Annotated in this window: 101 protein-coding genes, 1 tRNA gene and 1 rRNA gene (1 of these 103 running past the window's edge); 53 read left to right on the forward strand and 50 right to left on the reverse strand. The window is 67.9% G+C overall.

Annotated features, from left to right (window positions below; genetic code table 11):
- Positions 1–211 precede the first annotated feature (211 nt).
- Both rrf and QZ546_RS01780 read left to right on the forward strand, forming a co-directional pair.
- Positions 212–326, forward strand: a 5S ribosomal RNA gene (gene rrf / locus QZ546_RS01775).
- 55 nt (positions 327–381) lie between these two features.
- Positions 382–458: transfer RNA gene (locus tag QZ546_RS01780), tRNA-Met, on the forward strand.
- A gap of 730 nt (positions 459–1188) precedes the next feature.
- Here the strand turns inward: QZ546_RS01780 and QZ546_RS01785 are convergent.
- Together QZ546_RS01785 and QZ546_RS01790 are read right to left on the reverse strand one after the other, a co-directional pair.
- Positions 1189–1740 carry a phosphoribosyltransferase gene (locus tag QZ546_RS01785; RefSeq protein ID WP_294233784.1) on the reverse strand — a complete coding sequence of 184 codons (552 nt, stop codon included), beginning with the start codon at positions 1738–1740 and terminating at the stop codon, positions 1189–1191.
- 99 nt (positions 1741–1839) lie between these two features.
- A complete protein-coding gene (locus tag QZ546_RS01790; protein WP_294233787.1) occupies positions 1840–2853 on the reverse strand; it encodes an adenosine deaminase in 1014 nt (337 codons plus the stop codon).
- 220 nt (positions 2854–3073) lie between these two features.
- Between QZ546_RS01790 and QZ546_RS01795 the strand changes: the two genes are divergently transcribed.
- Entirely contained in the window at positions 3074–4447 is a 1374-nt protein-coding gene (locus QZ546_RS01795) for a nucleobase:cation symporter-2 family protein (protein WP_294233790.1), read from the forward strand.
- A 150-nt stretch (positions 4448–4597) separates the two neighbouring features.
- On the opposite strand, the gene QZ546_RS01800 is transcribed toward QZ546_RS01795, so the two are convergent.
- The 3 genes from QZ546_RS01800 to QZ546_RS01810 are packed head-to-tail and all read right to left on the reverse strand — an operon-like array spanning position 4598 to position 9572.
- On the reverse strand, positions 4598–5959 hold the full coding sequence (locus QZ546_RS01800) for an 8-oxoguanine deaminase (RefSeq protein WP_294233795.1): 1362 nt from the start codon (positions 5957–5959) through the stop codon (positions 4598–4600).
- Positions 5956–7035, reverse strand: a complete 1080-nt coding sequence (locus tag QZ546_RS01805; RefSeq protein WP_294233798.1) for a purine nucleoside permease — start codon at positions 7033–7035, stop codon at positions 5956–5958. Before QZ546_RS01805 ends, QZ546_RS01800 begins: the two co-directional genes overlap by 4 nt.
- A gap of 59 nt (positions 7036–7094) precedes the next feature.
- Positions 7095–9572, reverse strand: a complete 2478-nt coding sequence (locus QZ546_RS01810; RefSeq protein ID WP_294233801.1) for a TonB-dependent siderophore receptor — start codon at positions 9570–9572, stop codon at positions 7095–7097.
- Between the two features lie 223 nt (positions 9573–9795).
- Between QZ546_RS01810 and QZ546_RS01815 the strand changes: the two genes are divergently transcribed.
- Positions 9796–10716 carry a LysR family transcriptional regulator gene (locus QZ546_RS01815; RefSeq protein WP_294233804.1) on the forward strand — a complete coding sequence of 307 codons (921 nt, stop codon included), beginning with the start codon at positions 9796–9798 and terminating at the stop codon, positions 10714–10716.
- Between the two features lie 171 nt (positions 10717–10887).
- On the opposite strand, the gene QZ546_RS01820 is transcribed toward QZ546_RS01815, so the two are convergent.
- The 6 genes from QZ546_RS01820 to QZ546_RS01845 are packed head-to-tail and all read right to left on the reverse strand — an operon-like array spanning position 10888 to position 19266.
- Complete coding sequence (locus QZ546_RS01820; protein WP_367113496.1) at positions 10888–11988, reverse strand: nucleoside hydrolase; 1101 nt, start codon at positions 11986–11988, stop codon at positions 10888–10890.
- Positions 11985–13274, reverse strand: coding sequence for a guanine deaminase (guaD, locus tag QZ546_RS01825; RefSeq protein ID WP_294233807.1), 1290 nt, complete (start codon positions 13272–13274; stop codon positions 11985–11987). Before guaD ends, QZ546_RS01820 begins: the two co-directional genes overlap by 4 nt.
- Positions 13271–14221, reverse strand: coding sequence for a xanthine dehydrogenase accessory protein XdhC (xdhC, locus tag QZ546_RS01830; protein ID WP_294233809.1), 951 nt, complete (start codon positions 14219–14221; stop codon positions 13271–13273). Before xdhC ends, guaD begins: the two co-directional genes overlap by 4 nt.
- Entirely contained in the window at positions 14218–16512 is a 2295-nt protein-coding gene (gene xdhB / locus QZ546_RS01835) for a xanthine dehydrogenase molybdopterin binding subunit (RefSeq protein WP_294233811.1), read from the reverse strand. The genes xdhC and xdhB overlap by 4 nt, the downstream gene beginning before the upstream one ends.
- The gene (gene xdhA, locus QZ546_RS01840) at positions 16509–17906 is read right to left on the reverse strand and encodes a xanthine dehydrogenase small subunit (protein ID WP_294233814.1); all 1398 of its coding nucleotides are present in this window, start codon (positions 17904–17906) and stop codon (positions 16509–16511) included. The genes xdhB and xdhA overlap by 4 nt, the downstream gene beginning before the upstream one ends.
- A gap of 4 nt (positions 17907–17910) precedes the next feature.
- Positions 17911–19266: an NCS2 family permease gene (locus QZ546_RS01845; RefSeq protein ID WP_294233815.1), complete on the reverse strand. Its 1356-nt coding sequence runs from the start codon at positions 19264–19266 to the stop codon at positions 17911–17913.
- 404 nt (positions 19267–19670) lie between these two features.
- On the opposite strand from QZ546_RS01845, the gene QZ546_RS01850 reads away from it, so the two are divergent.
- From QZ546_RS01850 to QZ546_RS01910, 13 genes are all read left to right on the forward strand, one after another.
- A complete protein-coding gene (locus tag QZ546_RS01850; RefSeq protein WP_294233818.1) occupies positions 19671–21221 on the forward strand; it encodes an adenosine deaminase in 1551 nt (516 codons plus the stop codon).
- Positions 21222–21383: 162 nt separating this feature from the next.
- The gene (locus QZ546_RS01855) at positions 21384–23738 is read left to right on the forward strand and encodes a TonB-dependent receptor (protein WP_294233821.1); all 2355 of its coding nucleotides are present in this window, start codon (positions 21384–21386) and stop codon (positions 23736–23738) included.
- Between the two features lie 26 nt (positions 23739–23764).
- Positions 23765–23929: a hypothetical protein gene (locus QZ546_RS01860; RefSeq protein WP_294233824.1), complete on the forward strand. Its 165-nt coding sequence runs from the start codon at positions 23765–23767 to the stop codon at positions 23927–23929.
- The gene (locus QZ546_RS01865; protein WP_367113497.1) at positions 23926–25239 is read left to right on the forward strand and encodes an AtzE family amidohydrolase; all 1314 of its coding nucleotides are present in this window, start codon (positions 23926–23928) and stop codon (positions 25237–25239) included. The genes QZ546_RS01860 and QZ546_RS01865 overlap by 4 nt, the downstream gene beginning before the upstream one ends.
- Positions 25239–26819 (forward strand): gamma-glutamyltransferase family protein, encoded by a 1581-nt coding sequence (locus QZ546_RS01870; protein ID WP_294234628.1) that lies wholly within the window; start codon positions 25239–25241, stop codon positions 26817–26819. The genes QZ546_RS01865 and QZ546_RS01870 overlap by 1 nt, the downstream gene beginning before the upstream one ends.
- The gene (locus tag QZ546_RS01875; protein WP_294233827.1) at positions 26813–28063 is read left to right on the forward strand and encodes an allantoate amidohydrolase; all 1251 of its coding nucleotides are present in this window, start codon (positions 26813–26815) and stop codon (positions 28061–28063) included. Before QZ546_RS01870 ends, QZ546_RS01875 begins: the two co-directional genes overlap by 7 nt.
- Entirely contained in the window at positions 28047–29282 is a 1236-nt protein-coding gene (locus QZ546_RS01880; protein WP_294233830.1) for an alanine--glyoxylate aminotransferase family protein, read from the forward strand. The genes QZ546_RS01875 and QZ546_RS01880 overlap by 17 nt, the downstream gene beginning before the upstream one ends.
- On the forward strand, positions 29279–30181 hold the full coding sequence (gene puuE, locus QZ546_RS01885) for an allantoinase PuuE (protein WP_294233833.1): 903 nt from the start codon (positions 29279–29281) through the stop codon (positions 30179–30181). Before QZ546_RS01880 ends, puuE begins: the two co-directional genes overlap by 4 nt.
- A gap of 8 nt (positions 30182–30189) precedes the next feature.
- On the forward strand, positions 30190–30570 hold the full coding sequence (gene hpxZ, locus QZ546_RS01890) for an oxalurate catabolism protein HpxZ (protein WP_294234631.1): 381 nt from the start codon (positions 30190–30192) through the stop codon (positions 30568–30570).
- Positions 30567–31052: a 2-oxo-4-hydroxy-4-carboxy-5-ureidoimidazoline decarboxylase gene (gene uraD / locus QZ546_RS01895; protein WP_294233836.1), complete on the forward strand. Its 486-nt coding sequence runs from the start codon at positions 30567–30569 to the stop codon at positions 31050–31052. The genes hpxZ and uraD overlap by 4 nt, the downstream gene beginning before the upstream one ends.
- The gene (locus QZ546_RS01900) at positions 31049–32485 is read left to right on the forward strand and encodes an NAD(P)/FAD-dependent oxidoreductase (RefSeq protein WP_294233837.1); all 1437 of its coding nucleotides are present in this window, start codon (positions 31049–31051) and stop codon (positions 32483–32485) included. The genes uraD and QZ546_RS01900 overlap by 4 nt, the downstream gene beginning before the upstream one ends.
- Positions 32482–32823: a hydroxyisourate hydrolase gene (uraH, locus tag QZ546_RS01905; protein ID WP_294233840.1), complete on the forward strand. Its 342-nt coding sequence runs from the start codon at positions 32482–32484 to the stop codon at positions 32821–32823. The genes QZ546_RS01900 and uraH overlap by 4 nt, the downstream gene beginning before the upstream one ends.
- A gap of 29 nt (positions 32824–32852) precedes the next feature.
- Positions 32853–33863, forward strand: a complete 1011-nt coding sequence (locus QZ546_RS01910) for a bile acid:sodium symporter family protein (RefSeq protein WP_294234635.1) — start codon at positions 32853–32855, stop codon at positions 33861–33863.
- Here the strand turns inward: QZ546_RS01910 and QZ546_RS01915 are convergent.
- The gene (locus tag QZ546_RS01915; protein WP_294233842.1) at positions 33832–34737 is read right to left on the reverse strand and encodes a LysR family transcriptional regulator; all 906 of its coding nucleotides are present in this window, start codon (positions 34735–34737) and stop codon (positions 33832–33834) included. The genes QZ546_RS01910 and QZ546_RS01915 overlap by 32 nt on opposite strands.
- 337 nt (positions 34738–35074) lie before the next feature.
- Here QZ546_RS01915 and QZ546_RS01920 point away from each other — a divergent pair, with 337 nt between their 5' ends.
- The 3 genes from QZ546_RS01920 (at position 35075) to QZ546_RS01930 (ending at position 40218) form a co-directional block, all read left to right on the forward strand.
- Positions 35075–37747 carry a M1 family aminopeptidase gene (locus tag QZ546_RS01920; RefSeq protein ID WP_294233846.1) on the forward strand — a complete coding sequence of 891 codons (2673 nt, stop codon included), beginning with the start codon at positions 35075–35077 and terminating at the stop codon, positions 37745–37747.
- A gap of 7 nt (positions 37748–37754) precedes the next feature.
- On the forward strand, positions 37755–39494 hold the full coding sequence (locus tag QZ546_RS01925) for a chloride channel protein (RefSeq protein WP_294233848.1): 1740 nt from the start codon (positions 37755–37757) through the stop codon (positions 39492–39494).
- A gap of 121 nt (positions 39495–39615) precedes the next feature.
- The gene (locus tag QZ546_RS01930; RefSeq protein WP_294233851.1) at positions 39616–40218 is read left to right on the forward strand and encodes a DUF2076 domain-containing protein; all 603 of its coding nucleotides are present in this window, start codon (positions 39616–39618) and stop codon (positions 40216–40218) included.
- Positions 40219–40254: 36 nt separating this feature from the next.
- Here the strand turns inward: QZ546_RS01930 and QZ546_RS01935 are convergent, their stop codons facing one another.
- The 4 genes from QZ546_RS01935 to QZ546_RS01950 all read right to left on the reverse strand — a co-directional run bounded on the left by QZ546_RS01935 (position 40255) and on the right by QZ546_RS01950 (position 46086).
- Positions 40255–41748 (reverse strand): ABC transporter permease, encoded by a 1494-nt coding sequence (locus QZ546_RS01935; protein ID WP_294233854.1) that lies wholly within the window; start codon positions 41746–41748, stop codon positions 40255–40257.
- Positions 41748–42656 carry an ABC transporter ATP-binding protein gene (locus QZ546_RS01940; protein ID WP_294233856.1) on the reverse strand — a complete coding sequence of 303 codons (909 nt, stop codon included), beginning with the start codon at positions 42654–42656 and terminating at the stop codon, positions 41748–41750. Before QZ546_RS01940 ends, QZ546_RS01935 begins: the two co-directional genes overlap by 1 nt.
- A gap of 108 nt (positions 42657–42764) precedes the next feature.
- Positions 42765–44810, reverse strand: coding sequence for a M13 family metallopeptidase (locus tag QZ546_RS01945; protein WP_294233861.1), 2046 nt, complete (start codon positions 44808–44810; stop codon positions 42765–42767).
- A gap of 73 nt (positions 44811–44883) precedes the next feature.
- On the reverse strand, positions 44884–46086 hold the full coding sequence (locus QZ546_RS01950) for a multidrug effflux MFS transporter (protein WP_294234638.1): 1203 nt from the start codon (positions 46084–46086) through the stop codon (positions 44884–44886).
- A gap of 220 nt (positions 46087–46306) precedes the next feature.
- Here QZ546_RS01950 and QZ546_RS01955 point away from each other — a divergent pair, with 220 nt between their 5' ends.
- Entirely contained in the window at positions 46307–47710 is a 1404-nt protein-coding gene (locus tag QZ546_RS01955) for an MFS transporter (protein ID WP_294233863.1), read from the forward strand.
- A gap of 90 nt (positions 47711–47800) precedes the next feature.
- Here QZ546_RS01955 and QZ546_RS01960 read toward each other — a convergent pair whose 3' ends face one another.
- Entirely contained in the window at positions 47801–50077 is a 2277-nt protein-coding gene (locus QZ546_RS01960) for a glycoside hydrolase family 3 N-terminal domain-containing protein (protein ID WP_294233866.1), read from the reverse strand.
- A gap of 161 nt (positions 50078–50238) precedes the next feature.
- Between QZ546_RS01960 and QZ546_RS01965 the strand changes: the two genes are divergently transcribed.
- The 4 genes from QZ546_RS01965 (at position 50239) to QZ546_RS01980 (ending at position 55053) form a co-directional block, all read left to right on the forward strand.
- The gene (locus tag QZ546_RS01965; protein WP_294233869.1) at positions 50239–51243 is read left to right on the forward strand and encodes a LacI family DNA-binding transcriptional regulator; all 1005 of its coding nucleotides are present in this window, start codon (positions 50239–50241) and stop codon (positions 51241–51243) included.
- Positions 51243–53033, forward strand: a complete 1791-nt coding sequence (locus tag QZ546_RS01970) for a family 43 glycosylhydrolase (RefSeq protein WP_294233874.1) — start codon at positions 51243–51245, stop codon at positions 53031–53033. Before QZ546_RS01965 ends, QZ546_RS01970 begins: the two co-directional genes overlap by 1 nt.
- Positions 53034–53162: 129 nt before the next feature.
- Positions 53163–54689 (forward strand): L,D-transpeptidase family protein, encoded by a 1527-nt coding sequence (locus tag QZ546_RS01975; RefSeq protein ID WP_294233877.1) that lies wholly within the window; start codon positions 53163–53165, stop codon positions 54687–54689.
- 10 nt (positions 54690–54699) lie between these two features.
- A complete protein-coding gene (locus QZ546_RS01980; RefSeq protein WP_294233884.1) occupies positions 54700–55053 on the forward strand; it encodes a hypothetical protein in 354 nt (117 codons plus the stop codon).
- Between the two features lie 145 nt (positions 55054–55198).
- Here the strand turns inward: QZ546_RS01980 and QZ546_RS01985 are convergent, their stop codons facing one another.
- Genes QZ546_RS01985 through uxuA form a run of 3 tightly spaced genes read right to left on the reverse strand, consistent with a single transcriptional unit; the run spans position 55199 to position 59183 of the window.
- On the reverse strand, positions 55199–56575 hold the full coding sequence (locus QZ546_RS01985) for a mannitol dehydrogenase family protein (protein WP_294233887.1): 1377 nt from the start codon (positions 56573–56575) through the stop codon (positions 55199–55201).
- Entirely contained in the window at positions 56572–57984 is a 1413-nt protein-coding gene (gene uxaC / locus QZ546_RS01990; protein WP_294233891.1) for a glucuronate isomerase, read from the reverse strand. The genes QZ546_RS01985 and uxaC overlap by 4 nt, the downstream gene beginning before the upstream one ends.
- Positions 57981–59183 carry a mannonate dehydratase gene (gene uxuA, locus QZ546_RS01995; protein ID WP_294233896.1) on the reverse strand — a complete coding sequence of 401 codons (1203 nt, stop codon included), beginning with the start codon at positions 59181–59183 and terminating at the stop codon, positions 57981–57983. The genes uxaC and uxuA overlap by 4 nt, the downstream gene beginning before the upstream one ends.
- 143 nt (positions 59184–59326) lie before the next feature.
- On the opposite strand from uxuA, the gene QZ546_RS02000 reads away from it, so the two are divergent.
- Both QZ546_RS02000 and QZ546_RS02005 read left to right on the forward strand, forming a co-directional pair.
- Positions 59327–60223 (forward strand): sugar kinase, encoded by an 897-nt coding sequence (locus tag QZ546_RS02000; protein WP_294233899.1) that lies wholly within the window; start codon positions 59327–59329, stop codon positions 60221–60223.
- A gap of 187 nt (positions 60224–60410) precedes the next feature.
- A complete protein-coding gene (locus QZ546_RS02005; protein ID WP_294233902.1) occupies positions 60411–62081 on the forward strand; it encodes an alpha-L-fucosidase in 1671 nt (556 codons plus the stop codon).
- 194 nt (positions 62082–62275) lie between these two features.
- Here the strand turns inward: QZ546_RS02005 and rplA are convergent, their stop codons facing one another.
- The 6 genes from rplA to QZ546_RS02035 all read right to left on the reverse strand — a co-directional run bounded on the left by rplA (position 62276) and on the right by QZ546_RS02035 (position 67193).
- Entirely contained in the window at positions 62276–62968 is a 693-nt protein-coding gene (gene rplA, locus QZ546_RS02010; RefSeq protein WP_294233905.1) for a 50S ribosomal protein L1, read from the reverse strand.
- Between the two features lie 4 nt (positions 62969–62972).
- On the reverse strand, positions 62973–63404 hold the full coding sequence (gene rplK / locus QZ546_RS02015; RefSeq protein WP_007407063.1) for a 50S ribosomal protein L11: 432 nt from the start codon (positions 63402–63404) through the stop codon (positions 62973–62975).
- Between the two features lie 327 nt (positions 63405–63731).
- Positions 63732–64268 (reverse strand): transcription termination/antitermination protein NusG, encoded by a 537-nt coding sequence (gene nusG, locus QZ546_RS02020; protein ID WP_261268998.1) that lies wholly within the window; start codon positions 64266–64268, stop codon positions 63732–63734.
- Between the two features lie 10 nt (positions 64269–64278).
- Positions 64279–64476: a preprotein translocase subunit SecE gene (gene secE, locus QZ546_RS02025; protein WP_294233918.1), complete on the reverse strand. Its 198-nt coding sequence runs from the start codon at positions 64474–64476 to the stop codon at positions 64279–64281.
- Positions 64477–64968: 492 nt separating this feature from the next.
- Positions 64969–65151 (reverse strand): YbdD/YjiX family protein, encoded by a 183-nt coding sequence (locus QZ546_RS02030; protein WP_294233920.1) that lies wholly within the window; start codon positions 65149–65151, stop codon positions 64969–64971.
- Positions 65148–67193: a carbon starvation CstA family protein gene (locus QZ546_RS02035; RefSeq protein WP_294233923.1), complete on the reverse strand. Its 2046-nt coding sequence runs from the start codon at positions 67191–67193 to the stop codon at positions 65148–65150. Before QZ546_RS02035 ends, QZ546_RS02030 begins: the two co-directional genes overlap by 4 nt.
- A gap of 154 nt (positions 67194–67347) precedes the next feature.
- Here QZ546_RS02035 and QZ546_RS02040 point away from each other — a divergent pair, with 154 nt between their 5' ends.
- Both QZ546_RS02040 and QZ546_RS02045 read left to right on the forward strand, forming a co-directional pair.
- Positions 67348–68292 (forward strand): hypothetical protein, encoded by a 945-nt coding sequence (locus QZ546_RS02040; protein WP_294233926.1) that lies wholly within the window; start codon positions 67348–67350, stop codon positions 68290–68292.
- Between the two features lie 224 nt (positions 68293–68516).
- Entirely contained in the window at positions 68517–69107 is a 591-nt protein-coding gene (locus tag QZ546_RS02045; RefSeq protein WP_294233929.1) for an NADPH-dependent FMN reductase, read from the forward strand.
- Positions 69108–69500: 393 nt separating this feature from the next.
- Here the strand turns inward: QZ546_RS02045 and QZ546_RS02050 are convergent, their stop codons facing one another.
- Both QZ546_RS02050 and QZ546_RS02055 read right to left on the reverse strand, forming a co-directional pair.
- Positions 69501–70172 (reverse strand): thymidylate kinase, encoded by a 672-nt coding sequence (locus tag QZ546_RS02050; protein WP_294233933.1) that lies wholly within the window; start codon positions 70170–70172, stop codon positions 69501–69503.
- On the reverse strand, positions 70172–70450 hold the full coding sequence (locus QZ546_RS02055; protein ID WP_056433511.1) for a chorismate mutase: 279 nt from the start codon (positions 70448–70450) through the stop codon (positions 70172–70174). Before QZ546_RS02055 ends, QZ546_RS02050 begins: the two co-directional genes overlap by 1 nt.
- Positions 70451–70560: 110 nt before the next feature.
- On the opposite strand from QZ546_RS02055, the gene QZ546_RS02060 reads away from it, so the two are divergent.
- The 3 genes from QZ546_RS02060 to QZ546_RS02070 all read left to right on the forward strand — a co-directional run bounded on the left by QZ546_RS02060 (position 70561) and on the right by QZ546_RS02070 (position 74626).
- Entirely contained in the window at positions 70561–71571 is a 1011-nt protein-coding gene (locus tag QZ546_RS02060; protein WP_294233939.1) for a polyprenyl synthetase family protein, read from the forward strand.
- A 310-nt stretch (positions 71572–71881) separates the two neighbouring features.
- Positions 71882–74332: an ATP-dependent helicase HrpB gene (gene hrpB / locus QZ546_RS02065; protein WP_294233942.1), complete on the forward strand. Its 2451-nt coding sequence runs from the start codon at positions 71882–71884 to the stop codon at positions 74330–74332.
- Between the two features lie 12 nt (positions 74333–74344).
- Entirely contained in the window at positions 74345–74626 is a 282-nt protein-coding gene (locus QZ546_RS02070; protein ID WP_294233945.1) for an ETC complex I subunit, read from the forward strand.
- A 42-nt stretch (positions 74627–74668) separates the two neighbouring features.
- Here QZ546_RS02070 and QZ546_RS02075 read toward each other — a convergent pair whose 3' ends face one another.
- Positions 74669–75070, reverse strand: coding sequence for an EVE domain-containing protein (locus QZ546_RS02075; RefSeq protein ID WP_294233948.1), 402 nt, complete (start codon positions 75068–75070; stop codon positions 74669–74671).
- A 138-nt stretch (positions 75071–75208) separates the two neighbouring features.
- Here QZ546_RS02075 and QZ546_RS02080 point away from each other — a divergent pair, with 138 nt between their 5' ends.
- Complete coding sequence (locus QZ546_RS02080; protein ID WP_294233950.1) at positions 75209–75604, forward strand: hypothetical protein; 396 nt, start codon at positions 75209–75211, stop codon at positions 75602–75604.
- 90 nt (positions 75605–75694) lie between these two features.
- The gene (locus QZ546_RS02085) at positions 75695–75976 is read left to right on the forward strand and encodes a DUF3297 family protein (protein WP_294233953.1); all 282 of its coding nucleotides are present in this window, start codon (positions 75695–75697) and stop codon (positions 75974–75976) included.
- A gap of 311 nt (positions 75977–76287) precedes the next feature.
- Here QZ546_RS02085 and QZ546_RS02090 read toward each other — a convergent pair whose 3' ends face one another.
- The 4 genes from QZ546_RS02090 to lipB all read right to left on the reverse strand — a co-directional run bounded on the left by QZ546_RS02090 (position 76288) and on the right by lipB (position 80295).
- Positions 76288–78150, reverse strand: coding sequence for an ABC-F family ATP-binding cassette domain-containing protein (locus tag QZ546_RS02090; RefSeq protein ID WP_294233956.1), 1863 nt, complete (start codon positions 78148–78150; stop codon positions 76288–76290).
- A gap of 193 nt (positions 78151–78343) precedes the next feature.
- Complete coding sequence (locus tag QZ546_RS02095; protein ID WP_294233958.1) at positions 78344–79051, reverse strand: hypothetical protein; 708 nt, start codon at positions 79049–79051, stop codon at positions 78344–78346.
- A 236-nt stretch (positions 79052–79287) separates the two neighbouring features.
- A complete protein-coding gene (locus tag QZ546_RS02100; RefSeq protein ID WP_294233959.1) occupies positions 79288–79551 on the reverse strand; it encodes a hypothetical protein in 264 nt (87 codons plus the stop codon).
- Between the two features lie 90 nt (positions 79552–79641).
- On the reverse strand, positions 79642–80295 hold the full coding sequence (lipB, locus tag QZ546_RS02105) for a lipoyl(octanoyl) transferase LipB (RefSeq protein WP_294234640.1): 654 nt from the start codon (positions 80293–80295) through the stop codon (positions 79642–79644).
- 149 nt (positions 80296–80444) lie between these two features.
- Here lipB and QZ546_RS02110 point away from each other — a divergent pair, with 149 nt between their 5' ends.
- On the forward strand, positions 80445–81299 hold the full coding sequence (locus QZ546_RS02110) for a hypothetical protein (protein WP_294233962.1): 855 nt from the start codon (positions 80445–80447) through the stop codon (positions 81297–81299).
- 23 nt (positions 81300–81322) lie between these two features.
- Positions 81323–82051, forward strand: coding sequence for a hypothetical protein (locus tag QZ546_RS02115; protein WP_294233964.1), 729 nt, complete (start codon positions 81323–81325; stop codon positions 82049–82051).
- A 37-nt stretch (positions 82052–82088) separates the two neighbouring features.
- Here QZ546_RS02115 and QZ546_RS02120 read toward each other — a convergent pair whose 3' ends face one another.
- From QZ546_RS02120 to petA, 7 genes are all read right to left on the reverse strand, one after another.
- On the reverse strand, positions 82089–82682 hold the full coding sequence (locus QZ546_RS02120) for an N-acetyltransferase (RefSeq protein ID WP_294233969.1): 594 nt from the start codon (positions 82680–82682) through the stop codon (positions 82089–82091).
- Between the two features lie 4 nt (positions 82683–82686).
- The gene (gene hemF, locus QZ546_RS02125) at positions 82687–83547 is read right to left on the reverse strand and encodes an oxygen-dependent coproporphyrinogen oxidase (RefSeq protein WP_294233974.1); all 861 of its coding nucleotides are present in this window, start codon (positions 83545–83547) and stop codon (positions 82687–82689) included.
- A gap of 35 nt (positions 83548–83582) precedes the next feature.
- The gene (locus QZ546_RS02130; protein ID WP_294233976.1) at positions 83583–84038 is read right to left on the reverse strand and encodes a tRNA (cytidine(34)-2'-O)-methyltransferase; all 456 of its coding nucleotides are present in this window, start codon (positions 84036–84038) and stop codon (positions 83583–83585) included.
- A complete protein-coding gene (locus QZ546_RS02135; protein WP_294233979.1) occupies positions 84038–84574 on the reverse strand; it encodes an adenine phosphoribosyltransferase in 537 nt (178 codons plus the stop codon). The genes QZ546_RS02130 and QZ546_RS02135 overlap by 1 nt, the downstream gene beginning before the upstream one ends.
- A 252-nt stretch (positions 84575–84826) precedes the next feature.
- Entirely contained in the window at positions 84827–85675 is an 849-nt protein-coding gene (locus QZ546_RS02140; protein WP_294233982.1) for a cytochrome c1, read from the reverse strand.
- A 25-nt stretch (positions 85676–85700) separates the two neighbouring features.
- Positions 85701–86999 (reverse strand): cytochrome b/b6, encoded by a 1299-nt coding sequence (locus QZ546_RS02145; protein ID WP_294233987.1) that lies wholly within the window; start codon positions 86997–86999, stop codon positions 85701–85703.
- A gap of 14 nt (positions 87000–87013) precedes the next feature.
- Positions 87014–87607, reverse strand: coding sequence for a ubiquinol-cytochrome c reductase iron-sulfur subunit (gene petA / locus QZ546_RS02150; RefSeq protein WP_294233990.1), 594 nt, complete (start codon positions 87605–87607; stop codon positions 87014–87016).
- Positions 87608–87894: 287 nt separating this feature from the next.
- On the opposite strand from petA, the gene QZ546_RS02155 reads away from it, so the two are divergent.
- Entirely contained in the window at positions 87895–88422 is a 528-nt protein-coding gene (locus QZ546_RS02155; protein WP_294233994.1) for a hypothetical protein, read from the forward strand.
- Between the two features lie 23 nt (positions 88423–88445).
- Here the strand turns inward: QZ546_RS02155 and QZ546_RS02160 are convergent, their stop codons facing one another.
- From QZ546_RS02160 to radC, 8 genes are all read right to left on the reverse strand, one after another.
- Positions 88446–88892: a MaoC family dehydratase gene (locus tag QZ546_RS02160; RefSeq protein ID WP_294233996.1), complete on the reverse strand. Its 447-nt coding sequence runs from the start codon at positions 88890–88892 to the stop codon at positions 88446–88448.
- Positions 88893–88915: 23 nt separating this feature from the next.
- Complete coding sequence (locus QZ546_RS02165) at positions 88916–90220, reverse strand: ectonucleotide pyrophosphatase/phosphodiesterase (RefSeq protein ID WP_294233999.1); 1305 nt, start codon at positions 90218–90220, stop codon at positions 88916–88918.
- A 92-nt stretch (positions 90221–90312) separates the two neighbouring features.
- Complete coding sequence (locus QZ546_RS02170; protein ID WP_294234002.1) at positions 90313–90705, reverse strand: BLUF domain-containing protein; 393 nt, start codon at positions 90703–90705, stop codon at positions 90313–90315.
- Positions 90706–90785: 80 nt separating this feature from the next.
- Complete coding sequence (gene ychF, locus QZ546_RS02175) at positions 90786–91886, reverse strand: redox-regulated ATPase YchF (RefSeq protein ID WP_294234005.1); 1101 nt, start codon at positions 91884–91886, stop codon at positions 90786–90788.
- Positions 91887–92095: 209 nt separating this feature from the next.
- Positions 92096–92290: a hypothetical protein gene (locus tag QZ546_RS02180; protein WP_294234008.1), complete on the reverse strand. Its 195-nt coding sequence runs from the start codon at positions 92288–92290 to the stop codon at positions 92096–92098.
- Between the two features lie 158 nt (positions 92291–92448).
- Complete coding sequence (locus QZ546_RS02185) at positions 92449–93051, reverse strand: TIGR02466 family protein (RefSeq protein ID WP_294234011.1); 603 nt, start codon at positions 93049–93051, stop codon at positions 92449–92451.
- Positions 93048–93623 (reverse strand): aminoacyl-tRNA hydrolase, encoded by a 576-nt coding sequence (gene pth, locus QZ546_RS02190; RefSeq protein WP_294234014.1) that lies wholly within the window; start codon positions 93621–93623, stop codon positions 93048–93050. Before pth ends, QZ546_RS02185 begins: the two co-directional genes overlap by 4 nt.
- A gap of 173 nt (positions 93624–93796) precedes the next feature.
- Complete coding sequence (radC, locus tag QZ546_RS02195) at positions 93797–94483, reverse strand: DNA repair protein RadC (RefSeq protein ID WP_294234018.1); 687 nt, start codon at positions 94481–94483, stop codon at positions 93797–93799.
- A 123-nt stretch (positions 94484–94606) separates the two neighbouring features.
- Here radC and QZ546_RS02200 point away from each other — a divergent pair, with 123 nt between their 5' ends.
- The 14 genes from QZ546_RS02200 (at position 94607) to QZ546_RS02265 (ending at position 108000) form a co-directional block, all read left to right on the forward strand.
- Positions 94607–97783, forward strand: coding sequence for a YdbH domain-containing protein (locus QZ546_RS02200; protein ID WP_294234021.1), 3177 nt, complete (start codon positions 94607–94609; stop codon positions 97781–97783).
- A gap of 56 nt (positions 97784–97839) precedes the next feature.
- Complete coding sequence (locus tag QZ546_RS02205; protein ID WP_089413660.1) at positions 97840–98001, forward strand: YnbE family lipoprotein; 162 nt, start codon at positions 97840–97842, stop codon at positions 97999–98001.
- On the forward strand, positions 98001–98381 hold the full coding sequence (locus QZ546_RS02210; RefSeq protein WP_294234028.1) for a YdbL family protein: 381 nt from the start codon (positions 98001–98003) through the stop codon (positions 98379–98381). Before QZ546_RS02205 ends, QZ546_RS02210 begins: the two co-directional genes overlap by 1 nt.
- A 368-nt stretch (positions 98382–98749) precedes the next feature.
- The gene (locus QZ546_RS02215) at positions 98750–99067 is read left to right on the forward strand and encodes an AtpZ/AtpI family protein (protein ID WP_294234032.1); all 318 of its coding nucleotides are present in this window, start codon (positions 98750–98752) and stop codon (positions 99065–99067) included.
- A 33-nt stretch (positions 99068–99100) separates the two neighbouring features.
- Entirely contained in the window at positions 99101–99892 is a 792-nt protein-coding gene (locus QZ546_RS02220) for a F0F1 ATP synthase subunit A (protein WP_056431901.1), read from the forward strand.
- Positions 99893–99972: 80 nt separating this feature from the next.
- Complete coding sequence (locus QZ546_RS02225) at positions 99973–100200, forward strand: F0F1 ATP synthase subunit C (protein ID WP_007406947.1); 228 nt, start codon at positions 99973–99975, stop codon at positions 100198–100200.
- 58 nt (positions 100201–100258) lie between these two features.
- Positions 100259–100753 (forward strand): ATPase, encoded by a 495-nt coding sequence (locus QZ546_RS02230; protein WP_294234044.1) that lies wholly within the window; start codon positions 100259–100261, stop codon positions 100751–100753.
- Positions 100746–101417, forward strand: coding sequence for a hypothetical protein (locus tag QZ546_RS02235; RefSeq protein WP_294234047.1), 672 nt, complete (start codon positions 100746–100748; stop codon positions 101415–101417). Before QZ546_RS02230 ends, QZ546_RS02235 begins: the two co-directional genes overlap by 8 nt.
- Before the next feature lie 368 nt (positions 101418–101785).
- On the forward strand, positions 101786–102106 hold the full coding sequence (locus QZ546_RS02240) for an SMR family transporter (protein ID WP_294234050.1): 321 nt from the start codon (positions 101786–101788) through the stop codon (positions 102104–102106).
- Positions 102107–102345: 239 nt separating this feature from the next.
- Positions 102346–104265, forward strand: coding sequence for an excinuclease ABC subunit UvrC (gene uvrC, locus QZ546_RS02245; RefSeq protein ID WP_294234053.1), 1920 nt, complete (start codon positions 102346–102348; stop codon positions 104263–104265).
- Positions 104266–104394: 129 nt separating this feature from the next.
- Positions 104395–104886, forward strand: coding sequence for a GNAT family N-acetyltransferase (locus QZ546_RS02250; RefSeq protein WP_294234055.1), 492 nt, complete (start codon positions 104395–104397; stop codon positions 104884–104886).
- 178 nt (positions 104887–105064) lie between these two features.
- Positions 105065–105796 carry a DNA repair protein RecO gene (recO, locus tag QZ546_RS02255; RefSeq protein ID WP_294234058.1) on the forward strand — a complete coding sequence of 244 codons (732 nt, stop codon included), beginning with the start codon at positions 105065–105067 and terminating at the stop codon, positions 105794–105796.
- Positions 105797–105850: 54 nt separating this feature from the next.
- A complete protein-coding gene (gene leuB / locus QZ546_RS02260; RefSeq protein WP_294234060.1) occupies positions 105851–106894 on the forward strand; it encodes a 3-isopropylmalate dehydrogenase in 1044 nt (347 codons plus the stop codon).
- 5 nt (positions 106895–106899) lie between these two features.
- Positions 106900–108000, forward strand: a complete 1101-nt coding sequence (locus QZ546_RS02265; RefSeq protein WP_294234063.1) for a glycosyltransferase family 2 protein — start codon at positions 106900–106902, stop codon at positions 107998–108000.
- Positions 108001–108106: 106 nt separating this feature from the next.
- Here QZ546_RS02265 and QZ546_RS02270 read toward each other — a convergent pair whose 3' ends face one another.
- Positions 108107–109351 carry a phospholipid carrier-dependent glycosyltransferase gene (locus tag QZ546_RS02270; RefSeq protein ID WP_294234066.1) on the reverse strand — a complete coding sequence of 415 codons (1245 nt, stop codon included), beginning with the start codon at positions 109349–109351 and terminating at the stop codon, positions 108107–108109.
- Positions 109352–109526: 175 nt separating this feature from the next.
- Between QZ546_RS02270 and QZ546_RS02275 the strand changes: the two genes are divergently transcribed.
- Both QZ546_RS02275 and QZ546_RS02280 read left to right on the forward strand, forming a co-directional pair.
- Complete coding sequence (locus QZ546_RS02275) at positions 109527–110861, forward strand: methyl-accepting chemotaxis protein (protein ID WP_294234069.1); 1335 nt, start codon at positions 109527–109529, stop codon at positions 110859–110861.
- Between the two features lie 149 nt (positions 110862–111010).
- The gene (locus tag QZ546_RS02280; RefSeq protein WP_294234071.1) at positions 111011–112882 is read left to right on the forward strand and encodes a beta-galactosidase family protein; all 1872 of its coding nucleotides are present in this window, start codon (positions 111011–111013) and stop codon (positions 112880–112882) included.
- Positions 112883–113014: 132 nt separating this feature from the next.
- Here the strand turns inward: QZ546_RS02280 and QZ546_RS02285 are convergent, their stop codons facing one another.
- Positions 113015–113162, reverse strand: the final stretch of a protein-coding gene (locus QZ546_RS02285; protein WP_294234075.1) for a hypothetical protein. 158 nt of this gene lie beyond the right edge of the window; 148 of the gene's 306 nt are visible here — the last part of the coding sequence; its start codon lies off the right edge, out of view; it ends in the stop codon at positions 113015–113017.

Genomic DNA, 113162 nt, shown 5'->3' on the forward strand with positions numbered 1-113162 from the left:
ACCTTGATAGATCGGATGTGGAAGTGCGGTAACGCATGGAGCTAACCGATACTAATTGTCCTATTCGCGCTTGAGAGCTCCACACCCCCACCATCAGCCCTGGGCTGACGGCAAAAGGGTCTGGTCAGCAAATCCAGCCAGTGCACAGCATCGATTTTATACCCAATTCCCCATCCTCACCGGTGGGGACTGTTATTCGCGGACTCTATTGCCTGGTGGCCATAGCGTCGGTGTCCCACCCGATCCCATCCCGAACTCGGCCGTGAAACCCGACTGCGCCAATGGTACTACTGCTCAAGCAGTGGAAGAGTAGGGCGTCGCCAGGCATTACAGTCCGCGAATACAAAAAACCCATTCACATTCGTCTCTGCCCAACACCTCCGCGGGGTGGAGCAGCCCGGTAGCTCGTCAGGCTCATAACCTGAAGGCCGCAGGTTCAAATCCTGCCCCCGCAACCATCACAACATCACACCACAACCGTCTCAGGATACCCCGAGACGGCTTTTTTCGTGCGCCCTTTTTCCGTGAGTTAGCCCTCGCTCAGCGGCTCTCATCGCGTCCCACTCGACGCCTCTGGGCGCCAGGACGTCGATTTGCCTCCAGCAGCAATGCTGAAATACCCCCCCGATAGCTCTCAAAGACCTCGACGTCCGCTACGCCGCCAGGCGGCAGCCAAGCGGCAGAAAGACTATAAACTCACCGACCGGGCCTTGCAGACCAATGGCTTGCGGCGATCCCGCCACAATGGCCCGGGTGCATGCCGTGCTTCCGGGGCGGGAAACTGTGATTCTAGACGAAGCGCATGTCGGACTCGACACCGGGCTATTGGGCCGCGTGACGTTCGGCGGACGGGTGCGCCACGACCTGGGCTTCTTCCTGGCGATCGAACATGCGCACGCCGGAAGCTATGATCGCGCGATCCGCTTCTCGTTCAGGCGTCTGCGGAGACTCGCCCTTTCCCGCCGCGATCCGGGTCTTGCCAATGCGGTGGAGCGTCGATGCCGTGCCGCCCTGGACGGGCAGATGCGACGATCGCGCTGGCCGGCCCTGCCATCTCAGCGAGGCCATCACGAAGGTGATGACCTCGCCGTCCAGGTGCTCAGTCTTCCAACCGGCGGATCGGACCGGGAATGGCGCAGGCGCCATACCCCGCCGGTCAGCGCCCGCCTGGGCGGCGCGATCGTGTCTTCAGCGCAGGATGATGTCCGCCCCATGCTTGTGCGTGCGGATTTCCTCTTCGGTCAGGCCGTTGATCTCGTGCGGGAAGATCAGCCAGTCATTGGTCTGGTGGACGAAGAAGTCGGGCTTCAGGTCGGTCACGTTGCGCGACGGCTTGTAGTACACGGTCGCGACCTTCACCTCGTCCGGGATATTCCGCCGGCACCGCTCCTTCAATTCCTTCAGCACCGCGCGGATCGAGCGACCGGAATCGAAGACGTCGTCGATCAGCAGCAGCCGATCCTCGGGGTTCAGCACATCGACCAGATGGCCCAGGCCATAGATGCGGACCTGCGGATCCTGCTGGTCGATGCCGGTATAGGAGGCGGTGCGGATCGCGATATGGTCGCTTTCGATGCCGCGATATTCCAGCAGTTCCTGCACCGCAATGCCGACCGGCGCGCCGCCGCGCCAGATGCCGACGATATGCGTCGGGCGGAAACCGGAATCGAAGACCAGATTGGCGAGGCGAAAGGAATCCTCGAGCAGGCGGTCGGCGGAGAGATAGACTTTGGTGGTCACGAAACTTCCATCATCGTTGAAGAGGCGAGGGGCTAGGCCGATCCCGCCCGAATGTTGTGGTCCTTTTGTCGCCCCGATGCGGCGAGGGCAACCATGGCGTCATCCAGCGTCGTGCGCGAAGCTATCGAGTCGGGCGAGATGCGCGGCGATCGCGCCATCGTCCAGGAACGACCCCAGGAAGCTGTTGCGTGCCAGCGTCACCAAGTCCGCCCGCGACAGCGACCGGGCACGCGCGACCGCGCGGTAATTGTCGCCGACATAGCCGCCGAAATAAGCGGGATCGTCCGAATTGATCGTCGCGCGCAGCCCCAGCCGCAACATCCGGTCGATGGGGTGGTCCGCCATGTCCTTCACGACGCACAGCTTGTGATTGGATAGCGGGCAGACGGTCAGCGTCATCGCCTCACGCGCTAGCCGGGCGGTCAGCAGCGGGTCCTCCAGCGCGCGATTGCCATGGTCGAGCCGGTCGATCCGCAACAGGTCGAGCGCTTCATGGACATAGGCGGGCGGGCCTTCCTCCCCGGCATGGGCGACGCGCTTCAGCCCGGCCTCCCCGGCGGCGGCGAAGACGCGGGCGAATTTCGAGGGCGGATGGCCGACCTCCGACGAGTCCAGGCCGACGCCGTCGATATGGTCGAGCCATTTCTCCGCTTGGGCGAAGGTGGCGAAGGCGGCCTCCTCGTCCAGATGGCGCAGGAAGCAGAGGATCAGCTTCGACGACAGCCCATGGCGGTCGCGCGCCACCGCCATGCCCGACAACAGCCCCTCCATCACCGTGTCGAAGGGAATGCCGCGATCGGTATGGGTCTGGGGGTCGAAGAAGATCTCGGCATGGACTACGCCGTCCGCCGCCGCCCGGTCGAAATAGGCGACTGCCAGATCGTGGAAATCCCGCGCCTGCCGCAGCACGTCCGCGCCCGCATAATAGATGTCGAGGAAATCCTGGAGGTTGGAAAAATCATAGGCGGCGCGCACCGCCTCGACCGAGCCGAACGGGATGGCGACCCGGTTGCGCCGCGCCAGATCGAACATCAGCTCGGGCTCCAGGCTGCCTTCGATATGAAGGTGCAACTCGGCCTTGGGCAGGGCGGTGATGAAGTCGTCGTCGGTCATGTCGGGCTCCGTCCGAAGGGCGTGCTTTGGCGCCATCATGCGCAATCGCGGATGCGGGCGATAGCCCCGGTGCGATGCCTTTTTGCGATCGCTTCGTTCCAGATTCGGCGCTGGTGGCGGGACGCTCGCTGTCGGTACGATGGTGCCATTGCCCAGCGGAAAGACGGAGACCGGCCCCATGCCATCGGCGACGCACGAGTTGCCCCTTGCGGGACAGGCCATGACGATAGCCAAGGACGTGGCCCCTGCGCCCGCGCCCGACCGGATCGATGACGGCGTCGACGCGGTGCCGCCCGCGCGTCGGCTGGTGCCGCTGGCGTTCCAGCATGTGCTGGTCATGTATGCCGGGGCGGTGGCGGTGCCTTTGGTCGTCGGGCGCGCGCTCGACCTGCCGCCCGCGCAGCTGGGGATGCTGATCAGCGCCGATCTGGTCGCCTGCGGCTTTGCCACGCTGATCCAGACGCTGGGGCTGCCGCTGGTCGGGATCCGCCTGCCGATCGTCATGGGCGTGACCTTCGCCTCGATCAGCCCGATGCTGGCGATGATCGCGGCGGGCCATGCCGAGGGTACGCCGCCCGCCATGGTGTTGCGGGGGATTTACGGCGCGGTCATCGTCGCGGGGCTGTTCGGTTTCCTGGTTGCGCCGTTCGTCGGGCGGCTCTCGCGGCTGTTCCCGCCCGCCGTCACCGGCACGGTGATCCTGTCGATCGGGCTCAGCCTGATGCGGGTCGGCATCAACTGGAGTGCAGGCGGACAGCCGACCGATCCCGGCTATGGCGCGCCCGCGCATCTGGCGCTGGCGCTGCTGACTTTGATCGTCGTCCTTTGTCTGATGCGGTTCGGGCGGGGGCTGTTGCGCAGCGGCGCGGTGCTGGCGGGCACGATCGCGGGCACCGTGATCGCGGGGGCCATGGGGCAGGTGGACCTGGCGCCGGTGCGCGAGGCGTCGTGGTTCGCGCTGGTGATGCCCTTCCAGTACGGCGCGCCGACCTTCGACGCGCCCGCCTCGATCGCGATGTGCCTCGTCATGATGACGGTCATGATCGAGTCGTTCGGCATGTTCATGGCGGCGGGGCAGATGGTCCGTCGCCCGGTCGAGCGGCATCAGATGGTGCGGGGTCTTCGCGGGGATGCGGTCGGCACGCTGCTGGGCGGGGTGTTCAACACCTTTCCCTATACCTCGTTCGCGCAGAATATCGGGTTGCTCAGCATCACCGGCGTGCGCTCGCGCTTCGTCTGCGCGGGGGCAGGGGTGATCCTGCTGGCGCTCGGCGTCTGCCCGAAGCTGGCGGCGCTGGTCGCGGCGGTGCCGCTGCCGGTGCTGGGCGGCGCGGCGCTCGTGATGTTCGGGATGATCGCGGCGACGGGCATCCGCATCCTGGGCTCGGTCGAGCTGACCTTCGAGCGGCTGGTCACGATCGCGGTGTCGATCGCGGTCGGGTTGATCCCTGTCCTGTCCGAGCGCTTCTTCCAGGCGATGCCGAGCGCGCTCGCGCCGCTGCTCCATTCGGGCATCGTGCTGGCGTCGATCAGTGCGGTCGGGCTGAACGCCTTTTTCGGAGGGCGGGAGAGTAGCGAGGCGGAGGTGGTATAGGGCCATTTTCATTCCTCCCCTGTAAGGGGAGGGGGACCATGCGAAGCATGGTGGAGGGGTGTCCCCAGTCGCGAATTTGGACCTCTCTCTTCAGCCGGGACACCCCTCCGTCAGCCCTTCGGCCTGCCACCTCCCCTTGCAGGGGAGGAATCAGGCGGCGTCGCGCAGTCGGGCCACGGAACACTGCGCATCGGCGAGGATGTTGGCCTCCGACGCAGTAACCAAGGCGCCACCCGACACCAATGTCCGGCCCTCGACAATCAGGTCGCGCACGCCATTGGGCGGAGCCAGCACCAGCGCGGCGACGAGGTCCCAGGCCCCCATGGTGGCCGCGCCGCTCATATCCCACACCGCCATGTCGGCCCGCCGCCCGACCGTCAGCACGCCACAATCGTCGCGGCCCAGCATCTCCGCCCCGCCGCGTGTCGCCAGCCGCAAGGCGGCACGCGGCGCGAAGGCCTCCGCGCCGTGCGCGACACGCTGGAGCAGCAGCGACTGCCGCGCCTCCAGCAGCAGATTGCCGCTGTCGTTGGACGCCGATCCGTCGACCCCCAGCCCCAGCGGTATCCCGGCGGCGAGCATCTTCGTCACCGGCGCGATGCCCGAGCCCAGGCGGCAATTGGAGCAGGGGCAATGCGCGACCCCGGTGCCGGTCGCGGCGAACAGCGCGATCTCGTCGGCGTCCAGCCTGACGCAGTGTGCCATCCACACATCGCGCCCAGTCCAGCCCAGCCGCTCGGCATAGACGCCCGGCCGACAGCCGAAGCGTTCGAGCGAGAAGGCGACATCGTCCTCGTCCTCGGCCAGATGGGTGTGGAGCATCACGCCCTTGTCGCGCGCCAGCAGCGCGGCGTCGCGCATCAGCCCCTCGCTGACCGAAAAAGGCGAGCAAGGCGCGACGCCGACACGTATCATCGCGCCGGGGGCGGGATCGTGGAAGCGGTCGATCACCCGGATGGTGTCGGCCAGGATCGCGGGCTCGCGCTCGACCAGCGCATCGGGGGGCAGGCCGCCCCCGCTTTCACCCAGGCTCATGCTGCCGCGCGTGGGGTGGAAGCGGATGCCGATCTCGGCGGCGGCGGCGATGCTGTCGTCCAGCGTGACGCCGTTGGGATAGAGATACAGATGGTCGGTGCTGAGCGTGCACCCGCTCAGCGCCAGTTCGGCTAGGCCCAGCCGGGTCGAGGCATGGATGTCGTCGGGGCGATAGCGCGCCCAGATCGGATAGAGCCGCCGCAGCCAGCCGAACAGCGAGGCATCGGTTGCGCCGGGCACCGCGCGGGTCAGCGACTGGAAAAGATGGTGATGGGTGTTGACCAGCCCCGGCGTGACGACGCAGCCGGACGCGTCGACCGTCCGGTCGGCGGTGCGGCGCAGCGGCGCGAGCGCCTCGCTGGTGCCGACCGCGACGATCACCCCGTCGCGCCAGGCGATCGCGCCATCGGCGATCTCCAGCCCGTCGTCATTCATGGTGACGAGCGCCGCGGCCGAGTGCAGGACGGTCAGCGTCATTGCGGCGGTGTCTGGCCGTAGCGATCCCAATGGGTGAGCAGTTCCTCGACCACCCGGTTGCCGACCCGGTACAGGCTTTCGACCGAAGCGTTCAGCCCGGCATAGCCTTCGTTCTCGCGCAGCAGATAATCGGCGGCCGTCACGCCCGGCGGCGGCATCGTATAGTTGCTGCCCGCGCGCAGGACGAGGACGCGGTCCTTGTCGACCCGCCCGATCTTCGAGAGATAGTCGATCGCCTGGAGCGTGCCCGTCTCCTCCATGGCGCTGGTCACGAACTCGCCCTTGCCCTTCGTAAAATAGCGGGTGTGGTCATTGGCCCAGCGATTGAGCAGCGCGCCGTGCCAGAAGGTCATCGCCGAGAACTGGTCGCCGATCAGGACGAAGGGCGGCTTTCGCGCATTGGGATGGTCGGTATAGCGTGCGCGCTCGCGGGCGATCGACGGATCGTCGGGCAGGGCGGTGTCGCGGGTCAGGCGATAGGCCCATTGCGTGAGCGCCGGATTGAGCGCGAAGACCTCTCCGCCATCGGTGCGCGGCGGCGTGGGGTCGTTGGGGCCTTTGCGGTCCAGCGGGAAATAGCCGCTTTTCCAGTCGGCCGGGATCTCGCGTGCGTCGATCTCATGCGCCAGGTCGCCATCGACGACATAGCGCGCCCAGGCCGCCGATCCGATCGAGGCGTCCTCCGGGTCGATCCCCGCAATGCCCGCGACCAGCCAATAGGCGTGCGACAGGTCCAGCCGGGTGTCGAGGCCCAGTGCGGTGACCGCCGCCGCCGCGCGGACCGAGCCGACGCCGGTGACGACGCCCAATATCTGCGTGTCCGGGTTGTAATAGAGGTCGTGATAGCCGTGCGGGAAGGGGATGCGCTGGTGCAGGTTCCGCCGGGTCTTCCACAGCTGGAACTCGCCGGCGGTGTCGCCCTCGTCCTTGCCGATCTCGAACATGGTGACGACCACCATCCTGACCGGCAGCGGACGGGCGCAGGGTGCGGCGATGGCGCAGAGCGGGGCGACCGCCTCGGCCGGAAGGGCCGGTGCCGTCGTCGCGACAAGCAGGCCGGTGAGGAGAGACAGCATAAGGGATACTCCGGCCGGGCGGGGAAAGGCGGCGTGGCCGCTCCCCCCGCCGAGCACCATCAGAATTTATAGACGGCCGACGCCAGGAAGCTGCGCGGGCGTTCGGGCAGGACGATGGTGCTGCCGAACAATTCGGTGAAGTTGGCGCGGAAATAGCGCGCATTGGTCGCGTTCTTCACGACCACGCGGAACAGCCACGGGCCGGTCTGGTACGAACTCGACAGGTCGACCAGCGTATAGCCGGGCAGGCGCACTGCCTGCGACTGGCCCGAAAAGACCGAGTCCACCTTCACCACGCTGCCGCTGACCGACAGGCCGTTGTCGAAGCCATAGGTCGCGGTGGCGGAATAGAGGTTGGAGGGAATGCCCGCGCGGCGGGCGGCATTGCGGTCCGGAATCGGGATCAAGCCGATCGGCTGGCCGCCCAGATACAGGGTCGGGTTGGTGACGTTCACCAGGTCCTGGATGCCGAAGAAGCCGAACAGCGTGCCGTTCTGCAGCGCGGTCAGGTTCACGACCTCGGTGTGGGTATAGGCGCCGGTGACGAGCAGGTGGCGATCGACCGCCCAGCGCGCCTCGGCCTCCACGCCCTTGGTCTCGACCGCCTGGTTGACGGTGATCGACTGGATGTTGAAGTCGGTCCGCTCCTGCTTGTAGACCGACAGCGCGGCATAGAGCCGCTCGTTCAGCCAGCTCCCCTTGATGCCGCCCTCATAGAGGCGCGAGGTCGACATGAAGCCCGACTTCACCGACTCGGGCAGGACTTCGGCGCCCTGGCCGACGATGATCGTCGATTGCTGCGACGCGGTGGCATAGGGGATGAGGCCGAAGGGCAGCTTGTAGGAGGCGCTGGCGGTCCATGACCAGCCATCGTCGCTGCCCTTCGCGGATGTCACGGTCGGTACCCGGTCCATCACCGTCGGGTCATAGCGCGACGATGCATCGACCTTGTCGTAGCGGCCGCCGAACAGCAGGTCGAGACCGAAGGAGAAGTCCAGGTCGACCAGCGCGGCGATACCGTAATCGGTCGTGTGGCCGAAGACGCGGTCGGTATAGCCGCAATTGCACTCGTTCGCGAGCAGCCGGTTCGACGCAGGAGTATAACCCTGCGTCAGGTCGACGCGGTGGAAATATTCGAAATCGAAATCGTCGCCATAGTTGAAATTGACGTAACGGACCGATGGCGAGAACTGGCCAGAGAATTTTCCTGCGCCGGTCTCGATCGACTTGGCGAGGACGATCTTGTCCTCGATGACGTAGGAATTGACCCGCTGCGAGAAGCCATAGTCGTTGTTGTTGATGTTCTGGGTATGGTCGAAGAACAGCTGGTTCTTGACGGTCAGGTCGTCCGGCCCGTCAAAGGTGATGTCGTAATAGAGCGTCGTCTGCTTGTTGGTAAGCTTGTCGTTCACGCCGGTCAGCACGTCGCGACGGCTGAGCGTCGTGGTGCCGGTGTTGACCAGGTTCAGTTGCGGATAGGTCTGGGTGAAACAGGCATTGGTGAAGCCGCTGGCGAACGGGCTGAACGTGCTGTTGGGGCAGGTGAAATTGCCGAAGATCGACAGGCCGCCGGGCACCGCCGCCTTGATCTCGCCCTGCGAGATCTGGCCGTCGCCATTGGTGTCGAGCGGCTTGGCGGTGCCGGTGATATAGGTGCCGTTGTCGACCAGCTTCTGGGTCAGGCGGTTCCAGCCGCCATTCTGCTGGCCCTTGAAGTCCTGATACTGGCCGCCGAACTCGACCCGGATAGTGTCGGTCAGCCGGTGGTCGAACGCGCCCTGAAGGATCGTCTGCTTGGTCGACATGTTGCGGTAATAGCTGCCCGAATCCTCGATCTCGGCATAAAGGCTATAGCCCAGATCGGCGCCCAGGATCCGCGCCGGTCCGCGCACCTCGGCGCGCAGGTTGTTCCGGTCCCAGCTGCCGCCGGTATAGCTGACCTCGCCGGTGGCCTTGGTCAGCAGCGCGCCGCCCGCCACCCGCGCCGATTTGGGCACGAAATTCATATAGCCGCCGGTCTTGGACGGGCCATAGATGGGTGAGGCGGGGCCGCGCACGATGTCGATCCGGTCGGCCGCCGCGATCGGCGTCGGATAATTGCCCGCATTGTCCAGCCGCCGGACGCCCCGGAAATAAGTCTCGCCCGGCGTGCCGCGAATGTCGAGCGCGCCGCCGACCCCGAAGAAGGAGTTGGTGAAGGTGCCCGGCGACTGGGCGACCAGGTCATAGATGTCGGTGATGCCGAACCGCTCGATCTGCTCGTCACTGATCGTCGAGGCGGAGCGCGGGGTTTCGACCAGCGTCTTGTCGAAGCCGAAGACCGAGCCGACATCCTTGACGGGCAGCGCGTCGAGCGAGCCGGTGACGACGATCTCGCTTCCCTCCTGGGCGGCGGGTTCTGCGGTCTTGTCCTGCGCGAAGGCAGGCGTGGCCAGTGCCGTTCCGCAGAGCAGCGACACGGCGAGAGCCAACCGAATGCCGCGCGGCGGCTTCGGGGCGTGCGAAATGGTGGAATGCGAGCAAGCGCGTATCGTCATGGTAAGCCCCCCTTGTGACGCCCGATCCGTTCCCCCGGACCGATCCGTCGCGAATGTCCCCGCCTCTCCCTCTTCCTGCTTCGGTCCGTGCTCCGTGCCCGTCTTTTGCGGGCGAACGCCTGTCGGCTTGGCGTGGCACGGCCGGTTTTGACGATTGACGTACGGCGCGGCCTCGTTGCATTCAAACGCAATGATGACGACGATCCGTTGCAAAAATTAGCGCATGCCAGCCCTGTCGCGCTTCATCCGATATTTCATGGCGGTCGGGCGGCTGGGGTCGATCCGGCGGGCCGCCGATGAGCTGTCGGTTTCCGCCTCGGCGATCGACCGTCAGATCCTGAACGCCGAGGCGCGGCTGGGCGTGCAGCTGTTCGAGCGGCTGCCGACGGGTCTGCGGCTGACGGCGGCGGGCGAGGTGATGATGGCAGCGGGCGGCCGCTGGCAGAAGCAGCTGGGCGATACGCTGTCGCAGATCGAGGATCTGCGCGGGCTGAAGCGCGGCCATGTCGACATTGCCGTCATCGACGCGCTGGCCAAGGGGCATATGCCCGCCGCGATCCATGCGATCCAGCAGAGCCATCCCGGCATCACCATGGGCGTGCATGTGCTGGGCAACGAACAGGTGCGCCGCGCGATCGCCGCCAACGACGTCGATTTCGGCATCTTGTTCGACCCGCAATCCTATCAGGACCTGACCGTACGCGCCTTTGTTGACGTGGTCCTCGGCATCGTCTCGCCGCCCGGCCATCCGCTGGCGGGCAAGGCGGAGGTCCGCTTCTCTGATTGCGACGGCCAGTCGGTGATCCTGCCCGCCGCGCCGCTGGCGGTGCACCAGCAGGTCGCGGTGCTGGAGGGGACGTCGGGCGTCACGCTCGACCGGCGCGTGACGTCCGACAATATCCAGATGATCGCCTCGCTGATCCAGGAGGGGGACAGCATCGGCATCCTGACCTCGCTGGACGTGTCGACCGAGGTGCGCGCGGGCACGCTGGCCTTTACCCGCATTTCCGACAAGGTGCTGCGCCCGATGACGCTGGCCCTGTGCACCGCGACGGCGCGGACGCCCTCTTATGCCGCCGCGATGGTGCTGCGCGAGATCGAGGCGCGTTTTTCCCAATTCGCCTATATCCCGCCCGCGTCTTAGGCCGGATCGATTCCTCCCCTGGTAGGGGAGGGGGCAGGCCGCAGGCCTGACGGAGGGGTGTCCCGGTGGCAAGCGTCGGTTTCAGCTCGCGACCGGGGACACCCCTCCACCATGCTTCGCATGGTCCCCCTCCCCTTGCAGGAGAGGAATAGAAGAAATGTCGATCCTGTCCTAACGTCGGGCGGGCCGTGCGAGCAGGCGCAGCATCAGTGCCTCCATCCGGGCGGGGTCGATGGTGCGGACGATTTCGGCGCGCTGCTCGCCAAGGCCGGGCTGATAGCCCTCGTTCCACGACAATGTATCGCCATAGCCGGGGCCGAACTGCGTGTTGTAATCCACATAGGCGCTCTGCCGCCCGGTGACGATCGTCGGGTCGAGCCAGACCGCTGCGGCGATCTCGTCCCACATCGGAAAGCCGGGCTCCATGTCGCCGATCCAGCCGGCCACGGCAGGGGGCGACACGGCGCGCAGCTTCGCGATCAGTGACGGGGTCAGCTCGGTCGCGGTCGCCGGGTCGGCGGGTACCACGGTGATGTGCCGCCACGGGCTGCGCGAGACGATGCTGGCGGCCTCGGGATCGAAGCGCCCGTTGAACTCGCGGCGCGGCGAGTGGATGAACTCGCGTGCGAACTGGTCCGCCGACACGCCTTCGCGCGCCTGACGCGGATTGAAGCTGCCGCCCATATAGACCAGCTCCTTGGCCAGCCCGGCAAAGGCGGGATCGAGCCGCTGCGCCAGCGCCAGGTTGGTCAGCGGCCCCATCGCGATGATCGTCACTTGCCCCGGATGCGCGCGGACCATGCGTAGCAGAAAGTTGGCGGCGATCTCTGGCGCGGGGCGGGTGGTCGGGTTGCCGCCGGGCAGGTCGACGGGGTCGTCGGCGTGGTGATAGGGCGGGGTACTCTGCTGGGTCGGCTCGACCCATTGCTTCATCCACGCGCCCTTCCAGATCAGCTTGCCGTACAGTGCCTCCCAGCGTTCGGTCAGCGCCTCGGAATTGACCAGCGGATAGGTCGCGCCGGGGACGACGGGGACGGTCCGGTCCATCCGCTCGACGCCCTTCAGCGCCATGGCGGTGGCGCGATTGACCCAGACATTGCCCGTCACGGTGGTGATGCCCAGCACCTCGACATCGGCCGCGTCCAGCAGCATCGCATGGGCCAGGCCGAAGCCCTCATCGTCGATGATGACGAGGCGGCGTGCCTCCTGCGCCTGTGCGGGCATCGCCGCGACCAGCAGGGCCATCAGGCCGAGTAGAAACGTCCGCATCATCCCATCCCCCGATTCCAGGCGCATTCGCCCAGCACATAGGTGCGCCGCACGGTGCGGTCGTCGCCCAGCACCTGCATCGCGAACAGCCGCGCCGCCAGGTCTGCCCCGGCGGTCCGCCGCGCCAGCAGCGTCGTGGCGGCTTCGTCCAGCACCACGAAGTCGGCCTCCTGCCCTGGCTGGAGCCCGCCAACCCGGTCGGCAATGCCCAGCAGCGAGGCGCTGCCCGCCGTCGCCAGATACAGCGCGCGGAACGGATCGAGCCGCACTTCGCGAGCCAGCGCGGCCTGATAGGCGACACCGGCGGTGTGGAGCATCGAAAAGGAGGTGCCTGCGCCGATGTCGCTGCCCAGACCCAGCCGCATCCCATGCGCGTCGGCCTGTCCGAAATCGAAGAAGCCCGAGCCCAGGAACAGGTTCGATGTCGGGCAGACCGCGACGCCCGCACCCGCCTCGGCCATTCGCGCACAGCTGCGATCGGTCAGGTGGATGCCATGCGCGAAAACCGAGCGGGGGCCGACCAGCCCGAAACGGTCATAGACGTCCAGATAGTCATGGGCGTCCGGGAAACGCTGCGCGACCGCCGCGCATTCATGGCGGTTCTCGGCCAGATGGGTGTGGAGCAGCACGTCCGGGTTGGCCTCCAGCAGGGCGGCGGCCTGGACCAGCTGTTCGTCCGACGAGGTGAGCGCAAAGCGCGGCGTCACCGCATAGCCCAGCCGCCCGCGCCCGCGCCATCGGCGGATCAACGCCTCGCTCTCGGCACGCCCGCTCTCAGGCGTATCGCGCAGGCCGTCGGGGCCCAGGTCCATCAGCACCTTGCCCGACAGGATGCGCATCCGCCGTTCCAGCGCGGCCTCGAACAGCGCATCGACCGAACCGGCATGGACGGTCGGAAAGACCAGCGCGCTGGTCGTGCCGTGGCGCAGCAGCTCGGTCAGGAAGGCACTGGCGACGCTGGCGGCGTGGGCGGGATCGGCAAAGGCCATCTCGGCGGGGAAGATATGCCGCTCCAGCCAGTCGAGCAGTTGCTCGCCGTGCGAGGCGATCCGGTCCATCTGCGGATAATGGACATGCGCATCGACGAAGCCGGGGACGACCAGCCCGGGCAGGTGCTCGACCGGCAGCCCGGCGAAGCGCGGCACCAGCGTCGCATAATCGCCGCGCGCGACGACCAGCCCGTCCTCGACCACGAGCAGCCCATCGGGCTCGTGCCGGATCGCTTCGGAGTCCTTGGCGGGATCGGTGGCGACCGACAGCAGCTCGGCGCGGAAAAGGCGTAGGGTCATGGCAACTCTGGAATGGCAGGGGCGGCGTCGCGATCGAGCGCCAGAAGCTGGGCGAGGACCGACAGCGCGATGACATCGGGCTCCTTGCCCGCGATCATCGGCAGGCCGATGGGGCAGGTCAGCCGCGCACGGGCCTGGTCCGATACCGCGTCGCGGGTCAGCCGGGCGAGGAAGCGGGCGCGCTTGGTCGCCGATCCGATCAGCCCGACATAGGCAAGCGGCGGCCGCATCAGCGCCGCATGGGTGAGCGCATAGTCGAGGCCATGGTCATGCGTCAGGATCAGGATCGCGGCGTCGGCGGGCGCCTCGGCGATACAGTCGGGCAGGCGATCCTCCGCGATGATCGTCACCCCCGGCAGATCGGCCAGCGCGTCCCGGCTGTCGAACCAGGCGAGCCGCAGGGGCAGCCCGTCGATGCGGCGCGCGATCGCCTGTCCGACATGGCCTGCGCCGAACAGATAGAGCGGGCGCTGCCATTGGCCGGATCGCTCGCTCCAGCAGGCGCCCGCCTCGGGACGGTCGCCGCGTGCCGACAGGGGCGTGACCGCCGCCGCCGGGTCGGGATGGCGCGTGACATGCCCCGGATGCAGCCGGGTGGTCAGCGTCGCGCCGGTCGCCACGGCCTCGATCCAGTCGAGCGCGGCGGGGTCGACCCGCTCGATCAACAGCCGCACCCGCCCGCCACAGCATTGGCCGAGCAGGGGGCCGAGCGGATAATCCTGCACCCGCCAGCTGCCCGGCGGATGGGCGAGGATCGCGCGCGCCTGTTCGATCGCCCGGTGTTCCAGCGCGCCGCCGCCGATCGTGTCGACCGAGTCGGTCTCGGTCACGACCATCCGCGTGCCCGCCCCGCGCGGTGCGGACCCTTCGGTCGCGAGGACCGTGACCAGCGCCAGCGGCTCGCCGGGTGGTCCCGCACGCAACCGCGCCGTCCAGGCGGTGCTCATGCCCCCTGGGCCGCCTTGTGCGCCGCGATCGCGCGCAGGATCGCCTCGGGCGTGGCGGGGGCGTCGAGCGGCGGAAAGGCGCGGCGTTCGGGCGCGGTGGCGGCCACCGCCTCGCCCAGCGCCGACAGGACGCATTGGGCCAGCATGAAGGGCGGCTCGCCGACCGCCTTGGAGCGGTGGATGGTCGGCTCGACATTCTCGCCGTCCCACAGTGCGATCGACAGCCGGTCGGGGCGGTCGGCGGCGGTGGGGATTTTGTAGGTGGCGGGCGAATGGGTCAGCAACCGGCCGTCCCCGGCGAAGACCAGCTCCTCGGTGGTCAGCCAGCCCTGGCCCTGCAGGAACCCGCCCTCGATCTGGCCCAGGTCGATCGCCGGATTGAGCGACCGTCCGACATCGTGGAGGATGTCGACCGCCAGCACGCGGTGCTCGCCGGTCAGCGTGTCCACCACGACTTCGGCACAGGCCGCGCCGTACGCGAAATAATAGAAAGGCCGCCCGCGATGCGCCGCGCGGTCATAGGCGATGTCGGGCGTCGCATAGAAGCCGGTCGAGGACAGCGACACGCGCGCCAGATGCGCCTTGCGACACAGGGTGGCGAAGGGGATGGTCTCCGCGCCCGCCACGACCCCCTCGGGGGTGAAGCACACCTCGTCGCCCGCGCAACCGCCGATCGACGCCGCCGCCCCGGCCAGCCGGTCGCGGATGGTGGCGGCGGCGCGGAACGCCGCCATGCCGTTCAGGTCCGCGCCGGAGGAAGCGGCGGTGGCCGAGGTGTTGGGCACCTTGTCGGTACGGGTCGCGGTGATGCGCACCGTGCTGGCGGGCACGGCGAAGACGTCCGCGACGACCTGCGCGACCTTGATATACAGGCCCTGGCCCATCTCGGTGCCGCCATGGTTCACCTGGATGCTGCCATCGGCATAGACATGCACCAGCGCGCCCGCCTGGTTCAGATGGGTGGTGGTGAAGCTGATCCCGAACTTCACGGGCGCCAGCGCGATGCCCTTTTTCAGCACGCTGTGCCGCGCATTGAAATTTCGCACGGCGGCGCGGCGCGCGTCATAGTCGCTGTCACGGCGCAACCGCTCGATCATCGCGGGCGCGATATTGTCGGCGATCGTCATGCCATAGGGTGTCACGTCGCGCCCCGGCCCATAGAGATTGGCGGTCCGCACATCGAGCGGATCGCGGCCCAGCGCGGCGGCGACGACATCCATCACCCGCTCGATCGCCAGCATCCCCTGCGGCCCGCCAAAGCCGCGAAAGGCGGTGGCGGAGACGGTGTGGGTCTTCAGCCGTTCCGACAGGATCTCGATCGCGGGCAGCCAATAGCTGTTGTCCGCATGGAACATCGCGCGGTCGTTGATCGCGGGCGAAAGGTCGACCGTCGCCCCGCACCGCGACGCCAGTGTCAGGACCAGGCCCAGGACATGGCCGTCATCGTCGAAGCCGACATCATAGCCGACCTCGAACTCATGGCGCTTGCCGGTCAGCATCATGTCGTCGTCGCGGTCGCAGCGGAACTTGGCGGGCCGCCCGGTCTTGGCGGCGACCAGCGCGGCGGCGGCGGCGAAGGGCGCGGCCTGCGTCTCCTTGCCGCCGAACGCGCCGCCCATGCGCCGCACCTCGATCGTGACGTCGGCGGAGGTCACGCCCAGCAGATCGGCGACCAGATGCTGGACCTCGCTGGGATGCTGGGTGGAGCTGGCGATATGGACCTGCCCGTCCTCGCCCGGCCGGGCGAGTGCGATCTGCCCTTCCAGATAGAAATGATCCTGCCCGCCCATGGCGAAGCCGCCCGCGCGGCGATGGGGGGCAGCGGCCAGCGCGGCGGCGGTGTCGCCGCGCGCCATGCGTTGGGTCGGCTCGATCAGTGAGGCGGCGGCGCGCGCGTCGGCGATGGTCAGTAGCGCGGGGCGGGGGGCATAGGTGATCCTGCCCAGCCGCGCCGCCCGCCGCGCCGCGTCCCGGCTGGTCGCCGCGACCAGAAAGACCGGCTGGCCGCGATACAGCACCTCGCCCTCGGCCAGCAGCCGGTCGTCATGCGCGACCGGGCTGACATCGTTATGGCCGGGAATGTCCTCCGCCGTGAAGACCGCCACGACACCGGGCGCGGCGCGCACCGCGTCCAGATCCATCGCGACGATCCCGGCATGGGTCTCGGTCGCCTGGCCGAAGGCGAGGTGGAGCAGGTCGGCGGGCTCGGCCTCGTCGTCAATGTATCGGGCCGCACCCGTGACGTGCAGCATCGCGCTGTCATGCGGCAGCGAGGGCTTGGGATCGGTCATCGGCACAGCGCGCGAACCGACACCGGCTCGCCCCGTTCGCGGTGCCACAGCCGCCAGAGCAGGTTGCCTGCGGCTTCCTGCCGATAGGCGGCGCTGCCGCGCACATCGGTCAGCGGATCGAAATCCTCGCGTAGCGCCGCGACGGCGCGGGCGATGCTCGCCTCGGACAGGGCTGCGCCGGTCAGCGCCGCCTCGCAGGCTGCCGCGCGACGCGGGGTCGCCGCCATGCCACCGAACGCGACCCGCGCCTCCGCGACGATGCCGTCCTGCAGGGACAGATGGAATGCGCCGCAGACCGCCGAGATGTCGCTGTCGAAGCGGCGCGACAATTTGCTGATATGGATGACCGCGTCCTTGGCGGGGCGGGGGATGTGGATGCGCTCGACAAACTCGCCCGGCGCCCGGTCCTGCCGTCCATAGGCGAGGAAATAATCCTCCAGCGCTAGCGTCCGCCGCTGCGCCCCCCGGCGCAGGACGATCGAGGCACCCAGCGCGATCAGCGCCGGGGGGCCATCGCCGATCGGCGAGCCATTGGCGATATTCCCGCCGATCGTCCCGGCATTGCGGACCTGAAGCCCCCCGATCCGCCGCACCAGCTCGCCCAGATCGGGATGCAGCCGCGCCAGAGCCTCATGCGCCTCGGCATAACGCACCGCCGCGCCCAGCGTGAGCCCGGCTTCATCTTCCTCGATCCCGCGCAGTTCGGGGATGTCGCCGATGAACACCGGGGTGCCGATGTCGCGCAGGCCCTTCGTCACCCACAGCCCGACATCGGTGGCCCCGGCGATCAGTCGCGCGTCGGGCTGTTCGAGCAGCAGCGCGGCGAGATCGTCGACCGAGCGCGGCGCGAACCAGTCGGTGGTTTCCTCGGTGCGAAGGTCGCGCAGGGCGATGGCAAGCGCCCGGTCGTCGCGGGGGGCTGGCGGTGTCTCCTCCGCTGCGGCCAGGATCGGGCCATAGCCGGTGCAGCGGCACAGATTGCCCGCGATCACATCGGCGACGGGCAGCGCATGACCCGTCGCGCCGATCGCCCGGCCGTGCAGCGACATGACGAAGCCCGGCGTACAGAAACCGCATTGCGAGCTGCCATTGCGCGCCATGCACGCCTGAAGCGGGGTCGGTCCGCCATCACGTGACAGGCTCTCGACGGTCATCACCGCCTTGCCATCGACCATCGGCAGGAAGAGGATACAGGCATTCACCGCGCGCCAGGCGACGCCGTCGCCCTCCGCCTCGCCGAGCAGGACGGTGCAGGCGCCGCAATCCCCCTCGGCGCAGCCTTCCTTGGTGCCGGTGCGGCGCAGGCGATAGCGCAGATGGTCGAGCAGGGTCGCGGTCGGGTCGGCATCGGCGATCGTCACGACCTGATCGTCCAGGAGGAAGCGGATCGTCATAGGCTCACGCGCCCCCCATCCACACGAAGCGCGCGACGAACAGCGCGGCGAGCAGGAACAGGAACCAGTCGCTCCGCGTCGCCTGCCCGCGCAGCGCCTTCAGAATGGCGTGCGCGGTGATGCCGAAGGCCAGGCCATTGGCGATCGAGAAGGTCAGCGGGATCATCGCCACCGTCAGAAAGGCCGGGATCGCCGCCTGCGGATCGTCCCAGTGGATCTCGACCAGCGGCAGCAGCATCAGCCCGCCGACGACGATCAGCGCGGGCGCCGTGGCGGCCAGCGGCACCAGCTGCGCATAGGGCGCGACGAACATGGTCAGCAGGAACAGCAGCCCGGTGACGATGGCGGTCAGGCCGGTGCGCCCGCCCGCCTGTACCCCGGCGGCGCTCTCGACATAGCTGGTCACGGTGCTGGTCCCCGCCACCGCGCCGACCATCGTCGCCACCGCATCGGTCAGCAGGATGCGGTTCAGCCCGGGAATCCGCCCCGCCGCGTCGATCAGCCCGGCGCGCTTCGTCACCGCGACCAGCGTGCCGATATTGTCGAACAGGTCGACGAACAGGAACACGAACAGAATCTCGAACAGCCCCAGCCCATGCCGCCCGCCGACCCCGAACACGCCCGCCAGGTCGACCTGGAAGGCGGTCTGGGTCAGCATGGACAGGCTATAGGGTTCGGGTTTCATCGCGACCTGCCCGGTCGCCCAGGCGACCAGGGTGGTGACGACGATCCCGATCAGCATCGCGCCGCGCACGTTCCAGATGCTGAGCACGCCGATCAGCAACAGGCCGAGCAGCGCCAGCGCCGCCCCCGGCTGAGTCAGCGGACCGAGCGCCACCAAAGTCGCGGGACTGGCGACGACGATGCCCGCATTCTTCAACCCGATGAACCCGATGAACAGGCCGATCCCGCCCGCCACCGCCGCGAACAGGTGCGGCGGGATGACCGACACGATCAGCTGCCGCACGCCGGTCAGCGTCAGGACCAGGAAGCAGAAGCCCGAGATCAGCACGCATCCCAGCGCGATCGGCCAGGGAATGCCCATCTGCTGCACCACGGTGAAGCTGAAATAGGCGTTCAGGCCCATGCCCGGCGCCAGCGCCAGCGGTACATTGGCGACGAACCCCATCAGGATCGAGGCGAAGGCGGCGGCGAAGCAGGTCGCGGCGGCGACAGCGGCGACCGGCATCCCCGCCTGTCCCAGGATCACCGGATTGACCAGCACGATATAGGCCATGGTGAGGAAGGTGGTGACGCCCGCCAATATTTCGGTCCGGGCGGAGGTGCCGCGCGCGGCCAGCTGGAACCGGCGTTCCAGCACGGTCGCCGCCGGTCGTTCGTCGCTTGCCCTGTCCGTCATGCCGTCCCCCGGAAATTCCGCCTGGCCCCGTCATGCCAGCATGGGCCTGCGCGATCTACATCAATCATTTTCATCCATCGTTGCAAAAAAGCGCGCACCTCCTTGTCGATGCTCGGCCACGAATCAAGCGATCGACACTCCCTACGTTCCTCCCCTTGCAGGGGAGGTGGCAGGCCGCAGGCCTGACGGAGGGGTGTCCCGGTGGCGAAAGAGGTCGGCGCTCGCAACCCGGGACACCCCTCCACCATCCTTCGGATGGTCCCCCTCCCCTTGCAGGGGAGGAATGAGCGTCCAGACCTCGCGACCCCCGCGCGTATTCCGGCAACGCGACGTGCCGGATATTGCGATGGGCGAGCCGGAGCTGGCCCCCTAGACAGGCGAGGATCACAAACGGGGGATAGCGGATGAACGCCGGTGGAAATGGCGGCTGGGGGCGTATGCGCGCCGGTGCGGCGGGCGTGATGGCGATATTGGCGGCGACCATGCCCGGTGGGGCAGCGCTTTCACGGACGCCGCAGATGCCCGAGGCGCGGACGGCGGCCTATCTGGACCGGATCGCGGACAGTCCGCCGCGCCTGCGCCTGTTCCTGCAGGGGATGCCCAAGGGCGGCGACCTGCACAATCATGCGGGCGGCGCGATCTATGCCGAGGATATGCTGCGCTGGGCGGCGGCGGACGGGCTGTGCCTGTCGACCGATCCGGTCGGCGTGGCGCCGCCGCCCTGCGACGTGCCCGGCCGGGTCGCGGCGGCGGAGCTGATCCGCGACTATCCGCGCTATGCGGCGTTCGTCGACGGCTTTTCCACGCGCGGGCAGGAGGCGGGGACGGGTGACCCGCGCGTGTCGGGCTATGACCGCTTCTTCTCCACCTTCGCCGCCTTCTGGCCGATCGCCGCGCGGCATGGCGGAGAGGTGATCGCGCTGACCCGGCAACAGGCCGCCGCCGACGGCGTATCCTATGCCGAACTCAGCGCCGGGTCGGCGGCGACGCAGCCGTTGCTCGCCAAGCTGGGCGAGGGCGACGTGCGGGATCTGGCGGCGCTGTACGACCGGATCGCACCCGAACTGCCGAATGCGGTACAGGTGACGCGCGCGCAATATGACCGCTATGAGGCTGAAATGGCGGCGATCGACGGTTGCGCCACGCCTGCGCCCAAACCTGCCTGCGCGACCGAAATCCGCTATCAATATGCCGCGATCCGCACCCGGCCGCCGGAACAGGTTTTCGCCGAACTCGCGCTGGGCTTCGCGCTGGTGCAGGCCGATCCGCGCTTCGTCGCGGTCAATATCGTCGCGCCCGAACATGACCCGGTCGCGCTGCGCGATTATGCGCTGCACATGCGGATGCTGCGCTTCCTGAAGGAACGCTATCCGGCGGTGCCGCTGTCGCTCCATGCGGGCGAGTTGACGCTGGGGCTGGTGCCGCCGCGCGACCTGGCCTTTCATATCCGCGACGCCGTGGAGGTCGCGGGCGCGCGGCGGATCGGGCATGGCATCGACATATCCTATGAGGGTGATGCCAAGGCGCTGCTGGCGCGCATGGCGCGCGACCGGGTGGCGGTGGAGATCAACCTGACCAGCAATGCGGTGATCCTGGGCGTGAAGGGCCGCGACCATCCGCTGTCGCTCTATCGCGAGGCGGGAGTGCCTGTGGTGCTGTCGACCGATGACGAAGGCGTCTCGCGCAGCGACATGACCAACGAATATCTCCGCGGCGTGACCGAGCAGCATCTGGGCTATCGCGACCTCAAGCAGATGGCGCGCGATTCGCTCCATTATGCGTTCCTGCCGGGCGCCAGCCTGTGGCAGGACCGTGCGGGCGGCCCCCGCGTCGCGGCCTGTCGCGAGCTGGCTTCCGACGCCTGCCGCCGCTTCACCGCCACCCATGCCAAGGCCCGGCTCGAAGCCCGGCTGGAGCGCGACTTCGATCGGTTCGAGCGCCAGTCCCTTGACTGATGCCGCGTCGGGGCGAGCGAAAAATCCGCGCGCTTGGGACGAAATTCTGCGCTTCTGGAGATCGGTTCGGCGACGCTAACAATCGGGCCGTTGGCGGGCGGGGCACAGGGGATCATCCGGCGGACGATCGGGGGACCGCGCCCAGGGCCCAGGCGGAACGGCATGTTGGGGGCAATGATGAACTGGACGAAATGGTCGCTGCTGTCATGCGCGACATGGATCATTCAACCCTGCGCGGCACAGACCGCGCCGCCGGCCAGCGGCGCGGTCGCGCCTGCGGAGGCGGCGGCGCAGGACTATCTGCCCGACATCGTCGTCACCGCCGAAAAGCGCGAGGCGGGGCTGCAACGCGTGCCCCAGGCGATCACGGCGCTGACCGGCGATGCGCTGGTGGCGAACAACATCAACAGCTTCCAGGATCTGAGCGCGCTGGCCCCCGGCCTGACCGTCGGCAATGCCGAGGGGGAGCGGACCACGATCTCGATCCGCGGCGTCGGACAGGAGGCGAACCAGAACGACGTCGCCGCGCCGTCGGTCTCCTATCATCAGGACGGCGTCTATATCGTGTCGCCCTTCGCGCTGGGCGGCAATTTCCTGGATGTCGGGCGGGTCGAGGTGCTGCGCGGGCCGCAGGGGACGCTGTTCGGCCAGAATTCGACCGGCGGGGCGATCAACCTGGTCACCGCCGCCCCCAAGCTCGGCCGGACCGAGGGCTATCTCGACGCGGCCTATGGCTCGTTCGACTATCGCAACCTGCGTTCGGCGGTGAACCTGCCGATCGGATCGACCATGGCGGTGCGCGGGGCGGCAAGCTGGCTGAAGCAGGACGGCACCACCACCAATATCGCATCGGGGCAGAAGCTGGACCAGCGCAACGACGCGGCCTGGCGTATCCAGCTGCTGTGGCAGCCGGTCGACACGCTCCGTATCGACCTGACTGCGCAGCAGTTTCGCAGCGACACCAACGGCCCGGCCCGCTTCGGCCTGCTCGATCCGACGCCGCGCCGCGATGCGGATGGCGATCGCCAGCTGTCGCAGGATTCGCCGTCGCACCTGTTCCTGCGGTCGCAACTCTACAGCGCCGTCGTGACCTGGGACCTGCCGGGCTTTACCGTCAAATATCTCGGCAGCCATCAGCGCGAGGATATCCGCAAATATCGGGACAACGACTTTTCCAACGTCGCGCTGGTCGGCCCGCTGGCGGTGGAGCGCAGCTTCTACGAGCGGCAGGATCAGGCGCACCGATCCTATACATCCGAACTCAACCTCGTTTCGCGCCAGCCCCTGTTCGGGGCGGTCGACTGGGTGCTGGGCGCCTTCTGGTTCCAGCAGAAGATCGACGCGCATTCGTTCGAGCGTGTCGACCGCAACCGCAACGGGGTGTTCGACCCGTTCAACCCGGTCGCCAATAACGGCCTGCCGCCCGCGGGCGATATCGGCTTCCAGAGCGACTTCTTTCCCGAGCGGCGCTCCTTCTCCTTCTACGGCCAGGCGACATGGCACGCGACCGAGCGGCTGCGCATGACCGGCGGCCTGCGCTACACCGACGACCGGGCGACCAATCGCAACTTCAATTTCTTCACCCTGTCGACCGGCCGGCCGACTGCGAACATCACGTCGCAGGCGACGGCGCTGACCGGCCGGGCGGCGGTGGAATTCGACCTGGGCCGGGGGCGGATGGCCTATGCCTCGTACACGCGGGGGTTCAAGCCGGGCGGCAACAACCTGACCTTCGGCATTCCCGACGTCGCCGAGGATTTGGTGCTGCGCACCTTCCGCCCGGAGCGGATCGACGCCTATGAGCTGGGGCTGAAGGCCGATTTCCTCGACGGGCGGCTGCGCGCCAATCTGGCGGGGTTCGGTTACGACTATACCGACCTGCAATATATGACCAGCGACCCACGCAACCGGTCGAGCGGCGTGGCGAACATCCCGCACAGCCGCATCCTGGGCGCCGAGGCCGAGCTGACCTTCGCGCCCAGCCGCGACCTGCGGTTCAACACCGGGCTGACCTTCCTCGACAGCAAGATCAGCGGCCATGTCCGGGCGCTGGACAGCGTGAACGCGACGGCGGCGGAGCGCGATCTGGTCGTCAATCGGCGGGTGAACATCTTCGCGCCCGCCGTCACGCTGGCCCGCGCGGCGGTGATCGGCGACCTGTACGGCAATGAGCTGGCCAAGACGCCCGCCTTCAGCGGCACGGCGGGCGTCAGCTGGAGCCATCGGTTCGGCGCGGGGCCCAGCGGCTATGCCTCGGGCCTGTTGATCCGGCGCGGCGCGATGCAGTCGCGCGTGTTCAACAATCCCGCGATCGACCATGTGCCGGGCTATACCCAGGTCAATCTGACCGGCGGGGTCCGCTGGGACAGTGGCTGGGATCTCAGCCTGAGCGCGCAGAACCTGTTCGACACCGACGGGATCAGCACGCGCTTCACCGACGTCTTCGGCGTCAACGCCACTTTCGACCAGCTGATCCCGCCGCGCACCATCGTCGCGCGCGTCCGGTACAGTTTCTGAGTCGAGCCATGAAGGGAGACACGCGCATGACCCAGGCGACCGAAGAGGAGCGGCGGCTCGCCATGCTGCAGGCCGAGCGCCTGGGGCTGGTCCTGCCCCCGGCGGCGGTGGACGGCGTGGTGGCCAATCAGCGGTTGCTCGCCCGGCACCAGGCGGTCGTGCGCGATGCGGCCAGCGGGGATGCGCGATGATGGACAGTGCCATCGCCATCGCCGCCGATGTCCGCGCGGGGCGGCGTTCCGCGCGGGGGATCGCGACGGAAACGCTCGACCGCATCGCTGCGCGGGGGGCGATGAACGCCGCCACCCGGCTATTGCATACCCACGCGCTGGCCGATGCCGAGCGGGTCGACGCGCTGGTCGCCGCCGGGGGCGATCCGGGGCCGCTGGCGGGCGTGCCCTTCGCGGTCAAGGACCTGTTCGACGTCGCCGGGGAGACCACCACCGCCGGGGCACGGCAGCGGGCCGATGCCCCGGCGGCGACCCGCGATGCCGAAGTCGTCGCGCGGCTGCGCGCCGCCGGAGCGGTGCTGGTCGCGACCACCAATATGGATGAATTCGCCTACGGCTTCTCGACCGAGAATGCGCATTACGGCACCACCCGCAACCCACGCGATCCGGAGCGGCTGGCGGGGGGATCGTCGGGCGGGTCGGCGGCTTTGGTCGGGGCGGGGCTGGTGCCGCTGGCGCTGGGATCGGACACCAATGGGTCGATCCGCGTGCCCGCCAGCCTGTGCGGCATATATGGCCTGCGCCCGACCTTCGGGGCGCTGTCGGTCGAGGGCGTCTTTCCCTTTGTCGAGCGGCTGGACACGGTGGGCGCCTTTGCCCGTTCCCCCGAGGATCTGGCGCTTGCGCATGAGATAATGGGCGGCGCCATGGCGTCACCGGCGGATGCGCCGTTGCGCGTCGCCGTGCTGGGCGGCTGGTTTGCGCGGCTGGCCGATCCGGTGGTGCTGGCCGGGATCGCGCGGATCGCGGACCATCTGCAAGCCGGGCCGCCGGTGGAGCTGCCTTCCGCCGCCGCCGCGCGGTCGGCCGGGTTCGTGCTGACCGGTGCGGAGGGCGGATATCGCCATCTGACCGCGCTGCGCCGCGACGCGATGGCGTTCGACCCGGCGACGCGCGACCGGCTGATCGCGGGGGCGCTCCAGCCGGTGGCTGCGGTTCGCGAGGCGGAGGCGGTCGCCGAACGCTTCACGGCCGAACTGATGGCCGCGCTGGCCGAGCACGACCTGTTGCTGGCCCCCGCCACGCCGATGCCAGCACCTCGGATCGACGCGACGACGATCGAGATCGACGGCCAGACCCTGTCGGCGCGCGCCGATTTGGGCCTGCATACCCAGCCGCTGAGCCTGGCGGGCGTGCCGATCCTGTCGGTGCCATTGCGCCAGCCCGAGGGGGCGATGCCGATCGGGGTACAGCTGATCGCCGCCGCCGGGCGTGAGGCGCTGTTGTTCGAGACGGCGGCGGCGCTCGTATCGGTGGGGCTGGTGGCATGATGCGCGCGACACCCCGTTCGCTGCGCGGCATGGTCAGCGCGCCGCATCATCTGGCGGCGCAGGCCGGGCGCGACGTGCTGGCCGAGGGCGGCTCGGCGGTCGAGGCGGCGGTGGCGACGGCGGCTTGCCTGGCGGTCGTCTATCCGCACATGACCGGGATCGGCGGCGATGGTTTCTGGCTGGTCGCCGAGCCGGACGGGCGGACCTGGGCGATCGACGGCTGCGGTGCGGCGGCGATGGCGGCGGATCGCGCGCTGTACCGCGACCATGCGACCATCCCGTGGCGCGGGGCCCTGGCGGCGAACACCGTCGCGGGCACCGTGGCGGGGTGGCAGGCGGCGCTGGCGCAGAGCGGGGCGAGCCTGTCGCTCGACCGGCTGCTGCGCGATGCGATCCATCATGCGCGGACCGGCGTGGCCGTCACCGCCGGCGGGGCGCAGATCGCCGCCACGGTTTCGGCCGCGCTGCGCGACCTGCCCGGCGACTATGCACGCATCTTCGAGCCCGAGGGGCGTCCGCTGGCCGAGGGCGATCTGTTGCGCCAGCCCGCGCTGGCGACGTCGCTGGAGCGGCTGGCGGGCGAGGGGCTGGACGGCTTTTACTGCGGTGCGCTGGCGCAGGACATCGCCGCCGACCTTGCGATGCTCGGCAGCCCCATCGCGGCGGCGGACCTCGCCGCCTTCGCCGCGCTGCCGGTGGAGCCGTTGGCCGTGGACATCACCGGCGCGCGTCTCTTCAACCTGCCGCCGCCGACGCAAGGGGTGGCGTCGCTGCTGATCCTGGCACTGTTCGACCGGCTGGGCGCAGGCATGTGCGACGGCTTCGACCATGTCCACCGGCTGGTCGAGGCGACGAAACAGGCCTTTCGCTGGCGCGACGCGCATGTCGGCGATCCGGCGACGATGACCGCCGGGGCGCAGGCGCTGCTCGACGACAAGGCCATGCTCGATGCGATGGCGGCGGCGATCGACCCCGATCACGCCGCGCCCTGGCCGCATCCCCCGGCGCTGGGCGACACGACCTGGTTCGGCGCGGCCGATGCGCGGGGTCAGGTGGTCAGCTGTATCCAGAGCACCTATTTCGAGTTCGGATCGGGCCTGGTCCTGCCGCGCACCGGCATCACCTGGCAGAATCGGGGCTGCTCCTTCGCGCTGGACGGTGACGGCCCCAACCGGCTGCACCCCGGTGCACGGCCCTTCCACACGTTGAACCCGGCGCTGGCGCGGTTCGCGGACGGGCGGGTCATGGCCTATGGCACGATGGGGGGCGAGGGGCAGCCGCAGACCCAGGCGGCGATCTTCACCCGCCACGCCCAATTCGGCCAGCCCTTGCAGGCGGCGATCGACGCGCCGCGCTGGCTGCTCGGGCGGACCTGGGGCGACCAGAGCACCACGCTAAAGATCGAGGCGGGGTTCGACCCCGCCTTGTACGAGCAACTGCGCGCGGCAGGCCATGCGGTGGAGACCGTACCCGGCTGGTCGTCGATGATGGGCCATGCCGGGGCGATCCTGCGCCATCCCGGCGGCCTGCTGGAAGGCGCGACCGATCCGCGCAGCGATGGGATGGTGGCGACATGGTGAACGCATCAGGAGCCCGCGCGGCGGCCCGCTGCCTCGAACTGTCGCGCGCGCCCTATAGTGATGTGCCCGACGGGCTGTTTCGTGGTTGGCTGACCCCCGCCTATCGCGCCACGATCGAGCGGGTCGGGGCGTGGATGGAGGCGGCGGGCATGACGGTGCGCCGCGATGCCGCGATCAACTTGATCGGCCGCTATGAGGGGACGCGTCCCGACGCCCCCGCGCTGGTGATCGGCAGCCATCTGGACAGCGTCCGCGACGCGGGGGCCTATGACGGGCCGCTGGGCGTGATGCTGGGCATCGAATGCGTCGCCGCGCTCCAGGCCGAGGGACGGCGGATGCCCTTTGCGATCGAGGTGATCGGTTTCGGCGACGAGGAGGGCTCGCGCTTTCCCGCCGCGATGCTGGGCAGCCGCGCGGTCGCGGGCACGCTGCCGCCCGGCGCGGCCGACATGGCCGATGCCGGGGGGATCACCATCGACGCCGCGCTGCGCGACTTCGGCAGCCGGGCGGATGCGCTGACCATGGCGGCGCGCGCGCCGGGCACGCTGCTCGCCTATCTGGAGGCGCATATCGAACAGGGCCCGGTGCTGGAGGCCGAGGGGCTGGCGCTGGGCACCGTGACCGGCATCGCGGCGCAGCTGCGGCTGGAGGTGACGGTGACGGGCTTTGCGGGCCATGCCGGGACGGTGACGATGACGCTGCGCCGCGATGCGCTGGCCGCCGCCGCGCGGATGGTCTCGGCGATCGAGGACATTGCGCGCGCCGACCAGTCCGAGCTGGTGGCGACGGTCGGGCGGATGGCGGTCGCGCCGGGTGCGGCGAACGTCATTGCGGGCGAGGTGCGCTTCACCGTCGACATTCGCGCGGGGACGACCGACCGGCGTGACCGGGCCGCCGCCGCGATTCATGCGGCGATGCAGGCCATCGCGCGCGACCGCGATGTCGCGCTGTCGGTCGCGACGATCCACGACCTGCCCCCCACGCCCTGCGATCCGCGGCTGATGAACCTGCTGGACGCCGCGATACTGGCGACCGGGCAACCCGCCCGGCGGTTGATGTCGGGGGCGGGGCATGACGCGATGGCGATGGCCGCGCTCGGCCCCGTCGCGATGCTGTTCCTGCGCTGTGCCGGGGGGATCAGCCATCACCCGGCCGAGCATGTCGATCCGGCCGATGCCGATGCCGCCCTGGCCGCGATGCGCGGCTTTATCGAGCTTTTGGGAGAAGATGATCGTGACGCCTGACCTGTTCGGTGAGATCGACCCGCCGCAGCGCCTGTTGATGGGGCCGGGGCCGGTCAATGCCCATCCGCGCGTGCTGCGCGCGATGAGCGCCGATCTGCTCGGCCAGTTCGACCCGGAAATGACCGGGTACATGAACCAGGTCATGGCGCTCTATCGGCCGGTGTTCGGGACGGAGAATCACTGGACCTTCCTGATCGACGGTACCGCGCGCGCGGCGATCGAGGCGTCTTTGGTGTCGCTGCTGGCGCCGGGCGACCGGCTGCTGGTCATCGATTTCGGCCGCTTCGGCCTGCTCTTGCAGGAGATCGGCGAGCGGATCGGCGCGCGGGTCGAGCGGCTGTCGGTGCCCTGGGGGGAGACGGTGCCGCTCGACGCCATCGCCGAGGCGATCGCGCGCGTCGAACCGATGGTCGTCGCCTGCGTGCACGGCGATACCTCGACCACCATGGCGCAGCCGCTCGACGGGGTAGGGGCGCTGGTCCGGGCGGCGGGGGCGTATCTCTATGTCGACGCCACCGCGACGCTGGGCGGGATGGAGATCGCCACCGACCGCTGGGGCGCGGATGTCGTGACCGGCGGCTTGCAGAAATGCCTGGGCGGTCCGTCGGGCTCGGCCCCGATCACCATCTCGCCGCGCGCCGCCGAGCGCATCCTTGGCCGTCGCCATGTCGAAAAGGGCATCCGCCGCGACGACATCGTCGATGCGGGCGGCGTGCGCATCGGGACCAACTATTTCGACCTCGCCATGATCATGGACTATTGGTCGGAGAAGCGGCTGAACCACCATACCGAAGCCACGACGATGCTCTACGGCGCGCGCGAATGTGCCCGCGTCGCACTGGGCGAGGGGCTGGAGGCGCGGTTCGCGCGCCATGCGGCGGCGGGCCGGGCGGTGGTGGCCGGGGCCCGCGCGCTGGGGCTGGAGGTGTTCGGCGACGACCGCTTCCGCATGACCAACGTCACCGGCATCCATATCCCGCAGGGCGTCGACGGCGAGCGGGTCCGCACCCGGATGCGCGAGGATTTCGAGATCGAGATCGGCACCGCCTTCGGCCCGCTCCAGGGCAAGGTCTGGCGGATCGGCGCGATGGGCTACAACGCGATGAAGCACAAGGTGCTGCTGACGCTGGCCGCGCTGGAGGCGGTGTTGCGGGCGGAGGGGTTGGTGTTGCCCGCCGGCGCCGGGGTCGATGCCGCGCTCGAAAGCTATGCGGCATGACCGCGCGGCGCGACCTGATCGGCTATGGCGCGACGCCGCCCGATCCCCGCTGGCCCGGCGGCGCGCGCGTCGCGGTGCAGTTCGTCGTCAATGTCGAGGAAGGCGCGGAGAACAGCGTCCTGAACGGCGATGCGGGGTCGGAGGCATTCCTGTCCGAGATGGTCGGCGCGGTCAGCCATCCCGCCCGCGCCATGGCGATGGAAAGCCTGTACGAATATGGCGCGCGTGCCGGGTTCTGGCGGCTGCACCGCCTGTTCGCCGAGCGGCAGGTGCCGGTGACGGCCTTCGCGGTCGCCACCGCCATGGCGGCCAATCCGGCGACGGTCGACGCGATGCTGGCCGCCGATTGGGAAATCGCCAGCCACGGCTATCGCTGGATCGACTATCAATATGTCCCGCCCGAGGTGGAGCGCGCGCACATCGCCGAGGCGATCGCCCTGCACACCCGGCTGACCGGCACCCGGCCGCTCGGCTGGTATCAGGGGCGGACCTCTCCCACTACCGCCGCCTTGGTCGCGGCCGAGGGCGGGTTCGTCTATGACGCGGACAGCTATGCCGACGACCTGCCCTATTGGGATCGTCGCCACGCCGAGGCGAATGGCGGGCGGGCGCAACTGATCGTGCCCTACACGCTCGACGCCAATGACATGAAGTTCGTCGCCTATAACGGCTTTGCCGATGGCGAGCCCTTTTTCCGCTATCTGCGCGACACGTTCGAGCAGTTGCGGGCCGAGGGCGGGCGGATGATGTCGGTCGGCCTGCACGGCCGCATCGGCGGTCGCCCGGCCCGCGCGGCGGCGCTGGCCCGCTTCGTCGACCATGTCATCGCCAGCGGCGACGCCTGGATCGCGCGCCGCATCGATATCGCCCGACACTGGAAGGAGGTGCATCCCGCATGATGCCCGAAATGATCATCGACGATCCCCAGGTCGTGGCCGAGGTGACGGCCGCCTTCCACGCCTATGAAGCCGCGCTGATGGCCGATGACGTGCCAGCGATGGACCGGCTGTTCCACGATCATCCGACCACCATCCGCTACGGCGTGGGCGAGGTGCTGTACGGCGCCGACGCCATCCGCGCGTTCCGCAAAGGGCGCGGCGGGTCGCCGCAACGTCGGCTGGGCATGGTCGCGATCCACAGCTTCGGCCGCGACCATGCCACCGCCAATGCCGAGTTCTTCCGCGACGGCGACACGCGACGCGGACGCCAGAGCCAGAGCTGGGTCCGCTTCGCCGACGGATGGAAAGTCGTCGCCGCGCATGTCTCCATCGAGGGAGCGGGATCGTGACCGATTTCAATAGCCTGTCGGACGCCGCGTTCGTCGCACGCTATGCCAGCGTGGTCGAGCATTCGCCCTGGGTGGTGGAGCGCGCGGCGGCGCGGCGGCCCTTTGCCGATCTGGCGGACGGGATCATGGCGGCGCTGGCCGCCGCCACGCCCGAGGAACGCCTGTCGGTGATCCGCGCGCACCCCGAACTGGCCGGACGCGCCGCGATCGCGGGCACGCTGACCGAGGAGTCGCGCAGCGAGCAGGCCTCGGCCGGGCTCGACCGCATGACCCGCGAAGAATTCGAGCGGTTCCACGCGCTGAACGCCGCCTATCGCGAGCGGTTCGGCTTTCCCTTTGTCATCTGCGTCCGGTTGACCGACCGGGCGGGCATATTGCGCGCCATGGCCGAGCGGCTGGCGCATGACCGCGAGGCAGAGATCGCGACCGCCCTGACCGAGATCGGCCATATCGTCCGCCTGCGACTGGAGACCCTGTCATGACCCATCCCATCGGCCTGGCCGCGCTGGCGGAGCAGGTTGCGCACGATCTGGAACGCCTGGCGCATGGCGGCCCCGCCTGGACCCGGCCGCAAAGCGATGCGGAGGGGCATGTCCATGACGTCATCATCATCGGCGGCGGGCAGAGCGGGCTGGGCGCCGCCTTCGGCCTGATGCGCGAGCGGGTGTCCGACATCCTGGTGCTGGACGAGAATCCGGCGGGCTATGAGGGGCCGTGGGACACCTATGCGCGGATGATGACGCTGCGCACGCCCAAGCATCTGACCGCGATCGACATGGGTATCCCCTCGCTGACCTTCCGCGCCTTCTGGGAGGCGCAGCATGGGGCCGAGGGGTGGGCGGCGCTCGACAAGATCCCCCGGCGCGACTGGATGGCCTATCTGCGCTGGTATCGCGCGGTGCTGGACCTGCCGGTGCGCAACGAGGCGCGGGTCACGCTGATCGAGCCACTAGGCATACAGGGGGCGGGTGGGCGGTTCCGCGTGCATCTGGCGGACGATGCGCCGCTGCTGGCGCGCAAGGTGGTGCTGGCGACGGGTATCCAGGGCGGCGGCCACTGGCATGTTCCCGCCATGGTGCGCGAGCGCGTGGACCCGAGCCGTTATGCGCATACCTCGGCGGCGATCGACTATGCCGCGCTTGTGGGCAAGCGGATCGCGCTGCTGGGGGCGGGGGCCTCGGCGTTCGACAATGCCCATGCAGCGCTGTCCGCGGGCGTGGCGGAGGCGCATGTCTTCGTCCGTCGACCCGCGCTGCCGCGCGTCAATCCGATCCGGCATATGGAGCGCAGCGGCATCGTCGGGCGCTTCGCGGCGCTGGACGATGAGGCCAAATACCGGATGATGGTCGCCTTTTTCGACCGCAGCCAGCCGCCGACCAACGACACCTTCGACCGCGCCTCGGCGCTGCCGGGGTTCCAGCTGCATCTGGGTACGCCCTGGCTCGACGTGGCCGACAGCGGCGAGGGGGTCGCGGTGACGACGCCGCGCGGGACCGAGACGTTCGATTTCCTGGTCCTGTCGACCGGCCTCGTCACCGATCCGGCGCTCAGGCCGGAGCTGGCGCTGGTCGCGGACGGCATCGCGCGCTGGTCCGATCGCTATCGCCCGGCGGACGGGGCCCATCCGCTGATCGACGCGCATCCCTATCTGGGGCCCAATTTCCAGTTCCTGCCGCGCGAGCCAGACCAGGCGGCGGCGCTGCACGGGCTGTTCGCGTTCAACTATTCGGGGCTGATCAGCCTGGGCCTGTCCGCCTCGGCGCTGTCGGGGCTTCGCCATGCGCTGCCCCGGCTGGTCGCGGGGGTCGCCGACCAGCTGTTCCTCGACGACCGCGATGCGATGATGGCGGCCTATCTGGATTATGACGAGCCCGAGTTCGTCGGCTCCTGGCCGCGCCGGGAGGCGGCGGCATGAGCGCGACCCTTTCCACCCATGTCCTCGACACGGTGCGCGGCGGTCCGGCGGCGGGGGTGGCCGTCACCCTGTTCGACGGGGAGGGCGCGCCCTTGTTCGAGGGAGTGACCGATGCGGACGGGCGCTGCCCGGCGCTGGCGGCCTTGCGCCTTTCGCCGGGACGTTACGCCCTGCGCTTCGCGGTCGCGGACTATTTCCGGGCGGCCGGGGTGGCGTTGGCCGATCCGCCCTTTCTGGACCGGGTGACGATCGACTTCGGCATCGCCGGGGCGGGGGGGCATTATCATGTGCCGCTGCTCGTCTCCCCCTACAGCTATTCGACCTATCGGGGCAGCTGAGCCCTCTGTTTTCGTACCGGAGTGACGTGATGATCCGCCGCCTGCTCGCGACCATCGAACCCTATGTGCTGATGCTGTTGGCGACGGTGCTGATCGCGACATTGCTGCCGCCACGCGGGGTCGGCGTGCGGTTCTTCGACATCGCCGCCGATACCGCGATCGTCGCCTTGTTCTTCGTCCACGGGGCCAAGCTGTCGCGTAGCGCGCTGCTGGCGGGGGCGCGGCACTGGCGGTTGCATGCGGCGATCCTGGCGACCAGTTTCGTGCTGTTCCCGCTGCTGGGCCTGATCCTGGCGGGCAGCGGGCTGGTCGCGCCGAACCTGGCCACGGGGCTGTTGTTCCTGACCCTGTTGCCCTCGACGGTGCAATCCTCGATCGCCTTCACCGCGATCGCGCGCGGCAATGTCGCGGCGGCGGTGTGCAGCGCGTCGCTGTCCAACCTGCTGGGCATCGCCGTCACGCCAGCACTGGCCGCCTTGCTGCTGCCCGGCACCGGCGGGGTGGCGCTGTCGTTCGACTCGGTGCGCACCATCGTGCTGCAACTGCTGGTGCCCTTCGCGGCGGGGCATTTGCTGCGGCCGTGGATCGGCGATTGGATCGCGGCGCGCAAGCGGCTAGTGACCACGCTCGATCGCGGGTCGATCCTGTTGGTCGTCTATACCGCATTCGGCGCGGCGGTGAGCGAGGGGCTGTGGTCGCGGGTCGGGGCGGGGGAACTGGCGGCGCTGGTCGGCTGGTGCGCGCTGCTGCTGGCGCTGGTACTGGCGCTGACCGGCGTGATGGCGCGCGCGATGAAGCTCGCCCCGGCGGATGCGGTGGTGATGCGCTTCTGCGGCTCGAAGAAGAGCCTGGCGACCGGCGTACCGATGGCGGGCGTGCTGTTCCCGCCCGCGCAGGTCGGCGTCGTCCTGCTGCCCGTCATGGTCTTTCACCAGTTGCAGCTGATCGCCTGCGCCTTTCTCGCCCGGCGGCTGGCCGACGCGGCGGACGCCCCGATGCCGGTCGCGCCTATGTCTCCAGCCGCGCAAACTCTTCCTTGAGCATGTCGACGAAGCTGCTGAGATAGATGGGCAGCACCCGCCCGCGTTGCAGCAGCATCGACACGCTGGCCGGGCGGACGATCCCCTCGGCCAGCGGCACCCAGCACAACTCGCCCGCCGCCAGCTCGCGCTCCAGCCCGATGCGCGACAGAAAGGCGATGCCGATCCCGGCACGGACCAGGTTCTTGAGCGTGTCGACCCGCTCCACGGTGGCGACCCGCTTCAGCGGTACGTCGCTGGCGTCGAACAGGTCGTGGAGTACGCTCTGCTTCAGCCAGTCGTCGTTCGGCGTCACGACCGGATGCGGAATGCAGTCGGGCAGCGTCACCCGGTCGAGCGCGGCCAGCGGATGGCCCGGCGGCACGATGACGCCGATCGGCGTCTGGACATGCGCGACGGTCGCAGTACGCGGGGTGCCGGTCAGGTCGAAGGCGCAGATGACGTCCGCCTCCTTGGCCAGCAATTCCGCCTTCACCCGGTGATTGCCCCCCGCCAGCAGCGAGAATTCGATCAGCGGATAGCGTTCCTGATGGCGGGCGATGGCACGGGGGACGATCTGGTCGGCCAGGCTTTCAGCGGCGGCGATCCGGATCACGCCGCGCTCGCCACCGCGTAGACGCAGCATGTCGTGATGCAGCGCGACGCTCTCGCGCTTCCAGCGCCGGATATAGCCGAGCAGCGCCTCGCCCGCCGCCGTCGGGCGTATCCCGCGCGGCATCCGGACGAACAGCTGGACCTGAAGCTCGTCCTCCAGCTGCAATAGCTGCCGATTGACCGCCGAGGATGCGATGTTCAGCGTTTCCGCCGCCTTGCGGATCGAACCCTGGCGGATCGCCTGGTCGAAATAGAGCAATCCCGTCTTGATCAGGACCATCGTCGCCCCTTGTCCCGTCTGGCCGCTGGCGCGCCGGTCATCCGCAAATGGTGGGATATTGGCAAGCATAATGTGGCCGCTGCCGCGCCGACCCGGGATGCGGGGCATGGCGGCGGCCCGGTGGTACGACGATCATTGGTACAGTCGCGGGTTCGGGCCGGGTGCGGGGGGCGGTGCTGCGGCCCGTTTTTATCCCTCTCCCTTCTGCGAGGGGCGAGGGAAAGACAAATGTCGATCCAGTCCCAGGCGTCGCGCTTGGCGCCGGAACGGCTTGCCGGTGGCGCGCCGGACGATAGTGTCTCGCCCGAACCGCAGCGGAGGGTGAAGCGTGCCACGGATGAACGAACGACGCGCGGTGCTGCGTAACGCGATATTGCTGCCTGCCGCCGGCTGGGGTGCCGCGCATGGACGCTTGCTCGCCGAGGCGTCGAATCCGGGGGCGGGGCCGGGTATCGCACTGGCGCTCGCCAGACGGCGGGCCGTGCAGATTTCGGACGTCCGTTACGATCTGGCATTCGACGTGACTGCGTCGGACAAGGCGAGCGGTAGCGTCGCCATCGCCTTCCAGCGTAAGGCCAGGAGCGGCGACCTGATCCTCGACTTTCGGGGATCGGTACTTACGGATCTGTCGATCAACGGTCGCCCCGCGCCGGTCGAGGGGCGGCGTGACGGCCATCTGGTCCTGCCCGAGCCGCTGTTGCGGACGGGCGCGAACCGCGTCAACGCCCGGTTCGAGACGCCGATCGCCGCATCCGGCGCGGCGATCATCCGCTATCACGACGACAAGGACGACCAGACCTATCTCTACACGCTGCTCGTCCCTTCCGACGCCAATCTGCTGTTCCCCTGTTTCGACCAGCCCGACCTGAAGGCGCGCTTTCGCTGGACGATCACGGCGCCCGGTGGCTGGACGGTTATTGCGAACGGGCCGCTGGCCGCACGCGAGGCGGCGGGCGGCGCCACCCGCTGGCGCTTTGCCGAGACCGAGCCCATTTCGACCTATCTCGCCGCCTTCGCCGCCGGACCCTGGGCCAGCTGGACCTCCGCCCCGGCCGGCGACCGGGCGATCACGCTCTATGCCCGCGCCTCGCGCAAGGGCGAGGTTGATGCCGAGGCGCAGATCGCGACGAACCGCGCCGCCGTGCGTTGGCTGGCCGACTGGTTCGCGGTGCCTTATCCCTTCGCCAAGCTGGATCTGGTGCTCGCCCCCGCCTTTCCCTTTGGCGGCATGGAGCATGTCGGGGCGATCTTCTACAATGAGGATCGCTTCGTCTTCCGCGAGCCGCCGACCCTGCCGCAGCGTGTCTCGCGCGATGCGACCATCTATCACGAGATCAGCCATCAATGGTTCGGCGACTTCGTCACCATGCGGTGGTTCGACGATCTGTGGCTGAAGGAAGGCTTTGCCACCTATATGGCGGCGCGTATCCAGGCCGAGTTGCAGCCGGACAGCAATGCCTGGACGACCTTCCTGCTATCGACCAAGACCCCGGCCTATCGCGCCGATGCGACCAGTGGGACGCAGGCGCTGTGGCAGCCGCTCGACAATCTGGATGCGGCCAAGAGCAATTACGGCCCGATCGTCTACAACAAGGCGCCCGCCGTCATCAAACAGCTCGCCTTCCTGGTCGGCGAGGACGGTTTCCGGCGCGGGCTGCATGATTTCCTGAAGGCCCATGCCTATGGCAATGCCACCTGGCAGGAATTGCTGGGCGCGATCGGCAAGGCGTCGGGCGTCGATCTGGGCGCGTTCGGGCGGCACTATATGCTGCGCCCCGGCTTGCCGCGCGTCGATACCGATCTGCGCCTTGCCGGCGACAAGATCACCGCGTTGACGCTGAACCAGCGGCCGGTGCGGGCGCTGCCGGGCGATCCGGGGGGTGCCTGGCCGATGAAGGTGCGGGTGCGACTGGGCTATCACGACCGGGCGGACGTCATCCTCGACGCCGCGTTCGACGGGCGGAGCGCGACCGTCGCAGGCGCGGCGGGGCTGCCGGTGCCCGACTATGTCTGGGCCAATGACGGCGACCAGGGCTATGGCCTGTTCCTGCCAGACGATCGCACCGTCGACTGGATCGTCGGCCATGTCGGCACGGTCCGCGACACGCTGTTGCGCGCCATGTTGTGGAGCGCGCTATGGGATATGGTGCGCGACGTCCGTTTCGCGCCGGATCATTATGTCGCGGTGCTGCTCGACCATCTGCCCGGGGAGACCGACGAGCAGGTTTCGCGCACGATCCTGGGCCGGGGGGCCGCCGCACTCGACCTCTATCTGCCCGAGGGCAAGGCAGCCGGCCTCCGCCCGCGCTGGGAAGCCGCGTTGCTCGCCCGGATCGACGATGCGCGGCTGGGATACGGCCTGCGCAAGGATGCGCTCGACCGGCTGATCGCGACCGCGCGCAGCCCGCTGGCGCTCGCGCGGCTGCGCGACCTGCTCGCCGGGCGGGCCACCCTGGTCGGCCAGCCGGTCCGCCAGCCGACGCGCTGGGCGATCGTGCGGCGGCTGATCACCATCGGCGCACCCGACGCCACGGCATTGTACGAGGCCGAACGCCAGCACGACCAGTCGAGCGAGGCGGTCAAGGACGCCTTCGTCGCGCGCGCCGCGACCCCGGACGCCGCCGTCAAGGCGGCCTATTTCACCCGCTATTTCGACGACAAGACGCTCAACGAAGCCTGGGCGAGCGAGAGCCTGGGCGCGTTCAACGCGGTGGAGCAGGCCTCGCTGACCCGGCCCTTCCTGCGCCCGGCACTCGATCGGCTGGAATGGATCCGCCAGAATCGGCGCATCTTCTTCCTGCCCGGCTGGATCGACGCCTTTATCGGCGGACAGGTGGATGCGACGGCGCTGAAGATCGTCGACGATTTTCTGGCGACGCAAGCGGGCCTGCCGATCGACGTGCGTCGCAAGGTCCTGACCGCGCGCGACGAACTGGCGCTGACGGTGCGCATCCGGCAAGCGGCGGGGGCTGGAATGCCGACTGGCGGGACGAACGCTTTGGCGACATAGCGGCGCCATGCCATTCCTCCGCCTAGCGCCCTCCTGGCTGCGCCGTCGCGTCCGGTCGAGCGAGGCCAGCCTGGTCCTGCTGGCGATCGCGATCGGCGCCGGGGCGGGTTTTCTGAGCGTCGCGCAAGGGGCGGTCGCGCGATTGCTGCAGCATCTGCTGTTCACGCTGGACGACGAGCAAAGGCTGAGCGCGGCCGCCACCCTGTCCTGGCCGGCGGTGCTGGCGCTGCCCGCCGGGGGGCTGGCGCTCGCTGCATTCTCCTGGGCGACGCGGGCGCGGCGACGGCGGCTGGTCGACGCGGTGGAGGCCAATGCCCTGCATGGCGGGCGCATGTCCTGGTCGGACAGCCTGGTGATTTCGGGGCAGACGATCCTGTCCAACGGCTTTGGCGCTTCGGTGGGGCTGGAGGCGGCCTATGCGCAGCTTGGCGCGGGGCTCGCCTCGATCGCGGGGGGCTGGCTACGGCTGCGGCGGGGCGACTTGCGTGTGCTGGTCGGGGCGGGGACCGGTGCGGCGATCGCCGGTGCTTTCGGCGCGCCGCTTGCGGGGGCCTTCTATGCCTTCGAGATCGTGATCGGTGCCTATACGCCCGCCGCGATCGCGCCGGTGGCGGCCGCCGCGCTGACCGGCGTGCTCGTCGCGCAGATGCTGCACGCCCAGCCCTATATCGTCGATGCAGTGGCGGGCGAGGCTGTGCTGACCCATCATTATCTCGTCTATGCCGGATTGGGCGCGATCGCGGCAGGGCTGGGCATCGTCCTGATGCGTGCGGTCGCCGAGATGGAGAGCCTGGCCCGGCGCCTGCCGGTCAGGGCGGCGTGGCGGCCGGTGATCGGCGGCGTCCTGCTGATGCCGCTCGCGCTCTTGACGCCGCAAGTCCTGTCGGCGGGGCACGGCGCGCTGCATCTCGACCTGGAATATGGCCTGCCGCTGAGCTTCCTGGCGGCGATCTTCATCATGAAGAGTGCGGCGTCGGTGGTGTCGCTGGGCTTCGGCTTTCGCGGCGGGCTATTCTTCGCCTCGCTGTTCCTGGGCAGCCTGCTCGGGCATATCTATGCCGGGCTGATCGCCTGGGGCGCGGGCGCGCCGGTGATCGACCCGCAGAATGCCGCCCTGGTCGGCATGGCAGCGTTCGCGGTCGCGGTGGTCGGTGGGCCGATGACCATGGCCATGATGGTGCTGGAGGCGACGCACGACTTCTCGCTGGCCGGGGCGGCGATCGCGGCTTCGCTGGTCACCACGACGATCGTGCGCGAGACGTTCGGCTATTCCTTCTCGACCTGGCGGCTGCACTTGCGCGGCGAGACGATCAAGAGCGCGCGCGACGTCGGCTGGATGCGCACGCTGACCGCCGGGCGGATGATGCGCCGGGTCGAGCGCGCAACACCCGACCGCACGACCATCGCCGAGTTCCGCCGCGCCTTTCCGCTGGGCGCGACCAGCCGGGTGGTGTTGGTCGACGACCAGGATCATTATGCCGGGATCGTGCAGACCGCGTCGGCCTATGTCGACGGGCTCGATCCGGCCGAGGCGGTGGGGACGCTGGCCATCCACCGCGACCATGCGCTGCTGCCGGATGCGAACGTCAAGGCGGTGATGAGCGCCTTCGACGCCGCTGATGCCGATGAGATTGCGGTGGTGGGCGCGGATCGCGACGTGCTGGGCCTGTTGTCCGAACCCTATGTCCGCCGTCGCTATGCCGAGGAGCTGGACAAGGCGCAGCGGGAGTTGTTCGGCGAGCATTGAGGGAGGGGGGCGGGGCTGTCCGTCAGCCAACCATGGGGTGACTTCTGCGTCATGGTCGCGCGGCGATCTTGATTCGGCTCCGGCCCGCACGATGTGTGCGCCGCACGAATGGAGCATTTCGATGAACGCTGACGAACGCACCCTCCTGACCCGCTTCCTGGATGAGCTGTCCGCCGCACGCGCCGGGGCCAAGGACGGCGAGGCCGAGGCGATGATCGCGCGCACCCTGTCGGCCAATCCCGACGCGGCCTATCTGTTGGTCCAGCATGCCATCGTCGCGGACCAGTCGCTGCACGTCGCGCAGCAGCGTATCGCCGAGCTGGAGCGGCAACGGGCGCAGGCGGCCCCCGTGTCGTCGGGCAGCAGCTTCCTGCCGCCCCGCGCCAATGACGGCCCCTGGGGCGGTCGCCCGCAGAACGGCTATCAGGACAGCTATGCGCCGCCCCCGCCCGAGGCGCGGCCCGGCGTCTTTTCGGGTGGCGGTGGCCTGGGCAGCTTCCTGCGCAGCGCGGGCACCACGGCGGCGGGCGTCGTCGGCGGCGAGATGCTGTTCTCCGGCCTGTCCAACATGTTCGGCCATCAGGGTGGTGGCGGCATGTTCGGTGGCGGCCAGGGCTTCATGGAGCGGCCGGAAAACGTCACGATCAACAATTTCGGTGACGGCGACGACGATCGCGGATCGGGCGACTTCGATGATTATGACTCGTCGAACGACGACTACTGAACCCCTGGCGGGATAAAGCCTGACGCGCGGACGCCGTTAACCCGGCGTCCGCATCAGCCGTACGATATGGCCCAGGCTGCGCTTGCCGCCGCCCGCCAGCAGGCTGGCACGGAAGACTCGGCCGAGCAGCCAGATCTCGACCAGGATGAACAGCGCCAGCACCAGGCCCGATCCCAGCATCTCCCACAGCGGAATGCCGGTGCCCAGCCGAGCCAGCACGGTAAAGGGCGTGTAGAGCGGCAACCAGGTCAGCACCTCGACCCCCACGCCGCCCCCGTCACCGTGCAGCACTGCCTGCACCAACAGGGTGAAGGGCATCATGATGACCAGGATCACGGGCGTCAGATAGCCCTGCGCGTCGCGCATCGAATCGCTCATCGCGCCGATCACCAGGAACAGCATCGACACCATCAGATAGCCGGCGACGAAGAAATAGAGGATCGCCGCGATGCTGCCGACCGAGGATAGCGGCGCCAGCGCCGGGCGGATCATCTCGGCGATCTCGCCATGGGTGGCATAGGCGGCAAAGGCGCCGCACGCCGCCCAGGTCAGGATCATCGACAGGCCGACCGTCACCGTACCGACCAGCTTGCCGTACATCAGCTCGTGCGGCGACACGCAGGCCAGCACCGTCTCCAGCAGCTTGTTGCTGCGTTCCTCGACCGTACCCTGCAACATCCAGCTGCCCGACAGGACCAGCGACATCATCAGCACATAGGCGCAGGCGAGCGGCAGGATCGAGCGGACCATCACCCGCTCGCGCCCGCTGCCCTGCGGCGGGGTCGTGACCTGGATCGCCGGCGCGATGGCATCGGCCGTCGCCGCCATCCGGGGCGACAGGCCGCTGCCGGTCAGATAGCGGGTGCGCAGGTCGCGGGTCAGCACGGTCTGCACCGTCATCACGAAGGACGGGCGCGGCGTGCCGTTCGCCCAGAGCCGAACCGCGGGCGAGGGGCCGAAACCGGCGGGAATCAGCAGGACATAGTCGACCGGCTTGGCATCGGTGCCATCGGCCGGATGTAGCAGCGGCTGTAGCGCCGCGTCGATCGCCCCTGGCGCCGCATTCGCCACACCGGGCGGCGGCGGGACCAGGCGATAGCGCGGTTCCGGGGCCGTGAACGCGGCGGCATCCTCGGCGGAGAGGCGGGCGATGGCACGCCGCGCGCCCTCGACCCCGCCCTCGGCGGTGAAGCGCGCGACATCGGCGTCGCTATACCAGCGCTCTGGCTGGGCCCAGAGCGCGGCGGGGGCCGCCTTTTGCAGGTCGTGGCGACGGACATATTCGGCCAGATCGTCCAACGCCGCGCGCTGATCGTCCAGCGTCAGCCGCTGGCCAAGTGCGGCACCGGCCGCACCGCCCGCCTGGTCGACGATCATCACCGTCTCGGCGCCCGACTTGTCGACGAAGCGTGACGCGAGCGGCCCCACCGCAAAGGCGAGCGGCAGGATCAGCAACGTGACCCAGAAGCTGCGCGTCATCGCGATCTGGCGAAACTCGCGCGCGGCGATGAGCAGGATATGCTGGAGCATTAGCGTGCCTCCCCGCCGACGATGTGAAGAAAGGCCTCGTGCAGGCTGGCCCGGCGTTGTTCGAAGCGACGCAGCGCAAAGCCTTGCGCCGTGCAATGCTCCAGCAGGTCGCCGGGATCGCCGCCGGGCGCGAGATGGACGATCCAGTCGCTCCACGCCCCGTCGCTACCCGTTCTTTCGACCCGGATCACGCCCGGCAGCCCCTCGGGCGAATGGCGGGCGGACAGGTGCAGCGCGACCGGCAGCGTGTCGCGCGCTTGGTCCTGCGTCCCCTCGAACAGCTTGCGCCCGCGCGCGAGCAGCAGCAGCCGGTCGCACAGCCGCTCGGCATGTTGCATGACATGGGTGGAGAAGACCACCGCCGCCCCGTCGCGTGCGGCTTGGACGATCTCGTCCTCCAACAGGCTCTGGTTGACCGGGTCGAGGCCCGAAAAGGGCTCGTCCAGGATCAGCAGCCGGGGCCGGTTGATCACCGCCGTCGCCAGCTGGATATTCTGCGCCATGCCCTTGGACAGCTTGTCGACCGGCGTGCGCGCGAAATCGCCGAGGCCGAAGCGTTCGAGCAGCGTCTTGCCGCCGCTGCGGGCATCGGCGGCGGTCATGCCCTTCAACCGGCCGAAATAGACGATGGTGTCGAGCGCGGTCATCGCGCGGTACAGCCCGCGCTCTTCGGGCAGGAAGCCCAGCATCGCGCTGTTGCCGCGTCCCGGCGCGCGGCCCAGCACCGCGATCTGCCCCGAATCGGGGCGCAATATGTCGAGCACCATGCGCAGCGAGGTCGTCTTGCCCGCGCCGTTGCCGCCCAGAAAGCCGAATACCTCGCCCGGCGCCACCGCGAAGCTGAGATCGTCGACCGCGACGAATTCGCCGAAGCGTTTGACGACCTGATCCAGTCGAAGTGCGTCCACCCGCGATGTCCCCCAAAAGGCCCCCTTGCCCGACCGCAAGCCTAACGGGTGTATCGCCCGACTACAACGGCCGGGGCGGCGGAAGTCCGCGACCCCGGCCGTGTCGCCTCACCAGACGTGGACGCGCTTGTCGGCGGGCAGGTACAGCGCCTGGCCCGGCTCGACCTTGAACGGCCCGTACCAGGCGTCGAGATTGCGGACGGTCAGCACGCGCCAGGGGGCGGGGGCGTGAACGTCGGTGGCGATGCGGGCGCGCAGCGCCCGGTCGCGCATCTTGGTCCGCCACCCTTGCGCAAAGGCCAGGAAGAAGCGCTGGTCGCCGGTCAGCCCGTCGATGACCGGCGCGGGCTTGCCGTTGAGCGAGGCATGATAGGCCTCGTACGCGGCGGTCAGCCCGGCGACGTCGGCGATATTCTCGCCCAGTTCCTGCTCGCCGTTCAGGTGAAGGCCGGGCAGCGCCTCATAGGCGCTATACTGGTCGGCCAGGGCCTTGCCCGCCGCCTCGAACCGCTTGAGGTCCGCCGGGGTCCACCAATTGTGCAGCCGTCCGGTGGAATCGAAATCGGCGCCAAGATTGTCGAAGCTGTGGCTGATCTCATGCCCGATCACCGATCCGATCGCGCCGTAATTGGCCGCCGCGTCGAATTTCGGATCGAAATAGGGGCTCTCGAGGATGGCGGCGGGGAAGTTCAGCGCGTTCTGTAGCGGCAGGTTGACCGCGTTCACGGTCTGCGGCGTCATCCACCATTCGCTACGATCGACCGGCTTGCCCAGCTTCGACAGGTGATAGCGGTACATGGCCAGCCGGGCGCGCTGGGCATTGCCGACGGGGTCGTCGGCATGGACCTCGAACTTCGGATAGTTCCACCAATGGTCGGGATAGCCGACGCCGACCTTCAGCACGGCGAGCTTGGCGCGCGCCTCCTTCTTGGTCGCGGGCGCCATCCAGTCGAGCGCGGCGACCCGCCGGTCGAAGGCGGCGACGATGTTCGTCACCATCTGCTGGATTTCGGTCTTGGACGAGGCGGGGAAATAGCGCTGGGCGTAGATCTTGCCCACCGCTTCGCCCAGCGCGCCGTTGACCGCCGCGATCCCGCGCTTCTCGCGCGGCTGCTGCTGGGGCGTGCCGGTCAGGGTGCGGCCGTAAAAGGCGAACGACGCCGCGTCGATCGCCTTGGGCAGGACGCTCGTCATCTGGTTGATGCTGTGGAAGGCCAGCCAGTCCTGCCAGCTTTGCAGCGGTTCGCTGGCGACCAGCGCCGACAGCTTGGCGATCGCGTCGGGCTGCCACGCGATGAAGTCGCGCTGCGTGGCAGGCACGCCCGCCGCCGTCCAGAACGCAGCCCAGTCGATGCCCGGCGCGCGGGTATCGAAATCGGCGCGGGTCCAGGGATTGTCGCCCTTATGCGCATCCTGGCTGGCGATGATGTCGGCCTGGGCGACGGCGATCTTCGTCTCCAGCGCGAAGACGCGCTCGGCGCGGGCTTGCGGTTCGGAGAGTCCGGCCAACTGAATCAACTGGGTCAGATAGGCCTGATAGGCGGTGCGGATCTCCGCCATTTCGGGCTTGGCCGACAGATAATAGTCCCGATCGGGCAGGCCCAGACCACCCTGCATCAGATAGGGGACGTTGCGGGTCGGGTGGTTCAGGTCCTGGCTGACGAACAGGCCGAACAGGTCGTTGGTGCTGGCGTAATTGTTATTGTTGAACGGATCGGTGTCCGACCGCATCGCCGCGCCGATCGCGCGCGACAGGTCGCGCTTGTCGTGGATCGCGGCGATGGCGGCCAGGTCGCCCTGGATCGGCTTCAGCCCACGTGCCTCGATCCCGGCGGTGTCGACATAGGCGGCGTAATAGTCGGCGATCCGCTGCTGGTCGCTGCCGGGCTCACCCTTGGTGGCGGCGGCGCCCTTGATGATCGCGGCGGTGCGGGCCTCGGCGCGCAGCGACACTTCCAGGCCGACACCGATCGAAGAACGGTCTGCGGGAATCTCGGCGGTCTTGCGCCAGCCGCCATTGGCATAGTCGTCGAAATTGTCGCCCGGCTTCACGCTGGGGTCCATATAGGCCTTGTCGATGCCGGGCAGTGCGCCCGTTTGGGCCATGGCGGCGGTGGTGACGAGGAGGGCGGCGGCGAAGGCGTAGCGCTTCATGGTTGTCCTGCAATCCGATGATGTTGGCGCGGATGGAGAACCCGTCGCCTGTTGCTGTCAAGTGAACGGCCCGTCATCTTCCAGAGGCGTGGCGGGCGCGGAAGAGGTGGCGATCCTCGATGAGGTAGACGACCGCCAGTACGATCACGCCGATCGCCAGATAGCCGATGGCGAGAGGATAGGTGGTGCCGTTATAAGCCTGGCCGATCGCCGAGCCGACGATCACCGCGCCGATGCTGGTGATGAAGCCCTGGATCGAGGAGGCGGTGCCCGCGATATGGCCGACCGGCTCCATCGCCATCGCGCCGAAATTGGATCCGCACAGGCCGATGCAGGTCAGGCTGAGCGCCTGGAAGATCATATAGGTGACGAGCGTCTCCTGGCCCGCGACGATGACGCCCAGATGCAGCACCGACAGCGCGATCAGGCCCAGAAGCGCGGATTGCGAGATCAGCCGCGTGCCCAGCCGCTCGACCAACCGGCTGTTGGCGAAGGATGCGCAGCCCATCGAAAAGGCGCATAGCGCAAAGAGCAGCGTGAACCGCTCGCCCGCCTGGAAATGGTCGACAAAGACCTGCTGCGCCGACGAGACGAAGGCGATCACCCCGCCGAAGGTCATCGACGCGCAGACCGCATAGCCCGCCGAGAAGCGGTTGGTCAGGGTCAGCCGATAGGCGCCTTTCAACGAGGCCAGCGACAGCGGCGAGCGCCGCGCGACGGGCAGGGATTCGACCAGGCGAAGCGCGGACCAGGCCAGCACGAACGCCGCGAACCCGGCCAGGGCGTAGAAGATGAAGCGCCACGGCCCGAAGGCAAGCAGCCCTTGGCCCATGCTGGGCGCCATGATCGGCACCAGGAAGAAGATCATCTGCGCCACCGACAGCGTGCGCGCCATCTGGCGGCCCGAAAACCGGTCGCGCACGATCGCCACCGCCAGCACCCGCGTCGAGGCGGAGTTCAGCCCCTGCAACACCCGTGCGCCGAGCAGCGCGGCAAAGGTCTGCGACCCCGCCGCGAAGATGCTCGCGGCAACGAAGCCCGCCAGCGTGACCAGCAGGATCGGCCGCCGCCCATAACGGTCGGCCAGCGGCCCATAGACCAGCTGGCCCGCGCCGAAGCCCAGCATATAGATGGTGATGATCCATTGCCGGTGGTTGGCGGTCGTTATGTTCAGCTGATGCCCGATATCGGCCAGCGCCGGCAGCATCAGGTCGACGCCCAGCGCGTTGACCGCCATCAGCGCCGCGATGAAGGCGATGAACTCGCCCGCACCCATGGCCTTGCCCATGGCCTCGCTTTGCGTCCGTTCCGTCATGCGGGTCCGTCTAAGGTGGCCGGGGCGGCGTGGCCATGGCCAATTCCGTGCTTGCACCATTCCTCCCCTGGCAGGGGAGGTGGCTGGCCGAAGGCCTGACGGAGGGGTGTCACCCTCTCGATGGCGGGACACCCCTCCACCATGCTTCGCATGGTCCCCCTCCCCTTGCGGGGGAGGAATCATGTCCGGCATTGGAACGCCCCTCGACTTTGCGGGTGTCCGGCCCGACAACGGCTCCATGAACGATAGGGGAGAGGAGGGACGGCGGGTCAGTCGTTGGCGTCTGGCGGCGCTGGCGGGCGGCGACTTCGCGTTCAATCTCTATTGGCAGAGCGTCATGCTCTACCTGCTCTTCTATTATACCGATGCGATCGGGATCGGGGTGGAGACGGCGGCGGCCATCTATCTGGCGGCGTCGGTCTGGGACGGGCTGGTCAGTTTCTCGGTCGGGGCGCTGGTCGATCGCCAGGGCGGGGCGCGCCATTATCGCTGGGCGTTGATCGGGGGTGCGGTGCCGCTGGGGATGGCCTTCGCCCTCGCCTATGCGCCGCCGCCGGGCGTGGGCGATGCCCGGCTCGCCTTCGTGCTGGGCGGGCATCTGCTGTTCCGGGCGGCCTATGCGCTGGTCAACATCCCTTATCTGGCGATGTCGGCGCGGATCAGCCTGGACAGCCGCGACCGGTCCTTTGTCGCGGGCCTGCGGATGCTGGCGGGTACGGCGGCGGCGGTGCTGGTCGCGATCGGGACGGTGCCGATCGGCGGCGCACTGATGGGCGTCGATGGCGGCCCGCGCGTGTTTTTGGGCGCGGCGTTGCTGTTCGCGAGCATCGGCAGCGTGATCCTGATCGGCGTGGGCGCGAGTTTCCGCGACGAACTGATCGGCACCGCCAAGCCGCCGCCGCCCTCGATCCGCGTGTCGCTGGGCGCGGTGGCGCGCAACGGGGCGTTCCTGACCCTGGTGGTCGCGATGATGGCGATGATCGTCGCGACCACCGTGCTGGGCAAGTCGGTGCTCTATTATTTCAAATACCGGCTGCACGATGTCGCCGCCGGACAGCTGGCGCTGGCGTCGATGATGGCGGTCAGCGTGGTCGCGGTGCCCGCCTGGATGGCGCTGGCCCGGATGATCGGTGCCGTGCGGCTGTGGTTCGTCGCGGTCGGCTGTTGCGTTGCGGGGGTGCTGTTGTTCTCGCTGGTCGACCTGCAACGGGCGGGCGCGATGCAGGCCTTTCTGATCGGGATGCAGGCGGCGACCGTGGGGCTGCATTTCGCTTTCTGGTCGCTGTTGCCCGACACGATCGACCATGGCGAGCGGGTGAGCGGTATCCGGGTCGAGGGCACGGTCTTCGGCCTTGCCGCGCTGTTGCAGCGGGTGGCGATCGGGCTGGCGACGGTGCTGCTCGGGCTGGTGCTGGGGCAGGCGGGCTATGTCGCCAATGTCGCGCAGACGCCCGAGACGCTGGCCGCGATGCGCGGCCTGGTCGTGCTGGTGCCCTTGGGGTGTTTTCTGCTGTCCGGGCTGGCGATGGCGTTCAGCCCGTTGCGATCCTCGCCGGCACGGGGAGGTGGCGGGCCGAAGGCCTGACGGAGGGGGAGCGCCACGCAGCGCGTCGCTTGCGGCGCCCCCCTCCACCATGCTGCGCATGGTCCCCCGCCCCGCGAGCGGGGATGAATGTTACCGGACCAGATCGAACGTCCCGTGCGCGCCCGGGGCTTGTGCCGAGGGGGCGATCCACACGTCGAAGGTGCCGGGTTCGACCGTGGGGCGCAGGTCGGCCCCCAGGAATTCCAGCTGCGCGCGGGTCAGGTTGAAGCTGACCCGCTCGCTCTTGCCGGGGGCGAGCGCGACCTTGCGGAACGCCTTCATCTCGCGCACCGGCCGGGTGATGCTGGCGACACGGTCGCGAATATAGAGCTGGACCAGTTCCTCGCACGCCCGCGTGCCGGTGTTGGTGACGGTCGCCGACACGGTGATCCGCCCGTCCCAGGCGAGCGTCGCGGGCACATCGGCGGCGTCATAGCTCACCTTGCCATAGGTGAGCCCATGGCCGAACGGATAGAGTGCGGCATTGGGTGCGGTCCGCCACTGGGTCTTGTAAGGCTCGCGCGGACCGGCGGGCGCGGGGCGGCCGGTCGCCTTGTGCGCGTAATAATAGGGTTCCTGTCCGCTTTCATACGGGAAGCTCAGCGGCAGGCGACCCGAGGGGCCGACCTTGCCGAACAGGACGTCGGCGATGGCGTGGCCGGTCTCCGATCCCAGGAACCAGGTGACGAGAATCGCGGGCGCGTCCTTGACCGCCCCCTCCAGCGCGAGGCCGCGTCCGTTCTTGAGAAGGACGACGATCGGCTTGCCGGTCTTCGCCACCGCCTCGGCCAGCGCCATTTGCGGTGCGGGCACGGTAATCGAGGTGCGCGACTGCGCCTCGCCCGACATGGTTTCGCTCTCGCCGATCGCCAGCACCACGACGTCCGCTGCCTGCGCCGCCGCCACCGCCGCGTCGATGCCGCCGGGCAGCGCCTCTTCGACGCCCGAGCCCGGCGTGACCGTCACGTTCTTCGCGCCTGCATCGCGCAGGCCGGTGACGAGGTCGATCGCCTGGTTGTTGTCGCCATAGACCACCCACGGCCCGTTCAGATCGTGCTGGCCGCTGGCAAAGGGGCCGATCAGCGCGATCCGGCGGCTCGGGTCGAGCGGCAGCAGGTCGCCGTCATTCTTGAGCAGCACCATCGCCTTCTGTGCCGCCTCGCGCGACAGGGCGATGGCGGCCTTGGTCCGCGAGCGTGCCGTTTCGCGCTTACGGTCGATGCGGCGGAAGGGATCGTCGAACAGGCCCAGCATCTGCTTGACCGCCAGCACGCGCCGGACCGAGCGGTCGAGCACCTCTTGCGGCACCGCGCCCTCGCGCACCAGGCTGGGCAGGTGCAGCGCGTACAGGTTCGACTGCATGCTCATATCGACCCCGGCCAGGAAGGCGATGCGCGCCGCGTCCTTGCCGTCCTTGGCGAAGCCCGCCGCGATCATCTCCTCGTCGCCAGTATAGTCGGACACGATGATGCCGGGGAATTTCCACTCGTCGCGCAGCACCTGTTTCATCAGCCAGGGATTGCCGGTCGAAGGGATGCCGTTGATCTCGTTGAACGAGGCCATGCCGCTCATCGCGCCCGCGTCGAACCCGGCCTTGTAGGGCGGCAGATAGACTTCGCGCAGCGTCCGCTCGGACAGGTCGACGATATTATAGTCCAGGCCGCTTTCGGCCGCGCCGTACGCGGCGAAATGCTTGATGCAGGCCATCACCGCATCGTCGGCGGCCAGGCTCTTGCCCTGGAAGCCCTTGACGCGGGCGATGGCGAAGAGCTGGCCCAGCAACGGGTCCTCGCCCGCGCCCTCCATGGTCCGGCCCCAGCGCTGGTCGCGCGCGATGTCGACCATCGGGAAGAAGGTCCAGTCGATGCCCGCACCCGCCGCCTCGTAAGCCGCCATGCGCGCGGTGCGCATCGCCAGGTCGGGGTCGAAGCTGGCGGCCTCGGCGACCGGCACCGGGAAGATGGTGCGATGGCCATGGATGACGTCGGCGGCGAAGATCAGCGGGATCTTCAGGCGCGAATCGCGCATCACGGCGCTTTGCATCCGCCGCGCCATCTCCGCGCCATTGCCGTTGAACACGCCGGTCAGCTTGCCCGCGATGGCATCGTTCAACTGCCCCTCGAAGCCGGGGCCGTTGGACGGCGGGTTCAGCGCGGTGGCGATGCCGCCGCCCCAGGCGGCCGCGTTCAGCTGCAACTGCCCGGCCTTTTCCTCCAGCGTCATCTTGGCGAGGATCGCCTCGACCGAGGCTGAAAGGGTGGCGCCATCAGCCTGCGCCAGCAGCGCGCGCGCCGGGCTGGCGGCCCAGGCGGCAACGGCACCAGCACCCAGCAGGGCGGCACGCCGCGAAATATTGGTCTCGGACATCGACAAATCCTCCCCTGGGTCATACCGAACGTCGATAGTCTCTTGCTTCGACGTTTCGCGTTGACGCTCTCGTGTAACCGGTTACACAGACGGGGCGCGTCGCACAAGATGTGTCGCAAGCGACAGGACGGCCCGGCCATTTTCCGGGAAAGGGGAGGGGTGTGAGGCAGGCACCGGCCACGATCCGTGACGTGGCGCGCGAGGCGGCGGTATCGGTCGCTTCGGTTTCGCGCGCGATGAACGGGCATAGCAGCGTGCATCCCGACACGCGCGCGCGGGTGATGGCGGCGGCCCAGTCGCTCGGTTACGTCCCCCATGCGGGCGCGCGCAGCCTGTCGCTGTCGCGCAGCCATGCGATCGGCGTGGTGCTGCCCGACCTGCATGGCGAGTTCTTTTCCGAAATCGTGCGCGGCATGGACCGGGAGGTCACGGCACGCGGTTATCACCTGCTGCTCTCCAACATGCATGCCGATGCCGAACTGGCGGCGCAGGCGGTGCGGTCGATGCGCGGGCGGGTCGACGGGCTGATCGTCATGGCGCCGCAGCTCGATGCTGCGGGGCTGGACGACGCCCTGCCGCGCGACGTGCCCGCGGTGCTGGTCAATTCGCATCATGGCGAGGGGCGGGCGGCGTTCCGCATCGACAATGCGGCCGGAATCGCGGCGAGCGTCGCGCATCTGGTCGGTGCGGGGCGGCGCAGGCTGGTCCATGTTGCCGGCCCGTCGGGCAATATCGACGCCGAGGAACGTCGCCAGGGCTTCCTGTCCGCCATGGCGCGGCTTGTCCCCGACTATGAGCCGGTCGTGATCGAGGGCGATTTCCACGAGGAATCGGGTCTTGCCGCGGTCGCGACCCTCGAGGGGCTCCCGGTGGCCTATGACGGGATCGTCGCGGCGAACGACATGATGGCGCTGGGCGTGCTCAGCGCGTTGCGTATGCAGGGCGTGGCGGTGCCCGATGCGGTAGCGGTGACCGGCTTCGACGATATTCCGCTCGCCCGCTATCTGGGCCTGACCACGGTGCGCGCGCCGCTGGCCGAGATGGGCGCGCGCGCCGTCGCCCGGCTGGTCGACGCACTGGAGGGCGGGGCGCTCGACCGGGAGGCGCGGATCATCGCCACCGAATTGGTGATCCGTTCGACCAGTCCGGCGGCCGGACAGGCCTGATGATCCCGGCCCTGATGCTGGCCGCGATCGCCCCGGCGCAGAGCTATGCCAATCCGGTCGACATAGATTACCGCTATAATTTCGAGCAGGTGAACGAGGGCGTGTCCTACCGCACCGGCGCCGATCCGGTGATCGTGCGGTTCAAGGGCGCCTATTATCTCTTCCTGACCCTGGCCGATGGCTATTGGCGCTCGACCGACCTGGTCCATTGGCGCTTCGTCACGCCCAGCCGCTGGCCCGCGCAGGGCATCGTCGCGCCCGCCGTCACCTCGGACGGGGAGCGGCTGCTCATCATGCCGTCGATGACCGATCAGGGCACGATCTATTCCACCAGCGATCCGGCAAGCGGCAAGCTGGACTGTTTCGTCCGCCGGATGCCGATGCTGCCGGGCGCGGTGCGATCGGGGTTCGAGGATGCCATCAAGCCCGGCCAGGTGCCGCCCGGCCCCTGGGATCCCGACCTGTTCCAGGACGAGGACAAAAACTGGTACCTTTATTGGAACTCGTCCAACGTCTTTCCGATCTATGGCGCGCCCATCCGTTTCGCCGATGGCAAGATGGTCTATGGCGAGCCGCGCCGGTCCTTCATCCAGCTCGATCCCGCCCATCATGGCTGGGAACGGTTCGGCCAGGATCATAGCGGTACGCTGCCCAATGGCACGCCGATCACGCCCTTCATGGAGGGGGCGTGGATGACCAAGGTGGCCGGGCGCTACTATCTGCAATATGGCGCGCCGGGGACCGAATATAACGCCTATGCGACCGGCACCTATGTCGGCACCTCGCCGATGGGGCCCTTCACCTATGCCCCCTATAACCCGGTTGGCTACAAGCCCGGCGGCTTCGTGCAGGGGGCGGGGCATGGCAACACGTTCCAAGATGCCCATGGCAATTGGTGGAACACCGGCACACCCTGGATCGGCCTGAACTGGGCGTTCGAGCGGCGCATCGGCCTGTGGCCCGCCGCATTCGAGGCGGACGGACAGATGCGCGTGTCGACCCGCTTCGGCGACTTTCCGCACCGGATGCCGACGACCCGCGTGACCGACCCGGAATCGTTGTTCACCGGCTGGATGCTGCTATCCTATCGCAAGCGTGCCTTTGCCGCCGGCGCGGTGGCGGGGCATCCCGCCGATGATGCGACCGACGAGAATCCGCGCAGCTTCTGGCTGTCCCCCAGCAAGGCGCCGGGCGCGACGCTGACGCTGGACCTGGGCGCGATGAAGATGGTGCGCGCGGTGCAGGTCAATTTTGCCGATTACCAGGCGGGCCGCTTCGGCGATGCGCCCGACATCTATACCGAATTCCGGCTGGAGCAGTCGACGGACGGTCGGACCTGGCATCCGCTCGCCCGGACCGAGGCACCACGTCGCGACCGGCCCAACGCCTATTTCGCGCTGCCCCGCCCGGTGCGCACCCGCTATATCCGTTACGTCCACGGTCATATCGGCGGCGCGCATCTGGCGATCAGCGATCTGCGCGTGTTCGGCAATGCGGACGGTATCGACCCCGCCGCGCCGGACCTTTTGGCGGCCACGCGCGAGACGGACGGCCGCAACGCCCTGATCCGCTGGCGGCGGGTGCCGGGGGCGGTCGGCTATAATGTCCGCTGGGGCATAAGGCCGGACAGGCTGGCCCTGACCTATCAGGTCTTTGCCGACCGGGTCGCGGGCGGCGAGGCGGCGGCGCTGCCCTTGCGCGCGCTGACCGTCGGGCAGCGTTATTATGTCGCGGTCGAGGCGTTCGACGAGCACGGCGTCTCGCGCCTCAGCCAGGTTCGCGCAATGTGATCGGCGAGGCGCTTTTCGGGATCATATTTCTCGGCTGATCGTCCTTTGGTTCAGCTTGGCGTAGGATTGGGTGCGATAATCGCGCGCTGCTGCGACGACATTTGGACGAACAGGGGCTATCATACCGACATGACCGCATCGCTCTTTTCCATGAATCGCCCCGCCTTTGCCCGTTTTCTCGGCACGCTGGCGGCGGGTTCGCTGGTCGCGACCCCGCTGATGGCGCAGGTCGCGCCGCCGCCCGTGCTGGTGCCGCAGCCTGTTCCGCAGGCGACGCCGCCCGCCATCACCACGACGCCCGTCGCCCCCTCCGTTGCCGCCCCGGTCGCGATTCCGACGCTGGGCGAAGCGCAGGCGCGCCAGCTCGCCACGCTGATCGCGCAAGCCGAGGTGGCGCAGGGGTTGCGCCAGGGGCCGCCGCGCGACCTGTCGGGCCTGTCGTCCGCCGCGCTGGTGCGCGTGGCGCTCGACTATGCCCATGCGGTCCATGCCGGTCGGCTCGACGCCAGCGATTTCACCAAGGACTGGGGCATTCGCCCGCAGCCCTTCTACCCGGCCCCCGGCTTTGCCGATGCCGTGCGGCGCGACCGGCTGGCGGACTGGATCGCCTCGCTGCCGCCGCCCTATGCCGGCTATGACGCGCTGGTGAAGGGGCTGGCCCGCTATCGCGCGATGGCGGCGGCGGGCGGCTGGTCGTCGTTGCCCTCGACCACGATCAACTTCGGCGCGAGCGGGCCGCAGGTGCTGGCCCTGCGCAAGCGCCTCGCGATGGAGGACCCGGCGGTCAGCACGACCGGCGACCGGTTCGACGACGATCTGCTCGCGGCGGTCCGCCGGGCGCAGCGCCGCTATGGCCTGAACCCCGTGGGCACGGTCGGCACCCAGACGATCGCCATGCTCAACGTGCCGGTGTCGCAGCGCATCCGCCAGATCATGGCGAACATGGAACGCTGGCGCTGGCTGCCGCAGCAGCTGGAGGCCAAGCGGGTGCAGGTGAACATCGCCGCTGCCGTGCTGACCGTGTTCGATGGCGACAATCCGGTCATGTCGATGAAGGCGGTGACGGGGCGTCCGGGCAACGAGACGCCGATGCTGGTGTCGACGATCCGCAGCATCGTGCTCAATCCGCCATGGAACGTGCCCAGCTCGATCGCCAACAAGGAGCTGTGGCCCAAGGAGCGGGCCAATCCCGGCTATCTGAAGCGCGCCGGGTTTCGCGTGATCGACAATGGCGACGGCAGCAAGCGGTTGCAGCAATCGTCGGAGAAGAGCGCGCTGGGGCGGTACAAGTTCGACTTCCCCAACGACTTCGCGGTCTATCTGCACGACACGCCCGCCCAGTCGGGCTTTTCGAAGTTCGACCGGCTGGCCAGCCATGGCTGCGTCCGGCTGGAGAAACCGGCCGAGCTGGCGTCGCTGATGCTGAAGACCACGCCCGAATGGCAGCAGCCGCAGATCGACGCGACCATCGCCTCGGGCAAGACGGTGCGCGCGACCATGGCGGAGCCCGTGGCGGTCTATCTGCTCTACTGGACCGCCTTCGCCAATGCCGACGGGCAGGTGGGGTTCCGCGAGGATCCCTATGGCTGGGACGCGCTGCTGGCCAGCAAGATCGAAGCCCGCTCGGCCGAGCGGGCGCAATCGACCAAGGATTAAAAGGGGACCGATGATGAAGATGTCGAACAAGCGGGTGATGGCGCTGGTCGCGGCGGGGCTGTTGCTGCCGGCGCTGGCGGGCTGCTCGCGCTCGTCGGAGGATCCGCCCGTGCCGGTCGAGAACGACACGCCGGCGGTGGAAGAGAATATGGCCATGCCGGAGGGCACGCCCGTCATGACCAATGCGGTCGAGGCCGCGCCGGTCAACATGGCCGAAGCCGCCGCGCCCCCGCCGCCGCCCGAGCGCAGCCAGGACCAGCAGATGATGGACGACGCCTCGGCCACCGGCATGACCGCTCGCGTCCAGCGCACGCCCGGCGACGCACCGGCGGATGAAACCACCACGCCCAAGGACGGGCAGTAATCCCAATCCTCCCCAAGCTCTGCTTGGGGAGGGGGACCGCCGCGAAGCGGTGGTGGAGGGGCATGAGCATTGGCCGAGGGCAACGTCGCTAGCGGTGACACCCCTCCGACGGCCTGCGGCCGCCACCTCCCTTGCAGGGGAGGAATTAGCGGTCGATGCCCTCGATCAGCGCCACACGCTGTGCCTCTGTCGGCTGCCAGCTTCCCGCCATCGAGCCCTGCGCCCCGAATAGCGCGTCGACTACCGACGCGGCATCGCCTTTGGCCCACAACCCGGCCAGCTCCGCCCGGCGTGGATCGGGGGATGCGTCGTTCCCCGTGCGGATGAAGCGCAGCCATGCTGCCAGCGCGGTCAGCGTCGCAGGCGCATCCCCGCCATGCGCGGCGAGCGACGACAGCCAGCGCGGACCCACTTTTTGCGAGCCGTCGCTGGCGATCTGCGACAGGCGGTGCTCCAGCGTCGCATTGGCGAAGCGCGCGAGCAGCGCATCGGCATAGGGATCGAGCGCCTGGCCCGGCGCGGCGGCGAAGCTGGTCGCGGCCTCGGTCCGCATCAACGCCTCGACGATCGGACGGATCGCGGGATCGGCGACCGCCTGGTGAACGAATGCGTGCCCGCGCTCCAGGCCCAGATAGGCGAGTGCCGAATGCGCGCCGTTCAGCATCCGCAGCTTGGCGGTCTCATAGGGGGCGACATCGGCGACGAACTGCGCGCCCCGGACTTCCCAGCGGGGGCGGTCGCCCGCAAAATCATCTTCGATCACCCATTGGCGATAGGGTTCGGTGATGACGGCGGCCTCGTCGCGCATCCCAAGCAACGCCTCCACCCGCGCCCGGTCGGCATCGGTGACGGCGGGGACGATCCGGTCGACCATGGTGTTGGGGCAACGCCAGTCGCGCTCGAACCAGTCGCGCGCCGCGCCCTGGCCCTGATGGTCGAGGAACGCCGCGACACCGGCGCGCAGCACCCGGCCATTGTCGGGCAGATTGTCGCAGCTCACCAGCGTCAGCGGCCCGAGCCCCGCCTTCGCCCGCGCCACCACCGCCTGCGCCAGATGGTGATAGATACTGTTCCCGTCCGCCTCGATCCCCGCCAGATCGGTCGCGCCGTCAGGGCGCCGCCAATAGCCCTTCTCGGTCACGGTCAGCGTGACGATCCGCGTATCGGGCGCGGCGAGCAACGCGGCCAGCCGGTCGGGCGTCCTGGCCGCGACGGTCACTTCGCGGATCGCCCCGATCAGGCGAACGGCCTCGCCCTCGCTCGACCGTTCGGTGACGGTGTAGAGCCCGTCCTGCGGCGCCATCTGGTCATGCACGCCCGCCGAACGCAGCGACGCGCCCGCAATCGCCCAGTCACGGTCGCCCGCCGCCATGGCGTCATCGGTATAGACGGCCTGATGCGCGCGGTGGAACGCGCCCAGGCCCAGATGGACGATCCCGATCCGCTGGCTCGCCCGGTCGTAACCAGGCCGTGCGACGCCATCGGGCAGGGCGGCGGCGGTGCCCTCGCTCAGCCGGGTCACAGGCGATACGCCGCGCGGACCAGTCCGCCCGTCAGCGCATGGGCCAGCTCGACCGCCTCATCCTCCTCCAGCCGATGCTCGGCGACCAGGCGTGCTAGGAAGCTGCAATCGACGCGCCGCGCGACGTCGTGCCGCGCCGGGATCGACAAGAAGGCGCGGGTGTCGTCGTTGAACCCGACCGTATTGTAGAAGCCCGCCGTCTCGGTCGTCATCTCGCGGAAGCGGCGCATCCCCTCCGGGCTGTCATGGAACCACCAGGCGGGGCCCAGCTTCAGGCAGGGATAATGCCCGGCCAGCGGCGCCAACTCGCGCGCATAGACGCTCTCGTCCAGCGTGAAGAGGATGATGGTCAGGTCGCGTTCGTTGCCGACCACGTCGAGCATGGGTTTCAGTGCATGGACGTAATCGGTGCGCATCGGCATGTCCGCGCCCTTGTCGCGACCATGGCTGGCGAACAGGCCGGCATTATGGTTGCGGAAGGATCCGGGGTGGATCTGCATCGTCATGCCGTCCGCGACGCTCATCTTCGCCATCTCGGTCAGCATCTGCGCGCGGAAGAGTTCGGCGTCCGCAGGCGTCCAGCTGCCGCCGACGATCTTGGCGAACAGCGCCTCGCACTCAGGCTTGGACAGGTTCGCGGTCGCGGCCGTCGGATGGCCGTGATCGGTCGCGGTCGCGCCCAGCGCCCGGAAGGCGGCGCGGCGCTTGGCATGGGCGGCGAGATAGCCGGACCAGCCATACACATCCTCGCCGGTCAGTTCGGCGAAGCGCTGCATCGCGCCCGCGAACTGCTCATGCTCGACATCGATCACGCTGTCGGGACGATAGGTGGTGATGACACGCCCCTGCCAACCCGAATCCCGGATCGCCTGGTGATGGATCAGCGGATCGTCGGCGCCTTCGGTGGTCGCCAGGCATTCGATGCGGAAGCGCTCGAACAGCGCGCGGGGGCGGAAGGCGGGGGTGGCCAGCGCCTCGCCGATCGCGTCGAAATAGCGGTCGGCGGTCGCCGCCTCCAGCGCCACGTCGAAGCCGAACACCTCGGCAAAGACATGGTCGAGCCACATGCGCGACGGCGTGCCGCGGAACAGGTGGTAGTTGGCGGCGAACAGCTTCCACGCCGCGCGCGGATCGGTCGTCGGACGGCCGCCGCGATGCGGAATGCCCAGATCGTCCAGCGCGATGCCCTGGCTGTAGAGCATCCGGAAGACATAATGGTCGGGCGCGAGCAGCAGGTCGCTGGCATCGCGCCACGGCTCGTCGGTGGCGAACCAGCGCGGATCGGTATGGCCGTGCGGGCTGACGATCGGCAGGTCGGCCACTTCGGCATAGAGCGTCCGCGCGATCCCGCGCGTCGTCGGATCGGCCGGGAACAGCCGGTCGGGGTGCAGTTCCAGCGGCCGGGTCATGCGGTCAGCTCCAGTTCGGCGGCGCTCGTCTTTTGGCTCAGGCCCAGCATATGCACGATCCCGCGCTCCAGCCCGCGCAGTTCGGCCAGGCCCCGCATCCGGCCGAGCAGCGAATAGCCCGGATTGGAGCTGCGATGCAGGTCGTCCATCATCCGATGGCCATGGTCGGGGCGCATCACGATCGCGCGACCCTGGGCATGGGAGATTTCGACGATCGCCTGCACCACCTGGGTCATGCGGGCATGGCCGCCCAGATGCTCGGCCTCATGGAAATTGCGCTCGCCCGCTTCCCAGCCGACCGAGCGGAGGTGGAAGAAGTCGATCCGGTCGGCAAAGCGCCGGACCATGGCGGGCAGGTCGTTGTCCGGCCGCGCGCCGAACGACCCGGTGCAGAAGCAGAGCCCGTTCGCCAGCGACGGCACGGCGGCGTAGAGATGCTCCAGATCCTCCGCCGTGCTGACCACGCGCGGCAGGCCGAAAATGGGGAAGGGGGGATCGTCCGGGTGGACGACCAGGGTGATCCCGACCTCCTCGGCGATCGGGCAGACCGCGCGGAGAAAGGCGATATGGTTGGCGCGCAGGGCCTCGGCATCGATACCCGCATAGCTGTCGATCGCGCGCAGGAAGGCGGGCGAGTCGAAACTCTCCTCGCTGCCCGGCAGCCCGGCGATGATCGTGCGCTCCAGCCTGTGGCGCTCTTCCGCGCTCATTTCGGCGAAGCGCTGGGCGGCGGCGGCGCGGACATTGTCGGAGTAATCCGCCTCGGCCCCCGGCCGCTTCAGGATATGGATGTCATAGGCCGCGACCGCTGCCCATTCGAAGCGCAACGCCGTCGCGCCGTCGGGCAGTTGCCAGTCCAGATCGGTCCGCGTCCAGTCGAGCAGCGGCATGAAATTATAGGTGACGGTACGCACGCCTTCGGCCGCCAGGTTGCGCAGGCTGTCGCCATAGGCCTGGACCAGTTCGTCGGTCAGTTCGCCACGCTTGATCGCGTCATGCACCGGCAGGCTCTCGACCGTCGACCAGCCCAGCCCGGCGGCCTCGATCATCGCGCGCCGCTCCGCGATGGCCGCGCGTGGCCAGACCATGCCGTTGGGAATTTCGTGCAGCGCGGTCACGACCTCGGTGGCGCCCGCCTGGCGGATATGGGACAAGGCGACCGGGTCGGCGGGTCCGAACCACCGCATAGACTGGATCATCAACACGTCCGCTACCCTCGTCCCATATCCTATTTGCTGACCAAGAGCGGTAGCATCGCGCATTCGGATTGACCAGTTACAAATTTTGGCCTTGCCACTATGGCTCGAGTGGCGGACCGTCATAAGATCAGGAGAGAAATGCCATGCGGATTGTCGTCGTCGGGGAAGGGATGATCGAGTTGTCGCGCGCCGAGGGCGGGTTGTGGCGGCTGGGTCATGGCGGCGATACGTTGAATACCGCGATCCACCTGGCACGGATGGATCGCAGTGTCGCCTATGTCACCGCGCTGGGCGATGATCCGTTCAGTGCGACGTTGCTGACCGACTGGTCGGCGGAGGGGATCGACACCACGCTGGTGCAGCGCGACCCGACCCGTATGCCGGGCCTGTATGCGATCACCACCGACGCGGCGGGCGAGCGCAGCTTCGCCTATTGGCGCGGGGAGAGTGCGGCGCGGCGTACCCTGTCGCTGCCCGGGGCCGAGGCGGTCATGGCGCAGGCGGAGCAGGCCGATCTGCTGCTCTTCTCACTGATTACGCTGGCTATCCTGGACGAGGACAGCCGCGAGCATCTCTTCGCGCTGGCGCAGCGGGTCCGGGCGCGGGGTGGCCGGGTGGCGTTCGACGGCAATTACCGTCCCCGCCTGTTCGCCGATCAGCAGCTGGCGCGCGACCTGTGCGCCCGCGCCATCGCGGCCTGCGACATCGGCCTGCCCACGCTGGAGGATGAGGCGATGCTGGTCGGCGCGACGTCGGCCGAAGAGGTCCAGGCCCGTTGGCTGGGCCTGGGCGCAGGCGAGGTCGTGGTGAAGCTGGGCGCGGAGGGTTGCCTGTTGAGCGGGGTCGGCATCGTGCCCCCGCCCGAACGCCTGAAGCCGCGCGATACCAGCGGGGCGGGCGATGCCTTCAACGCGGGCTATCTGGGTGCGCGTCTCGACGGGCTGGCGCCTGCGGAGGCGGCGGTGCGGGGCCATCGGCTGGCCGGGTGGACGGTGATGCGCGCCGGCGCGATCCCGCCGCGCGATGCGGATCTGCCGTAAAGCGATTTTGCACTATTGGACTGACCAATATTAGTTATATGTCAGGTGGCCTGTCGCGAATCTTTGCGTTCTCTATCATCGGCGCTCTTTCGATCTCATTTGTAAAAACCCTTGTCAGCGCCGGGGGTAGGTGACAGTTTATGTCGGACATGAATGGCCGATCGGCGGCAGGCGCGGGAGTGCGGAGATGAAGGTCAATCGGCGTGATCTGCTAGGTGCGGTCGGGGTGGCGGGCGCATCGACCGCATTGGGAGGACCGGCCTCCGCTGCAACGGCGCCGGCGGGGGACAAACCCTTCGCGCCCAGCTGGACATCGCTGGCGGAAGGGTATCGCGCACCCGATTGGTACCGCGATGCCAAGTTCGGCATGTGGGCGCATTGGGGCCCGCAATGCGTGCCGGAGGAAGGCGATTGGTACGCCCGCAACATGTATCTGCAGGGTTCGCGCGCCTATAATGCGCATGTCCGGAAATATGGGCATCCCAGCAAGGTCGGCTTTCTCGACATCATCGGCCAGTGGAAGGCCGAGAAATGGGATCCGGAGCGGCAGCTCGATCTTTATCAGCGTGCCGGCGCCAAATATTTCGTCGCACTCGCCAATCACCACGACAATCTCGATACCTTCGCGTCGCCGCACCCCTGGAACACGACGCGGGTCGGGCCCAAGCGCGACATTATCGGCACCTGGGCGAAGCTGGCCAAGGCGCGAGGGCTGCGGTTTGGCGTGTCCAATCACAGCGCGCATAGCTGGCACTGGTATCAGCCCGCTTATGGCTATGACGCCGAGGGACCGCTGCAGGGTAAGCGCTATGACGCGGACTGGCGCACCAAGGCGGACGGGCGGGGCACCTGGTGGGACGGGCTCGACCCGCAGCAACTCTATAACGGGCCGATCATGCGGATGCCCGATGGCTATGTCGACCGGACGGAGGCGGATGGCTGGCACGAGCGGACCGACAACCTCTGGAACGAGGGCAAGCCGATCGGCCGCCCCGATCTGGCCGCCGCCTGGGTGCGCCGGTGCCGCGCGCTGATCGACAATTATCAGCCCGACCTTCTGTATTTCGACGATTTCGACCTGCCGATGGAAGAACTCGGCCTCGAAATGGCGGCCTATTATTACAATGCCAATCGCCGCTGGCATGGCGGGCGGTTGGAGGCGGTGCTGAACGTCAAGACCACCCCGGCGCAGCGCCGCATGGCGCTGGTCGACGATGTCGAGCGCGGCGGCAAGACCTATATCGAGACCTATCCGTGGCAGACCGATACCTGCCTGGGCAACTGGCATTACGACCGCGCCCTGTACGAGCGGGACGGCTATAAGAGCGCGGCGACGGTGATCCACACGCTGTGCGACGTGGTGTCGAAGAACGGCAACCTCCTGCTCAACGTGCCGATGCGCGGCGACGGCACGATCGACGAGAAGGAGGAGCGCATCGTCGAGGCGATCGCCGCCTGGATGGGCCGTTATGGCAACGCCATCTATGGCACACGGCCGTGGCGCGTGCACGGGGAAGGGCCGGGCGCGGCGAGCGGCGGCATGTTCAGCGAAACGCAGGATTCGAAATATACCGCCAAGGACATACGCTATGTCCGCAAGGGCGAGGATGTCCATGCGCTGATGCTCGGCTGGCCCGAGGACGGTGTGGCGCGGCTGACCTTGTTCGCCAATGGCAACATGATCGGGCGGGGGCAGGTGGTGCGGGTGACTCTGTTCGGCGACTCGACTCCGCTGCCCTTCCGCCGCACGGACACGGCGTTGGAGATCACGCTTCCGGCCGGTGCGCGTGAAGCGATCGGCGTGCCGCTGGTCCTGTCGGGGCCGGGCCTGGTCGCGGGGAGCGTCGCGCAGGTGTGAATCTGGGGCCATGCCCCTCCACCCCGCCCTGCGGGCGCGGTCCTCCTCCCCATCGGAGATGGGGAGGATTTGGGAGGTCCATTCCTCTCCAAGCTTGGCTTGGGGGGGCGCCTCGACGGAAGACGTCACGAAAAAGGGGGCCGGAACCGAAGTCCCGACCCCCTGATCCTGTCAGCCTGAGCTGGCGGCGTGGATTACGCGCCCGGGATTTCCGAGACGTTCACCTTGATGCCGCGGCCCATCGTCGACGAGACGGCGACCTTGCGGACATACTTGCCCTTCGCGCCCGACGGCTTGGCCTTGATGAGAGCGTCGACCAGCGCGTCGAAGTTGGCGCGCAGGTCCTCCGCCGGGAACGACGCCTTGCCGATGCCCGAGTGGATGATGCCGGCCTTTTCGACGCGGTACTCGACCTGGCCGCCCTTGGCCGCCTTGACGGCTTCGGCGACGTTCATGGTCACGGTGCCCAGCTTCGGGTTCGGCATCAGGCCCTTGGGGCCCAGCACCTTACCGAGGCGGCCGACGACGCCCATCATGTCCGGGGTCGCGATGCAGCGATCGAAGTCGATGGTGCCGCCCTGGATGGTTTCCATCAGGTCTTCGGCGCCTACGACGTCCGCACCGGCGGCGCGTGCTTCGTCGGCCTTCACGCCCTTGGCGAACACGCCGACGCGAACGGTCTTGCCGGTGCCCTTGGGCAGGGTGACGACGCCGCGCACCATCTGGTCGGCGTGACGCGGGTCAACGCCCAGGTTGACGGCGACTTCGATCGTCTCGTCGAACTTCGAGGTCGCGTTGGTGCGCGCCAGCGAGATCGCTTCGTCGATGCCGTGCAGCTTCTCGGCGTCGATCTGGACGGCCTTCTGCTTCTTGGTCAGCTTCGCCATGATCTTAGCCCTCCACCACTTCGAGGCCCATCGCGCGGGCGGAGCCTTCGATGATCTTGGTCGCAGCCTCGATATCGTTGGCGTTCAGGTCCTTCATCTTGACCTGGGCGATTTCCGCGAGCTTCGAGCGCGCGATCTTGCCCGCCGACACCTTGCCCGGCTCCTTCGAGCCCGACTTCAGGTTGGCCGCCTTCTTGATGAGGTAGGTCGCAGGCGCGGTCTTCGTCTCGAACGAGAACGAACGGTCGGCATAGACGGTGATGACGGTGGGCAGCGGGGTGCCCTTCTCGACTTCGCCGGTCTGCGCGTTGAACGCCTTGCAGAATTCCATGATGTTCACACCGCGCTGACCCAGCGCCGGGCCGATCGGCGGCGAGGGGTTGGCGGCGCCTGCAGGGACCTGCAGCTTGATATAGCCGGTAATCTTCTTTGCCATGTCACTCTCTTTTCGAGTCTAGCGGTCGTGACGGGCACGAAGGCGAACGCCAGCGCACCCTCCCGCAAGGGTTCCGTCGCATGATGCTAGGGAAGCGCGGGCTCATAGGGAAAAGTGGTAGAAAAGGCAAGGCGACTCTGGCCCGCCCTCCGTTCGCACTGAGCGAAGTCGAAGTGCACGGGATTCCGTCTGCCGAAGGGGCGGGGCGTGGGCTTCGACTTCGCTCAGCCTGAACGGAGGTTTGTGAGGGGCGGGGAATGGGCGCCAGATACGAAAAGGGCCGGTGGCGTTGCCGCCCCGGCCCCTGTTTCGTCGGACGGCCCGAACTTACTTCGAGCGTTCGACCTGCTCGAAGTCCAGTTCCACCGGGGTCGCGCGGCCGAAGATCGACACCGACACCTTGACCTTGGACTTGTCGAAATCCAGTTCCTCGACCACGCCGTTGAAGCTGGCGAAGGGGCCTTCCAGCACCTTGACCGCGTCGCCGATCTCGTAGTCGACCTTGACCTTGTGCTTCGGGGCGGCGGCGGCCTCTTCCTTGGAATTCAGCATCCGCGTGGCTTCGCCTTCGCTGATCGCCTGCGGCTTGCCCATCGCGCCCAGGAAGCCGGTCACCTTCGGCGTGTTCTTGACGAGGTGATAGACCTGGTCGGTCATGTCGAGCTTGGCCAGCACGTAACCGGGCATGAACTTGCGCTCGACCGCGATCTTCTTGCCGCGGCGGGCCTCGGTCACGGTTTCGGTCGGCACCTCGATCTGGTCGACCAGATGGTCGAGGCCCAGACGGGTCGCCTCGGCCATGATCGAGTCGCGGACCTTGCCCTCGAAACCGGAATAAGCGTGGATGATGTACCAGCGCGCCATGGAAAACCTTTTACTTCGCGAACGACAGCAGGGTGCGGACCAGCGTCTCGAAGAACGAGTCGACCGCCAGGAAGAAGATGGCGAGGATCGTGGTCATCACCACGACCATCACGCCGGTCATCACCGTTTCGCGCCGCGTCGGCCAGACGACCTTCTTGGTCTCGGTCTTGACCTGGTTGATGAATTCGATGGGGGTCGTCTTCGCCACTCGTGCCGTTCCCGCACCTGCGTTGAAATTACTGTCAGCGAGGCATAGGTCCGCCGTCGCCTGCCCCAAGGGGCCTGCAACGAAAGGTCCGTCCGCGCTGTTCGGATGGGGATGCGATGTAGCTGTGGCTCGGGGAAAAGGCAAGGGTTGGGGCGGGTGGGGGTTTATGGTTCGCGCGAAGCCGCGATGGCGCGAAGGGTTTTGGTTCGCGCGGAGACGCGGAGATTTGTTGTTCGCGCAGAGGCGCGGAGGACGCAGAGGGGGAAAGACCTCCATTCCCCCGTCCGTTCAGCCTGAGCGTAGTCGAAGGCCAAGGGGAGACATCACCCCAAAGGTCTCGAAGCCGCAGGCTTGAGCCGCCAAGGCCTATCCGTGGCGGACGTTATCCCGTGGCCTTCGACTATGCTCAGGCTGAACGGAGGGGGGCATTATTCCCTCCGCGCCTCCACGCGAACCAACCTTCTTCGCGTCCTCGCGGCTTCGCGTGAACGATCAACAGCAACGCCCGCCATTCTTGCCCTCATAGCGCGCCTGCTGCCGCTCGCGGAAGAACGTCACCTCATCCATCGGCTCACGGTCGGGATGCCTGGCCGCCATATGCGCCACATAGGCGTCATAGCTGGGCATCCCGACCATGGCGTTGCCGATCTGGCGCAGGCGGGCGAGCCAGCTCATTCGGCCGCCACCATTTCGGGCGGGACTTCGGTCACGCTCGGCCGGTCGATCCGGCGCGCGATCAGGCAGGTGCGCACCGCATAGACCAGGATCGCCAGCACCACGCCCAGGAAGATCGCGCACAGCCCTGCGTCGATCCGGTCGTTGAAGATGATCCGGCCCATATCCGCCATGGTCTTGGCGGGGGGCAGGACCTTGCCCGATGCCGCCGCGCTGGCGAACTTGTCGGCATGGGCCAGGAAGCCGACGCGCGGATCGGCGGAGAAGATCTTCATCCACCCGGCGGTCAGCGTACAGGCGAGCAGCCAGAGGGTCGGGATCACCGTGATCCAGGCAAAGCGATCCTTCTTCATCCGGAACAGCACCACGGTGGACAGCATCAGCGCCACGGCGGCAAGCATCTGGTTGGAGATGCCGAACAGCGGCCACAGGGTGTTCACCCCGCCCAGCGGATCGGTGACGCCCTGATAGAGGAAGAAGCCCCAGGCCGCGACGCAAAGCGCCGTCGCGATCAGGCCCGGCGCGACCTTGCTCGATCCCCGGAAGCTGGGGACGACAAGGCCGATCAGGTCCTGCAGCATGAAGCGGCCCGCCCGCGTGCCCGCATCGACGGCGGTCAGGATGAACAGCGCCTCGAACAGGATCGCGAAGTGATACCAGAAGGCCTTCATCGCCTGTCCGCCGAACAGGTGGCTGAAGATTTCCGCCATCGCCACCGCCAGCGTCGGGGCACCGCCCGCGCGGGAAATGATCGTATGCTCGCCCACGTCGCGCGCGACCTGCACCAGCGTGTCGGCCGAGATGGGGAAGCCCATCGCGGTCACGGCGGCGGCGGCACTGGCCGGGTCGGTGCCCAGCACGGCGGCGGGCGCGTTCATCGCGAAATAGATGCCGGGGTCGAGGATCGAGGCGGCGACCAAAGCCATGATCGCCACCGCGCTTTCCATCAGCATCGCGCCATAGCCGATAAAGGGCGCGTCCTTCTCGCTGGCGATGAGCTTGGGGGTGGTACCGCTGGCGATCAGCGCGTGGAAACCCGACACAGCACCGCACGCGATGGTGATGAACAGGAAGGGAAAGAGCGGCCCCGCCCAGACCGGCCCGCTGCCGTCGATGAATTTGTTCAGGGCAGGCATCTTCAGCGGCGGCGCCATGATGACGATGCCGATGGCCAGCGCCACGATCGCGCCGATCTTGAGGAAGGTCGACAGATAGTCGCGCGGCGCCAGCAGCAGCCACACCGGCAGGACCGAGGCGACCGCGCCGTATCCGATCAGCAGGAAGCAGAGCTGGACCGGCGTGAAGGTGAAGAGCGGCGCGAGGACGGCCGATTCCGCGATCGACTGGCCATAGACGATCGCCAGGATCAGGCCGATGAAGCCGATGATCGATACCTCGCCGATCTTCCCCGGCCTCACCCAGCGGGTATAGCCGCCCATCAGCATCGCGAGCGGCACGGTGGCCGCCACGGTGAACAGGCCCCAGGGGCTCTCCGCCAGCGCCCGCACGACGATCAGCGCGAGGACGGCCAGGATGATGACCATGATCATGAAGGCGCCGAACAGCGCGATGGTGCCCGCCACGGGGCCCATCTCCATACGGATCAGCTCGCCCAGTGACCGCCCGTCACGCCGCATCGACAGGAACAGGACCAGGAAATCCTGCACCGCCCCCGCCAGCACGACGCCCGCCAAAATCCACAGCGTTCCGGGCAGATAGCCCATCTGCGCCGCCAGCACCGGCCCGACCAGCGGACCCGCGCCCGCGATGGCCGCGAAATGGTGGCCGAACAGCACCGTCCGGTCGGTCGCGACATAGTCCAGCCCGTCGGCGCGGCGAATGGCCGGGGTGGGGCGGCCGGGGTCGATGCCGATCACCCTGGCGATGAACAGCGCATAATAACGATAAGCGATCAGATAGACCGAGACGGCGGCGGCCACGATCCACAGCGCATTGACGGACTCGCCCCGCACGGTCGCGACGACGCCCAGCGCGCCTGCGCCGACGATCGCCAGCGCGATCCAGGGAAGGTGTTTGGTCATGCCCCGTCCGGTCCTCTTATTGTGTTTTGCGGTCCCTTCTAACCCTCTCGGGAAGGCGCGCCAGCCCCGAAAGCGCGACAAATTGTGGCGGCGATCACGGCTTGCACCGCGTCGCGGACCTGTCAGACTTGCGCTGGAGCAAGGACGGAGGCGTATGCGTAAAGGTCGGATGCTGCTGGCGCTCGGGGTGTTGCTGGCCGCCGGCGCCGCCGATGCCAGGGGAACCTCGTCCTTGTCGGGTGCCGCCCGCTGCCGGTTGCCGCCGGGATGGGATCAGGTGGCGGCGCGCGGCGCGCGCTTCGTGGTGTTCGGCGAAATGCACGGCACGCAGCAATCTCCCCGATTTTTCGGCGATGTCGCCTGTGCCCTGGCGGCCAGGGGCGAGCGGCTGCTGGTGGCCGTCGAGCATTTTTCCACCGTCAATGGGGATTTCCAAAAGGCCTGGGCCTTGCCGGACGCCGATTTCGTGCCGGCCTTGACCAAGGCGGGATGGGCCGGGCGTGACGATGGCGTCGGCAGCGAGGCGATGTTGGCGATGCTGGTGCGGCTTCACCGGCTGGCGCGGGCGGGGTATCGGATCGACATCGTGGCATTCAGCGGCGTGAGGGACGAGGCCCAGCAGCGTCGATTCGCCAGCCTGGCGGGGCAGGGGCCGCACGACGCCGCCCAGGCCGAGAATATCCGGGAGGCCGCTGTCCGACGCCCTTACGATCATGTCCTGATACTGGTCGGGAATGCCCATGCCCGCAAAAGCCCCGTGACCTACACGCCCGTGCCGTTCGAGCCGATGGCGATGCAACTCGGCAAGTCGGAGAGCGTCGTTTCCCTGAACATGAAATCGGCGGCGGGAACGATCTGGAACTGCGGACTGAAGCCGGACGTGGTTCGAAAGCCCGGCGTGCCGATCACCAATGCCGACATCGCATGTGGCGCTCATCCGGCGACGGCCGATGCCGACCTGAAGCCGACGCCCTTCATCGCCCTGGGGGGCTTGCCGGGGCAGCAGCCCGACCCGGACTATGACGGCGTCTACTGGCTTGGCCCGATCAGCGCGTCGCCGCCTGCCGTTCCGGATCGGAGTCCGCCGCGAAATCCGTAACCCAGGCCCGGCCTAACCTGCATCCGCTGGCTCCGCTCGCGGATCAGCGGCGAATCGGCGGCCCGGCCGTCCAGCCGCTCGATATTGGCGAACAGGGTCAGCACATTGCGACGGGGCAGTGGGCGTAGGACGGAACGCCGCCCTTGCCCGCATCCTTGCAACCGCCCCGTCCATGGCAAACTTAGCGCTTGCTCCGCCGCGCTGTCCGGGGTGAAAGGCTCGGCATGGCCCAAAACTCCTCCCCGCTCGTCGTCGGCATCGGCGGCACGATCGGCAGCGTCTCCTCGACCGAGCGCGCGCTTCGGACCGCGATGACCGCGGCGACGGAGGAGGGGTTCCGCACCCATGTCTTCGGCGGCGAGGATCTGGCGCACCTGCCGCTCTACAACCCCCGCGCCGGGGAGCGGACCGAGGCGGAACAGGTGTTCGTCGATACGGTGCGACAGGCCTCGGCGATCATCATCGCCAGCCCCGGCTATCATGGCAGCATCTCGGGGTTGGTGAAGAACGCGCTCGACCTGCTGGAGGAAACGGCGAAGGACGACCGGCCCTATTTCGCCGATCTGCCCGTGGGACTGATCGCCACCGCCTATGGCTGGCAGGCGACGGGCTCGACCATCGCGGCGCTGCGGTCGATCGTCCATGCGCTACGCGGCTGGCCCACGCCCTTTGCGGCGGCGGTGAATACGCAGCAGACGCGCTTCGACGAAGAGGGGCGGATCAGCGACCCGGCGGTCGAGGGGCAGTTGCGGCTGGTCGGCCAACAGGTCGCCCGCTTCGCGCCGCTGGCGGGGACGATCCGCGCGTCGAATTGAGGGGCTTTTTTGGTTCGCGCGGAGGCGCGAAGATTTTTACGTTCGCGCAGAGGCGCGGAGGACGCAGAGGTGAATGGCGCGCGGTCGCGCAATTCTCTATTCTTCCTGTGTGAAGAAGGGCTGCGCGATCCGCCGGGTATGACACCTCCGCGTTCTCCGCGCCTCCGCGCGAACCATTTTCTTCTCTTCGCGCCATCGCGGCTTCGCGTGAGACGAATGATGGCACGCACCGCACCCGTCGAATGGACTCGTTCCCCGGCGAAGGCCGGGGTCCAGTTTATATGCGCCATCGAGCACCTGATGGCCTTGCCTCCCACGCAACGTTCGGGCGCGCCACCAGCTTGGTAGAAACTGGACCCCGGCCTTCGCCGGGGAACAGGTTCCGGGGAACGGTTAGCGTAGGCGCTGCGTCACCAGCGTGGTGATCTCGTCCGCGATCTCGGCGGGATCGCGCAATTCGCCATGCGCCACGGTCGACACGGTCGTCCATTCGCCCAGCATCGCGCCGTCGGCCATCGCGGCGTAATTGGCACGGACCCGCGCCTGGAGCCCCAGGTCCGCCTCATAGGCGTCGTACGTATCGTCGGTATAGCTGCGCTTGCGCTTGCGGGCGATCAGGTCGCGCGCGACGTCGAGCGGCGTGTCGAGATAGACCGACAGATGGGGGGCTGGCAGGCGGAACTGGACCGTCTCCAGCTGCTCGATCCATTGCAGCAGCGCGGGTGCCTGTTCGGGCGGGACCTGCGCGGCCTGATAGGCCATGTTCGACGCGATATAGCGGTCGAAGACGATGACGTCATGGCGCTCGGCCAGCTCAATCAGGTGCGGTCGCGACTCGAATCGGTCGAGCGCGTACAGCGTCGCCGCCGTCTCGGGCGCCGCCGCATGGGGCAGGCGGCCCGCCAGATATTCGCCCAGCGCCCAGCCGCCGACCGTCTCGGCATAACGAGGGAAGGACAAGGCGGCGGCGGACAGCCCGGCGGCGTTCAGCCGCTCGGTCACGGCCGCCGTCGCGGTCGCTTTCCCGGCGCCGTCCGCGCCCTCGATCGCGAGTAGAAACGCCATCAGCCGCGCAAGCGTTCGTGGTGACGGATCACCTCGTCGATGATGAAGCGCAGGAATTTTTCCGAAAATTCCGGGTCCAGCTGCGCATCGCTCGCCAGTTGCCGCAGCCGGGCGATCTGCGACTCCTCGCGGCCCGGATCGGCGGGGGGCAGTTCGTTCTCCGCCTTGTAGCGGCCGACGGCCTGGGTGATCTTGAATCGCTCGGCCAGCATGAAGACCAGCGCGGCGTCGATATTGTCGATCGACTGGCGATAGCCCGTCAGCACGGTGTCGGACATGGTCGGCGTATCTCCCTCTGGCGGCCCGCGCCGCACATGAATTCGCGTTCGCCCTTTCGCGCTTAGGCTTGCGTTCGGCAAGCGTTGTCGCCAGAGGCTCTTACCTGCCCATGACCGTAACCGCCACCCGCCTCGCCAAGCCCGCGCCCTCGCTGGACCCGATGATCCGGCTGGTGGCGGACGACATGAACGCCGTGAACCAGGTCATCATCGACCGGATGCGGTCGGAAATCCCGTTGATCCCGCAACTTGCCGGCCACCTGATCTCGGGCGGCGGCAAGCGGATGCGCCCGATGCTGACGCTCGCCAGTGCGCAACTGCTGGGATATCAGGGCACCAGCCACCATGTTCTGGCGGCGGCGGTCGAGTTCATCCATACCGCCACGCTGCTGCACGACGATGTCGTGGACGGGTCGGACCTGCGGCGCGGACGGCGCACCGCCAACATCATCTGGGGCAATCCCGCCAGCGTGCTGGTCGGCGACTTCCTGTTCAGCCGCTCCTTCCAGCTGATGGTCGATGCGGGCAGCCTGAAGGTACTCAGCATCCTGTCGGGCGCGTCGGCGGTGATCGCCGAGGGCGAGGTGAACCAGCTGACCGCCGTGCGGCAGGTCGAGCTGCCCGAGGAGCGCTATCTCTCGATCATCGACGCCAAGACCGCCGCGCTGTTCGCCGCCGCCTGCCGCATCGCCGCCGTCATCGCCGAACGGCCCGAGGCGGAGGAACTGGCGCTGGAGGCCTATGGCCGGAACCTGGGCATCGCGTTCCAGCTGATCGACGATGCGATCGACTATGTGTCGGACGCGGGCACCATGGGCAAGGATGCGGGCGACGATTTCCGCGAGGGCAAGATGACCCTGCCGGTGATCCTCGCCTATGCGCGCGGCAATGAGGAAGAGCGGACCTTCTGGAAGGACGCGGTTGAGGGACGTCGGACCTCGGACGAGGACTTCACCCATGCCATCGCGCTCGTTCGCAAGAGCCGGGCGGTCGACGACACCATGGCGCGTGCGCGGCACTATGGCGGGCTGGCGATCGAGGCGATCCGGGGTTTTGCGGACGGTCCGGCCAAGGCGGCGATGATCGAGGCGGTCGAGTTCGCGGTCGCGCGGGCTTACTGACCATCCATTGACCCCGGCGAAGGCCGGGGCCCAGTTGCGGTGGATTATCGAAGGCGCGGGGCGGTTTGCCTCTCCCGCCGCGTCTGGCGCGCCACCGGCTTGGCGGAGCCTGGGCCCCGGCCTTCGCCGGGGAACGGCTTTGCTGAGAGTACGCCCCAGTCCCCGTTCAGCCTGAGCGTAGTCGAAGGCAAAGGGAAACCCTGTCCGCTGGGCGAATGTTAAAGCGTGGGCTTCGACTTCGCTCAGCCTGAACGGAGGTGGGGACGGCGCATGTCTTCACCCCGCCCTGCAAACCCCCTATCGCAAGCCGATGACCCTGCCCGTCACCGCCGTCCTGCCCGAACTGCTGACCGCGCTCGCCGATGCTCCCAACGCGGTCCTCGTCGCGCCCCCCGGCGCGGGCAAGACCACCGCCGTTGCGCCCGCTTTGCTCGACGAGCCCTGGTGCACCGGGGAAGTCCTGCTCCTCTCCCCACGCCGCCTCGCCGCGCGTGCCGCCGCCGAGCGGATGGCGGCGCTGGCGGAAGAGCCGGTCGGCCGCACCTTCGGCTATGCCACGCGGATGGATACGAAGGTCAGCGCCACTACCCGCGTGACCGTCGTGACCGAAGGCATCTTCGTCGCCCGCATCCAGGCCGATCCCGAATTGGCGGGCGTGTCGGCGGTGCTGTTCGACGAGGTCCACGAACGCAGTCTCGATGGCGATTTCGGCCTGGCGCTGGCGCTCGATGCGCAAGGAGGCTTGCGGCCCGACCTCCGGCTGGTCGCTATGTCGGCGACGCTCGACGGTCGCCGCTTCTCCAGCCTGATGGGTGATGCCCCCGTGATTGAGAGCGAGGGGCGCAGCTATCCGCTGACCCTGCGCCATCTCGGTCGCGCGGTCGAAGCGCGAATCGAGGATTCGGTCGCCGCCGCCATCCGCCGCGCGCTTCAGGAAGAGGCGGAGGGCGATATTCTCGCCTTCCTCCCCGGCACCGCCGAGATCGCGCGCACCGCCGAGCGGCTCGCGAACCTGCCCTCCGCCATCGCCATTCACGAACTCCATGGTTCGCTCGACCCGGCGGCGCAGCGCGCGGCGATCCGGCGCGATCCCGAGGGGCGGCGGCGGATCGTGCTCGCCACCTCGATCGCGGAGACCAGCCTGACGCTCGACGGCGTGCGGATCGTCGTCGATTCGGGGCTTGCCCGCCGTCCGCGCTATGACCGCGCGGCGGGCATGACCCGGCTCGTCACCGAGCGCGCCAGCCAAGCCGCCGTCACCCAGCGTGCGGGCCGCGCCGCGCGTCAGTCGCCCGGTGTCGCCTATCGCCTGTGGGAGGAGGCCGCGACGGCGGGCCTGCCGCGCTTCGACCCGCCCGAAATCCTGGAGGCGGACCTGTCGGCGCTGCTGCTCGGCACGGCATTATGGGGCGTGAGCGATCCGCGCGCGTTGCCTTGGCTCGACCCGCCGCCCGAAGCCGCCGTCGCCGAAGCGCGCGCCCGGCTGACCGTGCTGGAGGCGCTGGACGAGACCGGCCGCCCGACCGCGCATGGCAAGGCGATTGCGCGCCTCCCCATGGCCCCGCGTCTGGCGCATATGCTGATTCGCAGCGGGGAGCGGGGCCTGGCCGCCACCGCCGCCGAGGTCGCGGTGCTGCTGGGCGAACGGGGAATCGGTGGCCAGGATGTCGATATCGAACAACGCCTGCGCCGCTGGCGAACCGAGCGCGGCCCCAAGGCCGAGGCGGCGAGGGCGATGGCAAAGCGTTGGACGGGCCTCGCCCCCAAGCCGATCGAGCAGGAGGCCTGGGATTACCCGGCGGGTGTGTGTCTGGCGCTGGCCTATCCCGACCGGGTCGCGCGGCGGCGCGACTCGACCGGCGAGAATTGGGCGAGCGTGGGGGGCAGGGGCTTCCGGCTCGATCCCGCCTCGGGGCTGGCGAGTTCGGAATGGCTGGCGGTCGGCGAGACGCAAGGTGCGGCATCGGGCGCACGAATCCTGTCCGCCGCCCCGCTCGACCTCGCGACCATCGAGGCGCTGTTCGCCGAGCGGATCGAGACGCGGCGCACCGTCACCTTTAATCCCGCGACCGGCGGGGTTGAGGCGCTGCGCGAACGGCGGCTGGGCGGGCTTCGCCTGTCGAGCGGCCCCGATTCGGGGGCGTCTGCCGAAGCCATCGCCGAGGCTTTGGTCCAGGGGGTGCGGACGCACGGCCTGTCGCTGTTGCCCTGGAGCGACGGGGCAGGGGCCTATCGTGCGCGCGCCGCCTATGCCGGGGTGGCGTTGGATGACGAAACGCTGATCGCGCGGGCAGACGACTGGCTGCCCGCGCTGGTAGCGGGCAAAAGGCGGTTGGACGCCATCGCGCCCGGCGCGCTGACCGAGGCGATCCGCAACCTGATCGACTGGAACGACCAGAAGCGGATCGATTCGATGGCGCCTGCCCATTTCACCAGTCCGGCGGGCAGCACCCATGCGATTGATTATGCGGCCGAAGGCGGCCCGCGCGTCGAGCTGCGCGTACAGGCGCTGTTCGGCCTGGCCGAGCATCCGGTGATCGGCACCGAGCGGGTGCCGTTGGTCCTCAGCCTGACCTCACCCGCCGGGCGGCCGATCCAGACGACTCGCGACCTGCCCGGTTTCTGGGCGGGCAGCTGGAGCGCGGTGGCCAAGGAAATGCGCGGTCGCTACCCCCGCCATCCTTGGCCCGACAACCCTGCCGCGGCCTCCGCGACCCTGCGCACGAAAAAGGCGGATGCAAGAGCCGCCGGTTCGCGATAAGGGACAGACATTATGGCCACTGCTCGCATCTTCCAGCGCCCCAAGAACGCGATGCAATCCGGCAAGTACCGGACCGATCGCTGGCAACTCGAATTCGAACCCGTCGAGGCGAAAAAGCCCGATCCCCTGACCGGCTGGGCCGGCAGCGGCGACACGCGGGAGCAGGTTCGCCTGACCTTCGCGACGCTGGAAGAGGCGATCGCCTATTGCCAGCGCGAGGGGCTCGACCACCATGTCGTGCCGACGCCGCAAAAGACGCTGAAGCTGCAAAGCTACGCCGACAATTTCCGCTGAGCGCGGGCGGGCCGTCACCCTGCGCGTCTTTCGCTGACAGGGTTACAGGCCCGCCATCGCCATCAGGACCGCCCATTCCGCCTCGCCCACTGGCGAGACGGACAGCCGCGACTGGCGCAGCATCGGCAGCGCGGCGAGAGCGGGTTCCGCCTTCATCGCGGCCAGCGTCACCGGCCGGGGCAGCGGGCGGTCCGGCGACACCTGTACCGAAACCCAGCGGCCATCATCGCCATCCGCCCGCGCGGTGCGGCTGATCGTTGCGATCCCGACCGCCGCCTTGTCCTTGCCGCTATGGTAGAATAGCGCCCGGTCGCCGACCGCCATGGCGCGGAGATGCCCGGCGGCGGCGGCATTGCGCACCCCGTCCCATTCGGTCGCGCCGTCACGGACCAGATCGTCCCAGCCATAGCTGTCCGGTTCCGATTTTAGCAGCCAATGCGCCATCGCCACCCTTCTCCTGAACCGCACGTAAACGCCCTATTCCGCGTCCATTCAGCCCGATCGTGGCAAGGACCGCAACACGGACCCCGCGTGCGCGTTTTGCCATCAGCGGACCGGGCGTATTTGTATCGGAGGTTCGGTATGAACGGAATGTTGAAGAAGCTGGGACTGGGCCTCGCTTTGGGAGCGACCGCGTTGACGGCGGCGGCTCCGGCCGAGGCGCAGCGTTGGGGCCGTGGCTGGGGCGGCGGCTATGGCGGCTATTACCACCGCGATCGCGGCGGCGATGCGGTCGCGGGTGCGCTGATCGGTGGCATCCTCGGCCTGGGCGTGGGTGCGGCAATCGCGAGCAGCAACCAGCCGCGCTATGTCGATCGAGGCTATTACTATAACCGGGGCTATGACCCCTATTATGCGCCGCCGCCCCCGCCGCCGGTGGTGACCTATGAGTATCGCAGCTACGCGCCGCGCTGCTGGAACGACTGGCGCTGGGATCCCTATTGGGGCCGCAGCGTGCCGGTCCGGGTCTGCAACTAAAGCCCATGGCGGCGTCGGGAGCGATCCCGGCGCCGCTTTTTCTCGGGCCCCTGCTTGGCAGCGCGCCCGACTCGGGGTTAAGGCCGGACCATGACCGATACCGTTCCCGATCGCCTGTCCACCAACCCGGACAGCCCCTATTTCGACCAGGACCTCCTCTCGCGTGGGGTCGGCATCCGCTTCAAGGGCAATGAGCGCCGCGACGTCGAGGAATATTGCATTTCCGAGGGCTGGATCCGCGTCGCGCTGGGCAAGAAGGTCGACCGCCATGGTCGCCCGCTGACCCTGAAGCTGAACGGCGAGGTCGAGGCGTGGATCGAGAATCCGGCCGGTGGTGAAGACGCCGAGGGTTCGGAAGAAACCGAAGCGTAATTACTAGGCGTACCCCGGCGAAGGCCGGGGTCCAGTTGCTGGGCGCCTTCGAGGGTGGGGTGTCGTTGCCTCCCACTTGCCGGATAGCGCGCCATCGACCTGCTCGAAACTGGGCCCCGGCCTTCGCCGGGGAACAGAAGGAAATTTGGGGAGGGCATTCCCCAAACCCCCGTTCAGGCGGAGCGAAGTCGAAGCCCACGGGAATCCCTCAGCGCACTTCGACTTCGGCGCGACGCGCCGAAGTTTATCCTGAGCGGCTGGCTTGCCAGCCCGCCGAAGGGCTCAGTGCGAACGGAGGACGGGAGGGGACCTTACGCCGCCTCCATCGCCTCGCCGGCTTCCATCCAGCGCATTTCCGCCTCGGCCAGCTTGTCGACCACTTCGGCGCGGCGCTTGTTCAACTCGCCCATCGACAGTTTCGCATGGCGCGGTTCCGCCGCCGCCGGATCGTTCATCGCCTTGTCCAGCGCATCGCGCTCGCGGGTCAGCTTGGCCATTTCGTCTTCGATACCACGCAGCGTCTTCTTCATCGCGTTGAAGCGTTCGCGCTGCTCGGCCGAGGCTTTCTTGCTCGCCGCCCGATCGGCCTTGGACGCGGCATCGCCCTGGCCCGCATCGCCCTTCAGGACGAAGGCGATATAATCGTCCAGCGACCCGTCGAATTCCTTGGCGGTGCCGTTGTCGACCAGCACCAGCCGGTCCGCCGTCATCTCCAGCATGTGGCGGTCGTGGCTGACCAGCACGACGGTGCCCTTGTACATGTTGAGCGCCTGGACCAGCGCCTCGCGCGCGTCGACGTCCAGGTGGTTGGTCGGCTCGTCGAGGATCAGCATGTGCGGCGCGTCGCGCGTAATCAGCGCCAGCGCCAGCCGCGCGCGCTCGCCGCCCGACAGCTTGCCGACCTTCGTCGTCGCCTTATCGCCCGAAAAGCCGAAGCGGCCGAGCTGCGCACGCACCGCCGCCGGGGTCGCGCCGCGCATGATGCGTGTCATATGCTCCAGCGGCGTGTCGTCGGTGTCGAGTTCTTCGACCTGATACTGGGTGAAGTAGCCGACCCGCATCTTGCCCGACGAGTTCATGTCGCCTTCCATCGGCGTCAGCTGCGCGGCGAGCAGGCGGGCCAGCGTCGTCTTGCCGTTGCCGTTCCGGCCCAAAAGCGCTATCCGGTCGTCCGGGTCGATGCGCAGGTTCAGCCGCTTCAGGATCGGCGTCTCGGCATAACCCACGCTCGCCAGGTCCAGCGTGATGAGCGGCGGGCGCAGCTGGTCGGGATCGGGGAAGTCGAAGGACAGCGAGGGGTCGTTCGCCATCTCGGCGATCGGCTGCATCTTGGACAGCATCTTGGCGCGGCTCTGCGCCTGCTTGGCGGTCGAGGCGCGGGCCGAGTTGCGCGCGATATAGTCCTGCAACTTGGCGCGCTGCGCGTCCTGGTTGGCCTTGGCGGCGGCGAGCTGCGCCATCCGCTCGGCGCGCTGGCGCTCGAACGAGTCGTACCCGCCGGGATAGAGCGTCACCTTGCCGCCCTGCAGGTGCAGGATATGGTCGACGACATTGTTCAGGAAGTCGCGCTCATGGCTGACCAGCAGGATCGTCGCGCGATAGGATTTGAGGAAATCCTCCAGCCACATCACCGCTTCAAGGTCGAGGTGGTTCGACGGTTCGTCGAGCAGCAACACGTCGGGTGCGGAGAACAGAAGGGCGGCGAGCGCCACGCGCATCTTCCACCCGCCCGAATAGCTCGACAGCGGACGCGCCTGCATCGCCTCGTCGAAACCCAGGCCCTGGAGGATGCTGGAGGCGCGCGCGGGCGCGGTATAGGCGTCGATCGCGATCAGCCGCTCATAGATGTCACCCAGCTTTTCGGGATCGCTCTCGGTCTCGCTGCGCTCCATCAGCTCGGCGCGCTCGATGTCGGCGGCCAGCACCGTCTCGAACGGCGTCGCGGTGCCGTCGGGGGCTTCCTGCGCGATATAGCCGAGCTTGGCGCCCTTGGGCATTTCGCAAGCGCCGTCATCGGCCTCCAGCTGGCCTGCGATCACGCGGACGAGCGTCGACTTGCCCGCGCCATTGCGGCCGATCAGGCCGACCCGGCTGCCGGGGGGAAGGGCCGCGGATGCACCGTCGAGGATCGTGCGGCCGCCCAGGCGCACGGTGATGCCATTCAGATTGAGCATGGCCGCGCGCGTAGCAAATTCCGGCGCGAAAGGGGAGGGGGGCCTTTCATCCTCCCCTACAAGGGGAGGGGGACCATCCGAAGGATGGTGGAGGGGTGTCGCCGCCAGCGAGAGGCAAAGCCATTCGCCGTGACACCCCTCCGTCAGGCCTGCGGCCTGCCACCTCCCCTTACAGGGGAGGAATAGGGAGACTTCAGCGCGCCGCCAGGTTCGTCGCGCCGGCGGGCGGCCAGTTCTGGGGGCCGCACTTCTTGACGACCCATTCGGCCCTCTTGTTCCAACACAGCGCATCCAGGCGCGGCATGGTCGCGGCGAAATGCTCGCGGCCGATATAGCGGGGGAAGCGCTGCTCGCCATAAGGGACCAGGCTGTTGCGCAGTTCCTGCATCCGCTCGACCGCCAGTTCGCCCAGATGGCCGCGCGGGGTGAAGACCGCCGCGTGCAGGATCGAGCCCGCCGTCTGGCAGAAGCCGAGCTGCCCCGCGACCGAGGAGAAGCTGGCATAGGTGCGCGTGCCATATTGGTCGAGCGCGTTCTGCCCTTCCCTCAGCCCCTTGTTCGTCCGCTTGAAATAGGCGCCCAGCGTGTCGAACGCGCCCTTCAGCTCGGCCTCGTGGTCCTTCAGCACGGCGTTGTAATTGGCGACCGTGGAGAGCATCGGTTCGAACTGGCATTGCAGCGCGGCCACGTTCAACGCCGCACGCATGTTCCACAACAGTCCCGCGCGCATCTCCGCCGGGGTCGCGCCGGGCAACGGCTGGCCGATGCCCGGCTCGTCGCCGCGAACGGGTTTCCCCTGGAAATTATAGGGCTGCAGGAAGAATTGTGCCGATGCGGGCGCCGCTGCGCCCATCCCCCAAAACGCCACGCCAGCGACCAGCGCGGTACGCACCACCTTCATTATATTCCGATCCTTCCCCCGGAGGGCCTTCGAGCGTCCCGAAACATAACGCTTTTTGGGGTTCGACCCAAATGGAAATCGTGCCTGTGCGACGATTGTCGGGGCAGGGCGGTCGTTACGGAAAGGTAGCGAAATCAGCGCTTTTCCGGGCTTTCGGGTCCCTGTTCTCAGCCCATGAAAAAGGGGCCGCCCAGTCGCCCGGACGGCCCCTTTCGTCGGGATGACCCCAACGATGATTACATCGCGTTGGTCGCGTTGGTGGTCATCGTGTCGTTGGCCATCATCATGTCGTTGCCCATGGTGTCGTTGGCCATCATGCCACCGTTCATGGCGCCGTCGACGGCGGTCATGTTGTCGGTGGTGGTGTCCATGCCTTCCGACGCATTCATGGTCATGTTGGCGTCGGCAGTGTTCTCGGTCTTCGAACCGCAAGCCGAAACCGCGAGCGCCGCGCCGGCGATGATCGAGCCCGTCAGGACCTTGGAGATGATTGCACGCATTGGAAGCTCCCTTGATATTAAGGATTTGGAACGGCTTGCTGGCCCTATTACCCAAATCGGGGTGGACATTAATCGGATACCGTCTGGTCCTCAAGCCTCGTTTTGTCGCAGTGCACCGAGATCGTCGAGGAATGCCGGAAAGGTGAACGCCAGCGCCTCGTCAAAGGTTTCCAAGGACTTGACGCCGTTTAATGCAAAAAGACTGGTCACCGGGAACTCCGGCAGGCCGCATGGGACGATGCCCCCGAAATGGGACAGGTCGGGTGCAATATTGATCGCAAAGCCGTGCAGCGTGACCCAGCGCTTCACCCGGACGCCGATCGCGCCGATCTTCGCCTCCGGTCCGCCGTCGCGCGTCCAGATGCCGACGCGCCCGTCCACGCTGAACGCCTTCACCCCCAGATGGGCCAGCGCGGCGATCAGCCAGTCCTCCAGCCCGTGGACGAAGCGGCGCACGTCGCGCCCGCGCTTCGTCAGGTCCAGGACCAGATAGCCGGTCCGCTGGCCGGGGCCGTGATAGGTATATTTGCCGCCGCGCCCGGTCTGGAACACCGGAAAGCGCGGGTCGACCAGTTCGACCGGATCGGCGCTGGTCCCCGCCGTATAGACGGGGGGATGTTCGAGCAGCCAGACCAGTTCGCGTGCCTCGCCCGTGGCGACGGCAGCGGCGCGCGCCTCCATCTCGGCCAGGGACTGGTCATAGGGAGTCAGGCCCGGGCTGATCCGCCATTCGATATCGGGCATGTCGGGTAGGTGGGTCACGATGCCAGCGTCTCTGCGCCTCCCTCCGCGCCGATGCAAGGGGCGGGAAATGGTGGCGCCCGATGGCGTTGTGCAGGGCAATGGTCTAGGCGAGGAGGGTCGGGCGGGGTGACCCGGCCAAGGGAGGAACGATGACGGTCAGGATCGGAACCGTGTGGGACAGCACGCAGCAGGTGCTGGCGGGCAGGACAAGCATGCTGGCGCCCTTCGCCGCGATCGGCTTCGTTCTGCCGTCCGTGTTGCAGCTGCTGCTGATGCCGCGCGGCGGCATGGCTGCGGGGCATGTCGGGCTGCCCGGCCTTGCCGTCACGATCCTGTCGGTCGTGCTCGGCATATGGGCACAGCTCGCCATCATGGCGCTGGCCACCCATCCGGCGACCACCCCCGCCGAGGCGTCGCGCGCCGGGTTCCGCCGCCTGTTCGCGGTACTGGGCGTCGCGATCGCGCTCCTGATCGCCTTTGCGCTGATCGTCCTGGTGCCGTTCGCGGTGCTGGGCGCGTCGGGCTATGACTTCAACGCGGCGATGGCCGCCAATGGCGATCCGACGAAGCTGCCCCCGATGGCGAGCGGCGCGGCGCTGTTCGTGCTGCTCTATGGCCTGGTGATCCTGGTCGCGGCGCTCTGGCTCGTCGCGCGGTTGATGCTGGTCTATGCGGTCGTGCTGAACGAAGGGCGCGAGTTGGGCGCCATCCGACGCTCGATCGTGCTGACCCGGGGGCTGACCTGGCGTCTGCTCGGCGCCTTCCTGCTGTTCCTGATCGTGATCTCCGTCGCGACCTTTGCGGCCCAGAGCGTGCTGGGCGCGGTCCTGCGCCTGATCCTGGGGCCGAACCAGCTGGGCCTGGCGGTGGGGCTGGCGACGCTGGTGGGATCGGTCATCAGCGCGGGCTTCATGACGCTCGCCTATGTCTTCATCGCGCGCCTTTATGTCGCGACGGCGGGCGAGGAGACGATCGGCCGGGAGGACGGTTCGCCGTCGCTGTGATGGGATTGGATGTCATTGCCACGTTGCGGGACGCTTGGGGCCTGTTCCGCCGCGACCGGACCCTGCTGGTCGCGCTGATCGCGCCCTTCGTCTTCTGGCCGACGCTCGCGGTCTATCTGCTGGTGCCCGCGCCGCCCAAGCCGGCGGAGGGCGCGGGGGCTTCGAGCACGGGCATGTTGGCCTGGGTCGATTCGGTCGGCGCCTGGGCGGGCCAATATGGCGGCTGGTATGTCGCGGCCTATGCGATCGGGCTGATCGGCACGGCGGCGGTGCTGGCGCTGCAACTCGGCGCGGGGCGGCCGACGGTCGCCGACGCGCTGGCGCGGACGGGGCGCATGATGCCGCGTTTCCTGCTGGCGATGATGCTGGTCGGCCTGCCGGTGGGGGCGGGGATGCTGCTCTACATCCTGCCGGGCCTGTATGTGGCGGGACGGTTGATGCTGGTCGGCCCGGTGCTGTTCGCCGAGCGGCGGATGGCGGCGATGAGCGCGCTGTCGCGGTCGGTGAAGCTCACCCGGGGGGCGGGGCTGTCGATGGCGGCGCTGGTGGCGTGCACCTATCTGGGCGGCATGATCGCGGCCCAGCCCTTTCTGTCGCTGGTCGATTGGGTCAAGGGCGATAGCGGCATCGGCAATCCGGTGGCGATCGCCCTGCTGCAATCGGGCGCGGCGGCGGTGGCGATGGCGACCGGCCTGGCCCAGGCGCTGATCTCGGTCGCGGCCTATCGTCGGCTGGTCAGTCTGATCCACTGACGAGGAAGCGGCGCCGCCCCGATCCAGCTTCGCTGGATCAGACTCGCACGTCCAGCCGGGGGATCTGTGGCGCGGCGTCCGGCGGTAGCAGGCCCAGCGCGCGCGGATCGGGAAAGGTCTCGATCGCGCGGGAGACGGCGACGAAGCCCTGCCTGCGATAGAAATTGAGCGCGGAAGGGTGGTCGAGCGTGCAGGTATGCACCCAGACCCGCTCCAGCCCGGGCGTCCAGGCGCGCATCAGTGCTTGCGCCATCAGCCAGCGGCCATGGCCCTGTCCCGCCAGTTCGGGGATCAGCCCGAAATAGCCGATCTCGCATTCGCCCGCCCGGCGATGGTCGAGTTCGAGCAGCCCGACCTCGATCCCCGCCCGGTCGACGACCGCAAGGACCGAGACGGCGGGGTCATGGATGATCGCGGTCAGCGCGGCATCGTCCATCACCAGCCGCGAGAACCACAGCCACGGCGCGCCGACCCGCGCGAAGAGCGTGCGATACTTGGCCGGATCGGGCAGGCCCCAGGCGACCAGCCTCAGCGGCGAGGCGGGCAGCGGGCGCGGGCGGGGCCGCTCGCGCATCTCCAGCGTGGTGACGATCGTGGCGATCTCGGCAGGGTCGACGGGGATCAGCGCCATGGTCCTATTCCCAGGTGGCCAGCGGCGGCAGGCTCATCAGGATCGCGTCGATATTGCCGCCAGTCTTCAGCCCGAACAGCGTGCCACGATCATAGACCAGGTTGAACTCGGCATAGCGCCCGCGCCATGCCAGCATCTGCGCCCGGTCCGCCTCGGTAAAGGGCATGGCCATCCGCCGCCGCACGATGCGCGGGAAGATGTCCAGGAACGCCTCCCCGACATCGCGGGTGAAGGCGAAATTGCCGTCGAAGTCGCCTTCCAGATGGTCGTAGAAGATGCCGCCCACGCCGCGATGCACCTGGCGATGGGGGATGTAGAAATACTCGTCGGCCCAGGCCTTGAACCGGGGATAATGATTCGGGTCATGCGCATCGCACGCGGCCTTCAGCCGGGCGTGGAAGTCGGCGGTGTCCTCCTCGATCGGCAGCGGCGGGTTCAGGTCGGCGCCGCCACCGAACCAGCGCTTCGTCGTGGTCAGGAAGCGGGTGTTCATATGCACCGCGGGGACATGCGGGTTCGCCATATGTGCGACCAGGCTGATGCCGGTCGCCACGAAGCGCGGATTGTCGCCAGCGCCGTGGATCGTCTTGGCGAACGGCCCCTCGAAGGTGCCGCCGACGGTCGAGACGTTGACGCCGACCTTCTCGAACACGCGCCCCTTCATCACCCCGCGCACGCCGCCGCCGCCGGGCTCGCCGCTCGGGTCGGTGCGGTCCCAGGCGGTGTATTGAAAGGCTGCGTCCGATCCCGCCTCGCGCTCGATCGCTTCGAACGCCGCGCAGATCCGATCGCGCAGCGATTCGAACCACAGGCGGGCGGCGTCCTGCTCGGCATCGAGCGCGATATCGGGGGAGCGGCTGGTCATGATGCGCGGTTTCTGGGCGGGCGAGGGGCCGGGGGTCAACCCGGCATTTGGTCCCAGCCGGTCTGGCGGCGCGCCTCGGCCAGCAAAATCCCGCCGGTGATCGCGACATTGAGCGATCGGACGCCGGCGCGCATCGGCACGCGCACGCGGATATCGGCGGCATGGTGGACCGCCTCCGGCACGCCCGCGCCTTCCGAGCCCAGCAGGATCACATCGTCCGGGCGGAAGATCATCTCGGGGAGCGGCAATGCGCCCAGCGTGGTGGCCAGCACGATCCGCCCGCGCGTCGCGGCGCGGAACGCGTCCCAGTCGGCATGGCGGACGACCTGGGCCATGGCGGCATAATCCATCGCCGATCGGGCGAGTGCGCGGTCCGAATAGGGAAAGCCCATCGGCTCGATCAGGTCGACCGCCACGCCGAAACAGGTTGCGGTGCGGATCAGCGTGCCGACATTGCCCGCAATATCGGGCTCATGGAGCGCGAGGCGCATCAGTGACCCGGGAAGGATAGCAGCGCGTCGACCGCGACGTCCTCGGCCCGCAACGCCTCCGCGCCGCCCAGATCGGGCAGGTCGACCAGGAACTGCGCCTGTTCCACCACGCCACCCGCCTTGCGGATGAGGCGAAGGGCCGCCCGCGCGGTGCCGCCGGTGGCGATCAGATCGTCGACCAGCAGGACGCGGGCGCCGGGGACCAGTGCATCCTCATGGATGGCGATCCGGTCCTGGCCATATTCCAGCGCATAATCCTCGGCGATCGTTGCGCCGGGCAGCTTGCCGTCCTTGCGGATCAGCAGCACGCCCGCGTTCAGCGGCACCGCCAGCGCGGCGGCGAACAGGAATCCGCGCGCTTCGATCCCGGCAACCAGGTCGACCGGCCCGCGGGTGGCGGCGACCATCCGTTCGATCGTCTGCGCAAAGCCTTTGGGATCGAGCAGCAGGGTGGTGATGTCGCGGAACTGGATGCCGGGCTTGGGAAAGTCCGGGATCGTGCGGATCAGGGCTTTCAGATCGTCATGGGCGTTCATGCGGAGCCTCATGGGCTTGCGGCGGGCGGGGGTAAAGGCTCGATCCCCCTATTCCACCCTCCGTTCAGCCTGAGCGAAGTCGAAGGCCAAGGGAATCGTGCGCCGGAGGGGCGAGTGGAAAGGTCCGTCCATGGGCTTCGACTGCGCTCAGCCTGAACGGAGGTTGGGAGTGGGGTGGTGGGGTACTCAAAACAAAAAGGGCGGCTCCCCTACCGGAAACCGCCCCAGGCTCTCGTATCACATGGTCACGCCTCAGTGCTTCACGTCACGCCAGACATTCTGATAGGCGCCCCAGGCCAGGAAGCAGAAGATCGCGATGAACACGAACGCGCCGATCCCGGCCGCGTGGCGCGATTCCAGCTTGGGCTCGGCGGTCCAGGTCAGGAAGGCGGCGACGTCCTTGGCCATCTGGTCGCGAGTCGCGAGCGTGCCGTCGGCATATTGGACCTGCCCGTCCTGGGTCAGCGGCGGCGGCATCGCGATGTTGAGGTTCGCGAAATAGGGATTATAGTGCAGACCCGTCGGCGTCTTGATGTCCGGGAATTTGCGCAGCAGCTCGGCCGGTTGGTTGCGATAGGCGTCGGGGCCGACCAGCGAATAGACGTAATTGGTGCCGTCATGCCGCGCCTTGGTCATCAGCGACAGGTCGGGTGGCAGCGCATTGTTGTTCGCCGCGCGCGCCGCCACCTCGTTGGCGAAGGGCGAGGGGAAATGGTCGGCGGGGACGTTCTTGCGCGTCGTCGCCTCGCCCGTTTCCGGGTTGATGCTCGGCTGTTCGATCACCCATTGGTTGGCGATCGCCTTCACCTCGGGCTCGTTATAGCCCAGCTCCTTCAGGTCGCGGAACGCCACCAGCCGCAGCGAGTGGCAGGCCGCGCAGACCTCCTTATAGACCTGGAAGCCGCGTTGCAGCTGGCGGCGGTCGAACCGCCCGAAAATGCCGTCCGACGCCAGATGCGCCGCCTTGGGATGAAGGTGGAATTCCTCCTCGGCGGTCGGTGCGGGCGGGTCGGAGACGAGCCCCGACACGCTGCCCCACAGCGCGATGGCAAGGACCAGGGTGAAAGCCGCCCCGACCAGAAATGCGATGCCACGAACCATGTTCTTTATCCTCTCTCGGTTCGCGTCAGGCCGAGGCCGAAGGGGTTAGGGCCGACTTGGTGGGAGCCGTGCCGCCATGCTTGGATAGCACGGCCTCGGTGATCGAGTTGGGCAGCGGCGCGGGACGCTCCGTCCGGGCGATCCAGGGCAGGATCACCAGGAAGTGGAGGAAATAATAGGCCGCCGTGATCTGGCTGAGGATGATGAAGAAGGGCGTCGCGGGCGAGCCCCCGCACCAGCCGAGCAGCAGCACGTCCGCCACCAGCACCCAGAAGGCGATCCGCGCCTTGGGCCGGAAATTGTTCGACCGCACCGGCGAGCTGTCCAGCCAGGGTAGGAAGAACAGCAGGAGGATCGACCCGAACATCGCCAGCACGCCCCAGAGCTTGGCGGGCAGGATGAAGTCGGCGGTGAAGGCGCGCAGGATCGCGTAGAAGGGCCAGAAATACCATTCGGGCACGATATGCGCCGGGGTCGAGAGCGGGTTTGCCGGGATGTAATTGTCCGGGTGCCCCAGATAATTGGGGAAGAAGAACAGCATCACCGCGAAGACCAGCAGGAACACACCCAGCCCGACCGCATCCTTGGCGGTATAATAGGGGTGGAAGGGCACCGTATCCTGCTCGCCCTTCACGTCGACGCCGGTCGGGTTGTTGGAACCCGGAATATGCAGCGCCCAGATGTGCAGGATGATGACGCCCGCAATCACGAAGGGCAGCAGATAGTGGAGCGAGAAGAAGCGGTTGAGCGCGGCATTGTCCGGCGCGAACCCGCCCAGCAGCCAGATGCGGATCGTGTCGCCGACCAGCGGGATCGCCGAGAAGAAGCCGGTGATGACCTGCGCGCCCCAGAAGCTCATCTGCCCCCAGGGAAGGACATAGCCCATGAAGGCGGTCGCCATCATCAGGAGGAAGATGACGACGCCGAGCAGCCACACCATCTCGCGCGGGGCCTTGTACGATCCGTAATAGAGGCCGCGGAAGATGTGGGTGTAGACGACGATGAAGAACATCGACGCGCCGTTGGCGTGGGCATAGCGCAGGAACCACCCTGCGTTCACGTCGCGCATGATGCTTTCGACCGAGTCGAAGGCGACGCCCGCATTGGCGGCGTAATGCATCGCCAGCACGACGCCGGTGATGATCTGGATGGCGAGCGCTGCACCCGCCAGCACGCCGAAATTCCAGAAATAGTTGAGGTTGCGCGGCACCGGATACCCGGCCCCCACCGCATTGTAGACGAGTCGCGGCAGCGGCAGCTTCTCGTCCAGCCAGCGCATGACCGGCTGCTTGGGTTCATAATGTTTGGCCCAGGGAAAGCTCATGTCTCGGGTCCCCCTTAAGCGGCCGCGCCGACCGTGACGGTCGTGTCGGTGTTGAACTTGTAATCCGGTACGAACAGGTTCTTGGGCGCCGGACCTTTGCGGATGCGCGCGGCGGTATCATAGGCCGAGCCGTGGCAGGGGCAGAAATAGCCGCCATAGGGCCCGCGATTCTCGCCCTCGCCGGCACCCAGCGGCACGCAGCCCAGATGGGTGCAGACGCCCAGCGTGATCAGCCAGTTCTTCTTGCCCGGCTTGGTCCGCTCCTCCAGCGTCTGGGGATCGCGCAGCTCGGACAGGGGCACGGCGTCGGCCTCGGCGATTTCCTTGGGCGTCAGGTTGCGGACGAACAGCGGCTGCTTGCGGAAGCTGGCCTTGATCGCCTGGCCCGGCTGGATCTTGGACAGATCGAGCTCGGTCGTCGACTGGGCCAGCACATCGGCCGAGGGGTTCATCTGGTTGATCAGCGGAAAGACGATCGCCAGCGCGCCCACGCCCGCAAAGGATGCGGCGGCGACGTTGATGAAGTCGCGGCGGCGGGGATCATGGACCTCTTCCTGGAATGGCTCCGGCGCCTCGCCGGGGGGTACGGTGTTCTCCGTCATCGCCATTCGTCCTGTCCCTCCACCTTCGCTCGCGTGCGCCATGGTACGCTTTGGCGGTCGTGCCGGATTGCTTCCGGTCATGCGCCGCCTGTCTCGCCCGCCCATGATGAACGGTGCTTCAGGTTAGCCTTGCTTGAGCCGCTTTGCCAATCCCCCTTTACAGGCGCCGTTCATGGTCCGTGCATGGGGGATGATATAGGAACCATGGCTTGGTGCCCGGGTTGACCGGTGACGGACGAAAGCGGCGGCCCCTGCCGGTTTCGCGGAACGGGTCTGGGGCATGGAGAGGGACGATGGTCCTGGGTCGGACGATATGGGCGGCGGCGATGGCGGCCGGTGTGATGGCGCTGGGCGGGTGCACCGACGGCTATGGCTATAGCGGTGTGTCGGTCGGCGCGGGCTATGGCGGCGGTTATGCGCCGGGCTATTACGGCTATGGCGGCGGCTATGGCTATGCGCCGTCCTATTTCGGCTGGTACGACAATTTCTATTATCCGGGCACCGGCGTGTACGTCTACGACGCCTATCGCCGACCCTATCGCTGGAGCGATACGCAGCGGGCCTATTGGGAAGGGCGCCACAATGCGTGGCGTGGCGGCCCGATCCGCGATCAGTGGCATGGCTGGGGCCGGGGCGGCTGGCGCGGGCCGGTGCCGGGGGCCGGGGTCGCCCCTGGGACACCGGGCGGATGGCGCGGTTCGCCCGGTGGCTGGCGCGGCAATGGCGGCATGCGCCCGGCGCCGTCGGGTCCGCGTCCCGGCGGCTGGCACGGGGGCGGGCCTGGCGGCGGTCGACCCGGCGGCGGTCGCGGGCGTCACTGATCGTCCGCCCGCGAGCCAGCGGATCAGGCTGGCCGCGCGCGGATCATGACGGTCGGGCGCATCGTCATGACCGTCACCCCGTCCTGATTGACGACGCTCCACCGGCTGGTGACGAAGCCCATTTCCGGGCGGCTGGCGGAACGGCGGGTTTCCAGCACCTCGGTCTCGCAGTGGAGCGTGTCGCCCGGATAGACGGGCGTGCGCCAGCGCAATTCGTCGACGCCCGGCGAGCCCAGGCTCTGAAAGCCGGTCTCGCGGAAATGCGCCACGATCATCGCCATCGCCATCGACGCGGTGTGCCAGCCGCTGGCCGACAGCCGCCCGAAATGGGTCGCCGCCGCCGCCTCGTCGGACAAGTGAAAGGCCTGGGGGTCGTAACGTTCCGCAAAGGCGACGACCTCGTCGCGTTCGACCCGGTACGATCCGAACCGCGCCACGTCGCCGACCGCGACATCTTCCAGCCAGATCATGTCCTCTCTCCTCATCCGTGTCTTTATCGTTTGAATGCGCGGCGGAACGGCGCATCATTGCCGTCCAGCCCCTGCCCAGGCGGCAGGCCGATCAGGTCGCGCAGCAGTGGCGCGACATCGACATTGTCGAACGGCGCGAGCTTGAGACCCGAGCGAAAGGCCGGGCCATTGGCGATGAACAACGCCGCCATGCTGGGATCCGCATTGTCATAGCCATGCGTGCCCCCGGCAAAGGGCTTTTCCGGCGCCTTCGCCGCGATCGTCCACCCGGCCTGGGCCAGGCAGAAATACGGGGCGATGCGGGCATTGGCGCCATAATGGAAGCGCGCCGAAATCTCGCTTTTGCGCCAACAGTCCAGATGATCGCGATGGCCGAGCAGCTTGGCCTCCAGCGCCGCCTCATGCCCCGGCTTGGCCCGGATCATCGCAAAGGGGCCGTCTTCGGACAGTTCATAGTCGGCCGGGTTCAGGAATCGGTCGAGCACGATCATGCGATCGCTCGACGTCGCGGCCATGCCATGGTCGGCGACGATGACCAGATTGGCGGGCTGCCCCATCTCGGCCAGCCCCGCGACCAGCCGTCCGATCGCCTGGTCGGCGCTGGCGACGGCGGTGTTCACCTCCGCCGAATCCGGCCCGCCGTCATGCCCGGCAATGTCGACCTCGTCGAAATACAGGGTCAGGAAATGCGGGCGATCGGCGGCCGGACGGCGCAGCCAGTCGAGGATCGTGTCGACCCGCTGGCGATCGTTCACATATTTGCTGAACTGCTGCCAGTCATGGGGGCGCACGCCACCGGTGAAGCCGTGCCCGCCATCATCCTTTTCGGTCGCCCCCCAGGCGACATTGGAGCCCGGCCAGAACATGGTGCCGGTCTGAATCCCCGCCCGCTCGGCCGTGACCCAGAGCGGTTCGGCCTCATCCCACCAATAGGGCTGGTCCGACGACATGGTGAAATGCTCGCCCGGATGCGCCGGGTCGGTAAAGCCGTTGGCGATGATGCCGTGCCGATCGGGCACGACGCCCGTCACCAGCGTCCAGTGATTGGGAAAGGTCTTGGACGGGAAGGACGGACGCATCGAAGCGCTGACACCCCCGGCCGCCAGTCGCGACAAATTGGGGGTGATCCCCCGATCCAGATAGGGCGCCCAAAAGCCGTCGATCGACACCAGGATGGTGACGGGGGCGCGGGCCTCCTGCGGCGCGGCGGGGACCGAGGCCTGGACCGGGGCGGGTGCCGCGACCGAGGACAAAGCAGGCGGAGTATAGGGATAGGCGCAGCCCGCCAGCAGGGCGAGCGCAAGCGCCGTCAGGGAGAGTCGGATCACGGAATGCGTTTCCTTTCGGATCCGCCAGATAGCGTCCCCTTATGGCAGTGGCGAGTATTCCGTTGCGACCGAGCGGGGGAAACGGCGGCGGATCAGTCTACCGGGAAATATTGCCGGATCTCGGGATCGGCATTGCGCAGCAACAGGCGCAGCCGCTCGGCGGCGTCGCGGGGCTGGTCGCCGGGCAGGCCGGCCATCGCCCATTCGCCGAATTCGGGTGCGTCGACCATCCGGTCGTCCAGCATGACGATATCGCGATGGCGGGGATCCTGGGCGATCCGCTCGAACGTCTCGCCGACGCTGTCGACGGGCCCCTCCAGCAACTGGCGATATTGGCCGTCGCCGATCCACAATATGCCCGAAATCCCGTCCATGCCGTTGTTGCGGCGCGACGTGGCCAGGATCGCCTGATGATCGGCGCGCACATCGTCGCCCGTCGGGCTGCTGCGATAGATGATACGACGATAAGGTTTAACCTGTGTCATGATTCGAGGCGTAGCGGCCCCAAGCCCAACTGCAAAGCGCGAATGCGCCGATCGGTCGTCCCCGACCGGCGCATCCCGGATCAGACGTTGAAGCGGAACAGCATCACGTCGCCGTCCTGGACGACATATTCCTTGCCTTCCGCGCGCAGCTTGCCCGCATCGCGTGCGCCCGCTTCGCCCTTGCAGGCGATATAGTCGGCAAAGGCGATGGTTTCGGCGCGGATGAAGCCCCGCTCGAAATCGCTGTGAATCTCACCCGCCGCATTGGGCGCCTTGGCGCCGCGATGGACGGTCCAGGCGCGCGCTTCCTTCGGGCCGACGGTGAAGAAGGTCAGCAGGTCGAGCAGCGCGTAACCGGCGCGGATCACGCGGGCGAGGCCGGTTTCGGCGAGACCCAGCTCGGACAGGAATTCGCCGCGATCCTCGGCCGGCATGGTCGCGATGTCGGCCTCGATCGCCGCCGACACGACGACGGCCTGCGCGCCCTCGGCGGCGGCCTTCTCGAACACGCGTTGCGAGTGGGCGTTGCCGTTCGCGGCGTTCGATTCCTCGACATTGCAGACATAAAGGACCGGCTTGGCGGTCAGCAGCTGCGCCTGGGAGAAGACGCGGGCTTCCTCTTCGTCCTTCGGCTTGGTCAGCCGCGCGGGCTTGCCCTCGCGCAGCAGGTCGAGCGTCTGGCCGAGCACCGACGCGGCGATCTTGGCTTCCTTGTCGCCCTGCTGGCCCTTCTTGATGAAGGCGGGGACGCGCTTTTCCAGGCTTTCCAGGTCGGAGAGCATGAGTTCGGTCTCGACCGTCTCGGCATCGGCGATCGGATCGACCTTGCCCTCGACATGGGTGACGTCGCCATCCTCGAAGCAGCGCAGGACATGGACGATCGCGTCCACCTCACGGATATTGCCCAGGAACTGGTTGCCCAGCCCCTCGCCCTTGGACGCGCCGCGCACCAGGCCCGCGATGTCGACAAAGGCGAGCTGCGTCTCGATGATCTTGGCCGAGCCGGCGATTTCGGCGAGCTGGTACAGGCGCGGATCGGGCACCGCGACGTTGCCGACATTCGGCTCGATCGTGCAGAACGGATAATTGGCGGCCTGCGCCGCCGCCGTTTCGGTCAGCGCGTTGAAGAGGGTGGACTTGCCGACATTCGGCAGGCCGACGATGCCGCAGCGGAAACCCATGCGTCGCTTATCCTGTGGATCAAGGGGAAAGCGCCCCTCTAGCGACGATGGGGATATTTCTCAACCGAGCGCTTATCCCATGCTCCGTTCAGCCTGAGCGAAGTCGAAGGGCAAGGGATGACGGTTGGGCGGGGCGCCATTGTCGGATGTTCCAGCGTGGCCTTCGACTTCGCTCAGGCTGAACGGACTGGGGGGAAGGGGTTATGGGGTCAGGCGATCCCGACCATCATCGCGGCGGCCCAGCCTAGCAGCAGGACGCCCAGCGCGCCCGAAAAGCCCATCAACACCAGGCCCATATAATAGAGCATCGGCGGATGCGCGCGCTGCGCCTTCCTGTTCCGGCCGAGACCCGACAGCACGAAGCTCGCCAACATGCCAAAGGTGAAGACACAAAATTCGAGCATGGGGCGTAACGTCCGGTCCTGGGGGCTGCGATCGATTCCTCCCTAACCGATACAGGTTAATCACTCGATATCGGCGCGACGAAGCGCCTCAAATCACAGGCAAGGCGTTGGAACTTTTCGTCTCGTCGCGGGTGAGGTGCGCGTTGTCGTGGGCGTTCCTAACGATAGTTGAAGCTGACGCTGATCCGCTCGCCCTTGGCGCCGTTCGGCACCACTTCATGCCGCAGCCAGCTTTCCCAGAGCAGCACCGTACCCGGCTCGGGCGTGGCGGTGGCGAAGGTCGCCAGATCATCCGGCGCATCGGCGCGGCGGGGCGGCGCGGCCATCAGCATCGGCAGCCGCGGATCCTCCAGCTTGAGCGCGCCCGAACCCTTGGGCATGGCGACATAGAGCGTGCCCGAGACGACCGAATGCGGATGGATATGCGCCGAATGATGGCCACCGGGCTTCAGGACATTGACCCACAGGCTGTCGAGCTTCAGCTTGCGCCCGCCCAGATCGAACGCGCATTCCTCGGCGAAGCGCGCGACATGGCGGTCGAGCTTCTTGCGCAGATCGGCAAAGACCGGATCGCGGATCGGCAGGTCGTTGAGCGAGGCATAGCTGGTATAGCCGCGATAGCCATGCTCCTTGGACCAGCGCCGCCCGGCGCGGTCGTCCTCGGCCAGCGCCCAGCAGCTCTGCTCGATCTCCTCCAGCAGGTCGGCGTCATCCAGCTGGCCCTCATAGAGGAGCGAGGCGAAGAGGCGGCGCACGCTCATGCGGGGTCTCCCATGCGCAGCGCGACGTCGTTGACGAAGCGGACATCGTCGCCCTCGGCCAGCCAATGCGCCTCCGCCGATACCGCGCCGAGCAGGTCGGACAGCGGCTCGATCTCGGCCTTGGCGTAATTGCCGAGCACATAGCCGGTGACGCGGTCCTTATGCCCCGGATGTCCGATGCCCAGCCGCACGCGGCGGAAGTCCGGCCCCAGATGCTGGTCGATCGAGCGCAGCCCGTTATGCCCCGCCGTCCCGCCGCCGGTCTTCACCTTCACCCGGAAGGGGGCGATGTCGAGCTCGTCGTGGAAAACGGTCAGCGCCTCGACCCCCAGCTTGTAGAAGCGTAGCGCGTCGCCGACGCTGCGGCCGCTTTCGTTCATGAAGGTCGCGGGCTTCAGGAGCAGGATCTTCTCACCCCCGATGCGCCCTTCCTGGGTCCAGCCCTGGAACTGCTTCTTCACGGGGCCGAAATCATGCACCTCGGCAATGGCGTCCATCGCCATGAAGCCGACATTGTGGCGGTGCATCGCATATTGCGGCCCCGGATTGCCCAGCCCGGTCCAGACCTGCATGTGATATTCCTTGTTCGCTTGGTTGGGCAGGCCCCTAGCATTGGGGGGCGGGGGTTTCCAAACCTATCGGGGCGGCGTGGCCTTCGACTTCGCTTAGGCTGAACGGAGGTTGGTATGTGTGTCGGGTATCCCCAACCTCCGTTCAGGCTGAGCGAAGTCGAAGCCCAAGGGAATCAAATCAACCCCTGCGCCCGCAAGCTCACATGCCCCGACGTGCCGATGATCAGATGGTCGTGCACCGCAATCCCCAACGGCTTGCCCGCCTGTGCGATGGCGCGGGTCACGTCGATGTCCGCCCGGCTGGGCGAGGGGTCGCCGCTGGGGTGGTTGTGGACCAGGATCACCGCCGCCGACCCGAATTCCAGCGCGCGGCGGATGACCTCGCGAATATAGACCGGCGCCTGGTCGATCGAGCCCTGGCCCATCAGCTCGTCCTGGATCAGCATGTTGCGCGTGTTGAGGTGCAGGACCCGGAACCGTTCGACCCCGTGATGCGCCATGTCGGCATGGAGATAGTCGAGCAGCGCCTGCCAGCTCGACAGAACGGGCCGTTTCGCCGCCTCCGCCTGGACCAGCCGAAGCGCGCAGGCATGGGCGATCTTCAGCGTGGCCGCCGCCGTCTCGCCCACCCCGTCCACCCGTTGCAGCGCGACCGGATCGGCGGTCAGGACCCCGCCGATATCGTGGAATTCGCGCAAGAGCGCCTTGGCGATCGGCTTGGTGTCGCGGCGCGGGATCGCGGTGGTCAGTAGATATTCGAGCAATTCATGATCGAGCAATACGCCGCCCGCCAGTAATCGGTCGCGCAGGCGCCCGCGATGTCCGGCATGATCGGCCTGTCGGTCGCTGTCGTCGCGCATGTCCCACCCCCTGTCGGGCCAGCATAGGGCAGGTGGCGGGAACTGTCGCCGGGGCTCGTGCGATTGCGTGGCATGGGGCCCCGCGGCTATGATGCGGATCAGGACGGGAGACGGGACATCGGGGTGGACGGCGCGAGCGAGGAAGCCGAAACGCGCGTGAGCCCCGTCCGGCGGTTCCGGCGGCTGCAGCGCATCCTGATCGCCATTGCCCTGATCCTGCTGGTCGCGCTGATCGCCCTGTGGATCGAACGCAAGCCGCTGGTCGGGGGCGCGATCGACCGCGAACTGGCGCGGCGCGGCGTGCCCGCCCGCTACGAGATCAGCGATCTGGGGCTGGGCCGGCAGCGTCTGACCCATGTGGTGATCGGCGATCCGCGCCGCCCCGATCTGGTCGCCGACTGGCTGGAGACGCGCACGCGAATCGGCTTGTCCGGTCCGGTGGTGACCGGCGTGCGCGCGGGCCGGGTCAGGTTGCAGGGGCGGCTGATCGAGGGGCGGATCAGCCTGGGGATGCTCGACAAGCTGATGGGGGCGTCTTCGGGCAACAAGCCCTTCGCGCTGCCCGCGCTCGACGTCGATGTTCGCGATGGCGGTATCCGGCTGGAGACGCCGCATGGGGGCGTCGGGCTCAGCCTGTCGGGCCGAGGCGTGCTGAACGACGGTTTCAGCGGGCGGCTGGGGGCGGTGGCACCGCGTCTGGCGATCGGCGATTGTGTGTTTACCGGGCTTGCCGCACCGCTTCGCGTGCGTGTGGTCCGCGATCGGCCCAGCCTGAGCGGGCCGGTGCGGCTGGCCGGTCTGCAGTGCGGCGCGGTGACCGCGCGCAACCTGGCCGCGCGGGTCGAGGCCACGCTGGAACCCGCGCTCGACCAATGGCGCGGAACCGCCGCGCTGGAAGGCGGTGCGCTTCGCCATCCGGTCGCGGCGACGGCGGCGCTGGGCGGGCGCCTCGATTTCGCAGGCAATGCGGCGGCGACCAGCGGGCGGCTGGACTTGACCGCGCGTGGCGTGACGACCCGGATGGGCCGCGCCGATCGCCTGGGAGTCGACGGACGTTATCTGGTCGGGCACGCGATGCGGTTTGACGGCGATGTCCGCCTGGGCGGCGCGCAGGTCGCGCCCGCGATGCTGGCGCGACTGAACGACGGGGCTCGCACGGTGGCCGGAACGCCGGTCAGCCCGGTGGCGCAGGCCGTGCTGGACGCGGTGGCGCGGAGCGGGCGGGGTTTCGCCGCCGATCTGCGGCTTGCGCTGGACCGCGAGGCGGGGGCACGCGCCGATGGCGTCGCGATCCGGCTGCCCAGCCTGACCCTGGCCTCGAACAGTGGTGCACGCGTCGCGCTCGGCGGGGGCGAGGGCTTTATGTACGATACGCGCGGGGCGCGGATCGACACCATGCTCGCCACGGGTGGCGGCGGGTTGCCCATGATCCGCGCGACATTGCGCCAGGATGCGCCCGGCGCGCCGGTGCGGGGTATGGCAACGATGGCGCGCTATCCCGCGGGCGGCGCGGCGCTGGCGCTCGACCGGGTGGTGTTCTCGGCGGCGGGCGACGGAACGACGGCGGTGACGACGCGGCTGTCGCTGTCCGGGCCGATCAGCGGCGGGCGGATCGACGGCCTGGTCCTGCCGATCGCTGCGCGCTGGGACGGCGGGCGGCGCCTGCTCGTCAACCCGACCTGCCAGCCGCTGGCGATCGATCGGCTGGCGCTATCGGGATTGCGGCTGGCGCGGGTGGCGACGCGGGTCTGTCCACTTGAGGGTGCGCTCGTGCGGCTCGACGGCACGCGGATCGGCGGCGGGGCGCAGCTGGGGCAGACGATGCTGACCGGCACCATCGGCAGCAGCCCGTTGCAGCTCTCCGCCGCGACGACCCGCTTCGCGCTCGCCGATCGCGGCTTCACCCTGACCGGGGTAAAGAGCCAAATCGGCCGCCCCGAGTCGCCGACCCGGATCGACGCGGCCACCTTGGTTGGCCGGATCACGCCCGAGGGTATCGCCGGGCAGTTCACCGGCGGCGCGGGGCAGGTGGGGCAGGTGCCCCTGCTGCTGGGCGAGGCGGCGGGCGACTGGCGGCTGGCGGGGGGCGTGCTGAGCCTGAACGGCGCGCTTCAGGTGCGCGATGCGCGGGCCGATTCGCCGCGCTTCCTGCCCATGGCCGCGCGCGACGTCACCCTGACGCTGGCGGGCAGCCGGATCGACGTCAAGGGGACGCTTTATGAACCGACCAAGTCGGTCAAGGTCGCCGACGTCACCATCACCCATGCGCTGAACACCGGCGCGGGGGAGGCCGATCTGGCGGTGCCGGGCATCACCTTCACCAAGGACTTCCAGCCCGAACTGCTCACCCCCGTCACCAAGGGTATTATCGAGGATGTGCGTGGATCGATCTCGGGAACGGGGCGGATCCTCTGGGATTCGAATGGCGTGCGCTCGACCGGGCGATTCGGGACCGAAGGCATCGACCTGGCCGCCGCGCTCGGCCCGGTCAGCGGGATTGCGGGCACGATCCAGTTCACCGACCTGCTGGCGCTGGAAAGCGCGCCCGGTCAGGTGGCGACGATCAAGACGATCAATCCGGGCATCCAGGTGACGAACGGCACCATCCGTTACCAGACGCTGTCGGGCGCACGGGTAAAGGTGGAGGGCGGGACCTGGCCCTTTGCCGGCGGCAAGCTGACCCTCGACCCGACGCTGCTCGACTTCTCGCAGCCTGTCGAGCGGCGCATGACCTTCCATGTCGAAGGGGCGGCCGCCGACCAGTTCCTGCTCCAGTTCGACTTCCAGAATTTGAACGCGACGGGCGTGTTCGACGGGACGCTGCCGATGATTTTCGACCAGAATGGCGGGCGGATCGAGGGCGGGCGGCTGATCGTCCGGCCGGGCGGCGGCAGCATCGCCTATCTGGGCGAGATCAGTCAGAAGAATCTGGGCTTCTGGGGCAACCTCGCCTTCGGGGCGCTGCGTTCGCTGAACTATCGTTCGCTTCGGATCGACATGAACGGGCCGCTGGCGGGCGAAATGGTGACGGACGTGCGCTTTGCCGGGATCAGCCAGGGCAAGGGCGCCAAGTCCAACTTCATCATCCGGCGGCTCCAGCGGCTACCCTTCATCTTCAACGTGCGGATCAAGGCGCCCTTCCGCGGGCTACTCGACTCGGCCCAGTCCTTCTACGACCCGCGCCGCCTGATCCAGCGCAACCTGCCCGCGCTGCTGGACGAACAGAACAAGCGCGCCGCACCGCCCGTCACCTCGTCCACCACGCCCATTCAGCCCTCCGCAAGCGAGACCGTGCCATGACCGTAACAGGATTGAAAATGCTGGTGAGGACGCCGATCTTGGATGGGACACGATGGATGCCGGTCGCGCTGACCTTGCTGAGCGGAGGATGCGTCAACATCTCCGCCCCGGAGAAGCCGATCGAGATCAATCTGAACATCAATGTGACGCAGGAAGTGGTATATCGCCTGGATGGCGAGGCCAAATCGCTGATCCAGCAGAATCCGGGGATATTCTGATGAAGACGAAGACGATGATCCTGGCGCTGGGCACGGTGGCGTTGCTGGGCGTGTCGGGCATGGCGATGGCGCAGCGCGATCCGGCCTATGCGGCCGCGCGCGCCGAAGGCTTGGTCGGCGAACAGCCCGACGGCTATCTGGGAATCGTGGGCGCCGCCACGCCCGCGCTGCGGACGCTGGTCAACAGCATCAACATCCAGCGTAAGGCCGCGTACACCCAGAAGGCGCAGGCCAGCGGCGCGACCGTTGAGCAGATGGCCTTTACCAGCGGCTGCAACCTGATCGCGCAAACGGCGAGCGGCGAGAAATATAAGACGCCCGAAGGCGTGTGGAAGACGCGCACGGGCGCGGCCCCGGAGCGCGCGCCGGCCTGCGTCTGACCTTCTTCCTCCCCTCCCGCAGGCGGGAGGGGCTGGGGGAGGGGACTCCGGTTGCGGTCAGGCGATCGGCTTGAGGGGAGCGCGGCCAAGCACTCAATCTCAGAAGATATCGCCTGCCGACGGCGCCAGCCCTCCCCCGACCGCTCTCGCCTGCGGGAGGGGAGAAGGAAGAAGAGGAAGAAAAACCGCCCCGCGATACCTCGTCCTGTCTCTCCGTGGACACAATCCTTAACACATCTGTCACAACCCCAACCCCAAGCGGTTGACTTGGGAAGACACGCTTTCTAAACGGGCCTCGCCTTGGCGGGGTCGCTCGCCGTTCGCGCGCACTCTCCCCTTCGGTGACGAAAACAGGTGAGGGTGGCTGCGTGGCGGAGACGGAACCCGGACAGGACTTTGGCGATGCGGACGATCCGCGTCTGGCCGCGCTGGATCAGCGATTGGCTAAGGCGAAAGCGGAAGGCGTAGCGCGGCAGGGGGTGAAGGTGGATGCCGACAGGGGTTATTCCCAGGGCAGCCGCGTCATCTCCGCGCTGATCGGAAGTCTTGTCGGCAGTGCGTTGATCGGCTGGCTTTTCGACCGCTGGTTCGGCACCGCACCCTGGGCCCTGATCGTGATGCTGTTCCTGGGGATCGGCGTGGCGTTCAGGCAGATCATTCGGATTTCTGGTGAGCGCCCGGAGTAACCGGGCGTTCGTCATATGTGGGAACGAAGCAGCGTGGCGGCAGAATCGGGCGGCAAGATTGATCCGATGCACCAGTTCCTGATCGAGCCGGTGCTCGGTCAGCACTGGGTGGTCGGCGGCTACGACCTTTCCTTCACCAATTCCGCTCTGTGGATGGTGGCGACGCTGGTCGCGCTTTGGGTGTTCATGATCGGCGGCATGAAGCGCGATCTGGTCCCGGGTCGCTGGCAGGCGGCGGTCGAGGGTTTCACCGGCTTCGTCAATTCGATGCTGACCTCGAACATCGGCCCCGAAGGCAAGCGCTTCCTGCCCTATGTCTTCTCGCTGTTCATGTTCATCCTGTTCGCCAACGTGCTGGGCCTGCTGCCCTTCGGCGTGGTGCCGGGTGTCCATCCCTTCACCGTGACCAGCCATGTGACCGTGACCGGCGTGCTCGCGCTGATCTCGTTCGCGATCGTGCTGATCGTCGGCTTCGGTCGTCACGGCTTCCACTTCTTCGCGCTGTTCGTGCCGCACGGCACGCCCAAGCTGATGATTCCGCTGATCTTCGTGGTCGAGCTGATGAGCTTCCTGGTGCGCCCCTTCTCGCTGGGTCTGCGACTGTTCGTCGCGATGACCGCGGGGCACATCCTGCTGAAGGTTCTCGCCGCCTTCGTCATCAACGGCATCAATATGGGCCCGGGCTATGCCGCGCTCATCACCCTGCCGAGTTTCCTGCTGATGATCGGCATCACGCTTCTCGAACTGCTGGTCGCCGCGATCCAGGCCTATGTCTTCGCGCTGCTGACCTCGGTTTACCTGAACGACGCCGTCAACCTGCACTGATCGGGCAAGCCGGATCGGGCGGGCGAACGCGCCGCTGAGTTGAATACCCAAACGACCCTTTTTGAACTGGAGTGATTGAAATGGACGCAGAAGCCGCGAAGCTGATCGGTGCCGGTCTGGCCGCTATCGGCATGGGCATCGCCTCGCTCGGCGTGGGCAACGTGTTCGCCAAGTTCCTCGAAGGCGCGCTGCGCAATCCGGGTGCGGCGGACAGCCAGCAGGGCCGCCTCTTCATCGGTTTCGCCGGTGCCGAGCTTCTGGGCCTGCTCGCCTTCGTGACGATGATCATCCTGGTGTTCGTCGCCTAATCATTCGGATCGGCCGGGCGGCCCCGTGTTGCCCGGTTGATATGGCAACGAGGACTCCATGCCCCAGATAGCACAGATCAGTGCGACCTATGCGTCGCAGATCTTCTGGCTCCTGATCACCTTCGGCCTGCTGTATTTCGTGGTCGGTCGTGGGATGGTGCCCAAGATTCAGGCGACCGTCGACGCTCGCGAAGCCCGTATCGCCGGCGATCTGGCGGCGGCCGAGGCCGCGCGTGCCGAGGCCGACCGGGTCGAGGCGGCATGGCGGGCCGAGATGGACGCCGCGCGCGTCGCCGCGATGGCCGAGACCAATGCGGCCAAGGCGCGGGCCACCCATGCCTTCGAGGCGCAGGTCAAGGCGGCCGATGCCGACCTGGCCGAGCGTCTGGGTCATCACGACCTGGCGATCGCCAATGCCAAGGCCGAGGCGATGGCCAATCTTCAGACCGTGGCGGCCGAGGCCGCGCGCGATCTCGTCGCCAAGCTGTCCGGCGTCCAGGTGGGCGAGGATGCGGCGGCCGACGCGGTGCGAAAGGTGAGCGCGCATGGCTAATCATTCCGCAACCGGCGCGCTGGTCAACGGCGATGCGCAGGTCGCGCAGAACCTGGCCGATGCCGCATCGGCCGAGGGCATGACCCAGAAGCCGATCCGCGAGGGCGATGGCTTGAATGGGGGCCTGACCGGCAACACGGTCGTGCCCGCCGAGGCCGAACATGCCGCCAGCCCGACCGCGCTGGGTTTCGATTCGACCGGCTGGGTGGCGCTCGCCGCTCTGGTCGTGCTGATCGGGATGCTGGTCAAGAAGGTGCCGTCGATGATCGGTCGTTCGCTCGACCAGAAGATCGCCGGAATCCGCGCCCAGCTCGACGAAGCGAACAAGCTGCGTCAGGAAGCCGAAGCACTGAAGGCCGAATATGAGGCCAAGGCCAAGGCCGCCCATGCCGATGCCGAGGCGATGCGCGCCCAGGCCCAGCATGAAGCGGGTCAGCTGCTCAGCAAGGCCAAGGCCGATGCCGAGGCGCTGATGGAGCGTCGCGCCAAGATGGCCGAGGACAAGATCGCCGCCGCCGAGCGTACCGCGATCGCCGAAGTCCGCGCCCGTGCCGCCGAGGCTGCTGCCAAGGCCGCCGGTCTGCTGATCGCCGAGCATCACTCGGCCGATGCGGACCGTGCGATGATCGACCGCAGCATCGCGGGGCTTGGCCGCCCGAACTGATCGGCTTTCGGGCCAAAGACAGGACCGCGCTTCGGGCGACCGAGGCGCGGTTCGGCCGTTTCTGGCGGCCGAATGACCACCAACTCCGTTCAGGCTGAGCGAAGTCGAAGCCCAAGGGAATCCCTCTCCCCGCCCGCCAGGAAAGGGCAGGGCATGGGCTTCGACTCCGCTCAGCCCGAACGGGGGTGGGAATGACCCCTTCCTCCCCAAGCTGTGCTTGGGGAGGGGCCCCGCCGGGCAACGCCCGGTCGTGGAGGGGCAATGTCCCCAAACCCATAGCCCGCACCGACGGGCCCGCATCGCCGTCTCTTCCGGGTTTCCGACGACGATGCCCATAGTGCCGAGCCCGTGACCAAGGAGACGCTCCGATGGCATGGGTCATATTGGGCATTGCCGTGATTACCGAGATTTGCTGGGCGCTCAGCCTGAAATGGGCGGCGACGCTCGCCACCTGGCAGGCGTCGAGCGTGCCGATCCTGCTCAGCTTCGTGAATATGGGCCTGCTGGCGCTCGCCATGCGCGGGCTTCCTGCGGGCACCGCTTATGCGGTGTGGACGGGCCTGGGCGCGATCGGGGTGGTGATCGGCGGGGCCATCGTGTTCGGCGACAAGATCGCGCCGATCCAGGCGGGCTTCATGGTCCTGACCGTGATCGGCGTGATGGGCACCAAGCTCTTCGCGCAGGGCTGAACCCTATTCCTCCCCTGCAAGGGGCGGTGGCAGTCCGCAGGACTGACGGAGGGGTGTCGCCATCAGCAGGGACACCCCTCCACCAGCTTCGCTGGTCCCCCTCCCCTTGCAGGGGAGGAAGAGTCGGACGATCGCACTCGGCGCGAACCCGAAAAAACCTTCGTGTCTTCGCGGCTTCGCGTGAACCAAGCCCTCTCACAGGGTAGCGATCCGTCCGCCGCGCCCCTAAATCGGCACCAATGTCCGAGCCTCCCGTCGACCGCTTCAACGAAGAGAAATCCACCTTCACCCTGCGCGGCGCCGACTCGCCCGATCTGAATGCGGGGGTGGCGGCAATCCGCAACGTGCTGGCGACCTTGCCGCTGCGGCCGGGCGTCTACCGAATGCAGGATGCGCGCGGCGACGTCCTGTATATCGGCAAGGCGCGCGCGCTGAAGAACCGCGTCGCCAATTACACCCAGGTCGAGCGACTCCCGAAGCGCCTGCAACGCATGGTGGCGCAGACCCGGTCGATGACGATCGTTACGACCAATAACGAGGCCGAGGCGCTGCTGCTCGAGGCGCAACTCATCAAGCGCTATCGTCCCGCCTTCAACGTCCTGCTCCGCGACGACAAGAGCTTTCCCTTCATCCTGCTGCGCAACGACCATGACTTCCCGCGCATCCAGAAGCATCGCGGCGCGCGGCGGGCGGTCGGCAATTATTACGGCCCCTTCGCCAGCGCGGGCAGCGTCAACAACACGCTGAACGCGCTGCAAAAGCTGTTCCTGCTCCGGTCGTGCACCGACAGCTTCTTCAAGGGGCGCGACCGGCCGTGCCTGCTCTACCAGATCAAGCGCTGCTCGGCCCCCTGTGTCGGCCGGATCGACGAGGCGGCCTATGCCGAGCTGGTCGCCGACGCGAAGAACTTCCTCGGCGGCAAGTCGACCCAGGTCCAGGCCAAGCTCGGCAAGCAGATGCAGGACGCCGCCGAGGCGATGGACTTCGAGCTGGCGGCGATCCTGCGCGACCGGCTGAAGGCGTTGACCTTCATCCAGGGGACTCAGGCGATCAACGCCGAAGGGGTGGGCGACGCCGACATCTTCGCGCTGGCCAATCGCGAGGGGGTGATGGGCATCCAGGCCTTCTTCATCCGCGGCGGCCAGAATTGGGGGCATCGCAGCTTCTTCCCCGCGCACACCACCGATGTGCCCGAGGAGGAGGTGCTGACCAGCTTCCTCAGCCAATTTTATGAGGAAGTGCCGCCCGCCAAGACGATCCTGCTCGATCGCGAATTGCCCGAGGGCGAATTGCTGACCGAGGCGCTGGGCGAGCGGGCCGGGTATAAGGTGCAGCTCGCCGTGCCGCAGCGGGGCGACCGCCGCCGCCTGCTCGATCAGGCCAAGCGCAACGCGGTCGAGGCGCTCGACCGGCGGCTGGCCGAGTCGACCACCCAAGCCAAGCTGTTGCGCGAAGTCGCCGATTTCTTCGACCTGTCCGAACCGCCGCAGCGGATCGAGGTCTATGACAACAGCCATATCCAGGGCACCAATGCGCTGGGCGCGATGGTCGTGGCGGGGCCGGAGGGGTTCCAGAAGGGCCAGTATCGCAAGTTCAACATCAAGGGGAACGAGGCGGCGACCAACGACGATTTCGGCATGATGCGCGAAGTCTTCCGCCGCCGCTTCGCGCGCCAGTTGGAGGAAAACCCCGACCGCGACGACGCGACCTGGCCCGACCTGGTGCTGATCGACGGCGGGCGCGGCCAGCTCAATGCCGCCAAGGCGGTGCTGGAGGATCTGGGCATCGAGGATGTCTGCCTGGTCGGCGTCGCCAAGGGCCCGCATCATGGCCGCGAGGGGCGCGAGGTCTTCCACATGATGGACGGCAGCGAGCGGATGCTGCCGGTCAATGCGCCGCTATTGTTCTACCTCCAGCGGCTACGCGACGAGGTCCACCGCTTCGTGATCGGGGCGCACCGCGACAAGCGCGCCAAGGCGATGGGCGCGAGCCCGCTGGACGAAGTGCCCGGCATCGGCCCGGCGCGGAAGAAGGCGCTGCTGATGCACTTCGGCACGGGCCGGGCGGTAAGAAATGCGAGCCTGGAGGATCTGCAGAAGGCGCCGGGGGTGAGCCAAGCGGTGGCGCAGCAGGTGTACGACTTTTACCATAGCCGGTAAGGGGAGATAGCCTCCGAACCCCTGGTTGAGCGTCGCAGGCCTTTCACTTTCCTCGTTTAGCGAGGCGGTTGTGGGAACAGGCCGTGAGGTGCCCGTTGCCTTACACTCGCGCGTGCGCAATCCTTCAGCATGGCTTCTCCTGTGATCCGCCCCTTTCATCCAACGGACGTATCCGGCGTCGTCGAACTCATATTGCCGATTCAGCAACAGGAGTTCGGCATTGCGATAGAGCGGGAAGACCAGCCTGATCTGTCCGACATACCATCGTTCTACCAAAAGGGTGCCGGTGGCTTTTGGGTCGCGGAAGACGTGGGGCGGATCGTCGGCACGATTGCCCTCAAGGAACTTGGAAGCCGCCGAGCCGCTCTGCGAAAGATGTTCGTCGCCTCGCCATTCAGGGGAAGCGCGCATGGTCTAGGCGCCAAGCTTCTCGATACACTTACCCGGCACGCAAGAAGACAAGGCGTTGTCGATATTTATCTCGGCACGACGGAAGCGTTTTTAGCGGCGCATAGATTCTATGAGAAGAACGGTTTTGAGGAGGTCGCCCGATCCACGCTTCCGGCTGATTTCCCTGTGATGGAAGTCGATCGAAAGTTCTACAGGATGGCACTGCCGTGAGTCGATTACGGCCTATGGCTATGCACACACGCGATGCCCTTGTGCGCTCCTGCTCCCATTTCGCCATCGCTTCCAAAAAGGAGCAACGTCCAGCTCGTTGGTCATGATGGCAGCCGGTACGTTTGTGCACTCCCCCCACACATAGCCTCCCGCCCCATTCCCCCCTACATCGGAACCCATGCACCGGGTCGCCCCCGCCATCATCCTGTCGGTCCGGCCGCATGGCGAGCATGGGGCGATCGTGCGGGCTTTGACCCGCGAGGATGGCGTGCAGCCCGGTTATGTGCGCGGCGGTAGGTCGCGGGCGCTCAGGCCGGTGCTGCAACCGGGGAACGGGATCATCGGCGAGTGGCGGGCGCGGACGGTCGAGCAACTGGCCGCGCTGACCGTCGAGCCGGGGCATAGTCGCGCGGGGCTCCACGGCGAGCCGCTGGCCGCCGCCGGGATCGAGTGGCTGTGCGCGCTGACCGCCGCGACGCTGCCGGAGGAACAGCCTTATCCGGTCCTGTACGATGCGCTCGACGCGGTGCTGACCGCGATCGAGTCGGCGCCGTCGGCGCGCGGCTGGGCGGGGGCGTTGGTGCGCTATGAGCTGCTGCTGCTGGGGCAGTTAGGGTTCGGGCTCGATCTGGAGCGGTGTACCGTGACCGGCGGGACGGACGACCTCGCCTTTGTCAGCCCCAAGAGCGGGGCGGCGGTGTCGGTGGGAGCGGCGTTCGGCTATGAGGCGCGGCTGTTTCCGCTGCCCGCCTTTCTGCGCGAGGGCGGGGTAGGGGATTGGCCGGAGATTTTCGCCGCGGGGCGGATCACGGCGCATTTCCTGGCCCGCGATATTCTGGTCGGTCTGCGCCATGATCCGATGCCGGCGCGGGCGCGGCTGTTCGATCGTTTCAAAAGGGCGGTTGCGTGATGCCCGCCCGCTAAGGCAAAGGGCGCTCCGAACATAGGTAAGAAGGGGCCAGCCATGGCATTGATCGCGATCCTCGCCGGTGACGGCATCGGCCCGGAAGTGACGGCGGAAGCGCGGCGCGTGCTGGAGGCGCTGGACCTGGGCCTGACCTTCGAGGAGGCCAAGGTCGGCGGGGCGGCCTACGAAGCCGCGGGCCATCCGTTGCCGCCCGAGACGCTGGCGGTGGCGGAGCGCGCCGATGCGCTGCTGTTCGGCGCGGTGGGCGATCCGCGCTTTGACGCGCTGGAGCGTGCGCATCGGCCCGAACAGGCGATCCTGGGCCTGCGCAAGGCATTCGGGCTGTTCGCCAATCTACGCCCCGCGCGGCTGTTCGAGGGGCTGGAGGACGCCAGCTCGCTGCGCCCCGATATCGCGCGCCGCATCGACATGGTGATCGTTCGCGAGCTGACCGGCGACGTCTATTTCGGCGCCAAGGAGCGCGGCACCACCGAGGCTGGCTTGCGCGAAGGCCATGACCTGATGCGCTATGACGAAGAGGAAGTGGCGCGGATCGCCCGGGTCGGCTTCGAGACCGCGATGCGCCGCCGCCGCCGCCTGTTGTCGGTGGACAAGGCCAATGTGCTGGAAACCTCGCAGCTTTGGCGCGACGTGGTGATCGAGGTGGCGAAGGACTATCCGGACGTTGCCCTCGAACACATGTATGTCGACAATTGCGCGATGCAGCTGGTGCGCGATCCGGGCCAGTTCGACGTGATCCTGACCGGCAATCTGTTCGGCGATATTCTCTCGGATCAGGCGTCAATGTGCGCGGGCTCGATCGGGATGCTGCCCTCTGCCGCACTGGGGGCGACGGGCAAGGGGCTGTACGAGCCGATCCATGGCTCGGCGCCGGACATTGCCGGGCAGGGCAAGGCCAATCCATGTGCGGCGATCCTGTCCTCGGCGATGATGCTGCGCCACTCGCTGGGCATGGCAGAGGCGGCCGACCGGATCGACGCGGCGGTGGCGGGCGCGATCCGGGACGGCGCGCGGACCGGCGATCTGGGCGGCAGCCTGTCGACCCGCGCCATGGCCGACGCGATCCTCGAGCGGCTCTGACGCCCGTGAGCGCGCTCCTCGAACTCGCGGTCGTGATCCCGACCTTCAACGAGCGCGCGAATGTGCCCGTGCTCATCGCCAAGCTCGACCAGGCGCTGGCCGGGCGGCGGTGGGAGGCGATCTTCGTCGACGACAACAGCCCCGACGGCACCGCCGATGCCGCGCGCGAGCTGGGCAAGGTCGATCCCCGCGTCCGGGTGATCCAGCGGATCGGGCGGCGCGGGCTGTCCTCGGCCTGTATCGAGGGGATGTGTGCCACCGCCGCGCCGATGGTGGCGGTGATCGACGGCGATCTGCAGCATGATGAGACGCTGCTGCCGAAGATGCTCGACCGGTTGCAGGCGGAAAGCGACCTCGACCTGGTCGTCGGCTCGCGCTTCGTCGATGGCGGCGGCACTGGCGACTGGGACCGCGACCGGGTCGCCAAGTCGGCCTTTGCGACGAAGCTGTCGCAGCGGGTGCTGAATGTGAACCTGTCCGACCCGATGAGCGGCTTCTTCATGGTCCGCACGGCGGTGGCGCGCGGGACGGTGCCGCATCTGTCGGGCATCGGCTTCAAGATCCTGCTCGACATCATGAGCGCCTCGCCGCGTCCGCTGCGTGCCGCCGAAATGCCCTATGTGTTCCGCGTGCGGACCGAGGGTGAGTCTAAGCTCGATCATGTCGTGGCGATGGAATATCTGATCGCGCTGTACGACCGCCGCTTCGGCAAGGTGGTGCCGGTGCGTTTCGCCATGTTCTCGGCGATCGGCGTGCTGGGCGTGGGCGTGCATATGGCGGTGATCAGCCTGTTCTTCGTGGCTCTGGGCGCCACCTTCCTCGCTAGCCAGATCGTCGCGGTGGCGGCGGCGATGACGTTCAACTTCTTCCTGAACAATGCGCTGACCTATCGCGACCGGCGCTTGCGCGGGTTCAAGCCGCTGCTCGACGGTTGGGTGTCCTTCTGCCTGGTCTGCGCGGTGGGGGCGATCGCCAATGTCGGCGTCGCGGCCTTCCTGCACGATGCGCGGGCCAATGAATGGGCGGTGTCGGCGCTGATCGGCGTGCTGGTAGGCGCGGTGTGGAATTATGCGCTGTCGTCGCGGTTCGTCTGGGGGCGGTATTGATCGAGGCGTTGGGCGTGGCCTTCGACTTCGCTCAGGCGGAACGGAGCGAGGGGATCGAACCCAACCCCCGTTCGGGCTGAGCGAAGTCGAAGCCCAAGGGAAACCCTCACCGCCAATCGGTAAACCACGTCCACCGAAGGAAGGACCTCGGTCCCGCCAAGGCCCCGGCGGTCAGGATCGGGTAGAAATAGAAGAACAGACAGACGGCCGCGACCAGATAGGCCTCGTCCCAGTCGCGCAGCCACGCCCGCCACCGGTCGATCGCCACCGCCAGCGCCACCGACAGCCAGATGGCGGGCAGGAAGTAATAATAATAGAAGCCCAGCGACTTGGGGATGATCGCCCACACCGCGAAGCCGCCGATCCAGAGCGCGGCCGCAAAGCCCAGCCGCACCTCGCGCGTCCGCAGCCAGCCGAGCGCGCACACCGCCACCGCGACCAGTCCGCCCCACATCACCGCCGGATTGCCGAGCAGGAAGATGCCCCGCTGCGCCCCGTCCGCCACCTGATAGAAATACCAGATCGGCCGCCCGATGACCGGCCAGCTCCACCAGCTGGACTGATAATGATGCGGCGGCAGCACCTGTGTCTGGCGCGCATACATCTCCAGCTGAAAGGGCAGGAGGTTCGCCAGCGTCATCGGCTCGCGGGCATAGAAGAAGGCGGGCGCGAAGGTGGCGAGATAGGCCGACCCCGCCGCCAGCCCGAGCAGACCCCAGGCCGACCACCAGCGCAGGCCCGGCCAGCGCGTCGAATCGCCGCGCTTCATCAGTACGAAGCCGATCGCGGCATAGCCGAGATAGGGCACCGCCGCCCATTTCACCCCGATCGCCAGCCCCAGCAGCACCGCACCCAGCGTCCAGCGCCACCGGCTCTGCGCCGGGCTGCCCCGCATCGCCCAGCCCATGGTCGCGACCGCCAGCACGACAAAGGCCGCCATGAACCCGTCGAGCATCGCGATCCGCGCCTGGACCAACACCATGAAGTCGACCAGCGTCAGCCCACCCGCGATCGCCGCCGCCCGCGTCCGCCTGGTCATCAGCCAGACGATGCCGAACACCCCGCCGACGATCGCGGTCCCGGCCAAGGTCGACAGCGCCCGCCAGCCGAGCGGCCCGTCGCCGAAGAGCAGGATGCCCAGCGCGATCAGCGCCTTGCCGAGCAGCGGATGCTCGATATTCACCGGCCCCTCCAGCGCCAGCAGCGTGCGCGCGGCGGGGACATAATGGATCTCGTCGAACACCAGCATGTGCGGCGTGGTCAGCCGCCAGCAGAACAGCGCCTGCGCGGCGACCAGCAGGGCGAGCAGGGCCGGGACCGGACGATGGAGCGGAGCAAGCAGGCGACGCATGACCGGGGTCATGGCGGGCCGGGCAGACCGGCACAAATGCTTTTTCGGTAAGTGCCTCTATTACAAAATATCCCTAACCGATCCTTTAGAGTCTGTCCTTATGTCGCTTTTCCCGGAGCGAATTCCATTGGCCGATTGGGGGCAATACGGCCGCAACAGGGGAACGAACGGCGCTATGGGTTGGCTGGGCAAGAAGGAAGCGAGTCTGAAGGATCGGCTGGCGAGGGCGGTCTTCGAGCATTCGCCTGATGCAATGATGCTGTTGTCGAATGGGCTTTTCGTCGCGGCCAATGCCGCCGCCGAGCGGATCTATGAACGTCCCGTGAGCGATGTGATCGGTCAGAATCCCGCGACCTTTTCCGCCCCCTGCCAGGCGGATGGCCGACCGACCGAAATTCATGTCGAAGAACGGGTGAACCAGGCCCTGAAGGACGGTTACGCCCGTTTCGAATGGTTGAACCTGGATGGCCGGGGGCAGGTGAAGCGCTTCCTCGTCACGCTGATTCCCGCCCATGTCGTGACGCCGCAGGACATACTGATCCTGTGCCAGGAGATGGGCGAGACGATGGCGATGGTGAACCAGCTGGGCGACGGCCTCTCGCGCCTGGCCAATGGCGATCTGACCCACCGTATCGAGACGCCGTTCCGCGAAGATTACGAGCCGCTGCGCCTGCACTTCAACGAAACCGCACAGATGCTGGGCGATTCGATCCAGTCGATCCATGAGTCGTCGCAGCGGGTGAACAATGCCGCCTCGGAGATCGGCAAGGCGGCGGGCGACCTGTCGCGCCGTACTGAGCATCAGGCGGCGTCGCTGGAGGAAACGGCGGCGGCCATGCGGCAGGTGACGACCGCGATCCAGGAATCGGCACACCATGGTGCCAAGGCCGCGCAGGTCGCCGCCTCGGCCCAGAGCAATGCCGCGCAAAGCGGCGTGGTCGTGCAGCGCGCGATCGACGCGATGGGCGGGATCGAGCGGACCTCCAGTGAAATCTCCGAGATCATCGGCGTGATCGACGGCATCGCCTTCCAGACCAACCTGCTTGCGCTCAATGCCGGCGTCGAGGCGGCGCGGGCGGGCGATGCGGGCAAGGGCTTCGCGGTCGTCGCCTCCGAAGTCCGCGCGCTGGCGCAGCGTTCGGCCGATGCCGCCAAGGACGTGAAGAGCCGGATCGGTGCGTCCGATGCGCAGATCCGCGCCGGGGTGCAGGAAGTCGATGCCGCCGGGGCGACGCTGCAGCGGATCGCGGGGCAGGTCGGCGAAATGGCCTCGCTGATCGATGAGATCGCCAGTGCATCTCAGCAACAGGCGAGCAGCGCGGCCCAGATCACGACCGCGATCAGCGATCTGGATGCCGTCACCCAGCAAAATGCCGCGATGGTCGAAGAGGCGACCGCCGCCGCCCGCGAACTGGTGGGCGAGGCGAGCGCGATGAACAGCCAGGTCGGCCGCTTCCGCCTGGCCACGCGCGCGTCGGGCACGGTGCAACCGCTTTGGAAGGCGGCCTGAACCTCATCGCTTTCTGCTCGAGAAAAGGCGTAACTTTCATTTATCAGACAATTTGACGAGGGCCCCCCTCGCATGGCACCCATGGTGTCGAAGCGAGGCGGGGGCTTTGGTCCATTGGGAACCCCGCCCGTCCACTACGGGAGAGTGACGTGACCCAGCGGTTCCGACCGATGATTCTGGCCATATTGGCGGCAAGCGCGCTGTCGCCCTATCCTGCGCAGGCTCAGGCGCCGGCGCCGACCGCCAATGACGGCCCGGCGCGCAGCTTCGTGGTGCAGGGCAAGGGTTTCCTGCGCAACGGCCAGCCGCATCAGGTGATCTCGGGCGAGATGCATTATGTCCGCATCCCGCGCGCCTATTGGCGCGACCGGTTGCGCAAGGCCAAGGCGATGGGGCTGAACACCATCACCACCTATGCCTTTTGGAACGCGCATGAGCCGCGCCCGGGCGTCTATGACTTCAGCGGTCAGAACGACATCGTCGCCTTCATCCGCGATGCGCAGGCCGAGGGGCTGGACGTGATCCTGCGCCCCGGCCCCTATGTCTGCGCCGAATGGGAACTGGGCGGCTATCCGTCCTGGCTGCTCAAGGACCGCAGCCTCGTCCTGCGCTCGACCGACCCGAAATATACCGCCGCGGTCGATCGCTGGCTGATGCGGCTGGGGCAGGAGGTGAAGCCGCTGCTGCTGAAGAATGGCGGGCCGATCGTCGCGGTGCAGCTGGAAAACGAATATGGCGCGTTCGGCAGCGACCAGGATTATCTGCGCGGGCTGGAGGCCAGCTACAAGCGCGCCGGGCTGGGCGACGGGATTTTGTTCACGTCGAACCAGGCGGGCGACCTGGCCAAGGGGTCGCTACCCAATCTGCCCTCGGTCGTGAATTTCGGGTCGGGCGGCGCCGAGAATGCGGTCGCCAAGCTGGAGGCTTATCGCCCGGACGGCTTGCGCATGGTCGGCGAGTACTGGGCGGGCTGGTTCGACAAATGGGGCGAGGAGCATCACGAGACGGACGGCAAAAAAGAGGCTGAGGAAATGGCCTATATGCTCAAGCGCGGCTATTCGATCTCGCTCTACATGGTGCATGGCGGCACCACCTTCGGCTGGATGAACGGCGCGGATTCGCACACCGGCAAGGATTATCACCCCGACACGACCAGCTATGACTATGACGCGCCGATCGATGAGGCGGGCAATCCGCGCTACAAATACGGCCTGATCGCCGCCGCCATCGCCGAGGTGACCGGCAAGCCCGCAGCACCCACCCCCGCGCCGACCGTGGCGACGACCTTCCCGGTGTCGGCGGTGCGGCGCAGCGCCTCGCTCTGGGACAATCTGCCGACGCCCGTGCGGGCCGAAAAGCCGATGACGTTCGAGGAACTCGACCAGAATTACGGTTATGTCCTCTACCGCGTCACCGTGCCCGCCGGCGCGGCGGGGCCGCTGACGCTGAAGGGGATGCACAGCTATGCCCAGGTCTATCTCGACAAGACGCTCGTCGGAACGCTCGACCGGCGGCTGGATCAGGAGACGGTCGAACTGCCCGCCCGGGCCAAGCCGAGAGTGTTGAACATCCTGGTCGAGAATACCGGCCGCGTGAACTATTCCCACGCGATCCGCACCGAGCAGACCGGTCTGACCGGCGCGGTGACGCTGGCGGGTGCGCCCTTGCGCGATTGGCAGATGTTCCGCCTGCCGATGGACAATCTGGCCGGCCTGAAGCTCTCGGCCAGGCCGTGCAGCGGTCCCTGTTTCTATGAGGCGGAGATGACGGTCGCCAAGCCCGGCGACACCTATCTCGACATGCGGGGCGCGCATAAGGGGCAGTTGTGGCTCAACGACCATAATCTGGGTCGTTTCTGGGGCATCGGGCCGGTGCATACGCTCTATACGCCTGCGCCCTGGCTGAAGGCGGGGGCGAACCGGGTGCTGTTCTTCGATCTGACCGGGGATGCCAGCGACCGGCTGAGCACGGTGGACAAGCCGATCTACGGCAAGGTGACGAACCACCGCGAGGCGCAGTAAGCGGCGGCTTGCCCCTGAAAGGGGAGGGGGACCAGCAAAGCTGGTGGAGGGGTGTCCCGCTATCGAGAAGGCGACACCCCTCCGTCACGCTACGCGTGCCACCTCCCCTTGCAGGGGAGGAATTTGGTGTTTTTAGCGAACCGCCGCCGCTTGGTTCGCGACGATCGCGTCGCGCTGTTCCTGGCTCATCGCGCTGGCATTGATGTCCGCCGCCTTGATCGCGTCGGCGCGGTCTTCGGCATAGTCGCGGGTCTTTTCGGCTCGCTTGTCGAGCATCTTG

Source organism: uncultured Sphingomonas sp., from assembly GCF_913062585.1.
GTDB lineage: Bacteria > Pseudomonadota > Alphaproteobacteria > Sphingomonadales > Sphingomonadaceae > Sphingomonas.

What these genes read in the sequence shown, in the direction of transcription:
- QZ546_RS02110 (WP_294233962.1), top strand. Translation starts at nt 80,445, where the DNA reads ATGACGGTCAGGATCGGAACCGTGTGGGACAGCACGCAGCAGGTGCTG.
- radC (WP_294234018.1), bottom strand. Translation starts at nt 94,483, where the DNA reads ATGCGCGACGACAGCGACCGACAGGCCGATCATGCCGGACATCGCGGG.
- QZ546_RS02005 (WP_294233902.1), top strand. Translation starts at nt 60,411, where the DNA reads ATGAAGGTCAATCGGCGTGATCTGCTAGGTGCGGTCGGGGTGGCGGGC.
- QZ546_RS02050 (WP_294233933.1), bottom strand. Translation starts at nt 70,172, where the DNA reads ATGGCGTTTCTACTCGCGATCGAGGGCGCGGACGGCGCCGGGAAAGCG.
- QZ546_RS02130 (WP_294233976.1), bottom strand. Translation starts at nt 84,038, where the DNA reads ATGCGCCTCGCGCTCCATGAGCCCGATATTGCGGGCAATGTCGGCACG.
- QZ546_RS02030 (WP_294233920.1), bottom strand. Translation starts at nt 65,151, where the DNA reads ATGAGCTGGCTCGCCCGCCTGCGCCAGATCGGCAACGCCATGGTCGGG.
- QZ546_RS02235 (WP_294234047.1), top strand. Translation starts at nt 100,746, where the DNA reads ATGGCTAATCATTCCGCAACCGGCGCGCTGGTCAACGGCGATGCGCAG.
- leuB (WP_294234060.1), top strand. Translation starts at nt 105,851, where the DNA reads ATGGCATTGATCGCGATCCTCGCCGGTGACGGCATCGGCCCGGAAGTG.
- QZ546_RS01980 (WP_294233884.1), top strand. Translation starts at nt 54,700, where the DNA reads ATGATGAAGATGTCGAACAAGCGGGTGATGGCGCTGGTCGCGGCGGGG.
- QZ546_RS01865 (WP_367113497.1), top strand. Translation starts at nt 23,926, where the DNA reads ATGATGGACAGTGCCATCGCCATCGCCGCCGATGTCCGCGCGGGGCGG.
- QZ546_RS02085 (WP_294233953.1), top strand. Translation starts at nt 75,695, where the DNA reads ATGACCGATACCGTTCCCGATCGCCTGTCCACCAACCCGGACAGCCCC.
- QZ546_RS01960 (WP_294233866.1), bottom strand. Translation starts at nt 50,077, where the DNA reads ATGTCCGAGACCAATATTTCGCGGCGTGCCGCCCTGCTGGGTGCTGGT.
- QZ546_RS02155 (WP_294233994.1), top strand. Translation starts at nt 87,895, where the DNA reads ATGGTCCTGGGTCGGACGATATGGGCGGCGGCGATGGCGGCCGGTGTG.
- QZ546_RS02070 (WP_294233945.1), top strand. Translation starts at nt 74,345, where the DNA reads ATGGCCACTGCTCGCATCTTCCAGCGCCCCAAGAACGCGATGCAATCC.
- QZ546_RS01930 (WP_294233851.1), top strand. Translation starts at nt 39,616, where the DNA reads ATGAACGCTGACGAACGCACCCTCCTGACCCGCTTCCTGGATGAGCTG.
- QZ546_RS02060 (WP_294233939.1), top strand. Translation starts at nt 70,561, where the DNA reads ATGACCGTAACCGCCACCCGCCTCGCCAAGCCCGCGCCCTCGCTGGAC.
- puuE (WP_294233833.1), top strand. Translation starts at nt 29,279, where the DNA reads ATGACCGCGCGGCGCGACCTGATCGGCTATGGCGCGACGCCGCCCGAT.
- QZ546_RS02120 (WP_294233969.1), bottom strand. Translation starts at nt 82,682, where the DNA reads ATGGCGCTGATCCCCGTCGACCCTGCCGAGATCGCCACGATCGTCACC.
- QZ546_RS02135 (WP_294233979.1), bottom strand. Translation starts at nt 84,574, where the DNA reads ATGAACGCCCATGACGATCTGAAAGCCCTGATCCGCACGATCCCGGAC.
- xdhA (WP_294233814.1), bottom strand. Translation starts at nt 17,906, where the DNA reads ATGACGATCCGCTTCCTCCTGGACGATCAGGTCGTGACGATCGCCGAT.
- rplA (WP_294233905.1), bottom strand. Translation starts at nt 62,968, where the DNA reads ATGGCGAAGCTGACCAAGAAGCAGAAGGCCGTCCAGATCGACGCCGAG.
- QZ546_RS01880 (WP_294233830.1), top strand. Translation starts at nt 28,047, where the DNA reads ATGATCGTGACGCCTGACCTGTTCGGTGAGATCGACCCGCCGCAGCGC.
- QZ546_RS01920 (WP_294233846.1), top strand. Translation starts at nt 35,075, where the DNA reads ATGAACGAACGACGCGCGGTGCTGCGTAACGCGATATTGCTGCCTGCC.
- xdhB (WP_294233811.1), bottom strand. Translation starts at nt 16,512, where the DNA reads ATGACCGATCCCAAGCCCTCGCTGCCGCATGACAGCGCGATGCTGCAC.
- QZ546_RS01970 (WP_294233874.1), top strand. Translation starts at nt 51,243, where the DNA reads ATGATCCCGGCCCTGATGCTGGCCGCGATCGCCCCGGCGCAGAGCTAT.
- ychF (WP_294234005.1), bottom strand. Translation starts at nt 91,886, where the DNA reads ATGGGTTTCCGCTGCGGCATCGTCGGCCTGCCGAATGTCGGCAAGTCC.
- QZ546_RS02000 (WP_294233899.1), top strand. Translation starts at nt 59,327, where the DNA reads ATGCGGATTGTCGTCGTCGGGGAAGGGATGATCGAGTTGTCGCGCGCC.
- uxuA (WP_294233896.1), bottom strand. Translation starts at nt 59,183, where the DNA reads ATGATCCAGTCTATGCGGTGGTTCGGACCCGCCGACCCGGTCGCCTTG.
- hpxZ (WP_294234631.1), top strand. Translation starts at nt 30,190, where the DNA reads ATGATCATCGACGATCCCCAGGTCGTGGCCGAGGTGACGGCCGCCTTC.
- QZ546_RS02225 (WP_007406947.1), top strand. Translation starts at nt 99,973, where the DNA reads ATGGACGCAGAAGCCGCGAAGCTGATCGGTGCCGGTCTGGCCGCTATC.
- rplK (WP_007407063.1), bottom strand. Translation starts at nt 63,404, where the DNA reads ATGGCAAAGAAGATTACCGGCTATATCAAGCTGCAGGTCCCTGCAGGC.
- QZ546_RS01855 (WP_294233821.1), top strand. Translation starts at nt 21,384, where the DNA reads ATGTTGGGGGCAATGATGAACTGGACGAAATGGTCGCTGCTGTCATGC.
- QZ546_RS02045 (WP_294233929.1), top strand. Translation starts at nt 68,517, where the DNA reads ATGGCCCAAAACTCCTCCCCGCTCGTCGTCGGCATCGGCGGCACGATC.
- QZ546_RS02275 (WP_294234069.1), top strand. Translation starts at nt 109,527, where the DNA reads ATGGGTTGGCTGGGCAAGAAGGAAGCGAGTCTGAAGGATCGGCTGGCG.
- QZ546_RS01955 (WP_294233863.1), top strand. Translation starts at nt 46,307, where the DNA reads ATGTCCGGCATTGGAACGCCCCTCGACTTTGCGGGTGTCCGGCCCGAC.
- uraH (WP_294233840.1), top strand. Translation starts at nt 32,482, where the DNA reads ATGAGCGCGACCCTTTCCACCCATGTCCTCGACACGGTGCGCGGCGGT.
- uvrC (WP_294234053.1), top strand. Translation starts at nt 102,346, where the DNA reads ATGTCCGAGCCTCCCGTCGACCGCTTCAACGAAGAGAAATCCACCTTC.
- QZ546_RS02185 (WP_294234011.1), bottom strand. Translation starts at nt 93,051, where the DNA reads ATGAGCGTGCGCCGCCTCTTCGCCTCGCTCCTCTATGAGGGCCAGCTG.
- QZ546_RS02040 (WP_294233926.1), top strand. Translation starts at nt 67,348, where the DNA reads ATGCGTAAAGGTCGGATGCTGCTGGCGCTCGGGGTGTTGCTGGCCGCC.
- QZ546_RS01850 (WP_294233818.1), top strand. Translation starts at nt 19,671, where the DNA reads ATGAACGCCGGTGGAAATGGCGGCTGGGGGCGTATGCGCGCCGGTGCG.
- QZ546_RS02145 (WP_294233987.1), bottom strand. Translation starts at nt 86,999, where the DNA reads ATGAGCTTTCCCTGGGCCAAACATTATGAACCCAAGCAGCCGGTCATG.
- QZ546_RS02160 (WP_294233996.1), bottom strand. Translation starts at nt 88,892, where the DNA reads ATGATCTGGCTGGAAGATGTCGCGGTCGGCGACGTGGCGCGGTTCGGA.
- QZ546_RS01870 (WP_294234628.1), top strand. Translation starts at nt 25,239, where the DNA reads ATGCGCGCGACACCCCGTTCGCTGCGCGGCATGGTCAGCGCGCCGCAT.
- QZ546_RS01815 (WP_294233804.1), top strand. Translation starts at nt 9,796, where the DNA reads ATGCCAGCCCTGTCGCGCTTCATCCGATATTTCATGGCGGTCGGGCGG.
- guaD (WP_294233807.1), bottom strand. Translation starts at nt 13,274, where the DNA reads ATGACCCTACGCCTTTTCCGCGCCGAGCTGCTGTCGGTCGCCACCGAT.
- QZ546_RS02055 (WP_056433511.1), bottom strand. Translation starts at nt 70,450, where the DNA reads ATGTCCGACACCGTGCTGACGGGCTATCGCCAGTCGATCGACAATATC.
- petA (WP_294233990.1), bottom strand. Translation starts at nt 87,607, where the DNA reads ATGGCGATGACGGAGAACACCGTACCCCCCGGCGAGGCGCCGGAGCCA.
- QZ546_RS01975 (WP_294233877.1), top strand. Translation starts at nt 53,163, where the DNA reads ATGACCGCATCGCTCTTTTCCATGAATCGCCCCGCCTTTGCCCGTTTT.
- QZ546_RS02100 (WP_294233959.1), bottom strand. Translation starts at nt 79,551, where the DNA reads ATGCGTGCAATCATCTCCAAGGTCCTGACGGGCTCGATCATCGCCGGC.
- QZ546_RS01795 (WP_294233790.1), top strand. Translation starts at nt 3,074, where the DNA reads ATGACGATAGCCAAGGACGTGGCCCCTGCGCCCGCGCCCGACCGGATC.
- QZ546_RS01820 (WP_367113496.1), bottom strand. Translation starts at nt 11,988, where the DNA reads ATGATGCGGACGTTTCTACTCGGCCTGATGGCCCTGCTGGTCGCGGCG.
- QZ546_RS01915 (WP_294233842.1), bottom strand. Translation starts at nt 34,737, where the DNA reads ATGGTCCTGATCAAGACGGGATTGCTCTATTTCGACCAGGCGATCCGC.
- lipB (WP_294234640.1), bottom strand. Translation starts at nt 80,295, where the DNA reads ATGCCCGATATCGAATGGCGGATCAGCCCGGGCCTGACTCCCTATGAC.
- QZ546_RS01950 (WP_294234638.1), bottom strand. Translation starts at nt 46,086, where the DNA reads ATGGGTGCGGGCGAGTTCATCGCCTTCATCGCGGCGCTGATGGCGGTC.
- QZ546_RS02080 (WP_294233950.1), top strand. Translation starts at nt 75,209, where the DNA reads ATGAACGGAATGTTGAAGAAGCTGGGACTGGGCCTCGCTTTGGGAGCG.
- QZ546_RS02250 (WP_294234055.1), top strand. Translation starts at nt 104,395, where the DNA reads ATGGCTTCTCCTGTGATCCGCCCCTTTCATCCAACGGACGTATCCGGC.
- QZ546_RS01805 (WP_294233798.1), bottom strand. Translation starts at nt 7,035, where the DNA reads ATGCTGTCTCTCCTCACCGGCCTGCTTGTCGCGACGACGGCACCGGCC.
- QZ546_RS01910 (WP_294234635.1), top strand. Translation starts at nt 32,853, where the DNA reads ATGATCCGCCGCCTGCTCGCGACCATCGAACCCTATGTGCTGATGCTG.
- hemF (WP_294233974.1), bottom strand. Translation starts at nt 83,547, where the DNA reads ATGACCAGCCGCTCCCCCGATATCGCGCTCGATGCCGAGCAGGACGCC.
- QZ546_RS02230 (WP_294234044.1), top strand. Translation starts at nt 100,259, where the DNA reads ATGCCCCAGATAGCACAGATCAGTGCGACCTATGCGTCGCAGATCTTC.
- pth (WP_294234014.1), bottom strand. Translation starts at nt 93,623, where the DNA reads ATGCAGGTCTGGACCGGGCTGGGCAATCCGGGGCCGCAATATGCGATG.
- QZ546_RS02095 (WP_294233958.1), bottom strand. Translation starts at nt 79,051, where the DNA reads ATGAAGGTGGTGCGTACCGCGCTGGTCGCTGGCGTGGCGTTTTGGGGG.
- QZ546_RS01810 (WP_294233801.1), bottom strand. Translation starts at nt 9,572, where the DNA reads ATGACGATACGCGCTTGCTCGCATTCCACCATTTCGCACGCCCCGAAG.
- QZ546_RS01790 (WP_294233787.1), bottom strand. Translation starts at nt 2,853, where the DNA reads ATGACCGACGACGACTTCATCACCGCCCTGCCCAAGGCCGAGTTGCAC.
- QZ546_RS02140 (WP_294233982.1), bottom strand. Translation starts at nt 85,675, where the DNA reads ATGGTTCGTGGCATCGCATTTCTGGTCGGGGCGGCTTTCACCCTGGTC.
- QZ546_RS02210 (WP_294234028.1), top strand. Translation starts at nt 98,001, where the DNA reads ATGAAGACGAAGACGATGATCCTGGCGCTGGGCACGGTGGCGTTGCTG.
- QZ546_RS02090 (WP_294233956.1), bottom strand. Translation starts at nt 78,150, where the DNA reads ATGCTCAATCTGAATGGCATCACCGTGCGCCTGGGCGGCCGCACGATC.
- QZ546_RS02240 (WP_294234050.1), top strand. Translation starts at nt 101,786, where the DNA reads ATGGCATGGGTCATATTGGGCATTGCCGTGATTACCGAGATTTGCTGG.
- QZ546_RS01945 (WP_294233861.1), bottom strand. Translation starts at nt 44,810, where the DNA reads ATGAAGCGCTACGCCTTCGCCGCCGCCCTCCTCGTCACCACCGCCGCC.
- QZ546_RS01935 (WP_294233854.1), bottom strand. Translation starts at nt 41,748, where the DNA reads ATGCTCCAGCATATCCTGCTCATCGCCGCGCGCGAGTTTCGCCAGATC.
- QZ546_RS01900 (WP_294233837.1), top strand. Translation starts at nt 31,049, where the DNA reads ATGACCCATCCCATCGGCCTGGCCGCGCTGGCGGAGCAGGTTGCGCAC.
- hrpB (WP_294233942.1), top strand. Translation starts at nt 71,882, where the DNA reads ATGACCCTGCCCGTCACCGCCGTCCTGCCCGAACTGCTGACCGCGCTC.
- QZ546_RS02205 (WP_089413660.1), top strand. Translation starts at nt 97,840, where the DNA reads ATGCCGGTCGCGCTGACCTTGCTGAGCGGAGGATGCGTCAACATCTCC.
- QZ546_RS02170 (WP_294234002.1), bottom strand. Translation starts at nt 90,705, where the DNA reads ATGACACAGGTTAAACCTTATCGTCGTATCATCTATCGCAGCAGCCCG.
- QZ546_RS02035 (WP_294233923.1), bottom strand. Translation starts at nt 67,193, where the DNA reads ATGACCAAACACCTTCCCTGGATCGCGCTGGCGATCGTCGGCGCAGGC.
- QZ546_RS02075 (WP_294233948.1), bottom strand. Translation starts at nt 75,070, where the DNA reads ATGGCGCATTGGCTGCTAAAATCGGAACCGGACAGCTATGGCTGGGAC.
- QZ546_RS01845 (WP_294233815.1), bottom strand. Translation starts at nt 19,266, where the DNA reads ATGACGGACAGGGCAAGCGACGAACGACCGGCGGCGACCGTGCTGGAA.
- QZ546_RS02270 (WP_294234066.1), bottom strand. Translation starts at nt 109,351, where the DNA reads ATGCGTCGCCTGCTTGCTCCGCTCCATCGTCCGGTCCCGGCCCTGCTC.
- nusG (WP_261268998.1), bottom strand. Translation starts at nt 64,268, where the DNA reads ATGGCGCGCTGGTACATCATCCACGCTTATTCCGGTTTCGAGGGCAAG.
- uxaC (WP_294233891.1), bottom strand. Translation starts at nt 57,984, where the DNA reads ATGACCCGGCCGCTGGAACTGCACCCCGACCGGCTGTTCCCGGCCGAT.
- QZ546_RS01800 (WP_294233795.1), bottom strand. Translation starts at nt 5,959, where the DNA reads ATGACGCTGACCGTCCTGCACTCGGCCGCGGCGCTCGTCACCATGAAT.
- recO (WP_294234058.1), top strand. Translation starts at nt 105,065, where the DNA reads ATGCACCGGGTCGCCCCCGCCATCATCCTGTCGGTCCGGCCGCATGGC.
- QZ546_RS01925 (WP_294233848.1), top strand. Translation starts at nt 37,755, where the DNA reads ATGCCATTCCTCCGCCTAGCGCCCTCCTGGCTGCGCCGTCGCGTCCGG.
- QZ546_RS01875 (WP_294233827.1), top strand. Translation starts at nt 26,813, where the DNA reads ATGGTGAACGCATCAGGAGCCCGCGCGGCGGCCCGCTGCCTCGAACTG.
- xdhC (WP_294233809.1), bottom strand. Translation starts at nt 14,221, where the DNA reads ATGAGCACCGCCTGGACGGCGCGGTTGCGTGCGGGACCACCCGGCGAG.
- QZ546_RS02180 (WP_294234008.1), bottom strand. Translation starts at nt 92,290, where the DNA reads ATGCTCGAATTTTGTGTCTTCACCTTTGGCATGTTGGCGAGCTTCGTG.
- QZ546_RS01860 (WP_294233824.1), top strand. Translation starts at nt 23,765, where the DNA reads ATGACCCAGGCGACCGAAGAGGAGCGGCGGCTCGCCATGCTGCAGGCC.